The organism is Candidatus Poribacteria bacterium, assembly GCA_026706025.1.
GTDB lineage: Bacteria > Poribacteria > WGA-4E > WGA-4E > WGA-3G > WGA-3G.
The window spans coordinates 1-115,343 of sequence record JAPOZO010000020.1 but is presented as its reverse complement, the minus strand read 5'-3'; the positions used below and the strand labels follow the sequence as shown (position 1 = coordinate 115,343).

The 115,343-nt window shown below is 48.7% G+C and carries 102 protein-coding genes, 5 tRNA genes, 1 other RNA gene and 1 pseudogene (1 of these 109 running past the window's edge); 60 read left to right on the top strand and 49 right to left on the bottom strand.

Annotated features, from left to right (window positions below; genetic code table 11):
• Together OXH00_04435 and OXH00_04430 are read left to right on the top strand one after the other, a co-directional pair.
• Window positions 1–89 carry the 3' portion of a glycerate kinase gene (locus tag OXH00_04435; protein ID MCY3740245.1) on the top strand. Its footprint begins 1,060 nt before the window's first position, so only the last 89 of its 1,149 coding nucleotides appear in the window; the start codon falls outside the window, past its left edge; it ends in the stop codon at window positions 87–89.
• Window positions 90–162: 73 nt separating this feature from the next.
• The gene (locus tag OXH00_04430; protein ID MCY3740244.1) at window positions 163–342 is read left to right on the top strand and encodes a hypothetical protein; all 180 of its coding nucleotides are present in this window, start codon (window positions 163–165) and stop codon (window positions 340–342) included.
• Here OXH00_04430 and OXH00_04425 read toward each other — a convergent pair.
• Complete coding sequence (locus OXH00_04425) at window positions 334–1,671, bottom strand: sulfatase-like hydrolase/transferase (GenBank protein ID MCY3740243.1); 1,338 nt, start codon at window positions 1,669–1,671, stop codon at window positions 334–336. The genes OXH00_04430 and OXH00_04425 overlap by 9 nt on opposite strands.
• Window positions 1,672–1,878: 207 nt before the next feature.
• On the opposite strand from OXH00_04425, the gene dgoD reads away from it, so the two are divergent.
• The gene (gene dgoD, locus OXH00_04420) at window positions 1,879–3,024 is read left to right on the top strand and encodes a galactonate dehydratase (protein ID MCY3740242.1); all 1,146 of its coding nucleotides are present in this window, start codon (window positions 1,879–1,881) and stop codon (window positions 3,022–3,024) included.
• A gap of 100 nt (window positions 3,025–3,124) precedes the next feature.
• Here dgoD and OXH00_04415 read toward each other — a convergent pair whose 3' ends face one another.
• The 4 genes from OXH00_04415 to glyS all read right to left on the bottom strand — a co-directional run bounded on the left by OXH00_04415 (window position 3,125) and on the right by glyS (window position 11,335).
• Window positions 3,125–3,871 (bottom strand): phytanoyl-CoA dioxygenase family protein, encoded by a 747-nt coding sequence (locus tag OXH00_04415; GenBank protein ID MCY3740241.1) that lies wholly within the window; start codon window positions 3,869–3,871, stop codon window positions 3,125–3,127.
• Between the two features lie 53 nt (window positions 3,872–3,924).
• Window positions 3,925–4,248 carry an NIPSNAP family protein gene (locus tag OXH00_04410; protein MCY3740240.1) on the bottom strand — a complete coding sequence of 108 codons (324 nt, stop codon included), beginning with the start codon at window positions 4,246–4,248 and terminating at the stop codon, window positions 3,925–3,927.
• A 158-nt stretch (window positions 4,249–4,406) separates the two neighbouring features.
• Window positions 4,407–8,255 carry a HEAT repeat domain-containing protein gene (locus tag OXH00_04405; protein MCY3740239.1) on the bottom strand — a complete coding sequence of 1,283 codons (3,849 nt, stop codon included), beginning with the start codon at window positions 8,253–8,255 and terminating at the stop codon, window positions 4,407–4,409.
• A gap of 47 nt (window positions 8,256–8,302) precedes the next feature.
• Complete coding sequence (glyS, locus tag OXH00_04400; protein ID MCY3740238.1) at window positions 8,303–11,335, bottom strand: glycine--tRNA ligase subunit beta; 3,033 nt, start codon at window positions 11,333–11,335, stop codon at window positions 8,303–8,305.
• A 254-nt stretch (window positions 11,336–11,589) separates the two neighbouring features.
• Here glyS and OXH00_04395 point away from each other — a divergent pair, with 254 nt between their 5' ends.
• The 3 genes from OXH00_04395 to OXH00_04385 all read left to right on the top strand — a co-directional run bounded on the left by OXH00_04395 (window position 11,590) and on the right by OXH00_04385 (window position 12,308).
• The gene (locus tag OXH00_04395; GenBank protein MCY3740237.1) at window positions 11,590–11,823 is read left to right on the top strand and encodes a hypothetical protein; all 234 of its coding nucleotides are present in this window, start codon (window positions 11,590–11,592) and stop codon (window positions 11,821–11,823) included.
• A 4-nt stretch (window positions 11,824–11,827) separates the two neighbouring features.
• Window positions 11,828–12,058, top strand: a complete 231-nt coding sequence (locus OXH00_04390; GenBank protein ID MCY3740236.1) for a hypothetical protein — start codon at window positions 11,828–11,830, stop codon at window positions 12,056–12,058.
• Window positions 12,059–12,167: 109 nt separating this feature from the next.
• Window positions 12,168–12,308 (top strand): hypothetical protein, encoded by a 141-nt coding sequence (locus tag OXH00_04385; GenBank protein MCY3740235.1) that lies wholly within the window; start codon window positions 12,168–12,170, stop codon window positions 12,306–12,308.
• A gap of 118 nt (window positions 12,309–12,426) precedes the next feature.
• On the opposite strand, the gene OXH00_04380 is transcribed toward OXH00_04385, so the two are convergent.
• From OXH00_04380 to OXH00_04240, 29 genes and pseudogenes are all read right to left on the bottom strand, one after another.
• Entirely contained in the window at window positions 12,427–13,833 is a 1,407-nt protein-coding gene (locus tag OXH00_04380; protein ID MCY3740234.1) for a sulfatase-like hydrolase/transferase, read from the bottom strand.
• Between the two features lie 185 nt (window positions 13,834–14,018).
• Complete coding sequence (locus tag OXH00_04375) at window positions 14,019–14,246, bottom strand: hypothetical protein (protein MCY3740233.1); 228 nt, start codon at window positions 14,244–14,246, stop codon at window positions 14,019–14,021.
• Between the two features lie 138 nt (window positions 14,247–14,384).
• On the bottom strand, window positions 14,385–15,449 hold the full coding sequence (locus tag OXH00_04370) for a PorV/PorQ family protein (GenBank protein MCY3740232.1): 1,065 nt from the start codon (window positions 15,447–15,449) through the stop codon (window positions 14,385–14,387).
• A 12-nt stretch (window positions 15,450–15,461) separates the two neighbouring features.
• Window positions 15,462–18,443 (bottom strand): hypothetical protein, encoded by a 2,982-nt coding sequence (locus tag OXH00_04365; protein MCY3740231.1) that lies wholly within the window; start codon window positions 18,441–18,443, stop codon window positions 15,462–15,464.
• Window positions 18,444–18,581: 138 nt separating this feature from the next.
• Window positions 18,582–18,743, bottom strand: a pseudogene (locus OXH00_04360) (transcriptional regulator).
• 2 nt (window positions 18,744–18,745) lie between these two features.
• Window positions 18,746–20,554, bottom strand: coding sequence for a glycosyltransferase family 39 protein (locus OXH00_04355; GenBank protein ID MCY3740230.1), 1,809 nt, complete (start codon window positions 20,552–20,554; stop codon window positions 18,746–18,748).
• 73 nt (window positions 20,555–20,627) lie between these two features.
• A complete protein-coding gene (locus OXH00_04350; protein MCY3740229.1) occupies window positions 20,628–20,861 on the bottom strand; it encodes a hypothetical protein in 234 nt (77 codons plus the stop codon).
• On the bottom strand, window positions 20,854–21,126 hold the full coding sequence (locus OXH00_04345) for a BrnT family toxin (protein MCY3740228.1): 273 nt from the start codon (window positions 21,124–21,126) through the stop codon (window positions 20,854–20,856). The genes OXH00_04350 and OXH00_04345 overlap by 8 nt, the downstream gene beginning before the upstream one ends.
• 52 nt (window positions 21,127–21,178) lie before the next feature.
• Complete coding sequence (locus OXH00_04340; GenBank protein ID MCY3740227.1) at window positions 21,179–21,574, bottom strand: hypothetical protein; 396 nt, start codon at window positions 21,572–21,574, stop codon at window positions 21,179–21,181.
• Window positions 21,575–21,603: 29 nt separating this feature from the next.
• Window positions 21,604–22,230, bottom strand: a complete 627-nt coding sequence (locus OXH00_04335) for a 2'-5' RNA ligase family protein (protein MCY3740226.1) — start codon at window positions 22,228–22,230, stop codon at window positions 21,604–21,606.
• A 159-nt stretch (window positions 22,231–22,389) separates the two neighbouring features.
• Window positions 22,390–23,220, bottom strand: coding sequence for a hypothetical protein (locus OXH00_04330; GenBank protein MCY3740225.1), 831 nt, complete (start codon window positions 23,218–23,220; stop codon window positions 22,390–22,392).
• A gap of 148 nt (window positions 23,221–23,368) precedes the next feature.
• On the bottom strand, window positions 23,369–24,508 hold the full coding sequence (locus OXH00_04325; protein MCY3740224.1) for a hypothetical protein: 1,140 nt from the start codon (window positions 24,506–24,508) through the stop codon (window positions 23,369–23,371).
• Window positions 24,509–24,595: 87 nt separating this feature from the next.
• Window positions 24,596–25,255: a hypothetical protein gene (locus tag OXH00_04320; protein ID MCY3740223.1), complete on the bottom strand. Its 660-nt coding sequence runs from the start codon at window positions 25,253–25,255 to the stop codon at window positions 24,596–24,598.
• A 34-nt stretch (window positions 25,256–25,289) separates the two neighbouring features.
• The gene (locus tag OXH00_04315; GenBank protein ID MCY3740222.1) at window positions 25,290–28,328 is read right to left on the bottom strand and encodes a TonB-dependent receptor; all 3,039 of its coding nucleotides are present in this window, start codon (window positions 28,326–28,328) and stop codon (window positions 25,290–25,292) included.
• Between the two features lie 136 nt (window positions 28,329–28,464).
• Entirely contained in the window at window positions 28,465–29,232 is a 768-nt protein-coding gene (gene recO / locus OXH00_04310; GenBank protein ID MCY3740221.1) for a DNA repair protein RecO, read from the bottom strand.
• A 39-nt stretch (window positions 29,233–29,271) separates the two neighbouring features.
• Window positions 29,272–29,346, bottom strand: a tRNA-Pro gene (locus OXH00_04305).
• A 245-nt stretch (window positions 29,347–29,591) separates the two neighbouring features.
• Window positions 29,592–30,863, bottom strand: a complete 1,272-nt coding sequence (locus OXH00_04300; GenBank protein ID MCY3740220.1) for a hemolysin family protein — start codon at window positions 30,861–30,863, stop codon at window positions 29,592–29,594.
• A 54-nt stretch (window positions 30,864–30,917) separates the two neighbouring features.
• Window positions 30,918–31,406, bottom strand: a complete 489-nt coding sequence (ybeY, locus tag OXH00_04295) for an rRNA maturation RNase YbeY (GenBank protein MCY3740219.1) — start codon at window positions 31,404–31,406, stop codon at window positions 30,918–30,920.
• 5 nt (window positions 31,407–31,411) lie between these two features.
• Window positions 31,412–32,428, bottom strand: coding sequence for a PhoH family protein (locus OXH00_04290; GenBank protein ID MCY3740218.1), 1,017 nt, complete (start codon window positions 32,426–32,428; stop codon window positions 31,412–31,414).
• A 188-nt stretch (window positions 32,429–32,616) separates the two neighbouring features.
• Window positions 32,617–33,210: a hypothetical protein gene (locus OXH00_04285; GenBank protein ID MCY3740217.1), complete on the bottom strand. Its 594-nt coding sequence runs from the start codon at window positions 33,208–33,210 to the stop codon at window positions 32,617–32,619.
• A gap of 33 nt (window positions 33,211–33,243) precedes the next feature.
• Window positions 33,244–33,945, bottom strand: a complete 702-nt coding sequence (locus OXH00_04280; protein MCY3740216.1) for a hypothetical protein — start codon at window positions 33,943–33,945, stop codon at window positions 33,244–33,246.
• Between the two features lie 89 nt (window positions 33,946–34,034).
• Complete coding sequence (locus OXH00_04275; GenBank protein ID MCY3740215.1) at window positions 34,035–34,637, bottom strand: hypothetical protein; 603 nt, start codon at window positions 34,635–34,637, stop codon at window positions 34,035–34,037.
• A gap of 153 nt (window positions 34,638–34,790) precedes the next feature.
• Window positions 34,791–35,834, bottom strand: coding sequence for an Ldh family oxidoreductase (locus OXH00_04270; GenBank protein ID MCY3740214.1), 1,044 nt, complete (start codon window positions 35,832–35,834; stop codon window positions 34,791–34,793).
• Between the two features lie 73 nt (window positions 35,835–35,907).
• Window positions 35,908–36,492, bottom strand: coding sequence for a Uma2 family endonuclease (locus tag OXH00_04265; GenBank protein ID MCY3740213.1), 585 nt, complete (start codon window positions 36,490–36,492; stop codon window positions 35,908–35,910).
• Window positions 36,493–36,547: 55 nt separating this feature from the next.
• Window positions 36,548–37,360 (bottom strand): phytanoyl-CoA dioxygenase family protein, encoded by an 813-nt coding sequence (locus OXH00_04260; GenBank protein MCY3740212.1) that lies wholly within the window; start codon window positions 37,358–37,360, stop codon window positions 36,548–36,550.
• Between the two features lie 14 nt (window positions 37,361–37,374).
• The gene (locus tag OXH00_04255; GenBank protein MCY3740211.1) at window positions 37,375–38,367 is read right to left on the bottom strand and encodes an NAD-dependent epimerase/dehydratase family protein; all 993 of its coding nucleotides are present in this window, start codon (window positions 38,365–38,367) and stop codon (window positions 37,375–37,377) included.
• A 44-nt stretch (window positions 38,368–38,411) separates the two neighbouring features.
• On the bottom strand, window positions 38,412–40,010 hold the full coding sequence (locus OXH00_04250) for an AAA-like domain-containing protein (protein MCY3740210.1): 1,599 nt from the start codon (window positions 40,008–40,010) through the stop codon (window positions 38,412–38,414).
• Between the two features lie 27 nt (window positions 40,011–40,037).
• Window positions 40,038–40,355, bottom strand: a complete 318-nt coding sequence (locus tag OXH00_04245; protein MCY3740209.1) for a hypothetical protein — start codon at window positions 40,353–40,355, stop codon at window positions 40,038–40,040.
• A gap of 3 nt (window positions 40,356–40,358) precedes the next feature.
• Window positions 40,359–41,339, bottom strand: coding sequence for a hypothetical protein (locus OXH00_04240; protein ID MCY3740208.1), 981 nt, complete (start codon window positions 41,337–41,339; stop codon window positions 40,359–40,361).
• Window positions 41,340–41,547: 208 nt separating this feature from the next.
• Between OXH00_04240 and OXH00_04235 the strand changes: the two genes are divergently transcribed.
• The 4 genes from OXH00_04235 to OXH00_04220 all read left to right on the top strand — a co-directional run bounded on the left by OXH00_04235 (window position 41,548) and on the right by OXH00_04220 (window position 44,235).
• Window positions 41,548–42,375 (top strand): phytanoyl-CoA dioxygenase family protein, encoded by an 828-nt coding sequence (locus OXH00_04235; protein MCY3740207.1) that lies wholly within the window; start codon window positions 41,548–41,550, stop codon window positions 42,373–42,375.
• A 29-nt stretch (window positions 42,376–42,404) separates the two neighbouring features.
• The gene (locus tag OXH00_04230) at window positions 42,405–43,637 is read left to right on the top strand and encodes an Npt1/Npt2 family nucleotide transporter (protein ID MCY3740206.1); all 1,233 of its coding nucleotides are present in this window, start codon (window positions 42,405–42,407) and stop codon (window positions 43,635–43,637) included.
• Between the two features lie 99 nt (window positions 43,638–43,736).
• Window positions 43,737–43,958: a hypothetical protein gene (locus tag OXH00_04225; protein MCY3740205.1), complete on the top strand. Its 222-nt coding sequence runs from the start codon at window positions 43,737–43,739 to the stop codon at window positions 43,956–43,958.
• Window positions 43,921–44,235 carry a type II toxin-antitoxin system PemK/MazF family toxin gene (locus OXH00_04220; protein ID MCY3740204.1) on the top strand — a complete coding sequence of 105 codons (315 nt, stop codon included), beginning with the start codon at window positions 43,921–43,923 and terminating at the stop codon, window positions 44,233–44,235. The genes OXH00_04225 and OXH00_04220 overlap by 38 nt, the downstream gene beginning before the upstream one ends.
• Before the next feature lie 42 nt (window positions 44,236–44,277).
• On the opposite strand, the gene OXH00_04215 is transcribed toward OXH00_04220, so the two are convergent.
• Window positions 44,278–45,261, bottom strand: a complete 984-nt coding sequence (locus OXH00_04215) for an alpha-ketoacid dehydrogenase subunit beta (protein ID MCY3740203.1) — start codon at window positions 45,259–45,261, stop codon at window positions 44,278–44,280.
• Between the two features lie 115 nt (window positions 45,262–45,376).
• Window positions 45,377–46,723, bottom strand: a complete 1,347-nt coding sequence (locus OXH00_04210) for an aspartate aminotransferase family protein (protein ID MCY3740202.1) — start codon at window positions 46,721–46,723, stop codon at window positions 45,377–45,379.
• Window positions 46,724–46,860: 137 nt separating this feature from the next.
• Between OXH00_04210 and argJ the strand changes: the two genes are divergently transcribed.
• The 40 genes from argJ (at window position 46,861) to OXH00_04010 (ending at window position 92,667) form a co-directional block, all read left to right on the top strand.
• Entirely contained in the window at window positions 46,861–48,066 is a 1,206-nt protein-coding gene (gene argJ / locus OXH00_04205) for a bifunctional glutamate N-acetyltransferase/amino-acid acetyltransferase ArgJ (GenBank protein ID MCY3740201.1), read from the top strand.
• Window positions 48,067–48,211: 145 nt separating this feature from the next.
• Window positions 48,212–48,286 (top strand) — tRNA-Gly (locus tag OXH00_04200).
• Window positions 48,287–48,292: 6 nt separating this feature from the next.
• Window positions 48,293–48,367: transfer RNA gene (locus OXH00_04195), tRNA-Cys, on the top strand.
• 18 nt (window positions 48,368–48,385) lie between these two features.
• Window positions 48,386–48,459, top strand: a tRNA-Val gene (locus tag OXH00_04190).
• 221 nt (window positions 48,460–48,680) lie between these two features.
• Window positions 48,681–49,847 carry a hypothetical protein gene (locus OXH00_04185; GenBank protein ID MCY3740200.1) on the top strand — a complete coding sequence of 389 codons (1,167 nt, stop codon included), beginning with the start codon at window positions 48,681–48,683 and terminating at the stop codon, window positions 49,845–49,847.
• A gap of 205 nt (window positions 49,848–50,052) precedes the next feature.
• Entirely contained in the window at window positions 50,053–51,840 is a 1,788-nt protein-coding gene (thrS, locus tag OXH00_04180; protein MCY3740199.1) for a threonine--tRNA ligase, read from the top strand.
• 171 nt (window positions 51,841–52,011) lie between these two features.
• Complete coding sequence (locus OXH00_04175; GenBank protein MCY3740198.1) at window positions 52,012–52,644, top strand: penicillin-binding protein activator LpoB; 633 nt, start codon at window positions 52,012–52,014, stop codon at window positions 52,642–52,644.
• Window positions 52,645–52,754: 110 nt separating this feature from the next.
• Window positions 52,755–54,092: a hypothetical protein gene (locus OXH00_04170; GenBank protein MCY3740197.1), complete on the top strand. Its 1,338-nt coding sequence runs from the start codon at window positions 52,755–52,757 to the stop codon at window positions 54,090–54,092.
• Between the two features lie 30 nt (window positions 54,093–54,122).
• The gene (gene nifS / locus OXH00_04165; GenBank protein MCY3740196.1) at window positions 54,123–55,283 is read left to right on the top strand and encodes a cysteine desulfurase NifS; all 1,161 of its coding nucleotides are present in this window, start codon (window positions 54,123–54,125) and stop codon (window positions 55,281–55,283) included.
• 195 nt (window positions 55,284–55,478) lie between these two features.
• A complete protein-coding gene (locus OXH00_04160; GenBank protein MCY3740195.1) occupies window positions 55,479–56,957 on the top strand; it encodes a DUF4159 domain-containing protein in 1,479 nt (492 codons plus the stop codon).
• A gap of 231 nt (window positions 56,958–57,188) precedes the next feature.
• On the top strand, window positions 57,189–58,667 hold the full coding sequence (locus tag OXH00_04155; protein MCY3740194.1) for a DUF4159 domain-containing protein: 1,479 nt from the start codon (window positions 57,189–57,191) through the stop codon (window positions 58,665–58,667).
• Window positions 58,668–58,854: 187 nt separating this feature from the next.
• On the top strand, window positions 58,855–59,934 hold the full coding sequence (locus tag OXH00_04150; protein MCY3740193.1) for an Ldh family oxidoreductase: 1,080 nt from the start codon (window positions 58,855–58,857) through the stop codon (window positions 59,932–59,934).
• Between the two features lie 60 nt (window positions 59,935–59,994).
• The gene (locus OXH00_04145; protein MCY3740192.1) at window positions 59,995–61,032 is read left to right on the top strand and encodes an Ldh family oxidoreductase; all 1,038 of its coding nucleotides are present in this window, start codon (window positions 59,995–59,997) and stop codon (window positions 61,030–61,032) included.
• A 161-nt stretch (window positions 61,033–61,193) separates the two neighbouring features.
• Window positions 61,194–63,695, top strand: coding sequence for a dockerin type I domain-containing protein (locus OXH00_04140; protein ID MCY3740191.1), 2,502 nt, complete (start codon window positions 61,194–61,196; stop codon window positions 63,693–63,695).
• Between the two features lie 379 nt (window positions 63,696–64,074).
• Window positions 64,075–64,611 carry a hypothetical protein gene (locus OXH00_04135; GenBank protein ID MCY3740190.1) on the top strand — a complete coding sequence of 179 codons (537 nt, stop codon included), beginning with the start codon at window positions 64,075–64,077 and terminating at the stop codon, window positions 64,609–64,611.
• Between the two features lie 7 nt (window positions 64,612–64,618).
• Window positions 64,619–65,755: a hypothetical protein gene (locus OXH00_04130; GenBank protein ID MCY3740189.1), complete on the top strand. Its 1,137-nt coding sequence runs from the start codon at window positions 64,619–64,621 to the stop codon at window positions 65,753–65,755.
• Window positions 65,716–67,065: a hypothetical protein gene (locus OXH00_04125; GenBank protein MCY3740188.1), complete on the top strand. Its 1,350-nt coding sequence runs from the start codon at window positions 65,716–65,718 to the stop codon at window positions 67,063–67,065. The genes OXH00_04130 and OXH00_04125 overlap by 40 nt, the downstream gene beginning before the upstream one ends.
• A gap of 23 nt (window positions 67,066–67,088) precedes the next feature.
• Window positions 67,089–67,553: a hypothetical protein gene (locus tag OXH00_04120; GenBank protein ID MCY3740187.1), complete on the top strand. Its 465-nt coding sequence runs from the start codon at window positions 67,089–67,091 to the stop codon at window positions 67,551–67,553.
• A 206-nt stretch (window positions 67,554–67,759) separates the two neighbouring features.
• The gene (locus OXH00_04115) at window positions 67,760–68,551 is read left to right on the top strand and encodes an SDR family oxidoreductase (GenBank protein ID MCY3740186.1); all 792 of its coding nucleotides are present in this window, start codon (window positions 67,760–67,762) and stop codon (window positions 68,549–68,551) included.
• Between the two features lie 27 nt (window positions 68,552–68,578).
• Complete coding sequence (locus OXH00_04110) at window positions 68,579–69,313, top strand: glycosyltransferase family 2 protein (protein MCY3740185.1); 735 nt, start codon at window positions 68,579–68,581, stop codon at window positions 69,311–69,313.
• 5 nt (window positions 69,314–69,318) lie between these two features.
• The gene (locus OXH00_04105) at window positions 69,319–70,644 is read left to right on the top strand and encodes a M12 family metallo-peptidase (GenBank protein ID MCY3740184.1); all 1,326 of its coding nucleotides are present in this window, start codon (window positions 69,319–69,321) and stop codon (window positions 70,642–70,644) included.
• Window positions 70,645–70,938: 294 nt separating this feature from the next.
• On the top strand, window positions 70,939–72,555 hold the full coding sequence (locus OXH00_04100; GenBank protein MCY3740183.1) for a dockerin type I domain-containing protein: 1,617 nt from the start codon (window positions 70,939–70,941) through the stop codon (window positions 72,553–72,555).
• An 88-nt stretch (window positions 72,556–72,643) separates the two neighbouring features.
• Entirely contained in the window at window positions 72,644–74,491 is a 1,848-nt protein-coding gene (locus tag OXH00_04095; GenBank protein MCY3740182.1) for a bifunctional homocysteine S-methyltransferase/methylenetetrahydrofolate reductase, read from the top strand.
• 153 nt (window positions 74,492–74,644) lie between these two features.
• Window positions 74,645–76,573, top strand: a complete 1,929-nt coding sequence (locus tag OXH00_04090; GenBank protein MCY3740181.1) for a hypothetical protein — start codon at window positions 74,645–74,647, stop codon at window positions 76,571–76,573.
• Between the two features lie 145 nt (window positions 76,574–76,718).
• Entirely contained in the window at window positions 76,719–77,819 is a 1,101-nt protein-coding gene (locus tag OXH00_04085; GenBank protein ID MCY3740180.1) for a transporter substrate-binding domain-containing protein, read from the top strand.
• A 50-nt stretch (window positions 77,820–77,869) separates the two neighbouring features.
• Complete coding sequence (locus tag OXH00_04080; protein MCY3740179.1) at window positions 77,870–78,922, top strand: AIR synthase family protein; 1,053 nt, start codon at window positions 77,870–77,872, stop codon at window positions 78,920–78,922.
• 105 nt (window positions 78,923–79,027) lie between these two features.
• Complete coding sequence (locus OXH00_04075) at window positions 79,028–79,333, top strand: tetratricopeptide repeat protein (protein MCY3740178.1); 306 nt, start codon at window positions 79,028–79,030, stop codon at window positions 79,331–79,333.
• The gene (locus tag OXH00_04070) at window positions 79,300–79,692 is read left to right on the top strand and encodes a type II toxin-antitoxin system death-on-curing family toxin (GenBank protein MCY3740177.1); all 393 of its coding nucleotides are present in this window, start codon (window positions 79,300–79,302) and stop codon (window positions 79,690–79,692) included. The genes OXH00_04075 and OXH00_04070 overlap by 34 nt, the downstream gene beginning before the upstream one ends.
• Before the next feature lie 226 nt (window positions 79,693–79,918).
• Window positions 79,919–81,025, top strand: a complete 1,107-nt coding sequence (locus tag OXH00_04065) for a hypothetical protein (GenBank protein ID MCY3740176.1) — start codon at window positions 79,919–79,921, stop codon at window positions 81,023–81,025.
• Between the two features lie 45 nt (window positions 81,026–81,070).
• A complete protein-coding gene (locus OXH00_04060) occupies window positions 81,071–82,288 on the top strand; it encodes a 1-acyl-sn-glycerol-3-phosphate acyltransferase (GenBank protein ID MCY3740175.1) in 1,218 nt (405 codons plus the stop codon).
• A 67-nt stretch (window positions 82,289–82,355) separates the two neighbouring features.
• Complete coding sequence (locus OXH00_04055) at window positions 82,356–83,270, top strand: sugar phosphate isomerase/epimerase (GenBank protein MCY3740174.1); 915 nt, start codon at window positions 82,356–82,358, stop codon at window positions 83,268–83,270.
• Window positions 83,271–83,424: 154 nt separating this feature from the next.
• On the top strand, window positions 83,425–84,270 hold the full coding sequence (gene nadC, locus OXH00_04050; GenBank protein ID MCY3740173.1) for a carboxylating nicotinate-nucleotide diphosphorylase: 846 nt from the start codon (window positions 83,425–83,427) through the stop codon (window positions 84,268–84,270).
• A gap of 67 nt (window positions 84,271–84,337) precedes the next feature.
• Window positions 84,338–85,402, top strand: coding sequence for a lysylphosphatidylglycerol synthase transmembrane domain-containing protein (locus tag OXH00_04045; protein ID MCY3740172.1), 1,065 nt, complete (start codon window positions 84,338–84,340; stop codon window positions 85,400–85,402).
• Between the two features lie 200 nt (window positions 85,403–85,602).
• Entirely contained in the window at window positions 85,603–86,505 is a 903-nt protein-coding gene (locus OXH00_04040) for an NAD(P)-dependent oxidoreductase (GenBank protein MCY3740171.1), read from the top strand.
• Between the two features lie 1,186 nt (window positions 86,506–87,691).
• On the top strand, window positions 87,692–88,720 hold the full coding sequence (locus OXH00_04035) for a sigma-54 dependent transcriptional regulator (GenBank protein ID MCY3740170.1): 1,029 nt from the start codon (window positions 87,692–87,694) through the stop codon (window positions 88,718–88,720).
• A gap of 506 nt (window positions 88,721–89,226) precedes the next feature.
• Window positions 89,227–89,379: a hypothetical protein gene (locus OXH00_04030; protein ID MCY3740169.1), complete on the top strand. Its 153-nt coding sequence runs from the start codon at window positions 89,227–89,229 to the stop codon at window positions 89,377–89,379.
• A 47-nt stretch (window positions 89,380–89,426) separates the two neighbouring features.
• Window positions 89,427–90,236, top strand: a complete 810-nt coding sequence (locus OXH00_04025; protein ID MCY3740168.1) for a hypothetical protein — start codon at window positions 89,427–89,429, stop codon at window positions 90,234–90,236.
• Between the two features lie 122 nt (window positions 90,237–90,358).
• On the top strand, window positions 90,359–91,432 hold the full coding sequence (locus OXH00_04020) for a hypothetical protein (GenBank protein MCY3740167.1): 1,074 nt from the start codon (window positions 90,359–90,361) through the stop codon (window positions 91,430–91,432).
• A gap of 11 nt (window positions 91,433–91,443) precedes the next feature.
• Window positions 91,444–92,154: a hypothetical protein gene (locus tag OXH00_04015; protein MCY3740166.1), complete on the top strand. Its 711-nt coding sequence runs from the start codon at window positions 91,444–91,446 to the stop codon at window positions 92,152–92,154.
• 174 nt (window positions 92,155–92,328) lie between these two features.
• Window positions 92,329–92,667, top strand: coding sequence for a hypothetical protein (locus OXH00_04010; GenBank protein ID MCY3740165.1), 339 nt, complete (start codon window positions 92,329–92,331; stop codon window positions 92,665–92,667).
• Here the strand turns inward: OXH00_04010 and dnaN are convergent.
• Window positions 92,633–93,745 carry a DNA polymerase III subunit beta gene (gene dnaN / locus OXH00_04005; GenBank protein ID MCY3740164.1) on the bottom strand — a complete coding sequence of 371 codons (1,113 nt, stop codon included), beginning with the start codon at window positions 93,743–93,745 and terminating at the stop codon, window positions 92,633–92,635. The two genes, OXH00_04010 and dnaN, sit on opposite strands and share 35 nt — an antisense overlap.
• Before the next feature lie 478 nt (window positions 93,746–94,223).
• On the opposite strand from dnaN, the gene OXH00_04000 reads away from it, so the two are divergent.
• From OXH00_04000 to OXH00_03975, 6 genes are all read left to right on the top strand, one after another.
• Window positions 94,224–96,155 carry a hypothetical protein gene (locus OXH00_04000; GenBank protein ID MCY3740163.1) on the top strand — a complete coding sequence of 644 codons (1,932 nt, stop codon included), beginning with the start codon at window positions 94,224–94,226 and terminating at the stop codon, window positions 96,153–96,155.
• A 221-nt stretch (window positions 96,156–96,376) separates the two neighbouring features.
• Window positions 96,377–97,369: an ATP-binding cassette domain-containing protein gene (locus OXH00_03995; protein ID MCY3740162.1), complete on the top strand. Its 993-nt coding sequence runs from the start codon at window positions 96,377–96,379 to the stop codon at window positions 97,367–97,369.
• Between the two features lie 6 nt (window positions 97,370–97,375).
• Window positions 97,376–98,092 carry an ABC transporter permease gene (locus OXH00_03990; GenBank protein ID MCY3740161.1) on the top strand — a complete coding sequence of 239 codons (717 nt, stop codon included), beginning with the start codon at window positions 97,376–97,378 and terminating at the stop codon, window positions 98,090–98,092.
• 18 nt (window positions 98,093–98,110) lie between these two features.
• Complete coding sequence (locus OXH00_03985) at window positions 98,111–99,757, top strand: Gldg family protein (protein MCY3740160.1); 1,647 nt, start codon at window positions 98,111–98,113, stop codon at window positions 99,755–99,757.
• Window positions 99,758–99,788: 31 nt separating this feature from the next.
• Window positions 99,789–100,754 (top strand): DUF4340 domain-containing protein, encoded by a 966-nt coding sequence (locus tag OXH00_03980; GenBank protein MCY3740159.1) that lies wholly within the window; start codon window positions 99,789–99,791, stop codon window positions 100,752–100,754.
• A 56-nt stretch (window positions 100,755–100,810) separates the two neighbouring features.
• Window positions 100,811–101,548, top strand: coding sequence for an SIMPL domain-containing protein (locus tag OXH00_03975; protein MCY3740158.1), 738 nt, complete (start codon window positions 100,811–100,813; stop codon window positions 101,546–101,548).
• 232 nt (window positions 101,549–101,780) lie between these two features.
• Here the strand turns inward: OXH00_03975 and OXH00_03970 are convergent, their stop codons facing one another.
• From OXH00_03970 to smpB, 10 genes are all read right to left on the bottom strand, one after another.
• The gene (locus OXH00_03970) at window positions 101,781–102,764 is read right to left on the bottom strand and encodes a hypothetical protein (protein MCY3740157.1); all 984 of its coding nucleotides are present in this window, start codon (window positions 102,762–102,764) and stop codon (window positions 101,781–101,783) included.
• Window positions 102,739–103,932 (bottom strand): DNA (cytosine-5-)-methyltransferase, encoded by a 1,194-nt coding sequence (dcm, locus tag OXH00_03965; GenBank protein ID MCY3740156.1) that lies wholly within the window; start codon window positions 103,930–103,932, stop codon window positions 102,739–102,741. Before dcm ends, OXH00_03970 begins: the two co-directional genes overlap by 26 nt.
• A gap of 281 nt (window positions 103,933–104,213) precedes the next feature.
• A complete protein-coding gene (locus OXH00_03960; protein ID MCY3740155.1) occupies window positions 104,214–104,417 on the bottom strand; it encodes a hypothetical protein in 204 nt (67 codons plus the stop codon).
• Window positions 104,418–104,464: 47 nt separating this feature from the next.
• Window positions 104,465–106,159, bottom strand: coding sequence for a D-aminoacylase (locus OXH00_03955; protein MCY3740154.1), 1,695 nt, complete (start codon window positions 106,157–106,159; stop codon window positions 104,465–104,467).
• A gap of 53 nt (window positions 106,160–106,212) precedes the next feature.
• Window positions 106,213–106,734, bottom strand: a complete 522-nt coding sequence (locus OXH00_03950) for a bifunctional nuclease family protein (GenBank protein MCY3740153.1) — start codon at window positions 106,732–106,734, stop codon at window positions 106,213–106,215.
• A 134-nt stretch (window positions 106,735–106,868) separates the two neighbouring features.
• Window positions 106,869–108,761: an SPFH domain-containing protein gene (locus tag OXH00_03945; protein ID MCY3740152.1), complete on the bottom strand. Its 1,893-nt coding sequence runs from the start codon at window positions 108,759–108,761 to the stop codon at window positions 106,869–106,871.
• Between the two features lie 143 nt (window positions 108,762–108,904).
• Window positions 108,905–109,636 carry a DUF1449 family protein gene (locus OXH00_03940; GenBank protein ID MCY3740151.1) on the bottom strand — a complete coding sequence of 244 codons (732 nt, stop codon included), beginning with the start codon at window positions 109,634–109,636 and terminating at the stop codon, window positions 108,905–108,907.
• Between the two features lie 9 nt (window positions 109,637–109,645).
• Complete coding sequence (locus OXH00_03935; GenBank protein MCY3740150.1) at window positions 109,646–110,026, bottom strand: hypothetical protein; 381 nt, start codon at window positions 110,024–110,026, stop codon at window positions 109,646–109,648.
• Between the two features lie 49 nt (window positions 110,027–110,075).
• Window positions 110,076–110,429: a transfer-messenger RNA gene (gene ssrA, locus OXH00_03930) on the bottom strand.
• Between the two features lie 158 nt (window positions 110,430–110,587).
• Window positions 110,588–111,046 (bottom strand): SsrA-binding protein SmpB, encoded by a 459-nt coding sequence (smpB, locus tag OXH00_03925; protein ID MCY3740149.1) that lies wholly within the window; start codon window positions 111,044–111,046, stop codon window positions 110,588–110,590.
• 280 nt (window positions 111,047–111,326) lie between these two features.
• On the opposite strand from smpB, the gene hflX reads away from it, so the two are divergent.
• The 3 genes from hflX to OXH00_03910 are packed head-to-tail and all read left to right on the top strand — an operon-like array spanning window position 111,327 to window position 113,667.
• Entirely contained in the window at window positions 111,327–112,622 is a 1,296-nt protein-coding gene (hflX, locus tag OXH00_03920) for a GTPase HflX (GenBank protein ID MCY3740148.1), read from the top strand.
• 8 nt (window positions 112,623–112,630) lie between these two features.
• Entirely contained in the window at window positions 112,631–112,879 is a 249-nt protein-coding gene (locus tag OXH00_03915) for a hypothetical protein (GenBank protein MCY3740147.1), read from the top strand.
• Window positions 112,876–113,667 carry a sugar phosphate isomerase/epimerase gene (locus OXH00_03910; GenBank protein ID MCY3740146.1) on the top strand — a complete coding sequence of 264 codons (792 nt, stop codon included), beginning with the start codon at window positions 112,876–112,878 and terminating at the stop codon, window positions 113,665–113,667. The genes OXH00_03915 and OXH00_03910 overlap by 4 nt, the downstream gene beginning before the upstream one ends.
• 45 nt (window positions 113,668–113,712) lie before the next feature.
• Here OXH00_03910 and OXH00_03905 read toward each other — a convergent pair.
• Window positions 113,713–113,797: transfer RNA gene (locus OXH00_03905), tRNA-Leu, on the bottom strand.
• A gap of 88 nt (window positions 113,798–113,885) precedes the next feature.
• On the opposite strand from OXH00_03905, the gene OXH00_03900 reads away from it, so the two are divergent.
• Entirely contained in the window at window positions 113,886–114,737 is an 852-nt protein-coding gene (locus OXH00_03900) for a hypothetical protein (protein MCY3740145.1), read from the top strand.
• On the opposite strand, the gene OXH00_03895 is transcribed toward OXH00_03900, so the two are convergent.
• The coding region (locus OXH00_03895; GenBank protein MCY3740144.1) for a M24 family metallopeptidase at window positions 114,625–115,343 on the bottom strand (719 nt) is incomplete at its 5' end. The two genes, OXH00_03900 and OXH00_03895, sit on opposite strands and share 113 nt — an antisense overlap.

Sequence of the window (115,343 nt, the reverse complement as noted above, 5' to 3'; positions counted from 1 at the left end):
CTGTCGGAGACGCGTCGCGGTTGATCGCTGACACCGCGGAGCAGGCTGCACGATTGATTGCTATTGGTCATAGTGGACAGGGGAGTTAAGGAAGGTGGGAAGAAAAGAAGGCTGCCCTTCTAATCTTCCAGTCTTCTCTAATGCATTACGGCACGACGGCGCGTGCCTACTACTGTATCCAACTGCTTACGGCACGACGGCGCGTGCCTACTACTGTATCCAACTGCTTACGGCACGACGGCGCGTGCCTACTACTGTATCCAACTGCTTACGGCACGACGGCGCGTGCCTACTACTGTATCCAACTGCTTACGGCACGACGGCGCGTGCCTACTACTGTAACAATATCGGTGTGTCTTTCATGAAATCGTCCGCCTCGGTTTGCCACATTTTCATATCAGCAGCAAGTGAGCGGATGCGGTCGGCATGCTCAGGCAGGCCCGCGAGGTTTGTTGTTTCCCAAGGATCCTGCTCCAGATCGAAGAGTTGGATGTAATCTGTGCCTTTACCAGTCTCTTCAGAGACATAATAACGGATCAGTTTCCAACGACCATCGCTGATGGTGCGGTGAATATCTTTGTACGCCGCGAAGACTGTAGGACGAACCTGATCCACACACCCCTCCATCAGGGGTACTAAACTACACCCTTCAGTCGTATCCGGACACTCGACACTGGTTAGGTCACAGACGGTCGGAAAGACATCGTAGAGGTAAGTGAGTGCATCAACTGTTGTGCCTTCGGGGATTCCCGGTCCGGCAAATATGGAAGGTACACGGATGCTGTGGTCATAGAGATTCTGTTTGCCGAGCAGCCCGTGTTGTCCAACAGCGAGTCCGTGGTCAGCGGTATAGATGACAATGGTGTTGTCAAGATGTCCGTTGGCTTCCAATGTGTTTAGCAAGCGTCCCATTTCGGCATCTTGGCTGGTAATCATACCGTAGTAATCGGCGATATGTTGTTGAACGATTTCAGGGGTGCGTGGGAATTCTGCCAGCACTTCATCACGAATCCGCATTTCCCCGTTGTCAAACGGGTGTTCCGGGAGGAAGTTTTCTGGAACAGGGACATCCTCAGGTTTATACATCGTCGCGTATTCTCCTGGCGGTGTCCGAGGATCATGCGGTGAAGTAAAGGAGAGGTAAAGGAAAAATGGATCCGTTTGGTCGTAGTTTTCTATAAATTGCACCGCTGAGTCTGTAAACAGTTCCGTAGAAAACTTATCACCAATATACCTATCATCTTGCGGATATTTTCCTGTCGGATCAAAATCGAAAATTGGCACTTTATATTGATTGCCCATGCCACCGAAGAAAATTGACCCGCCATCGTCAAAACTATTGCTAAATGTTTGTCTATCATTATGCCATTTGCCGGAAAAAAATGTGTGATACCCTGCCTCGCGCATGACTTGTGGCCAGACAGCCAAATCTGGGTTAATCTGGTTTCCGCCGCTACGAAAAAGATTAGCACTGGTGAGGACAGCAGCACGACTCGGTACACAGACTGCTCCGACAAGTGAACCCATAATGTGTGTCTGGCGGAAGGTTGTCCCGCGTGCCATGAGTGAATCCATAGTAGGCGTCTTAACGGTCGGGTCACCCATACCGCCGATAGCATCCCATCGATGGTCATCAGCAATCATAAAAAGAACATTCGGTTGTGAGGACATATTTTTAATTTTCCTTGCGAATTTTTAATTTTCCTTGCGGTTAAACAACGTGATTTTGAACCTTTGAGGCACATTCCGTAAATCCGCTCTCCATTACATTACGAGCTACAGGTAAAGAAACATCAAAATTACCAAACAGAGTTGAGACCTAATCAGAAACCACCGCGTAATGAAATGGAGCGGTGTCCAGGAGGCCATAGTTAAAAAATGAAAATTGCGACTATTGAACAATTTTACCCGCGTCGCCGGACGCGGCTCGTTAAGATCACGACAGATACCGGTATCGTCGGATGGGGTGAAACCACGCTTGAAGGTAAACCGAGAAGCACGTGTATGGCTGTTACGGAACTTGCCGACTATTTTATCGGTAAAGATCCGTTACGGATTGAACACCACTGGCAACACGTTTATCGTTCCGCATTCTTCCGAGGCGGTAATATCTTGATGTCCGCTTTGTCCGGCATTGATCAGGCGTTGTGGGACATCGCTGGCAAATACTACGATGTACCTGCCTATCAACTCTTAGGTGGTGCTGTACGCGACCGTATCCGCGTCTATGCACACTGGGGCATCGGGAGCTTAACTGACGAAGGCAAAGCTGCTGCGAAAGAACGCCTCGAATTTTTACAGCAAAAAGGCGGTTATACGGCATTTAAAAGCGGTCCCGGTGGCAAGTGGCGTGGACACGAACCTCCCGCGGTTATTGACGAATTTGTAGAACGCGCCTATCTCATGCGCGAGTGGGTGGGACCCGAAGTCGAACTTGCGTTTGACTTCCACAGTAAGATGACCCCTGCGCTCGCCGTTGAGATTTGTCATGAACTTAAAGGGATGCGTCCGATGTTCGTCGAGGAACCTATTCCACAAGAGAATGTAGACGCGCTCAAACTGATCTCCGACCATGTGCCGTTCCCGATTGCGACGGGTGAACGGCTGCTGACGCGTTGGGGGTTTCGCGAGATATTCGAGAAACAGGCGGTCGCTTACTTACAGCCCGATACCTCCCATGCCGGTGGCATTACTGAACTGAAGAAGATTGCGAACATGGCGGAGGTCTACTATATGCACATCGCCCCGCATTGTGCTATCGGTCCCGTTGCTTTCTCTGCCTCCCTTCATGTGGATGCCGTTGTGCCGAATTTCCTGATCCAAGAACAGATTGATGCCGGGTTAGGGGACGGTCTGTTTATTGAGGATTGGCAGGTTACAGATGGACACATTGAATTGCCGACGAAACCCGGACTCGGCTTTGAAATTGATGCGAACGAGGCAGAACAGACACTTAACACCTACCCTGAAGAACTCGGCGGCGAGTACTATTATGATACCGATGGCAGCGTCGCGGATTGGTAGAGATTGGCTGTCAGCAGTCAGCCATCAGCAGTCAGTAGGCGAGGTTGAAAACCTCACCAGCAGAAAGACGTAGAACGCTCTCTGTTAACGCGACTCACGTTTAGACGACCGGTTTACGGTGTGCAACGTAAGGCGGTTCCAGCATTAACTTCTGATCCTCTTCCGACATCAGGTTGCGAAGTTCGTCATCGTATCTGCCTTGTCCCCATGAGGCGTGTCCTGGTGAATACTTGAATAAAATTGAGCGGCGTTCGTGTGTAGCCGTCCATGGGAGCGTGCCGTGTGTCAATGCTTCGGTGAAGATCACCACATCGCCGGCCTTCTGATGCACGGGTGCCATGCAGGTTTTGTTGTCTACCACCGGTCGGAATTCCGGCGGACACGGGTAGTTGCTCTTATGGCTACCCGGGATGCAACAGAAACCACCGTGTCCAGGCAGCATATCGGTTAACGCCCACGAGACGACAGTTAGTCCGTTATACATCCGATCGTTTCGGAAGACGTAGTACTGCGACGGATCATAAGGCGTGCCGCCACCGTGGAGTGTTCCGCCTGGGTTGCCTTCTATCATTAAGATGCCGTAGACGTGATCGAGCCGAAACTTAGGACCGACGACCTCCGCTAAGCACGGCATAATACGCGGATGGTTAAGCAGTTTACGGAACGCGTCGTTTTCCCAACTTAGGAAGCCACCAAATCGCTGCGAATGAACATTATCATCCACTGGATCCGGATAATCTTGGGCATCAATCAGGGCGTTCAATTCCGCGAGTGCTTCATCGCCTAAAACGCCTTCAATATTCACATATCCCCATAGATCAAACAAATATTTTTCTTCAGGGCTCATGAGACACCTCCGTTAAAGGTAGCAGGCACACGCCGTGTGCCGTAGTCTCTGTCTTATTGATGTGCCGAGCGCGAAGTGGGTTCAAGCCGTGTGACAACGATTTGTTCTCTATCAATCAGTTCACCGACGCGTGGTGACATCTCGTTTTTCCACCGATCATCTTCATAGACCGCTGCGTAGAGCTGCTCTCGCTGTTCTTCGCTCTCGAACCGTCGGATCCAAACGTAGAGATCGTCCTCTTCTTCACCGATGAAACTGCCAATCACAACCATTCCTTTAGATATCTGGAATGGGAGTACCGTTTCTTCCATGTATTTCACCCAGTTTTCGCGTTGACCGGGTTTCGTTCTGTACTGCCTTAATTCAAAAAAAGCCATAAAAATCTCCTTTTTAGTAGTTGTCGGTTATCAGTTTTCAGTTTTCAGTTAAAGAGGAATTCTGTAACAATAGACTGCTCACTGAAGTCCACAAGTTACAGGAGATTGTCACAAAACATCTCTTAACTGATGACCGATAACCGATAACTGATAACTGTTTATATGCGGTTATAACCGTAGCCTTCACCTGTAATCTCAAAGAGTGCTGATGCTGCTTGGAAATGGATTTCTGCGTCCTGGTCTTGGAGAATCGTTTCAAGCAGTGAAACAGCGTTTGTGTTTTTAGCGTCGCCGAGTGCCTTGATGACATCAAGTCGGAATCCTCTCGTAATTTGCGCTTCGTGTAAGGCTCTGAGTTTCTCCACCAGTGCCGTTACGGCTTTGTCGGATCCGATGTCACCCAATGCCCGAGAGGCATCGCGTCGGATTTCCACGTGATTATCGTCGTTGTTCATGACTTCGATGAGTGCGTCGGTTGTTGAGGGATCCGCCAATTCCCTGAGTCCTTGCGTCGCAGCTCGGCGGGTATCCTTATCGGCTTCGGTTTCGCCCTTCATCATCTGCACAAGGTCTGGTATAAACTCCAAAAGTCCGGCTTCCCCGACGGCGAGCGCTGTGGGTTTTCGGATGTCCACATCTGGATCGGATAACCGCGCTCTGAGATCGGATACATCCAGTGCTGCATCTGCCGTTTTGCAACGTCCTAAGGCAACCATCGCGGCATTTCTGACGGGGTTGCTTTCCCATTTATCCGCGGCGCGTTCCGCCATTCTCGATGCAACGAAAGCAGGTAGATCCAGTTTCTTGGCAGCAATAACAAAAATCCGCCAACTCCAATTGCGCCTCCGATCATCAAGTCCGAGGTTTTGTCTGTTTCCTGCATCCTCAAGTGCGACGATGTATTCTGTATCGTCGATGAGTCGCCTGCCGAGGGCTTCGGCTGCGCGGGAACCGCCGATTGTGCCGAGTGCGCGTGCGGCTTTTGTGCGTGTAGAAGCATTTGCTAATACTGCTGTATCTGCGTTCAACGGTATCCGTTTATCTTCAAGAATAGCGATTAGCCTTGGAATTGCCGTTTCACTTTCGAGTTTGCCGAGTGCAATTATGGCATTGTTGGCGATGTCTCCGACCTGGATGTCGAGTGCCCGAATCAAAACATCTTCAACCGATTTATCGCCGATATTACCGAGGGCAGCCACTGCAGCGGCACGGACATTGTCCGGCTCCAGCGGATTTTCGACCATTTCGCTGAGTTTGGCAACCGCTTTTGCATCTCTGAGGGTTCCTAAAGCGGCGGCGGCTTGCAATCGGATCTCAGCGTTTTCATCGGAGAGTGCTGTCAGAAGTGGTGCAGCGGCGCGTTCATCTTTGAGGACACCGAGTGAGATGATTGCAGATGCCCGAATGGATTTCATCTCATCAGTGTTTTCGAGTACAGCGATGAGGGGTTCAACAAGACGGCGTTCTTTAAAACCACCGAGCGAGTTTGCCGCCCGCTTCCGGACAACATAACTCGGATGTTTGAGTTCCTCAAGCATCGCATCGGCAGCAACTTTTTTCGCAGTCGCCCCAAGAATGTGGACGCATGCCCAGCGCGTCCACTCATCATCAGTGGATTTAAGCGCATCGAGAACAAATTCTGCTGTTGCGTCGTTTCCGTCTTTGATTAATGCACCGATGACCTCGTTTTGCACGGAGAGGACTTCGTAGCCGTCATCAAAACTTCCCAAACCTTTCTTCAAAATATCGACAAGTCCCTTATCCGATGCCTGAATTTCTCGGAGTGCTACCGCTGCTTGGAATCGAGTTGTTTCGTATTTATCGCCTCGTAGTGCGGCTAACAACGGATCAATGACCCGCTGCCCTTTAATTTTTCCGAGACCGATGGCTGCTTCTTGTCGGACGACCCCTTGTTTATCTTTTTTCAATGCAGTGATAAGAGCCGTTGTTGCGACATCTCCCTTGACTTCACCGAGTGCCCACGCTGCGCTCTGGCGTACTGTTGCCCGCCCATCATCCTCAAGTGCACGAACAAGCGGTTCTACGACGGTGTCCCCTTTGACGATACCGAGTGCGTGAGCGACTTCACTCCGCACGAGGCTCGGTATCGGTTTGAGTTCACCCCATGTCCGATAGTTTGCGCGCGGGTAATCAACTGTCCACTGAATCTGGAAGGACTCGACCTGTGTTCGGAGCGCGTCAAGTGTTTTATACTCTCGTTTCATGTGCCGCTGAAAGTCCGAGATCTCGTCGAATTGTGTAGACAGTACCCAAAGCAACACAGGCGTAGTTTCGGGTGCCTTGATACGGCTCAGGACCTTGACGGCGTTGGCACGTATGATTGGGCTGGTTTCATCACTGAACATGAGAAGAAGCATCGGTTGTGTGGCTTCCTCAGGTTTGAGTTGCCAGAGCGCAGCGATAGCCGCAAGCCGGAGGGTTTCCCGCATCTGCTTATCCATTGCCATGATAATCAATTTTTCGACGGATTCTTCTGTCGTTACTCCGATTTTCCCGAGAGCCTCCGCAGCGTTAGTGGCAGTGGTATCGTCGTAGGAGAGTGCCTCCGTAAGTGCCGGAACCGCGCGACGCGCACGCATATTGCCGAGTCCTATCGCTGTCAACGCTTTTACCTCTTTATGGGGATCGTTATTTAATGCGTCAATAAGCGGTGTGATTGCGCGCCGGTCCCCGATTGTTCCGAGTGCCTCTGCGATCCTTATCCGGATTTCATTTGTGTCGTTTTTGAGCGCGTCAAACATAGGTGGGACAGCAACACCGCGCATTTCAACGAGTGCTGCCAAGGCATTACCTTGTAATTCTTCGTTTGCTAACTCTTTTATCAGCGGTCGAACAGCTGCTTCCGCTTTGAGGAGTCCGAGCGTTTGGATTGCGGCGGCTTGTGTGCCGATTCGGTATTTTTTCATCCACAGATCGTCAATGTAAGCACTCGCGATGTATTGATAGTCTGTAGTGAAACCAGTATCCTCATCGGGAATCAGGTTTCGCGCTTTCGTTGCTAAAACCTCAAGGAGCGGTGCAGTTGCGGGGTCTCCTATACGGTTGAGCGCATCTATGGCTGTATCTTTGACGTAATTGTTCGGGTCTGCGATCAGTCGAACAAGGTCGGGGATAGCGGTTTCGTCTTGGATGCTACCGAGTAATTTCGCGGCGTGCATTCTGACCTGCGCACTATTATTTTTAAGTGCAAGTTGAAGACCCGGCACAATAGCAACCCCATCGGCTGCACCTGAACTTGCCAATTGTTCAAGCGCGACAATTGCTCTGTACGCGACTTCTGGTGTATTCACTGTTTCCATCAGCGCGTCTTCAAAGGTTAGAATGAGTTCGGGTTTCTGCATCGCGCCAAGAAAGCGGACCGCCTCTTTTTGTATAGCGGGGTCCTTGTGGCGTACTGCTTGCTGCAGCAATTCAATAACTGTATTCCCGCTTCCCAATGTCTCCATAAGTTGTGCAACGGCTGCACGTGCGTCCGGCTGATAGCATTTCTCCGCTGCTAAAAGTCCTTGGACGACAGCAGAATCCGGGTGAGCGACGAGCTCTGTTAGCAATTCTGCTCGCTTTTCGACCGCCTCCGCAAGCGACACGACGAAGAGTCCAGAGATAGAGTTCTGCGCGCGGATGAGCCGTTCCTGTTGGTCGAGATCGTCGGAGTCCGGGTCTTCCAACACTGAGATCGCGAGGATGTCGGCAGCAAGTGTTTCAAGATAAGCATTGGCTTGGACAATCGCTTGGTGCCAAGCCGCTGTCTCGGGGCGTGCCCGGTTCTGTAGGAAGGCTTTCAGATGTCGTGCCTCCTCGTTCCCGGAATCTGTTTTTTCGACTGCCGCCTGTGCAGCGGTATAATCTCCGCGGATGATAGCGGCTCGCGCCTCAATAATATCCCTATTCTCTTTCTCACCACACGCAATTAGAAGGACAATAGCAGCAATGAGTGGGAGATGGATACCGATTCTCAATATATTACAAATTCGCTGTTGTTTCATACCTTTCTCCTATAGTATCAGCAGGCGCGTTCAGATGTCTCTTGTATTTAATTCCCCGCGATCACGAGTTTTGTTAAGTCTGCGATGGCATAGATGTTCCGTCCGATTCGGTTCAACAACGCCAATCGGTTCGCGCGCAGTGCCGGTTCCTCCGCCATAACCAGAATATCATCAAAGAAACTGTCAATTGCGGGTTGTAAAGTGGCAAGTTGTGCTAAAAGTTTAGTGTAATCGCGTTCCTGAATGCTCTGTTTGAAGCCGGATTCTGCCGCAGTGATACGGTCAAAGAGTTGCTTTTCCGCGTCGTCTTGCAGCAGTGTCGTGTCTACGGTCTCTGGCACGCTCGGCGGCAAAATCCTCAGAACTCGATTGAGGGCATTATACACTTCCTCAAAGTTTGATGTCAAGCGAAATTCGGCAAGCGCGCTGGCGCGTTTGTGAATATCAATGATGTTGACATCACCGACAGCCAAGACCGCATCGGCGAGATCAGGTGCGTATTGCTGGTTTTGTAAGATGACGCGTAGGCGTTCTTTGATAAAACCGAGAACACTGGTTTGTGTATCGTCTGCCAACGGCACCGTGTAGAGCGAAATTGCCTTTTCTACAACAGCATCCAAAGAGAGCAGTAACTGTCGGTCTTGTAGGATACGGATTGTACCGAGTGCGTGTCGTCGTAGAGAGTACGGGTCTTGCGAACCTGTGGGACGTTCTTCTATCCCGAAGTATCCGACGATGGTGTCGAGCTTATCAGCGATGGCGAGAAGCGCGCCGACTTCGGTTTCGGGGAGCGGTGTATCCGCCCCGAGCGGTTGATAATGCTCAGCGATAGCAGTGGCAACCGGTTCGGGTTCTCCTGAATTGCGTGCATAGTATCTTCCAGTGATACCCTGTAAGGTTGGAAATTCGATGACCATTTGCGTCGTTAAATCTGCCTTACAGAGCCAGGCGGCACGTTCTGTGTGCGCGATTATCTCTTCTGATACCTGTAGTTCTGCCCCGATGCGTTTAACTAACGCTTTAAGCCGTTTCGCTTTATCTAAGAGTGATCCAAGTTTGGCGTGAAAGATGACCGCTCCCAGACGTTCGACTTTATCAGCGAGGCTGGTTTTCTGGTCTTCCTTGTAGAAGAACTCGGCATCGTTGAGTCTTGCGCGAAGGACGCGTTCGTTGCCGTGCTGAACGCCGTCGAAATTTCCGTCCGTTCCGTTGGAGATCGTGATGAATTTCGCCGCCAGTTCTGATTCGTTTTTCCACATCGGAAAATAGCGTTGATGCTTCTTCATCGCGGTAATTAGCACTTCAGGCGGTAGCTCCAGATGCGATTCACTGAAATTGCCGACGATGGGTTGCGGGTTCTCCACAAGGTAGTTCACCGTATCCAGCAGTTCGTCATCAAGTTTCGGGAGATTATCCTCTATTTTTAAAATGGATGTTACCTGTTTTTTGATTGTCTCGCGTCGCTCCTTGGGACAGACAACCACATCCACCGCACGCAGTGCGTCTATGTATGCGGCTAAGTTCGCCGATGTCAAGGTTATTGGGTCAGGGTGCAGGGAACGGTGTCCATAGGTTACGCGTCCTGCGCGTGCGGCACCGTAGGTACAGTTGATGACCTCATTTCCTAACAGTGCGACCAGCCAACGAATCGGGCGGGCGAATCGGGCGAAAGCACGCGGTTCTTCAGATTTGGTTTCCCAGCGCATAGTTTTCGGAAAACGCAGCACCTCGATCCATTCGGGTAGAAGCACTTGCAATACCTCTCGCGCTGCAACGCCTTTTTCGAGTTTTGAGGCGGCGATGTATTCTCCTCGTTCGGTTTCAACGATACGGAGTGCTGAGAGTTCAACGCCTTGCGTCTTTGCGAAGCCGATTGCTGCTTTTGTCGGTTCACCGTTTTCATCGTAGGCGATCCGTTTCGGCGGTCCCACGACTTCTGTCTCTTCGCTCTCTTGAAGAGTCTTCAGGTCTTTGATGCTGAGCGTAATACGGCGCGGTGTACCAAATGTTTCGATTTCACCGAACGGGATTCTGTGGTTCGTTAGGGACTCGGTTGCGATTTCGCGCAGCTGCACAAGGGCAGGCGGGACATAACTCGCGGGTATCTCTTCCGTACCGATTTCAAATAAGAGATCAACGGTTTCTTGAGGTGATTGTGAAGCGGTTTCGCTTTTTGTAATGGGTGAATCCGCTGTATCAGTTCCTGTACTGAAACGTCCCATGAGGGGATGTTCCATCTCTTCGCGCTGTTTGACGTAAGCGCGTGCGATCCGTTGTGCGAGTCGCCGCACGCGTTCGATGTAGCTCACCCGTTCTGTGACGCTAATAACACCGCGAGCATCTAACATATTGAAGGTATGCGAGCATTTTAAAACATGATCGGTTGCTGGTAGGACTAACCCAGCATCCAAGCAGGCATGGGTTTCCCTCTCGTAGGTGCTGAACAACTCAAAGAGCATCTCTACGTCTGCCTTCTGAAAATTATAAGTCGAGTATTCCACCTCGCTTTGCCGATGCACATCCCCGTAGTTAACGTGTTCATTCCAGCGGATGTCGAAAAAGTCATCTACATCTTGCAGATAGAGCGCGATGCGTTCAAGTCCGTAGGTTATCTCAGCACAGATCGGGTCGAGATCGATGCTTCCCATCTGTTGGAAATAGGTGAACTGTGTGACTTCCGCACCGTTCCACCAGACTTCCCAACCGAGTCCGGACGCACCGAGCGTCGGTGATTCCCAGTCGTCTTCGACAAAGCGGATGTCGTTTTTACGGGGAGAGATACCGAGACTGTAAAGGCTCTCAAGGTAGAGGGGTAGCACATTTTCAGGCGCGGGTTTGAGGATTACCTGATATTGGTAATAGGCACCGACGCGGAAAGGATTTTCGGCATACCTGCCATCAGTTGGACGGCGGACAGGTTCTACGTAGGCTGTCTGCCACGGTTCTGGACCGAGGCATCGTAGGAAGGTTGCTGGGTTAAACGTGCCTGCGCCGACTTCTATATCGCACGGTTGTTGGATGATGCAGCCGTGGTCTGCCCAAAATTTCTCTAACGCTAAAATTATTTCTTGAAGTGTCATATCTATTTTTTCTTTGCACGCTCCGTTTTGAATTGATTGATGCGTATCTATTGTAACATAAACAGATTTCTTTAAGCAATAGATTTTCAAGAGGTCTTTACAGTTTTTACAGACTCTCCTTGACAATTCAATACATGCAAGATATAATTGACAAGATGTATTAACGAAACCCAATTCCATATACTGCCGAACTTCTCTTTATGCTTGAGGAAGGACTTCATCAAATCTCATAAGAAGACACCTTTTAGTAACCAATGTACTTTGAAATTATCGGCAGAATTGAGGATATTGAGACAATCGCAGTAGGGCGACAAATTCGTGAGATTCGGAGGCTCCGTGAACAATACGGTTCTGGAAGATGGCGGAAACTTAAGGGAACTGCTTATATTCGTCTGACGGAAGGCAGTATCCGAAGAGCAGAGATTCATTGGTATGAAGCCCATGGAATTGGGAGAAAAAAGATGAAAATCAAACGATTCTTGGATTAAAACAATGCAAAAGAAATTATCAGAAATGCAATTTGTGCTTTGCATCGAAAATAATGGTTGTGAAGACTTAGAGAAACGAAAGCTCTACCAAATTTTGCCGGACGAAAAGGCAGCGCAAGAGGGATACCTGCGAATCGTTGATGAATCCCAGGAGGATTATTTATATCCTGAATCTTATTTCATTTTTCTCGAACTGCCTCGCAAAGCGCAGGAGGCACTCGTAGCGACAGGTTGAGTTTTCTATATTCCGGCTTGTATATAATCTATGATACGGACCAGGCATCCCAAGCGCGGGATATTGAACGCGCAGAAACCTATTGGCGAGAATATAAGGAGGCACACCCATGAGAGAAATGGGAAACTGGCGCGAGTATCAAATTAGAAGGCTTGCTAATGATCGGGAAGCAGCAATTGACTATCTCCAATTAACAGTGGAGGAATACCTTGCTGACAGTGATCTACCTTTCTTTTTCAAGGGACTTTGAACTTTTATAGAATCATAGGATTTCAGATTCGATTGGAATTCGCTGAAAACTAACGACAATCCCCTAATTATCATCCCACCGTTTTTCAAACCGACGTTTATTTTAGGATATTGTCAAATCATTTTAATAATGACCAGTCGGGTTCGTCCTCTGGGTCGCCGAGGGGGCCATGGGCGTTACGGACAATGCGGCGTTGTGTGTCATACCAATCCGTATAGTTTGTCGCGGGTTGGAGCGTGTCATTACGGGCATCCATCAGGCTTGTGAGAGTATTCTCCATTTCGTCTGCCAACGCTTTTGCTTCGGGTCTGCCAATAAGGTTGTTCATCTGGAGTGGATCTGCTGCTATGTCATATAGCATCCGTTTGCCGTCGAGCCAGCGTGCGTAACTGTGCGTCTTTGTGCGGGCACCGCGCCATTCGTTACCATCTACGAGATAGTCGTAGGTTGCACCGAAGTTCATTGTCAAGACAGCGTCCTGCTCAAAGGTGTCGGTCTCGCCGCGCCAAGAGGCGGAGAGATCGTAGCCTTCAACAGTTCGCGGTGGCTGAATATCGCATAACCCACAGAGCGATGGGAACAGGTCTACGGGGGATGTGAGCGTATCACAGGTGCGGTGGTTTCCATCGAAAACGCCGGGCAGCCGCATAATCAATGGTACTTTGATGGATTCTTCGTAAGGTTCGCGCTTTGCCCAGAAATTAATGCCTTGTGCGCCGCCCTGCGTGCCGTGATCGGATCCGAAGACGAGCAGCGTGTTTTCGACGCGTCCGGTTCTTTCGAGATACGCCATCAACTCGCCGAGCATATCGTCCACCGTTAGCACCATCGCGAGGTAGTGTCGGTAGATATTCAACGACTGTTCTCGAACCGAAGTTGGAACGTTCTCCGGTAGTTCGAGTTCGGCGGGCAGTCGGTCATAGTATTCCTCCGGCGCGAACTCGTAAGGCGTGGAGTGTGCTTGGTGCGGGGAGATAAATAGACAAAACGGGGTATCGTCTGCCACGTCATCCATGAACTGGAAGGCGTATCGGTTCAGCGCATCAGTTTCGTAGCCGTCCCACCTTTCGTTCCGCCAGTCCTTGTCGAGGTTCACAGTGCCGTTGAAATAATCCGTGTGGAAGTTATAACCGCGCCAATGTTGGAAGCCGAGACGGTCGCGTCCTTCGGGAACATAGTCGCGTCCGCCGATTTCTGGGAATGAGCCGGTGTGGAGATGCCATTTGCCGACCCACGCGGTCCGGTAACCGTTTCGGTTGAAAACGTCGCCGAGTCCGATTTCGTCGTGCCGGGTTTTGACGAAGTTGATGAGGTGTCCCGTCGTCTGCGGATGCCGTCCCGTGAGTAGCATGGAGCGGTACGGGGTGCAGACGGGCGCGGTGGCGATTGCGTTTGAGAAGACGGTGCCTTCTCGCGCGAGTCGATCAATATGCGGTGTTTCAATCTGTGTGTCGCCGTATATCGGCAACGAGCATGCTCGGATCTGATCCGCGAGAAGATAAACGATGTTCGGTTTGTCTGTCATATTTTTCGTAGGGTTTGCAAGTTTTCAGAACCTGCTGTTGGAAGTGATGTTCTTCGAGATCGGATTAACGTGGAAGAAGTTCAATCGTTCCGGTTGAGAATGAGATATTGACATCAAAATGCCTCAGAAAATTCAGACCTAATACACCGTTAACCCAAGCGAGAGATTAAACGGAATACGCGCCATTACAACAAATAACCCATCCCTTCTGGAGGTTTACCAGTATAACGTATTGCTGCACCACCTTTGTACTGCCCTGAGGCGTTATAAATATCTGTACGGGATTTGCTATGGACTAAGACGCGTCCTGATAACAATTCCGTATTTTTGCTATGTTCACAATCAACGATGAAGAGCCATTCATCAGGATATTTCTCCGCCATCTCTTCAAGTGTGAGATGTTCGTTTTCCATTTTTATCTCCCCTTTTCAAAGGGTGTTAACGCATTGATTTATATCCATTATAGCATAACGACTTCTGTTTTAGCAAAGGGTTTCAGAGCGCGCCAAAGATATTCATGGATCGGTCATCAACAAGCAGCAGACGCGGCTTTAGAACTGTAACCCCAAACTCACCCGATGTGCTTGTTGTAACCGTCCAAAGTCAGCATAAGCGTAGTCAAGTGCGAGCAACCTCTTGCCGAGTGTCAGGTGGATACCTAAGCCGAGCGTGAGTCCCTCTTCATCATCCCGCCAATCTTCGCCCAACCGGAATTTGTAGCCGCCGCGAATCGCCGCCATCTTTTTAAACCAGTACTCCATACCGATGTTCAACCGTTCACTGTTGTCGTTCGGATGGTTCGCATCAAGCGCGAGCGTGAGGAGGTTATCGCCAGTATCAATGATATCATAGGCGATACCGAGTCGAAAATTGGAGGGCAGCGGAAACTCAATTGTTTCTAACGCCGCTGTCCGCGCCGGGTTCGTTGTATCTGGAAATGGACGGTAGTCTGATGTCCTTGGATCACCAGCTATTTCGGATCCGCTTTCCAGATCGGGCCCGCTGAAACGCATCTCCGGTCCGAAATTTGAGAAACACATCCCGATACGTAGACTCCGCCACCCGGTATGGTATAGCGTCCCGACATCAATCGCAACACCGTTAGCACTTTCTCGATGAATCTGCTGGTGGATGTATTTGGCGTTGATACCGAAGGAGAGTTTAACGCCGGATTCTTTCGCATAGAGTTGTCTGGCATACGCCAAAGAAACTGCGGTATCATAAGCGGAATACCAAAGTCCAGTGCCATCGGGCTTCGTGAGTGTGGTAATCTCCGTATCAGGGACATTGAGGAATGTGACGCTTGCGCCCAAAGTGCCGACGTTTTTTATCGGGGTGGCGAACGCGAGATAGTTGTAGCGGACATCGGCAAGCCAGAATATTTGTGTGTCCGAGAAACTGGTTTTTTCGAGTTGGCTTATGCCTGCTGGGTTCCAGTAGATACTGGTTACATCGTTGGCAAGCCCGCCAAACGCACCGCCGAGACTATCAACCCGCGCGCCGGGACCGATTTTTAGAAACTGGGCACCCGCTGTGCCGACATTGGTTGTGGCATAACCGGGAACAACCCACAGTGCCAGAAGTGTAAATAAAAGCGTATAAGTTATATATCGCATGTGGTTCTCCTGTTATCGAATAATAGCGAATCTACCGATTTTGTTGCCGACGACTGTGTCACTTTCGTCGCGAGCTTCAACATGATAGATATAGATGCCGCTCGCGAGTGCTTGATTGTAGCGATTGAGGAGTTCAAAGGATGCTGTCCCACCCTTGTCGCCTTGTGCCGAACGGTCATCCGGGCTGTAAAGTTCAGTACTTTCGTGTTCGATTGTCCGAACTAATTCGCCTGCCAAAGTGTAAATCCGAATGGTACAGTGTGGTGGCAGGTGCGTGAAAAAGATCTTGTCCGTTCCTTCCGAGAGTACTGCCCTATTCGTAACGAAATAAGGATTTGGCACGACGCGGATTTTTCCGAGATCCGCTTCAATGTTTTCAGCGTCCAGTGTCTCCTCTTTTGTTGTCAAAAGGAATTCGTCGCCATCTCGTGGCGCGCTGATACCGCCCATCTCAACAGTGAAGACATCACCAGCGGAAATCTCCTGATTCGGATCCCTGATATAGACGTATCCACCTCGGATGTAAATTCGGAAGAAATCGGGTGTATCCGCACGGACGTATTCATCACGCCAGCCTGAACCCGTCAGAATTGCGTATCCCTCGGCACGTTGGTCACTGAACTGAATTTCTTCACCCGTGTCTTCGTCTACCACCTTGACGTGTGTATCGTCAGTAAACGTGATTGAATATGTATGCGGACGGTAATACGTTGACCACCAGACGTTGGGCCATGTATTCTCACCAAAGCCGGGGGATTGAATGTCCACCGCCCAATCCGTCACTGTACCTGCTGTTAGTTTAACGTCAAGAATCGGGTTTTCGTCCGGAGTACCGTAAGATACATCGGCCCCTGTTATCTTCAAAACGATGCCGTCAAACATTGGCGAAAGGGCTTCAACGGCTGCTTGATGCCCGGGGTCATACCAGTCAAAGGATTGTTGCTCGACGACGGTTTGGTTTGTCGTCGTGTTGACAATTTCATAAGAGGGGGGTTGATAACCGGGCCCGGTGATATATGCCGACGCATCTATCTGTTTTGCACCGGACCAGACGATTTTATATTGGTGCCCTGTGACCTTGTTCGGAGCAAGCACCATCGGTTCAACGGTAACGCTTCCCTGTCCGTGTTGTTCTATATTAGCGGTCGGTTCACGGTATCCAGCCGGTTGCGCACGTGGCACGACATGTACCATCGTCTCAATCTGACTGCTCTCCATCGCAATCAATGCTTTTTTAGGGTTGCCTGTGTCGTAAGAAGTGACGGCATAGGTGTATTCGAGTCCGTTGGTGAGTCCTTCATCGGTATAAAAATTCTTGATGCCTGCATCTTCACCGAGTGCTTGTGAAGGCGTGGAAACAACCCGGAAGATGTCGCCAGCGACAGGGGGTCCTGAGGGACCATCGCTGATTTGTACATAAAGCCCACCAAAATAGATTCGGGCACCAGAGCGGTATGTACCATCGGGATGCGGTTCGGCTGTGTTTGGATCTTTGATAACAACATATCCGCCACCGTCTGCTGGAAATTCCGCATTATAAGGCATTACTTCCCAAAGCGTTGTGTTAACGACTTCAAAACTGGTGCTCGAATTGAATTTAATCATATAAACGGCATTTTTGAAGAAACTCGCGAAAAAGGGTTCATCGCCTATGCTTTCAATCTTAGCGTCTGACTGCTTACCGACGTGCGACACTGTAAAAAAATTACCGGTCGCGCTCGGTTTGTCGAACTCCATCAGCATTGTCCAGTCTTCAACAGGATTACCAGTGGATTCGTCGTAAGCAACATCGCGTCTGTAGACCCGATACCCTTCAAAGATTTTTTCTGGATCGGTCACGTCAACATATTCTTCGATATCTTTACTGACTCCTGCATCAACCCAACGTCCCTCACTTTCCCAGACGAGGGTTACTTGTCCATCAGCAGGGTAAGCCGTTACCAGCGGGGAGGGCGGTGGTGCTGGAGCGACGTAGTCGTCATCATATAGTTTTTGTGCCCAGTCTGCGGAGGCTTGTAAACCGGCAAGTCCTTCACCGATCGCGACTGCGATAATAACGTTGAACGAATCTCCGGGGGCAAGTGATTCAACGGGTCCATAAGACTGGACGAAGCGTTGATCGTCGTAGTTTGCAGGGAGCGGTTCGACACCCGGCGTACTAATTAACGCGTATATCTCCGCGTCGGTTGATGGATCTGTGGATATGGTAATCCGTTTGTGTGCCGTGAAAGGAATTTTTGCGGTAGTATCCTCTGGGTTATCCCCTCTGTATGCATCCAATACGCGTAAACCTATATACCCAGGCGCGGAGGCGTTGGAGTATCCGTAAGAGAGATAACGGTTCGGATGGGCCACAGGGTTGAGCGCGTCCGGGGTCTGGTCAAGTGCGACGAAGTCATCGGCGGAGTAACTCGCCGTCCCTGTTTCGTTACTGGAGACATCTACATCGTAACGGAACGCCATAAACACGTCTTCAAGCGTGTCACTACCGACATTTTTGACGTTGTACTCAAGAATAAAAAAGTCGTAGAGCGGTGCATAACTCCATTGGAACCCGTTGACTTCAATCTCTAATCCGAGAATCAAGCCTTTGTTTGCATCGGGGTTCATGTCAGAGCATCTGAACATGATGGCTTGGCTCGTGGGTGTCTCTTTTGTTGTCGTTCCGGGTTTGTTTGAGATGACTTCCGGCGCGTCCTCAGTGGGCCAGATTTCACTTTGTCTACCATCTGCCTCAGAAACGCCGACCTCGCCGCCTTTTTTCGCACCGATCCATATATCGCCTTCAAAGATATAGGAGTCGTTTGTTCCTGCGGGCCACCAGCCTGAAGGGTTTGCAGTCGGATTACTCGGATATCCGACGACCCCGGTGTTAAAGATAGCAGACGATAGGTTACCTACGTCAAGCGCTTTCCAATCCACTTGTGCACTTGCCGGTAATGCGGCGAGTGCTAAAATTGTGGATAGGAATAGTGTATATCGTAATAGTTTCATAATTTCGTTTACCTCGTATGTTCTTCATTGAAGGTTGTAGTAATAAACCGTTCTAAATGGAAATATAGTCGAAAAATGATTCCGATGAAAATCATAAATGGATATAAAACCATTTACGATTTCTTAGGTCGTTCTTTCTGGTGGAATGGGATAATGCGCTTCTTCATAAGCCTCTACGAGTGTAACAAGCACATCAAGTTTATCCCCTTCCGGCGACCCGTAGCGCGCCCCCCACAGTTGTTCTATTTCCTTCAGTGCAGCTTCATAGTCTGCTTCAGTTTTGATTAGTTTAATCTCCATAATTATTGACTTTCCGTAATTTCAAAAACCCGATACCGTCGTGTTTCTCCATTTCCGACATCTATCTCACCTTCAATGAACAGCGGATAATTGTACGCTGTGTCCTTGACAGAAAAGAGATACGGAATCGCACCTGCTTTGCGTGCTGTCTTGGCTTGGCTCTCGAAGTCACGAGGCGTTGACATGTGTCGATTAAAAATCTGATATGTTGACCGGTCAGCATAATACATCAGATCGAAATGCGCGCCGACGCGTTCATCATCGAGAAAAAAGCAGGCATTATCTGGCATCTCACGTTGTAGACGTGGCCCACTCTTTTCATAGAGCGGGATTTTGCTGTTCCGTTCCGTGACTTTATATGCGGCGCGCACATAGCCCCCCGCATAGAACAAAGCAATCGCCAATGCGACTATCCGCAGTCCAAGCCATAGCCATTTTTGCCAGTTATACTGACGAACCAACACATATATGCCAGCAAAAACAGCGAGCAGGATGCCGAATCCAATCAGTTGCTCAACAATCCAGAAATTCGTCTCAATAAAGGGCGCGATTTTTTTCAGTCCATCAAATTGGTCTCGTCCCTTGACTAATGTGCGTCCACCGGAGATGATTGTAATCACAAGCATCCCAGCACACCAAATTGCGGTATAAATCCAATCCCGTCGTTGCCATGCGCGACTAATAACCGCTGCCAAGCAGATCAACAAGGGTGACACGGCGATCATTGTAGCTGATGGCGTTTTTGTTTCTGCGAGTGTGTGCGGGACGATGACCCCGATACCCCACGCTAACACAAACAGTTCGGCTAAATTCCAGCGTCTGAACATAACGACTAATAGACACAAAACCACCGCGAAAAGGGCAGCATAGAACACCGGATAAAACAGCGGCATATAGTCAAACAGCGGTCGATCCCAACTCGCCCCCCAGCTTTCGACATCGGTGTTAAGATGGTCGAGGACGCGTTTATGTTCCCATAGGAATTCCTTTCGATAGAAGTACAGACAATAGGTAACCCACGGTGTCACTGTCGCAATTGCCGCCAAAAGTTGTATACCGATGTCTCTGAGTCGGATCTTTTCGTCTATTGTTTCGCTTTGCACGCTGTCATCTGAAGCGCGTCTCTTATGATAGATCTGTTTCCCTTTCACAACACCCCAAACGACGAGCGCGATACCGAAGGTGATACAGGCAAGGTAGCTTTTTGAGAGGTACGCGATCCCCATCGCTACACCCGATAAGATGTAATTCCTCCGCTTTCCAGTCCGAACTGCCCGGAGCAGGAACCAACACGAGACCTGTACCCAGAGTAGCAACGCTATGTCAATGTGATCCGAATAGCGATAGCCGTGAACAGACGCGAACAGAAACGGATTGAATCCGACAAGAAACGCGGCAATGAGTCCTGCCCGTTTGTCAAAGAGATCCGAGGCGATTCGATACGTCAGCCACGCGACGACAACAAGGCTGATTGCAGATGGCAACCGGAGCGCGAACGTGTTGATACCGAAAATCAGGTGCGAGATCCAGATCGTCCACATAGCGACAGGCGGTTTATGCAGCCAGATGTGGTTCTCGCCCCACCCTTTGTAGTCGTAAGGGAGCCACGGTTGGTCGTAGAGCGTGAATTTGAGCGGATGTTTCGTCAAATTCCGCGCCACGACCGCGTGAAATCCTTCATCCCAATAGGTGATTCCACTGTGTCCAACATTCCGCACCACCAAAGCCCCAGAGGCAATTAGGATGCAGAGTAGAATAATTTTAATTACGAGCGGCTCGCTTATTTTTGAACGGGCTTCCTCAAAAATCATTTTGTTTTCTTACTAACTTAGATTTAGTTGGCGCGAAAGTTTACCCAAGAAGTTGGCTGACCTCAATCCGTTATCAATCGGCATGACGCGCGAGGTTTTTAGCATCATCCATTACTTTTAAGACAAAGCGTAAAGCCTCATTAACGGCTTCTTCGCTTGGGAAAGCAGCAGCAATGTCTGGATCAAGTCGGACGATATTTGTTCCAGCAGCATATTGCTTCGCGTATTTCCCGCGAATGCCGTTTTTTAACAACGTTTCGTCATACTCAGGACGCAGTTCGTCATTAAGCTCAGTTTTATCAGTCATTTTCGTATATCTTCCTTTCTTGGCGTGTCAATTTACGGGCACTAATAATTCGGATTTGTTGCTCAATATCCGTATGAGAGATAATAAGCAACCGTCCTTGTATTGACTCGCCAATTGTTATGTATCGTGTTTCATCATGTGAATGATCTGGATCAGGGAATGTAAATGCCAAAGGATCACCAAATACGGTTGATGCTTCCTGAAAAGATACATCGTGTTTAGCAAGGTTACTTGTTGCTTTGTTGGAGTTCCATTCAAATTCCATTGTGTCAACTTAGAAAATGCTGTATCAATTGTTTTGGAGCACTAAAATGATATCACCGCGCTTGTAATTTGGCTTTTTCCTCATCGTAGTTGTCATAGATATCCATTTCCGGGCTTTCCCAATCTTCGGCAAAGGAGGCAAGGCGTGCCCGCATTTCTGCCGCTTGTGCTTCGTCAATGCCGCGTTCCCGCAAATCTATAGTGCCTATTGCTCCAAGTATAACTTTTGGGTTGATGAGTACACGAACAGCATCAAAACCTGCTTTTCGTACCTCCAGTAGCGCGGAAACAATAGCGGACTCTAAGGAAAAGGCCTCACGATGAAAATGAATTTGAGGAACCCCATCAATGGTGGCAATCGTTCCGTCATCAAAAATGCTATAGAGCCGATCTGCCTCCTCTTCATTGGGGTCGGCTGTCAAAATAAGTGTGAATTCATGCGTTTTCATGGTAAATTCCGCCCTTATTGATTATTGTATTATTTCGCGTATTTCCCCCGAATGCCGTTTTTGGGCAGTGTTTCATCATACCCTGGACGCAATTCGTCATTAAGTTCAGTTTTATCAGTCGTTTTGAGGCTGCACGAAAACAGTGTTTGACAACTTGTAGGAGAAACCTCCACCACACCAATTTCTCGAATTTCCGTAGAAGTCGGTAAAACAATTCGCCGACAAACAGCTACTGCTTCAACAATCTGCGTCTCTGACAAACCGAAAGCGAGTGTGCAATGCGGCACCCACTGTCCAACAGTGTAATATTCCCGTTGTTCCCTTGCGTACCTTTTGAAGATTTTATGAAATGCCGCGTGAACACGCAGCAACGCCTCAGTAACCGTTACGCCTAAGTAAACAACCCCTTCCGATGTAGAAAAAACACCTATGTTCGGAAAAGACAATCGAAACGGCGCAACACCCTCCGCAAATGTTGAAAACTCCTGTGCAAGTGAATCTGTGTCAAGATGATCGCACACCCCAAGCGATACATGCGGACGATAACCACCTTTGGGCATAGAATCGCTAATCCCTGCTTCATCAATCGCTTTCCACGCATCACGAACGGACGCTTCGGTTGCGGGGTCAAAATACAGTTCAACAACAAACGGCATATATAATCTCTTTAACAGATATAATTTCGCACATATCACTGTGTGCTTTTTCAGCGGAAAAGATCCGGATCACTTTGTTTAGACAGTGAAACCTGTTTTTAGTTAATGTGTTGGGTTTCACTCATAATTTGGGTGAATTCACGGTTCCATCAATCCAACCTACGTATTCACTGGCTCATATAAAGACAGCAGTGTAGCGTGGTGCTTGGCTGGCACCTTTACACGTTCGGTCTCCCAATCACTTATCGCAGCACTGCTGCTGGGTTTCATACCTAGCTTGACCGCTACAGCACTTTGAGTTAGTTTAGCCTTTTTCCGTAAAGCCTTCATCTCGGGCCCGGTGAGCGAAAATTCAGTAGCCGGTGCCGTGACAGTCGCGGGTCCCGACTCATCCATTCCCTTATCAGATTCTTTTGTTAAAGTAGATGTAGATTCATGCCCTCGCATGTGAGTTAATTTTTTTAAATGTTGGTCTATATGCTCTTCTATTTGCATCAGGCGCATCAACGGACATAGGAACTCGAAGGTTTTGTCTGCTGCATAATTTCTCAGTTCCGCTAAACACGCTTGAAACCTTTCATTGACTATAAACTCAATTGCAACGCTATACTGCTCCTTGACATTTGCTTTAATTTCTTCAAGATGTCGCATCTGACTTGTGTTAATTATCGGACTCCAAAACATAAAATGGCGATCGTATTGATTCCAATGCTTGCAAGCGTGTTTAATGCCTCTGGAGAATTTATCTGTAAGTCTTTGAACGTTATCGGGCCTCCTGGTCTTGATGCCGTTTTTGACATCATTTGTAGTATATTGGAGTCCTCTTATATGAATAGCTACCTCACAAACGTAAACCTGTTGTTTTGACATGTTTAGCCCGACAACGTCGATTTCACCCTGTGATTCAGTAGGTAAGTTTGTTTCTATAAAATCGCATTGCCGGATATATCGCAAGTACGAGGATACAAGTTGTTCACCGACATTCAACATTTCAATTTCCTTTTAATGTTTTACGTTATACAAATGCCGCCCCTACGGGGCTTATGGTTTTGGCCCCCCAAGGTTCTACACAGATGCCACCCCTACGGGGCTATCGTATTCCAATAACCCTTGATTTTCTATGTAGCGGAGGATCGCCTCAATTCTTGTAAGGATCTTGACGCTGTTTCATAACCTTAACTTTTACACCTTCTTTAGCTGCCGCGTGAAAAGCGCGAACACCAGCAAGCATTTTTTCATGGTTCGCTTTATCCAACTTCATCCGTTGTGAAAAAACGGGAGCCATACCACTTTGATACTCCTTTTCATACCTCTGTACCCATTTTTCAAATCCTTCGCTATTATACTGAACACACATTAGATTAAAGACGCTCTGCTTATACATGTCGGTACAAAATAAGGATTGAAGTTTTTTGATATTTATATTAAACATGTTTGCGAGGTTTTTGTTTGACGTTTTGCGCCACCAGCACCTCTCAGCAATCTTGAAAACAAGGCTTGACGTTGATACAGGTTTATACGTATAATCAAACGTTGACACAAGCGGTAAAGCTTCGTTAGCACTCTCCTCGGTTTCGTTGGACTCGGGGGGCAACTCGCCATCCAGTGTAGCTATGTCAATTGTCTCTGCTGGCCGTGCACCTCTGTTCCAAATGTAACTGTCAACTGCCCTGACAGAGAGCCCCAAGCGTTCACAGGCTGCTTCCAAGAGGGCATGTGCTTCTAAATCCGATACAATTCGGTCTAAGACATCAGACACAAATCTAATAATATAGATATCAGGTTTCGTAGTATCCACACCGAACAATATGCAGAGGTACTGAAAACCAGCAGGCCCAAAACCTCTGATGTTTAATCTGTCGGTCTGGGACTGTGCTTGCACTACCCACTGCTTGAGAGCCTTCTCTTCAAAGATCGTTGGTGTTTGCTGAACAATTTCACAAAGGAACATGACTACCTCATACAGAATCCTTGCACGATCCTCGTGATTATAATTGAGTTCCTGTTGCACGAACGCATGCGGTGTTGAATAACTTGTCATGAGCTCAGCCAACTCGGTAATCTGTTGTATGTCCGGATGATTGCTGATAAAAATTTTCAACCGGGGCACCACGAACGAATCGTATGGTCTGTTGAGTGAAAGGACACAGTCAATAACTTTAACAGCAGGAGAGCGGGAATCCAGCAAATCTTCCGGGCTTGGAAGATCCGATGCAAACTTCATTATCTCAGTTGCTACAGTGTTAATATCAGCCTCTGCTATGTTAACTTCCTTCATTAAAAATTTCCTTCTAAAATTCATATCCATATGCATCTGCGATGCATACTTTCAATAGTTGTTAGCGCAGGTTTACCACATTCCTTATCAACCGGGAAAGGTTATAACATGGTTTAAGAAAAAGAACATAGCAATTACAAAAAGAACTTCAAATATTCCTATAACCAGAAAGAAAATATAAGGAATTATATTTGTAGATACAGATAATGTACGGAAGTATTCATTCATCGTATTAACAATCTCTCTGAGAGCAGAACGATGTGCGCGCTGTTTGACCTTGACAATACCAGTTCCCATCCACGACTGAACAGACACTTGCAAATCTGCCTGAATAGATGTAAGCCGTATTGCAGAAAGACTTTCTTCATAGGGTAACTGCAGTTTCTCAAGAGCTGCGAGGAGTGTTTCCCGAAACGATACATCTGTAACCCCATATACGACATAACCTCTCAGTGAATACCATACCATCAGGATTACAGAGAGGACCAACCCACATAGAATGGCGATTAGCCACTTCATGAAATATATATCGGAACTGCTGCCGGACGCCGATAAAAGCGGCAATAAGATTACCGGTAATGGAATGAAAGCAACAAGTATTGTTGCCAAAAACCACCTATTTGAGATCATGAAGGGTGTCTTGCTTAAAATACCTCGCAATCCAATGTAAAAAGAAAAGATTGCCGTGATTCCAAGCGCAATTGGAAACATAATTGAAAACAATTTCATATAGTAATTGAGTTCCAATTTCTTTCGCTCCTAAAACTTCAGTTTGATTTCACTAAAAATCCAAACTCACACCCATCATAACCAACCGCGGGGAACTCCACGATAGCGGATGTGAATGTTTCTGGCTGCTGAGCGGGATGCCGTATCGGTCATACGTCACTGCGTCTAAGATATCGTCAAGGTTTTTCGTGTTGAAGACATTCCGAATATCCACGAAGAGCGTGTAGGTCAACCCACCAATCCGGCTCCGTTTGCTGAGGAGTGCATCAACATTGTACGTTGCTGGATAACGCTTGGAGTTGATGTCGGGTTTGATGGGTGCTCGCGGATTCGGTGTATAGGGCAAACCGCTGCCGTAGCTACCAATCAAATTGACAGCAGCATCAAACGGCAATTGAATATCCAGCGTTCCAGAAAAGATGTGACGCTGATCCCATGCCAACGGATGGCTTTCGGTTACATCTGGCTGCTGCCGATAATAAGTGAGATAGCCCAAATTCCGACTCGAACCTTTACCCTTCGCAACAGAATAGGTATAACTCAGCATACCAGAAACCCGACTCCGTCCCGTGCGCCACTTGCGGATCGTGAGTTCAAATCCCTGAACTCTGCCGTAGATACCGTGGGTGACACCGTCGAATTCATCATTAAGGAAGTAACTATAATCATTAGTCTCTACGTCAGGAGTGACATGCACACTGTTAACGAGTTTATTGATATCCTTGGTGAATCCAGTTAAATCAATTGTTAAGTCATCAGTGAATTGCCGTATAACGCCAACTTCATAGCCGATAGTTCTCTCTGGATTGAGGTCAGGGTTGCCTCTTCTTCGGATGGCACCCCGCATATCGAAACTAAGGTTTTCGTAGAGATCATCACCGCGCGGGATCTGGTAGTAATGCCCATACGTGAAGTGCAATTTCGTCCGGTCGGTAATCGGGTAGGAGATACCGAGGCGTGGCGAGACCATGTGTTTGGTAGAAGCCTTAACAGGATCTTTGATAATCGGTAGTCCAACTTTATAAGTCTCTTTGTCCAATTTGATTGTGCCGTCGTCGTTAAGTTCCAGCGGATCCAATGGGTCCGCGGGTGAGACCCCATCGGGATTATACAGGTCATATCGTAACCCGGCGTTGACGATCATCCCTTCATACTCCATCTTGTCTTGGACATACATACTCAAAGATTGCGGCTGGACATCATAAAACTCCATGTAGAGGTTGGAACTTCCATAGTTTGTCGTCCCGAGATTATAGATATCGTACGCCAAGAATTCGACACCTGTCTGAATCAAGTGGTTCGCTGTAACTTGGCTTGCAAAATTCCCCCGCAATATTGAGGTTGTCGCCTCGCGAGTCGTCCAGGAGTTGTCATCCCCCGCGATGAAATAGGTTGTATCGTTGTACGCCTGTTGGGGCGGATTTCTGATTCTGCCTTCTTCTTCGTTCTGCTCAGGTGTCTTTTCGGGGTCCCAAGCGTTCTCATCAAATGTCTTGTCCAACGGATCCCACACTTTATCGGGTTGATGACTCGCAACGGCGCGATGGAATTGACCCAAGGTCAAAGTATAAAATGTGCCTGAGTTGATATTGTGTGAAAGTTGGACGGAGAGACTGCGGGCATCTCTCGTACTCACTGGGATTGCGCTGGGCCAAAAACGGAGGCTGCCACCATAGGAGTTGGATTCCCGCTGATCGAAAAGCCCACTTGCGGAGAGTTTGATACTCGGTGTCACTTCAAACTTCATTTTCCCCTGAAAAGTGTATCCCAATCCGTCGCTATTCGGTAGATAACTCTCATCGCTCCGCAACTGGCTGTCAAAAGCGAAAGTCAAGCGATTGCCCCATATCGGTCCACTGAGCGCAAATTCCCCAATGTGGCTCGGAGACAGATCATACGCTTTGGTATCATTGAATACCCCACTATACTGGTTCAAGTCCACAACATAACCATCTAACAGCGTAACCTGTTTCTTTTCATAGTCGATAACAGTGCCATCGGCATCCTTGTAAGGTTGGCGTGCCATGATGGCTTCGCCGGTTTCTTCATTTACGCTCGGTTCATCTGTTTCTGGGTCTATCACAGGTTGAAGTGGGTTTTCCGCCCTGTCGGCGTAAACGCCGGGGACAATCTCTGTGAAGATTATCTGCTCATCGCCTTCTCGTTCTGCTAATTCTGCGACAGTAACATCTTCTCCGCGATACGGTGTTTGGTAATCGTAAGGTTTGCCGAGGAAGATACCTCTGAAAGGTTCAATCGCAACCGGTCGGAATCCGTTATCAGGATCCAACCACGGACCATATAGCGGATCACCGTGGTGTGTCCCCCACTGTCCAACGCGGTACCTGAACCGACCAGAAAATTTGTGTGAACCTGCCTTCGTGATGAGGTTAACGATACCGGATTGGGCATCGCCGTATTCGGCGTTGAATCCGCCCGTGATGACTTCCATCTGCTCAAGCGATTTCGCACTAATATTCAAGCCTAAACTTCCGCCGATCGGATCACTGATGGGGATACCGTCAATCAGATATTTCACCTCTGTTGACCTGCCGCCACGGACATGAAGCGAACCCGTTGAATTGAGTACCGAAACGCCCGGGAGTGTCTGGAGAATGCCGTTCACGCTATCACGAGGCATCGCTTCGATATCTTCTGCTTCAATAATCCGTGTCGTCTGCGTGACATCCTTCTTAATGAGCGGCTTAACAGCCGTCACTGTTATGCTTTCAAGCGTGGCAACCTCAGATGCCTTCAGGGCGAAGTTGAGAGTTGTGGTAAGCCCGGCAAGGACTTTCGCACCTTCTACGGTCTCAGAACTGTAACCGGTTAGTTCAACTTTCACGTCATACCCACTGGGTGGGATATTCGTCATCACATAGTAGCCAGCATCGTTTGTCGTTGCGGTGCTGCTTGTTCCGACGATTGTTACCGTGACGTTTGCGAGCGGTTCATTCGTCGCTTCGGCGGTGATTATACCAGAAACCTTTCCGGTGATGGCAGCAGACAGGTCTCGGATGCCTACCATCACGACACACACCACACTTAGCGCGAGTAATACTACCTTCTTGAACATATCATTCTTTTTCATAAGTGCGTTCCCTCTTTTGCAATGTTTGAAGTAACGTAAGTTTGACATAAGTACATAGTTGAAAACCCGACACATTCGCACACGGGCAGCCTTGGATTGCTGGGTAATGTTTGCATGGCGGAAGTCATTCCAAAATCTAATCTAAGACGTTTTCAATGAACCGGAGGCTTTTTAAGGTGCGTTCGGTATGATATTCAATAAAACTGCCGAGTCCCCGTTTCAGTTCTTGATGGTTGCGGGTAGAGGCGCGAATTCGGTTGAACCGTTCCCATTCGGATTTCCGAAGCATCTTTAACAATTCACAACTACCGGGGGAGATTGTAAAAGCAGCACCATCTCGATTTTTGCAATCGGCACAAAGCACACCACCGTACCGGATGCTGAACGCAATCCCGAATCTATTTGCCGCGGCACCTTGGACATCTGAACCACAATGCACACAGCGCGAGAGTTCCGGGGCGTAGCCCGCACAATCCAAGAACTTAATCTCAAACCCTCTGGCGAGCAAGGGAACATCATCAACATGTCCTAAAAATTGACAGGTGGTTCGAAGTAAATCGAAAATTTCAGGGTTGGCGACACCCTCTGATGCGATGCTCTCCACGAGTTCAGCGAAGTAGCAGCCATAGGTGATACGCGTGAAATCCGAGCGAATGACATCAAACCCGTCAATCAAATTAAAATCAGTGATGTTCTGCAATTCTCGGTTTTCGCGGTGCTGAAAGAGGAGCGTGCCGTGGTTGAGGAGTTCTAAACTCCCGCCGAGTTTGCTTTTTGGACTTTTCACGCCGTAAGCGACTGCTTTGACTTTTCCGAAGTCAGGCGTGTAGAAAGTAATGATTTTGTGGAATTCTTTAAGGGGAAAGGTGCGAATGACAATCGCTTGGGTTTTTTGGGCTGCCATAACTTTGGGTATAAAAGTGTTATCACAAATGGGAAAAGATCGGGGCGAGAGGATTTGAACCTCCGACCTCCTGCTCCCGAAGCAGGCGCGCTAGCCGGGCTGCGCTACGCCCCGTTCTTACGCTTAATTATACCTTCTCTGATGGACTTTGTCAAATTAATTCCATCTTCTGGGTGTGTAAATATGTCGTCAAAAGATTTTACATAGATGTCACCTCGCTGGGGAAACCAAGACATTCCGACAGATCAACGTTACAAACCCCGCCTACAAGAAACCGAATAGTCCAACGGATCGGGCTTACAAACCCCTCCGAGAAAAGAAAGGCATTCCGACAGATGAGCGGTGTTATTGTGATGGTTTTAAAACGCGTCATCACTATCGTTAATTTCCGGCATTTCAAGATGAATCCTTTGGATGCGTCGTTCGTCTGCCTCAAATATGGTGAACCGGATACCGCGGTAGGTAAATTGGGTCCCCTGTTCAGGCACACGACCGAGATAGTCTACAACGAACCCACCGATTGTATCAATGTTTTCTGCTTCAAGTTCGGTGCCGAGTTTTTCGTTCAATTCAATAAGATTTAGTCGCGCATCAACGGAATAGGTGTTAGGTGCTATCTCAATGTAGTCATCTTGTTCGTCGATTTCGTCTTCATCTTGAATTTCACCGACGATTTCTTCGATGATGTTTTCGAGTGTTATGATTCCGGCGGTGCCACCGTATTCGTCTACAACGATCGCCATGTGTTGCTTATGCTCGCGAAGCTCCCGAAAGAGTTCTGAGATATTCTTACTCTCCGGCGTGAAAAAAGGACTTCGATCGACGATAAGTTCTCTCAGGTTGACCGGCTTACCTCTTGCCCAACAATCCAACATATCTTTGACGTGCAGGATCCCAACAATTTGATCAATTGTCTCTTCGTATATCGGGATACGCGTATGCCTGGAGGTGATTGCGGTCTGTAAAACTTCGGTTTCAGGGGTTGCGACTTCAAGGCATATCATATCGGTGCGTGCGACCATGATTTCTCTGGCAACTTTATCGGGCAGGTCTAAAATTCTGGCGATCATCTCTCGGTCGTCTGGCTCTAAGATTTCTTGGCTATCGGCGACATTGTCGAGTGTCTCTAACACTTCTGGAGATACGAGGGTATCTTGTGCAGATGTGGCTTTGCCGCCGAAGATTCGGACGATGAGGTTGGCGAGGAAATTGAGCGGGATTAAAACAAGGAATCCGCACCAGTAGATGGCACGGAGGGCACTGAGCGCCCGGATGGTTGCTGCGCCAGTACTGCCCCGTACATAGTTTTTGGGAAACAATTCGGTAAAGATGACAAAGCAGGCGACTGCGAGGGCTGCACTCGCGACTGGATATGTTTTCCAAAATGTCATAAGCACCGTAACGCCTGCTACTATCAGAATTGTTTTTGCCGTGATAATAGTTAACGAGTAACGGCGCGGATGGTGCAGCAGTGATGTTAACACTTCATAACGTTTGCCGCCTTCCTCGGCGAACTTGAGAATATCGTCTCGCGTTAACCGAGCGAGCAACGCTTCGGCAGTTGAAAACAGCGCACTGAGAATTAAGATTATACCTAAACTAACGAGTTTGATGACTAATAGGTCGTCCAAACGTAAAATTACACCCCCTACAAACTGGTGCTCAAAAGTTAGCGAACAATCGTGCTATGGTTTCCTCAATAAACCGAAGATGGTATTCTGCTTTTGAAACATAACTGTGGCTTCTTCTTGTGTTTGATGGTCGTAGCCAAGCAGATGAAGTGCACCGTGTATCGCGAGTAACGCGACTTCGATTTCAAGAGTGTCGTAGGTTGTCCCCTGTTTTTCGGTTTCAAGACTACTGCGAGTCGCGCTGAACTGATCGCCTGTTGTCAATTGCCGCGATGCCGTTTCGAGGGATATAACGAGATCACCGAGTACATTCGGGTTCACATTCCCATCTTCACCCTCACGCATCGCAAAAGCCAGCACATCTGTCGGCGCATCAACGCCTCGATAGTCGCGGTTGAGATGTTTAATGTCAGCATCGTCTGTTAAGAGGACACTGACTTCACACGCCTCTGCATCATGTGCTTTTAGTGTCGCGAGCACTGCGTTGTGAATGACTTCTACGTCAAAGGTGGTATTGTTACTTGTATTCCTAACGCGAATCAAAACGGTTATTCTTCTGCATCGGACGCACTTGGCGGGTTCCCGCCGTTCCGTCCCTTATTGTGTGGTGATGCCTGTTCATAAGCTTCGACGATACGTTGGACGAGTTCATGTCGGACAACATCAACCCTTGAAAAATAGATGAACTCAATGCCGTTGATTCCTGAAAGCACCTCTTGTGCATCTGCGAGTCCTGAAATTTTGTGTGTCGGTAGATCTGTCTGCGTAATGTCGCCTGTGACCACGGCTTTTGAGTCAAAACCGAGGCGGGTGAGGAACATCTTCATCTGCTCAATCGTAGCATTTTGCGCTTCATCAAGGACAACAAACGAGTTGTTGAGCGTTCTGCCTCGCATGAAAGCGATCGGTGCGACCTCAATAACATTTCGTTCGATGTATTTGTCGAGTGCTTCGGGTGGCATCATATCGTAGAGCGCATCGTATAACGGACGTAGGTATGGATGCACCTTGTCGGCAATATCGCCGGGTAAAAAACCGAGTTTCTCACCAGCTTCAACGGCGGGTCGCGTCAAGATGATACGACTCACCTGTCCACTTTTGAGTGCGGAGACCGCCATCGCCATGGCGAGATATGTTTTCCCTGTTCCGGCGGGTCCGATACCGAACACAAGGTCGTTGTGTTTCATCGCTTCCACATACCTTCTTTGACCAGCGGTCTTTGGACGGATGACACCGCGTTTTGAGAATACCGGAATAGACTCGGCACCTGTGTCACCTAAGGTATCTCGTTCATCGACCCTGGATGCACGAATCGCATAGTTGACATCAGTTGCCTGAATGCTTTCTCCTTTCCGAATGCGGTGAAGAAGTGATTCGAGAACCGTTGTCACCCGGTTGACTTCTGTGACGTTTTCGCCAATGATAGCGATGTTGTCACTTTTCAAAACAACGCGGGCATCGAAATTGTCTTCAATAATTTTTAAGAAGGCATCGCTATGCCCGAACAGGGCTTGCACTTCAGCGTTGCTCTGTATGGGAACACCCTTTGATTCTTGTTTTTGCAATAGAATTCTAATCCTCCAGTTTGTTTATGTGGGAGACACGCAAGTTTCCCGTGCCTATGCTGCTTAACTTAACAAAATTAGAAAAAAAAGTCAAATTTTACGCGTTACGTAAGTTTTAGCCCATTGTGCGTAAGTCCTATGAACTTATTTTTATTCTACAATGTCATTAAAGAAAAATCAAGCGGTTTTTATTTTCGTCCATAGAATTTGACTTCTCGAATCGCAGCACCCTTGAGTGGAATCCACATTTTACGTTCTTCGTCGTCGTGTCGGACGTTTTCGGGGTCTTCCAAGGCATTTGCTGTCAATCGCAAATGATGAATTTCCCGCTCAACCTTGAATCTTACTGGCAGTGTCCCTTCCACTTTTATGCCGCGTTTATCCTCTACTGCCTCAAACGAGAGTTTCTGGTTCGGGCGTTTTATGCCAACATCCAAAGCGAGGTTACGGATGGTTGATGCCGGATAGACTTCAACATACTTAATATAACTGGGTGTGTCCAATTTGATCAAGGTTTCCGTTTTGAGACTACCTTCCACCCGACGCTGGTACTGCAGCGGCTGAGATACCCCCTTTACTATACTTCCAACAAATTCTTTTTTGATGGATCCTTGTGCTGCAAAGGTGCCAACTGTTTTCAAGTCGCCATCTACAATCTCAGGGATTCGATCACAGGTGAGCCGCGATGCCGGAATTTCAATAAGTGGCACCTCTTGCAGCATCGCACACCCCATAACACTGCATATTAGAACCAATAAAATGCTGAATACTTGTATTCTCATTTTTTTTCTCCCTACCAGATGTAGAAAATCTTCTTACGATTGCTTCTTCCCGTAAATTTTGATCTCTCGGATTGAAGCCCCTTTCAGAGGGATGTTAATTTCCTTGTCATCGTTCCGTGTCGCGTTCTGCCGGTCTTCTATTGCGTCCGCTGTCACACGCAGATAGAGCACTTCCCGCGCAACGCTGAATTTAACAGGTTTTGTGCCTCCTACATCTCTATGCTGTTTATCATGCACCGGTTGAAATCCTGTTCCGGATTGACCGAGATGATAACCGGAGGCTTCCAATGTTGTGCTCAGTGCCAAATTAGGGATGCGCGAGGCGGGGTACACTTCGACAGTATTCACGTACATCGGTTTTTCGAGTTTAATCACAATCTCACATCGGATTGTTCCCTCAAGATCCGTTATATACTGCCCCCTGCCAAATGAACGCCTGCTGCGTTCCACGACCTCATACTTCTTTGTGACTGTCCCTTGGACTGAAAAAGTCGCAACCGTTTCCAAGTTACCGTCCACTATTTCAGGATGGGTTTCACAGGTCAATTGTGAAGCAGTAATCTCCTCAATAGGTGTCCCCTGAAGCCAAGATAGACGCGACTGCAGAATTCCCGTTCCAGATTGCCCCTGAGATGCTACACAACCAGCAATACTTAGCATTAACACCATCCCTGCGATATAAACGGACATTTTCAGGCTATGTCCGAAGTTATAACGTGTCGAGATTTTATCCATGTTGCTGCCGCCTCCTTGTTTAGAGGATTGTAAAGTGCACCCATAAGTTCACCTTGGCTGCTTGTAGGGTGCACCTGCCATTAGAGGGCCTACCTGCCGAAAAATCTGACTTCGCGAATCTCGCCACCTTTTAGCGGGATCTCAACGCTTGAGTTTATGTTTCGGGTAGAATTCTGTTTATCTTCAATCCCGTCTGCACTCATCCGTAGATAGAGGACTTCTCGTCCAATTTGGAAGCGAACCGGGGTCAATCCTTCTATATCTTTGTGCTGCTTGTCGGCGACTCGCTCGAAGGCGACATCAAAGCGGGGTGGATCGTCGGTTGTTGTCATCATTGCGAAATTCGGGATGTGCCGTGATGCCGGATAGACCTCCACGTAAGAAACATAGGTCGGTGCATCGAGTTTGATAATCGCTTCTGTGCGACGGTTGCCTTCAACTTGTGTGATGTAGCGCCGTTGTGCGTACGTCTGCCTCCGAGTCTCACCGTCAAAAATTTGATACGCTTTTCGGACGAACCCATTTACTGCAAATGAACTCACCGTCTCCAGATTGCCATCCACGAATTCCGGGTTTGATGCACAGGTGAGGCGTGAGGGGGCAATTTCTTCAACAGACTGGTTCAACTGGTTCAGCACAACGCATCCTGTAAAACCGATGAGCAGAACGACTAAGCTGCTTAGGATTCTCATTTTTTTCTCCTATTGATTGTGGCAGACAGTATGTGCCTGCTCTGTACACATTATATCCATTGGTGCCCAAATACGAAGATATTGCGAAAATAATAATGCGCCTATAATCGCTGGTTTGGTGGACAGAGAACCCACGGCGTGTATTTATGCGTATTATACGGGTATCTCAATATCGAAACGTTCCGCGGCTTCAACGAGGCGGTTCCAAGTCGGTTCCTCAATCGGTATCCCTTCGCGCAGGCGTTTCTCGCGGCTCCGTTCCTCGAATTCTCCCGGAACATAGATTTCGTCAACACCTGGCAATCGGGCAGACGACTTCACCCACTCTACAAGATATGCGATCTCCTGTTCATAGTCCGCTAAGTCGATGAAATCCTCGATTTTGATAGCGAACATTACGATGCCGCTTGCCCCTCGCGTCGGTTGTTCACGGCTACATCCTGCCCAAGAGAGTCCGCCAGCAATAGCATCGATCATCACGCCGAGTCCGAACCCTTTGTGTCCGAACTGAAAACCACCGAGCGGCATAACGGCTGTGTCCTGCGGACGTTCACGAAAGGCGTTCGGGTCCGTGAGCGGTTTGCCTTCAGCATCTATCATCCATCCTTCCGGTATGGATTCACCACGAGCCGTCTGGACGAGCAGCTTCCCGCCTGCGACCACGCTGAGCGTCATATCAAGCAGGAGCGGTTCGCCATCTTGACGTGGTACTGAGATCGCAATCGGGTTTGGCGGTAGCCTACGAGAGGTGCCACCGTGCGGATGCATAAACCGTCCGCCACCATTGAGCAAGACGACCCCGATCATACCAGCACGCGCCGCAATCGGTGGGTACTCGCCCATCCTGCCTGCGTGTCCACATCGGTGTAAACCGACCGCGCCGATGGTGCAGCTTCCTGCTTTTTCGACAGCCATCTCCATCGCTTTCCGTGCGGCAACCATACCGAGCGCACCGTTAGCGTTGATGACGGTAGCAGCACCACTTTGCCTGACAATCTCCATTTTGTCTGTGGCGGGTCCGCCTGCCATGCCACCGATGTAGTTCGGCGCGTTGATAACACCGTGTGAATCGTGACCTGCGAGGTTAGAATCGACGACGTGGTCGCTGACGATGCGCGCATCTTCTTCTGTACCACCAGCACCGCGATATATATCGTATACAAACTTTCTCAAAACATCATGAGATATTGTTGGCATAAATGTTTTCCTTACTGAATTGCGGATTTGTCAGATGAATAGAGACCTTTTACAACGGGATTAGCACCGCTGCCTACAGTTGATTTTCACGAAATTCGACACGCCCATAAATGTCCTCTAAGGACAATTCACAATCAATTGAGGTAAGCGACAGCACATCTTCAAGTGATCGGAATTCGGCGGGTTGCCATTCCGTGCCTTGCCGACGGTAACGTTCAACTCCTACTTCGTCTTGTGAAACAAGGATGTATTCTCGCAGAGATGCAAGTTGCTGATAGTGTTTGAACTTCTCTCCACGATCATACACTTGGGTTGATGGAGAAAGTACTTCTACTAAAACAATCGGGTTCAGGAGTGTATCAAAAGTGTTATCCTCAAAGCGAGGTTTATCACAAACAACGACAACATCAGGGTAGAAGTAGGAAGTCTCTGGACTAGTCCGAACCCGCATATCGTTGGTGTGGACTTCACACGTTCCGCCTTTCAACTGGATATAAAGTTCTCCAGAGATATTCGTCACAATGAGACTATGTGCGCGACTTGCACCGGACATAGCGATTATTGCCCCGCGCAAGTATTCATGCTTGATATCTGCCTTGCGTTCCCAAGCAAGGTATTCCTCAGGGGTCAAATAAGTTTGCGCTGCAGTAGATGACATACATACCTCCATAGAAACGAGGTTACTCGTTTGGTCAGAAACGCTTTAAAAGTCGCTATGCTTGGCGAAATCCGTTCTCCGTACGATGCCAATTCTGTCCGTGATTTGGATCGCGGAACTGGATATTTCTGCCCAGCAGCTGCTTAAGTACATCGCTTTCGCCTGCTAACGCCTCGTCAGTCAACTGCCGCGGCATATCCTCTTGCGGATAGATGACCGATCGGTTATACATACCGAGCAACCCGACGCGCGGTGTGTCCGTGAGGTTCGCCCGAGACTGATGCCAGATTGCACCGTTTGTGAACATGATAGAGCCTTTCGGTGCGACAGCGACGCTGCTCTCAAGCCCTTCTGCTTCCCCCAATTCGGGACGGCGGAGCGTTTTGTGTGAACCTGCGATGCACGCCGTTGCACCGTTTGCTTCCGTAAAGTCGTCCAACATCCAGACGGTTTGTCCGGTTATTGAACCCGATGGGAAAGGCGATTGCATCGCCCAATACGGGTAGTCAATATGCCAACCGCCTTCGGGTGCGCCGGGTCCAACGATATTCGCCGTAAATGTGGAGGCGATGACATCCTCACCGAGCATCCGTTTCCATACGGCAACGACGGTCGGGTGCTGAATAAAATAACGGAAGATGGGAGATTTTCCGACGATTGCCCAGACGCGTCGGATTTTACCGTCACCGTAACTGTGGTCAAATCCGTTTTCGATGTCTTCTTCAACTAATTTCCAGATTGCTTCGCGTGCTTCGTCTGCTTCATCGTCGGTAATCACATTTTCGATGATGTGGAAACCGACTTCGCGCAAGTCTTGCTCAACAATGTCGAGTCTTTCTGAGTCTAACGCTGATCTGATTTGTAGCATATTTCACCTCTGTGCTACCGGATACGCGGTAGATTGCGAACTGCTTCAATAACCTGATCTTCCAGATCGTCTGCATCGCTATCTGGGACCAGATTGTGTTTGTCCATCCACGCGATATTTTCTGCGACACTCTCTGTAACCGGGATTTTCGGACTGAATTCAGGTAACGCTGCTGCAAGTTTTTCGTGGCTGAAGATTTGTGTATGCCCGAAGTTCCCCCGCAATCCACTGAATCGTTCTGGTGACATCGCGATGAGCGTCTCTTGCGATACATGCACAATCTCTATATCAACGCCGAGTGCGTCTGCCGCTGCACGGTGCCACTCGTCCCACGTCCGTGCTTGTGGGTGGACGATGTTGTATATCTCGCCGAAGCAGTCGGATTTACCGAGTATATCTGTAAACGCAAAACCTGCGTCGCGAGATGACAGGAATTGAAAATAATTTAATCCGTCGCCTGCGGAGAGGATCGGTTTGCCCTTCCGCAACCGATCAATCCAACCGCCATCTCCGCCGACTTGACGCAGGAGATTCATCCCTGGCCCGTGGGTATATGACGGTTTGAAGATGGTTACCGGAAACCCATCGCGTGCGTGTGCTTCTAACAGCAAATTATCCGCTGCGACTTTGCCGAGTCCGTAACCTGACTCCCCTTCCAACGGTGCGGTCTCTGGGAGGTTAATCCCGCTGAACGGCGGTCCGTAGGTCATCACCGTTGAGCAGTGGACGAAGTGTCCGACGCGTCCTTGACATGCGCGGAGTGCGGAAGCGGCATCTTCGGCATTGAAACTAATCATATCGATGACAGCATCCCAATTTTCCGCACCGACTTTCGCCTCAAAATCGTCGCGTTGTTGTCGGTCCCCGTGGATGATGCGGACATCTGGCGGCGGTGCGTCCCTATGCTGTCCACGGTTAAATAGGACAACTTCATGGTTTCGGTGTTGCAGGGCAGCAACAATCCCACGGCTGATGTTGCCTGTCCCACCGATGACTAAGACTTTCATGGGTTAGATTCCTCCTCTATTAATGCTATCTCTTTAGAATTTCTCTATATCACTTGTGAGGGCGGTTCTTGCATGACAGGAATGACGTAGCTCCGGATAGCGAAACCTTCAATAATTTCTGTTTCCATCCGCGGACCGGGATTTTTCCGATGATCGAACACAACATAATATCCCTCCGCTGCATCCTCCAACTGCATGTATGCCGCGAGTTGCTTCTTGCCTGCTCTATAGGATCGCTCTCCCTCCCAAATTTTGGTTTCAACGATATACTTTCGCGAATTGTGCAGAATAAGCAGATCCATTCTACCACGTCCTGCTTGCACTTCAAGGTACATTCGTCCCTTCACCAACCGTACAAACTGCTCAAGATAGGCAAAAAGGAGGTATTGTCCAACGAACTCTTTTGGAGTCTCTGGCACCTGCAGAATTTTATATCCCACACGTGCGATAAAATTCTGAAAGTTATCAAGTAAGGGCTGCAGGCGAATTTGCCCATTGGATGTGAGGTAATCTAAGAAATCGGTTTCCGCGTCCTCAGGGAAGTATTCACACTCCAGTCCGTTTATCAGGGGTTGGAACGCTTTCATGATGCGATACTGATAAATCGGATTGACGACCTCACACATTCCGTCAGCACCTTCCGCGAGGATACCATAAGTAGCGAGCTCCGAAATAAATTCGTTATCCAGATTAAAATCCACACCTCTATCGCGGGAAACAATTCCCATCAGAAGGGTTTTAAAACGTGGCTCCCTTCGGATATTGGTTATGAGATGCTGAATGTTGACGTTCCGTTCGCGCAGCAACCGCGTGTGCGCTTCTGAAAAGTGCGTCATGTCGATGCACTCGGTTTTTGGAATGTTCAATTCTTCAGTAAGTATCTGTGCGAATCGGTTTACAAGGAACGGCTGACCGGCTGTCTGTCTATGGAGTGCTTCAGTGACCTCTGGAGTGAAAGACTGCCCGACTGCCTCAGTATACTGCCCAAGAAGCTCACGAACCTGTTCAAGCGTAAAGTTAGGCAAAGCGAACTCGTCCTGAATATTAAAGGGTGAAATAGAACGGTCATAGTTAAGTTGTGTTATACTCTTAACACCGACGATGCCGAGACTGAAAGGGCAGCGTGAATCTACACCGGAGAGGTAGATGCGGCGAAGCGAGTGCAGAAAATCGCTCACAACAGTTTGCGGAATGCCATCAAACTCGTCAATTATCATTACAAGTCGCTGCGGTTTTAGCAGATTTTCAAGTTCCGTAAAGAAGCGTAGCATTGACAGATGATCGGTTACCTGGAACCCTTGAAGATATTGATGAAGTGCTCCCGATAGCACGTGTCCCCGTTTTTGAAAAATCTTTCCAATTTGTTCACGTATATCCTGGTAGAGTTCACTGTAAAAAACGGAAGCGTTCAGGTTTTTATAGGCTTCAAAATTCAATTGAATCGGGAAATAAGTTATACCCTCGGCTGTGAGGGCATCTAATGCCCACCGGAAAAAAGTTGTTTTGCCTGTCTGCCGTGGCGCGAAGATGACGATGTAGCGTCCCTGTTTAACGCGATCGACGAAATCTGCAAGTTCCGTCGTCCGCTTGACGACATAATTTCGCGCGGCATCTACAGGACCTCGCGTCTCAAAAGTTTTCATCGCATCCTCTCCTCGGCTTTAGTGTCCTTAATTAGTATTAACGCTCGTCTGCACTACAGTCTTTTTACGTTTCCGCCGCGTAAGGGAGATACCGCCGAAGCCACTGATGATGGCCATGTAAAACCCAAAATCATACCACCATCCTGTATTTTGGGGTTCATAGACGCGAATATCTGGATTAAAAATTCCCCATATTAAAGAGATTGGCGCGATCCAACCGTGCCAGATGCCCCAGAAGAATCCGGCGGGTTTCTCGGCAGTGTGTTTGCCATCGCCGGGCACACATCCTGCAGAAGTCATGAGTGTTATCAAAAGTAAGACGCAGACCAGTTTTTGGGTGTTCATTTTCTACTCCATATCAACAATTGCACGCGACAATGCCCAATCTAACCGCCGTCGGTAGTGTCCATCACGGCGCATGCCTTTGAATGCTGTTAAGAAAACATCATGGGTTTTCTCGCGGATTGTTGTTAAACGCGCATTAAGCACATCTATATCCACGCGCCACGGCATGCCGATTTTCGTTATGGAACGGCAGTGGACACGGATCGGATAATCTTTCAGTTCTTCTGGTGGACAAAAACGGATAGACGCAGAAACGGTGTTATCAATGGCGATGAGTCCGAGATTCCCCTCTGGATCGTTGAATACAATCTCACGATTGGAGGAAGGCAGTGGCAAGTGTCTGCGGAGTTCGCTCATAGTGCCAAGAAACTGATTGTTGCGCCATATCCTTACATCTGATGTCGCGTCCGGTGCAAACAGTGCGAGACCCACAGGGTGTTCAGTGTCTTCAAACATAACTGAAACCCCCCTGCCCCCCTTATCAGGGGGGTAATTGGTCTTATCTTGCGTTTGTGGGACTAAAGAGATGAAATCGTGCAGCCGTTTCAGGAAAAGACCGCTCCGAATAAACGCCTCTGGGATGATCGCTGCGACCCACCCACAATGCGTCAGGCACTGCTCAAGTGCGTATTTGTAGAGATCATCGTAGGAAGTCGCTTCTGGAAAAGGTAAACCGCGGCGCGTTGCGGAATTCCGCGCCAACCACGGTGGATTGGTAATGCAAACGTTAAATCCTTTAGGAAAGTCGGCGAGGGTGTCACGTTGTGCAATCCGCTCTGCTCCGGGTTGAATGTCGAAAAATGCCCAACCCCGGCATTGCAGGTTTGCTGCATCAATCAATTGTGGAATGTCTTTCGCACCTGCGAACGGCTCTAAAGTTATCTGTTGTGCTAAATCAGACGCTTTTGCCCACGTCTGGAAGGGTTCCAACAGGAACGGGTTCCCACGTGTATAATAGCGTCCACTCGCTCGTTTTTCGTCCATTTTTTAGTGTTCTTCTAAGTAGGTAGGTCTGTTTTCTTCTGTCCAAGGGAATGCTAACACACTGTTTGATTAATATAAGTCCATTCACCCTAAAAGTCAAGTGGAATTTTCGCCGATTCGGACAAACAAAATTGACAACAGTCCCCAAATTTGGTATTATACCTGCAATACAAACTTCTGACCTACGCAAAGAAACGAGGACGCGCCGATGCCAATTACGGATGCAATGCCGGAACTCAAGCGAACACTACAGTTTTTTCCGGTTAAAAACGAGAATCCATCAACGTTAACACGCGCCCAAATCGCACACTTCAATGAAAACGGGTTTATCTCACCCTTAGATGTTTTTTCGGAAGCGGAGATCGCCGAACACCGTGCCTATTTTGATCAACTTATGGAAAAGGCACTGGCAGCAGGGATGAATAGCTACTCCATCAACGGATGGCACACCACTTGTACCGGTCTCCACGACCTTGTTACGGAAAAAAGAATCTTGGATTATGTGCAAGATCTCCTTGGTGAAACGCTAATCTGTTGGGGGACACACTACTTCTGCAAGCTGCCGGGGGATGTGAAACAGGTGAGTTGGCATCAGGATGCCTCCTATTGGCCCCTCTCTCCAAGTAAGACTGTCACCGTATGGCTCGCTATTGACGATGCCGAGGTTGAAAACGGTGCGATGACTGTTATTCCGAAGTCTCATCTGCATGGGCAGATTGCATTTGAACGCAGTGCCGCTGAGGAAAAGAATGTGCTGGGTCAGACAGTACATGGAGCGACACAATATGGAGACGCACCCCATCCATTTGAAATGAAAGCCGGACAGATGTCGTTGCATTCGGATCTGCTGTTGCACGGTTCTGAACCGAACACATCAGATCGGCGGCGTTGTGGGTTGACGATGCGGTTCGTGCCGCCTGAAGTCCACGCAGCAAATGATTGGAACCAACGCGCGATTGTCGCCAGAGGCAAAGATCCAAATGGGCATTGGGTTCATAACCCCCGTCCAACGGAAGATAAAATTCCAGAACGGTAACGCAGTTTTTTGAAGGGATCCTCCAACTTATGTTTCCACGACGACTTATTTACGCCGCCATCGCGATTAGTAGTGCCGCAGCTTTTGTGTTGTTCGGTTACGAGTTTATCCGTTCCGTATCCTCTTCCCTGTTCATTGATGCCTATGGTGCAGAAAATCTTTCGCGTGGCATGGTCGCGATCCCACCGAGTATGATCGTGATGCTGTACTGCTACGGTCGTCTCCTATCGCGGCAGGGGGCGTCGCGGGCTTTGGCGATAACCTCACTCTTTTCTGCTATTTTGATTCTCGCTTGTTACGCAGCACTTGTCCGTGGCATGCATTTTGCTGCGGCGGTTATCTATGTGTTCCGTGAAGCCTACATCGTGATTGTCATTGAGCAGTTTTGGTCGTTTGTCAATAGTGTACTGACAACCGAACAAGCAAAGCGAATTAACGGACCTTTCTGTGCCGTTGCGTCCATGGGTTCATTTGCCGGTGGTAAACTTGTAAGCAGATGGGCAGAGGTGTTAGGATCTGAGACTTTACTCCTTTTCACAGCGGCATCCCTCGTTCCCACAGCGGTGTTCGGTGTGATCGCTTATCGGTTCGGTGGTGAGCCAAAACCGAGTGAAGAAGAGGCGGGTGGGAAGCTTGGGCATCTCGGCATAGGCACGCTCTTTCGTTCCAGATACCTACTTTTTATCGGCATATTGATCTTAAGCACGCAAGTCGTCTCCACTGTCCTTGATCTCCGTTTCAATGGATTGGCGGAAACGCAGATACCGGATAAAGACATGCGAACGGCGTTTTTCGGTGATGTCTATGGAAACCTCGGACTGATCGCTGGTATTTTGCAGTTGGTGGTTGTGCCGTTGGCACTCAGATTTGTCGCGCTCCGCATTATTCATGTAAGTGTCCCGGTGGTTCACCTCGTCAGTAGTCTGGTGCTGACGATTTCTCCATCGCTTCGGAGCGGGACAGCGGCATACATGATTTTTAAAGCCTTAGATTATTCGATTTTCCGGGCAGCGAAAGAGTTGTTCTATATGCCGCTCTCTTATGATTCTCGCTATCGCGCGAAACAGATCAATGATTCGTTTGGATATCGGTTCGGGAAGGGTGGTAGTGCGGGCGTGATTGAGTTAGTGCGGTTGGGTATACAGACGATTCCGGGCATCGCGTTCTCAATTACGGCGATGGTGGCAGCGATAGTGTGGACACCAATCGCTTTCAATTTGACGCGGGCGTATCAGAAGTTAGTGAATACAGAGGATACCTAAATTTTACACAAATTCTGCCCGCTAAAAAGCCTTGAATTTCGCCAACACGTTATGTATAATTGACATAAGTTTTATATTCTCACTGCGCGGAGGTCCCAAATGAACACAGCCCCACAGAACATATTAGAGGCGTTCAACCAACTTCCTGAGATTGAAAAACACGCCCTTGCCTCTGAAATCATAAAGCGCATGGCTATGCTGGATATCCCACCTTTAACAGATGAGGCACTCGCGGAAATCGCTGATGCGCTGTTCCTTGAGCATGATAAAACGGAGGCAGAGGATGCCGAAGCAAAAGCGAGGAGAAGTTTGGCTGGTTGATCTCGGCATGGTAGCAAAAGTTAGACCTTGTCTCGTTATCAGCACACCTGCCCTTGTTCGAGATCGCGCGCTTGTCACTGTTGTGACACATACAACAAGCACACGCGATTCAAGGTTTGAAATCCGTATAAAAACAAAATTTCTGGAGACCGGTGCTTTCGATACACAAAGTCTGATCACTGTTTCGGAGGCGAAGCTTTTAAGAAAGTTAGGAGACCTCCTGCCTGACCAGTTATCCGCTGTTGAGAAAGCAGTGCGCCAATGGTTGGAACTTTAGCCTTCATGTTTCGTTCCATAAGTACCTCCCTTGAAACCTGTTCTATATTTCATAACGGACGAGCTTCCGTGCTGCATCAGTGATCTGCTCCGCGTTCGGAATAACGAAATTCTCCATCACGGGTGCGAAAGGAACAGGCACCGGCATCGCTGCGACCCGCTCAATCGGTGCATCAAGGTAATCAAACGCCTCACGGACCACAAGTGCTGCGATCTCCGCACCGAACCCTGCCCGACCAACCGCTTCGTGTGCAATGAGCAGCCGATTCGTTTTCCGGACAGAGTCAAGGATGCTGTCTTTATCAAGTGGCATCAGCGTTCGCGGATCAATAATTTCGGCAGAGATACCTTCGTCAGCGAGTGTATCTGCAGCAATAAGCGCGTTCAGGACCATCCGTGATGTTGCGAGAATCGTGATGTCCTCACCTTCGCGTTTGACATCCGCTACGCCCAACGGAATCGTGTACTCTTCCTCAGGAATCTCCCCCTCTTCTGTGTAGAGGAGTTTGTGCTCAATGAACATGATCGGGTTGTCGTCTCGGATGGCTGTTTTCAGTAACCCTTTTGCGTCGTAGGGTGTAGAGGGCATCACGACCAGCAGCCCTGGGATATGCACGAACCAGGCTTCAAGGCTCTGTGCGTGCTGTGCTGCAGAGGATCGACCCGCACCGCCCTGCGTCCGAATCACGAGGGGTACATCTAACTGTCCGCCGACCATATAACGAATCTTCGCGACCTGGTTCACGATCTGGTCCATCCCGACCGCAGTGAAATCAATGTACATCAGTTCGGCAACCGGACGCATCCCTGTAACCGCTGCGCCGAGTGCAGTGCCGATAATAGCGGCTTCGGAGATCGGCGTGTTTCGGATGCGATCCTTCCCGAAGTCTTTGAACAATCCGTCCGTCACTTTATAGGCACCGCCGTATTCGGCGATGTCCTCGCCCATCAGAAAGACCGCGTCGTCGCGTTCCATCTCCTCTGCCAACGCTTCCTTGAGCGCGTCGCGATACGTAATCGTCTTCATTCATGCTCCTTGTCTTTTCCGTAGCGTGCTTGATAAAAATAAAAAATAATTGAGCAATCCCCTAACAGTCCCCGGTGCGGTTAGAAACCGCACCTACCGGATCCGGGGTAAATTTTTAAAGCGCGTTCTCTGCCTTCAGCCATTCAAGCGTCTGCGCAAATGCTGCGACCGTTTTCGTAATATCTTCTTCCGTGTGCGCTGCTGTTGTCATCCCACCGTTGCTGGCAAGATCAATACCGTTCAGCAACAGACCGCACCGGAGACGCTCCTGCATATCCGGATCGCTATTGCCTTTTAGTTTCCGATAATCCCATGTGTATGGATCGAAATCGGAGGCACGGACATCTTTTTCACCGTGCCCGATGAGCAGTCTAATCCCCGAAAATTCGCCGTAAACCACCCAGTCGAGTTTGTAATCGTCAATAATGCTGTTCAATTCCGTGCGAAGTCGGTCTGCCGTCCGATGTGCCTGCTTATGCGGTTCACCTGTCTTGACGATATTGAGCATAGCGATCCCCGCGGCAGCAGAGAGCGGATTCGCGTTAAAAGTGCCAGGGTGCGGCATCTTCAAGCCGTCGCTTTCCGATTTCATTGAAATGAGTTCGAGAATCTCGGTTTTGCCGACGAGCGCGCCGCCAGGGAGTCCACCTGCCAAAATTTTTGCGAGGGTTGTCATATCCGGTGTAACGTTGTAATGCGCTTGCGCACCGCCGGGTGCGACCCGGAACCCTGTGATAACCTCGTCGAAAATCAATAAAACACCGTACGCTTCTGTCAACTCACGTAGCTGCTTCAAAAACGTCCCATTCGTCGGGACAATGCCGAAAGAGGCACCCGTCGGTTCAAGGATCACACAGGCGATGTCTTTGTCTGTTTTCAATAAGGTTTCGACAGCATCAATATCGTTCGGTGGAGATAATAGCGTTGTCCCTTTCACGTCTTGTGGAATGCCTGGAACGCTCATATCGAAAGGCGGATACGCGCCTAAGATGAGACTGTCATGCCAACCGTGAAAATGTCCGGTGAATTTCAGCACTTTATTTTTCCCTGTATAAGTGCGAGCGAGGCGGATCGCCATCAGTGTCGCCTCCGTACCGGAACTGACAAACCGGACGCGCTCCGCTGACGGGACCAGCTGCGTTACGAGCGAACCCCATTCCAGTTCCAACGGATGACAGGCACCGTAATGTGTACCTCGGTGCATCTGCGTCGTTACCGCTTCCACAACTTCTGGCGGATTATGTCCGAGGAGCAACGCCCCGTGTCCTGCCCAGTAGTCAATGAATTCCTTATCATCAAGTCCCGATTTTTTCGATCCACCGGCACGGGTAACGTAAATCGGAAAAGGGGTCATATAGCGTCCGTCGTGCGTCACACCATCTGGAAACAGGTGGTTTGCAGCCTGCGACATTTCTCTATCTTTCGCAAAAGTTTTTTGATAACGTTCTAAAATGGTGTGCATTTTTTTCCCTCGTTATTGCGGTATTTGTGAATAAGTATAGCATATTTCCGTTTTATTTGCTTTTTAATTTTACCTTTTGACATTTCGTTCAAGACGTAGTATAATTTTCACCACACTTTATCGCTAAGGAGCGTTTCATGAAACAGATAGAAGACGGGATTACCGCTGTTTCGGGTGTCCGAGCAGCGGGTGTTCATGCCGGTATAAAAGCCGCGGAAGCGAAAGACGTGGCACTCATCGTCACCGATACGCCAGCGACAGCTGCCGGAGTTTTCACAAAGAACAGCGTTACCGCCGCGCCTGTCATCGTCTGCCGCGAGCATCTCAAGGCTGGTCAAGCGCAAGCCGTTATTGTCAATAGCGGAAACGCCAACGCTTGTACGGGTGAGGTTGGCATGGCGAACGCACGACGGATGGCATCTACAGCCGCTGAACAACTCGGTATAGACGCTGAACTCGTGCTGGTATCCTCTACGGGTGTTATCGGACAGCAGTTGCCGATGGATAAGATTGAAAACGGGATTCGAGTCGCTGCAAGCGCGCTTAGTCCCGAAGGTGGAAGTGATGCTGCAGAAGCGATTATGACGACGGATACACATCCGAAATCTGTCGCTATAGAAGTGGAAATTGAGGGTGCTCCTGTGAGGATTGGTGGCATTGCGAAAGGTTCCGGTATGATCGCACCAAATATGGCGACAATGCTTTCTTATCTGACAACGGATGCGAAAATCAATGCTGAGACACTCCAAACTGCCCTGAACCGCGTTGTAGATGATACCTATAACCTTTTGACCGTTGACACCGACCGCAGCACCAATGACACAGTGCTGATTCTGGCGACTGGACACGCGGACCATACCGAAATTGTTGCAGTAGACGGAGAAGATTACGAGGCTTTTTGTGACGGACTTCTGTTCGTCTGCACGGAGCTGGTCAAGATGCTCGCCCGCGACGGCGAAGGTGCGACAAAACTCGTCGAGGTGGTCGTTAAGCGCGCAAAAAACCGCGATGACGCTGAGAAAGCGGCACGTGCTGTCGCAGAGTCGCCGCTCGTTAAAACCGCTGTCTTCGCCAACGATGCGAATTGGGGACGTATCATGATGGCGATCGGAAAATCAGGGGCGGAATTTGATCCATATCAGGTGGATGTCTATCTCGCCGATTATCAACTCGTCAAAAACGGAATGGACGCTAGCTACGATGAGGACAAAGCCACTGCCTTGTTCGCCAAGGATCCGGTGCGGATTACGATTGATCTACGTGCCGGTGACGCAACGGTTACAATGTGGACATGTGATTATTCCTACGATTACATCCGAATCAACGCCGATTATCGTACATAGATTGCAGCAAAGCATCAAAAATTTAACAACGATTCAAAGTTTGCTATTTAAATTGAAAATTAATTTGACATTTAAAAGCAAATATATTAAACTATATATGCTTTTGAAGTCGCTGCATCTTTTCTGCGCGAATTGTCAAAATCATGCGGGAGTAGCTCAGTGGTAGAGCTCCACCTTGCCAAGGTGGAGGTCGCGAGTTCAAATCTCGTCTCCCGCTCCATCTTTTGGTGGCGTAGCCAAGTGGTAAGGCCAGGGCCTGCAAAGCTCTTACTCGTCGGTTCGATTCCGACCGCCACCTCCATCACCTCTCTCCAGAGACGGGCGGTTAGCTCAGGTGGCTAGAGCGTTTGCTTGACATGCAAGAGGTCACAGGTTCAAGTCCTGTACCGCCCATCCTTCCAAAATTTTTGTCCCAATTCTTCTGAACTCCTAAAACTGCACCGCTTTGTGCATTTTTTGAACTGATTGCCCTTTTTCGTGCAATTCCAGCCCTGAAATGCCAAACTTATCAACACATTCAGCGTATTGGGTCTTGGCATAGAAATTGCAGCATCTTTCGCAACTAACAGTCAAGCTCAGAGAACTTTGCTACGGTCATTCAGAGGAGGAAAACAGTGCGAACAATTTTTGCCAAATCAACCATTGCTATTGTTATAGTCCTGCTAATTACCGTTATTAATATGGGTTGCAGTTTGCGTGTTCTTGAGCAGCGGCAAAAACCCGTTACACCTGCGAAACCACAAGAAAGCATTTTTATTGTAGTAGACACTACAGATGTGGAAAATCCGACACGCGCGGGTTCCATTCAACTACCCTTTCGCGTCAGTCCAAACAACAATGTCGTCTTTTCAGGGAAGTACGCTTATGTTACGACAGCACAGCACCTGCACATCATTGAACTTTCTGACCCCCAGCATCCAGACTATATGACATCTCTCGCGTTCTCCGATGATATTGGCAAGGCACGCGTATCTGGACATCAGGTTTATGTGGAGAGTCGTTATAGGATTTATGTCGTCGATGTCTCAAATCCGACGCGTCCAGCATTCCAATCTACTGTACGCTTAAATCATAGAAATAAAATCAAAGATTTTGACGTTCATGAATCTTACCTATATGTTATGGATACCGACGACCATCTGCACATCTTTGATTTAGCAGGAGAGAACCCCCAATTCGTTGATGCCGTTGCATTGCCGCAATTCTGGTTTTTAGGGCTTATACCTAAAGGTTCCACAGTAAAACCGATTCAGAGAGCCAAGTCTTGGCAAGTACTACTTGCGTATCAAAATGGCAACTTCCTGGAGTTATGTGGTGGTAGATATGGGAAGATCCGATTTTCAAAGGACTATCTGGTATTTGCTAATTACAGCGGCGCAAATCCGGATATTACGATTGTCTGGCCAAGATCAAACTACGTGCGGCGTGGCGGTATGCTTGAGCACTACGACGTGACGGGAAACTGTCTCGCGTATCTCTACACGGTCAATCTTGGAAAACGTACAGATGTTTATGCCGCTGACGCAGGAAACGTGCTTTTGGTCGCTCAAGACCAATGGAGCCATAAGATATCCGCTGAGGATAAAGTGGGTGCTCTTACAGATTTTCAAATTTCAGGGGATCGGCTTTATGCCTTAAATGCAAAGGGTTTCTTCTCTATTATTGACCTTGTTGAAAGTCACACGGATCGTTTTTTAGCTGTCACAACACTCGGAACATCCCACCCGATGAGTATAGCCGTTAGTGGAAACTACGCTGGCGTACTATGTGATTTGGAATAACAGCGTCCTTTACATAGTAGGGTTTACCATCACTCCAATAAATCCACCGGAAACGCAGCGGTTTTAATCTTACGGATTTTTTAATTGGCATTTCCCACCTATATCATGTAAAATTATTTCGTAAACGATGCAGAAAAAGAGACGTTAAGTCTATTAAGACCAATTTTGAAACCTACACGAATGGACATATAGAGAGTAAACCGCAATGCGTGAACCCAATCAACCTGAAGATTACTTACAACGCTTACGTCATTCGACCGCGCACATTATGGCGTATGCCGTACAACAACTATTTCCAGATGGCGAACAGACTGTAAAACTCGCAATCGGACCGCCGATTGAAAACGAGTTCTATTACGATATGGAGGTGCCGCGTCCGATTACACCCGAAGATTTCCCAGAAATCGAAAAGCACATGAAGGCGATGATTAAAGCCAATGTGCCTTTTGAACAGGAGACCTGGACCTATGATACTGCCCGTACATGGTTCGGTGAACGAGACCAGAAATTCAAACTCGAATTAATCGATGGCATCTCTGATCGGGAAGTTAGCGCGAGCGATGAGGGTGTCGCTGACGAAGGTGTCTCTATCTATCACAACGGTGATTTCACAGATTTATGCAAAGGACCGCACGTTGAAAAAACGAGCGAATGCCGATATTTCAAACTGCTCCGCGTTTCTGGAGCCTATTGGCGCGGTGATAGCAATCGCGAGCAGTTGCAACGCATTTACGGCACCGCATGGGAGACCAAAGCCGACCTTCAGGCATATTTGACACAACGCGAGGAAGCCGCCAAACGCGACCACCGTAAACTCGGACGCGAGCTTGAAATATTTCAGATGCACCCAGAGTCGCCGGGGAGTGCATTTTGGCTTCCGAAAGGCGCACTTATCTATAATCTCTTGTCTGAAAAGGTGCGAAAACTCTATCTCAGCGAAGGGTATCAGGAGGTCCGGACACCGCTCATCTATGACAGCAGCCTCTGGGAAACCTCTGGACATTGGGAACACTATAAAGACGATATGTTTGTCGTTGAAAGCGAAGATGGCGATTCGGTCAGTGCACTCAAACCGATGAACTGTCCGGCGCACATGCTCATTTATAAAAGTGCGCGCCATAGCTACCGTGATCTGCCCTATCGCCTGCACGACCAAGGTGTGCTGCATCGCAACGAAGCCACAGGCACGCTGACTGGCTTATCGCGCGTCCGCCAAATGTGTCAGGATGACGCTCACAACTTCGTCACCGAAGACCAGATCGCCGATGAATATGAACGTATCCTTGGGCTTTTCCAAAGGATTTATGGTACTTTCGATTTGCCCTTCCGATGCGATTTGAGTACACGTAATCCGGAGAAGTTTATGGGGGACGTGGACGTTTGGAATCGCGCGGAGGTGATACTTGAAGATGTGTTGAAGAACAATCAGGTTGAGTATACCGTCGATCCCGGTGAAGCGGCGTTCTACGGTCCGAAACTCGATTTTCAAGTTCGGGATTCACTGAACAGAGATGTGCAGTGTGCCACCGTGCAACTCGATTTCCAACTCCCTGAACGGTTTGATCTGATCTATGTCGCATCCGACGGGTCTGAAAAGCGTCCTGTGGTTATCCACCGTGCGATTTGTGGGAGTTTTGAACGGTTCATTGCGATGCTCATTGAGCATTATGCGGGTGCCTTCCCGACATGGCTCTCTCCGGTGCAATGCGTTGTGATGACGATTAGCCAACGTTTCGTTGACTACGGTAGAGAGGTCGAGCAACTCCTGCTGCAAAAGGGGTGTCGCGTTACGTTGGATAACAGCGATGATAAGATCGGCGCGAAGATCCGTCAAGCCCGTTTGCAACGTGTGCCGTATATGTTAATTATCGGTGGACGTGAGGAGGAGAGTCGCACGGTTAGCGTCCGAAGCCGAGATGAAGGCGACATCGGCGCGATGGCACTTGATACCTTCGTCGACAAAATCGTTCAGGAAGCCGACTTGGATTTCTAACGAGGGTTGTCGGTTGTCAGTTCGGTTTTTCTGCGAAAAACCTTTCAGTTGTCAGAGGAATAGTTGTCAATTGTCAGTTTGCCTCGCAATGAGAGTTGTCAGTTAAAAGAGGCCTCTTAACTGAAAACTGATAACTGACAACTGAAAACTATTAAAAAAGGAGTATTTCTAATGGATAAAATTTTGACAGTCAAGTCTATCGTTTATAGGCTTACAATTTGTGCCTTCCTCATCGGAATAATAGTTTTTAGCGGTTGTAGTTCCTCTAAACAAGTTACCCGTGTTGCTGCCGACACCACAATAGACTTGTCCGGACGTTGGAATGACACAGATTCTCGCATGGTTGCTAATAAAATTATTGGCGATTGCTTGAATCATCCATGGATAAACGATCACGGTATAAATACCGGTGGGAAACCGGTTGTGATTGTGGGCGGCATTCGCAATAAAAGCATGGAACATATCCCTGTCGCTACATTTATAACCGATATTGAGCGTGCCTTCATTAATTCGGGGAAGGTCCGCACTGTATCAAGTTCGAGTGAACGTAGCGAGATTCGCGAAGAACGCGCCGACCAAGGAGAATTCGCTGCACTCGAAACCGTTAAACGGATGGGGCGCGAACTCGGTGCCGATTACATGATGACAGGTGAAATTAACACCATTGAGGACCGCGAGGGCGGCGATCAGGTCGTCTTCTATCAGACAGATCTCACCTTGACAAATATTGAGACCAACGAGAAGATCTGGATCGGTCAGGAAAAGATTAAAAAGTTTATTGGACGAAGCAAGTTTAAAATGTAGGACGTTCGCGACACTTCTGTTTGGCGGCCCCTACGCCTGATTTGTTGATCCTATTTGTTTGGGCAGGTCCCGTGCCTGCCCACGACGCTCTTTAAAATCCACGGAGACCGATGATCAAAACACTCCCCTTTCTGCTTATTACCTGTTTGATGATAGGCTGTGCTGGCTATAAGTTTCAAGAAGTCATAGAACCTTTGGAAACAGGCAAGCCAGAAGATGCCTACATCTATCTTCAAAAAAAAGCACCGAAAGAACCGGATATCCCGTACCAATTTGAACTGGGGCTGGTCGCCCATTATGCTAACAACTTTGCGGAGAGCAGTAAGGCACTTGGCACAGCCGAGGATATCGCGGAAGATCGCTATACCAAAAGCGTTTCAAAAGAGTTGGGTTCACTGGTCACCTCCGACAAATTACGTCCATATTCTGCTACGCAGTATGAACGGCTTTTGAGTCACTACTATCGCGCGCTCAACTACTTCTACCTAAATCAACAGGATGATGCATTGGTAGAGTGTCGCCGCGCTACGGCACTCATCAACTATTTCAAGGGTGAAGACGAGAAATACGATTTCTTCGGAACAGGGTTCCTTGCACACCTTTCTGGTATGTTCTTTGAAGCTACTGGTGAGTTGAATGACGCTTACATATCTTACAAACAAGCCGCCGAATACTATAAAAATGCCTCGGAGAAAACCGGTGTGGAAACGCCAAAAGACATCGGTAACGCCCTGGTCCGATTGACACGCAGGCTTGGATTTACCGATGAATTTGAACGCTACCGAGACGAGTACGGCGAGCCACCACTACATTCTAAAGACACCGGTGAACTGATTCTCTTTTACGAAAGTGGCTACGTTCCACCTAAGGGTCAGGAAACTTTGATGTTTCCGATCCTTAAAAAAGACGATGTGGAAGATGAAAAGTTTGTTCCGACACTGATAGGACGCGAAGGGATGGTCTTTGAAGATGTCGAATTGGAATATCTCTTACGTGTTGCGATTCCGACAATTGACTCACACCGCCCGCGCTTCGCAGGAATTAAGGTTGCAGTGGAAAAACAGGAGCCAGTGAGTGGTGTGCTTGTAGAGGATGTAGAAACTATCGCGATTGAAACCTTCAAGGCAGAACGCCCTATCATCCTCTTACGAACCTTAGCGCGTGCTTTAGGAAAGTACTTGCTCACCCGGCAGGCGGGGAAGAAAAATGAGACTTTAGGTTTGCTTACGAATCTCGTTGGCGTTTTGACAGAGCAGGCGGATACGCGTTCATGGCGAACACTGCCGAACCAGATTTTTATGGTGCGGATGCCGCTCCCCGCGGGTACGCATACACTCAATCTCTCTTTTTTGGACGCGAACGGACAGGTCCGCGGAAGTCAATCCGTACCGGATATTAAGATTTATCCGAATCGGATAACCTTTTGGAACCATCGAACTTATGAATAAACTTCTCCAGATCGCAACATAGAGTAAAACATGAGACGTATCTATTTAGACTACAACGCCACAACACCGCTCCGTCCCGAAGTCCGAGATGCGATGATGCCGTATCTCACCGAGGCATTCGGCAACGGTTCCAGCATTCACGCCTACGGACGCGAAGCGCGCACCGCCATTGACACCGCACGCGAACAAGTCGCCGAACTCATCGGTGCTAAAAGTCCGAGTGAAATCGTCTTTACAGGGAGCGGTACCGAAGCAGATAACCACGCCATCAAAGGACTCACTGAGCTGCAAAAGAGTCGTGGCAAAGGCAACCATATCATCACCTCCTCAGTAGAGCATCACGCCGTTTTGCATACCTGCCAGTATTTGGAGCAACGCGGTTTCGAGATAACCTATCTTCCCGTTGATAGACACGGACGGATTAGCGTTGAACAACTCCGTAATGCAGTCCGCGATACCACAGTGCTGATCTCCATTATGCACGTCAATAATGAGAACGGCACGATCCAACCGCTTGCGGAGATCTGTGAGATCGCACAAGAACACGATATTCCCATCCACACCGATGCAGTGCAATCGATCGGCAAATTGGAGATGGATGTTCAAGCACACGGTGTGAACCTTCTCGCATTTTCCGGACACAAGATTTACGCGCCCAAAGGGATTGGTGTCCTTTACATCCGCCGCGGTACTCGACTGGCGAACCTCGTCCACGGTGGTGCCCATGAACGCAACCGCCGCGCTGGATCCGAAAACGTCCCCGCAATTGTCGGACTCGGCGTTGCTTCTGAACTTGCGAAACAGGAGCAGGACACCTATGCGCAACATCTCGCCGCCTTAACCCATCGGTTGCGCGAAGGTTTAGATACACACATTGATCGGCTGCACTACAATGGACATCCCGATCACTGCGCGCCCGGCACCCTTAACGTCTCCTTTGAAAATGTGGAGGGCGAAAGCCTCATCTTACGGTTAGATATGGAGGGTATATGTGTCTCGACGGGTTCCGCGTGTACCTCTGGCTCCATGGAGCCGTCACATGTCCTTGCCGCGCTCGGTTTACCGCCACGTTTAGCGCAAGGCACTGTCCGCTTCTCCCTCGGTAGAAATACAACCGAAGCGGAAATTGATACAGTCATTGCCAAATTACCCAAAGTCATCCAACAGATGCGGACCCTATATAGAGGATAGTTCTTCCCGGACATCTTTGTCCTTGTTCCCTCCTAAATAATCCACCAAAAATAGCCCGTTTTTGTGCAGTTTAAAGCGGCATCTGTCCCTTTTCGTGCAGTTAAACTACATATTACCCCCAAATTTAGCGTTTTAGCATTGGCACAGAACTTGCGTTTACCTCAACAACTACTATTTGTTTGGAGGTAAAGACGAATGCGTGCGAAAAGAACCTCAAGTGCCTTCATGACCTCCTTGGTACTCCACGCGGTCGCTGCGTTCCTGGTTGGCGTATACCTGATCACACAAACACCGCAGTTCCAAGAGTTCATAGGTGTGGAAATTCTCGAACCTACAAAACCAAAAAAGCCTACGGTTCGGGACCCTATTATCAAGAAGAATTTTAAACCGATTGTCCCGACACAAAGTACTGTCGTTGTTGAACCGGTGGAAGTGCAACCTCGTGTAACAACTGTGTTTAATGATAAGCTAAATTTCCAACCTAAAACAGTACTTGAATTTTCAAATGAGACTGTTAAAGTCAAGGCACCCATCAATCCAAATGTGCCGAAAGTCGTTACACCCAACGCCCCCGCGCCAACGGCTGTAACACGCACAGACATCCCCGTATCAGATGCGCCTGATGCTTTAGCGTTCTCTGCGCCTGTAGCAAGCGCACCTTCTGCTGGACCGGCTAACATCGGACGCGGTGTCGCGGGCAGCGCAGTCCAAGTGAAAGTTACTTTTGAACGTTCACCTGGACTCGCAATGGTTCAACATGTCGGTGCAGTCAACAGCAGCATTGACCATGTGAATAAAAGGATCAACCTCGGTTCTGTCGAAGTACCACCTGCCCCCAGAGGTGAACCGCACGGACATGTTATCGGTAAAGGGAAAAACATCCGGGGTGTCTTCCGTTTCACACGGATCCGGCACAGTCTCTCCGATTGGTGGGCGGACGCTTCTGCGCTCAACGCATTGACACATTGGCTCAACGAACGGACAAAAATCAAAACTGACATGAACGTTGAAGGCGGTGCATTGAAACTCACCGATGCCAATCTTCTCAAGTCACCACTCGTCTTCATGACAGGACACGATCCGTCACTCGTCCGTTCACGTAACCTTCTTGGACGGCAATATGGCGGTGGTAAGCTGGACGGTCGGCTCAGTGAAGCGGAAGCAGCAGGGCTGCGTCGCTACCTCGTCGAAAAAGGCGGATTTCTTGTCTTTGACGACTGCGGTGTAAACGCCCCCGCGCAGGCGATGATTCGTCTCTTCCTCGCACAGATGCGTTACGTCATGCCTGAGTATCAGGTTGAACGGATTCCCAACGATCACGAAGTTTATAGCAACTTCTATGAGATGGGCGGGCCGCCGGTCGGCTTCGATATCTTCTGGTGGGGGACACGACCACCGAAACGGAACTACCTTGAAGGTATCTCCATCGGTGACAAGTTGTCTGTTATCGTTGTCCGTCGGGACTATATGTGCGCGATGGAGTCGGTGAGTCTACCAACGCGTAATGTCCACTACTCACCGGGTGTCTACCGTTTCATGACGAACGTCGTGGTGTACGCTTTGACGCACGGTCAGATCTCTGACTACTCCGGTTATGTGCCTGAAGACACATTGGCTAAGACGGAACTCCCGACGCGTCCACCGCAAGCAGCGCGGGTTAGTGGCTTTAAATAGTACTTTGTGTGTGAGCGGAGTTATAGTAAAGCCCATAATTATTTAAACACGCGGATCGTAGGGGCTGGGTCACCCAGCCCCTACGAGCGGGCAATACTACCGTGGAGTGTCAAATTATTTGCGGACTTTACTATAAAATCCGCTCACTTTATTCAGGGCTGTTCAGTTATCTATTGCGGACAACTGGATAGCCCTATCCGAGCAACCATTCTCTTTTGGAGGTGATGACAAATGCCTAAGAAAAGGACTGCAAGTGCTCTCATGATTTCCGTAGTACTCCACCTTGCCATAGCATTTGTTACAGGTATTTATCTAATCACGCAAACGCCACGATTCCGAGAACTCATAAATGCCGAAGTGCTCCAACCCAAAGCACCGCCGAGTCCGAAGGTGCGGAAGCCTATCGTCAAATCCGTTATTAAGCCGACTGTGCCAGCGAGAAACAGCGTTGTTGTTGATCAAGTTCAGATGCAACGGCGTGTAACGGCTGTGTTCGCCGAAAAACTCGTTTTCCAACCGCGAACGGTGCTTGAAATTTCAAAACAGACGCTCAAGGCCAATCCACCCATTGATCCGAATGTGCCGAGAGTCGTTACACCGAACGAACCCGTACCGACAGTCTTAACACAGGCAAATCTAACAGTATCGGATACCCTCGATGCTTTGGCGTTCTCCGCACCCGTGGCGAATGTACCTTCCGTTAGATTGGCGAACATCAATCGTGGTGTTGCAGGCAGCCCCGTACAAGTAAAAATCGCTTTCCAACACCCCCCTGGACTCTCAATGGTTAAAAACGTTGGTGCCGCACGTGAAGCACTCAGCGATGTCGTTGAGAACATTGTACTCGGTAATGACGAAGTGCTGCCATTACCAAAAGGGGAACCGGGTGGACGCGTCATCGGTAAAGGAAAGGATATTCGCGGTGTCCTCCGCTTTGCACGGGTACGGCACGATCTTTCCGACTGGTGGGCGGATGCTTCCGCGCTCAACGCATTGACACATTGGCTCAACGAACGCACCAAAATTAGAACTGATATGAACGTTGACGGGGGAGCGGTAAAACTCAACGATGCCAACCTCTTCAAAACGCCGCTCGCCTTTATGACAGGACATGATCCATCACTCGTCCGCTCTCGGAACCTCTTTGGATGGCGGTACGGTACTGGTAAAATGGCTGGCAGTCTTACTGAGTCTGAAGCCGCTGGTCTGCGTCGCTACCTTGTTGAGAAAGGTGGATTTCTCGTTTTTGACGACTGTGGTGTGAATGCACCCGCCCAAGCGATGGTGCGCCTCTTTCTCGCACAGATGCGCTACGTCATGCCTGAGTATCAAGTTGAACGGATCTCCAACAATCACGAAATCTATAATAACTTCTATCGAATGGGGGGGCCACCTATCGGTTTTGATATCTTTTGGTGGGGCACACGGCCACCGAAACGGAACTACCTTGAAGGTGTTTCCGTCGGTAATAGGTTGGCGGTGATTGTTAACCGCCGTGACTATATGTGCGCGATGGAGACAGTGAGTATCCCAACACGCAGTGTGCACTATTCACCGGGTGTCTACCGTTTCATGACGAACGTCGCGGTGTATGCATTGACACACGGTTCGATTTCCGATTACTCCGACTATATTCCTGAACACAGGTTAGCCGAGAGAGAACTTCCGACACGCCCACCCCAAGCCGCGCGGGTCAGTGATTTTGAGTAACATTTGTATTACACTGTGCAGCTAAATCGCGCACCTTACTGAGGGTTGTTCGGTTATCATCAAAGGTAACTGAACAGCCCTACTTTCTTTTTCCTATTGACAAAAAAAGCAGATGCCATAAAATAAGATACACAGTTTTGAGTATCTATCACACTGCTAACTAAATTTGTATCAAAGGACCTAATACATGGAAAAGACGCATCAACTTCAGGCACCCCACCTCCACGCGATTGCACGAAACATATTTGTCGCCGCAGGCACGGCACGGCACATCGCGGAGGATGTTGCCGAAATCCTTGTCAATGCCCACCTTGCGGGGCATGATTCACACGGTCTCCTACGCGTCCCTGCCTATTTACGCGGTATTGATGCCGGACATCTAAACCCTACTGCAGAACCCGAAATCCTTGCAGAGACGCCGAATACCTTGCGCATTGATGCACAACGCGGCTTTGGACACTACGTCTCACGTTGGTCAATCCATAGAGCCATTGAGAAGGCAAAATCCGCTGTCTCCTGTAGCGTCAGCATCAGTAACATTGGACATATCGGTCGCTTAGGCGAATATGCGGAAGCAGCAGCGAGAGCTGGATGTATCTCACTGATCACCGTTGGAAATGGCGGTAGAAGGGCGGGACCGACAGTGCCTTACGGCGGTGCACAAGGTGCTTTCGGTACGAACCCTATCGCTATAGGCGTACCGACTGGCGACGACTCTCCTTTTATCGTTGACTACGCCACGAGTATGGTTGCGGAAGGAAAGATCCAAGTTGCCCGGAGTAAAGGGATAGATTTGCCGGAGGGTTGCATCCTTGACAAAGATGGAATGCCAAGCACCACACCTGCCGATTTCTATGATGGCGGCGCGCTTCTCGCATTCGGGAGGCATAAAGGTTATGCGCTTGCGATGTTCACATGCCTCCTCGGTGGGTTGGCAGGAACGTTTGATGTAGAGAGCGGCAGAATGAACGGCACCTTTATGCAGGTAATTGATGTTAACGCCTTCACACCGGTTGAAGAATACCAGAAAGGTGTGCGCGCCTTCTTAGATGGCATCAAATCGACACCACCGGCACAAGGTTTCGACGAAGTATTGGTCCCCGGTGATTTTGAATTCCGTTCCCGTGAAGCGCGATTAAAAGAAGGGATTGAGATACCCGATACGATCTACGATCAACTTCAAGAGTGTGCAGAAGAATTAGAAGTTTCCATCGGTGAAGATGCCGTTGAAGATGATGACAGAGCACACTACGGTCCGCTCTCGTAAATTTGCTTAGTAGGCTTAGAAACTCCGCCTGTAAAATGAACCGCAAGGAAAATTAAAAATATGAAGAGGCACATATTTGAAGCCGCAGACCTCCAGAAATTCACAAACAATCTCTTTGTCGCGGCAGGCACGCCACAGCACATCGCGGATAACGTTGCCGAAATTTTGATAAAAGCCAATCTCGCTGGACACGATTCGCACGGTGTGCTTCGGATCCCCTCCTATCTTGAAGGGATTGAAAACGGTGGTCTCCGCCCTGCTGCCGAACCGAATGTCCTTCGAGAAACCGACAACACACTGCACATTGATGGCGAGGGCGGTTTCGGACACTATACCGCCCGCTATGCAATCCAACGCGCTATTGAGAAGGCGAAAAGCGGACGTACCTGCTTCGCGACACTCATCCGGACGGGACATATCGGCAGACTCGGTGAATACGGTCAGGAAGCCGCTGAATCTGGATGTATTGGAATTATCACTGTCGGTGGCGGTTCAAAGGGCGGTGGGCGGATTCTTCCCTTTGGTGGTGCCCTTGGCGCGCTCGGTACGAACCCGATTTCTATCGGTATCCCGACCGGTGATGACAGACCATTTCTGATCGATTTCGCGACGAGTGTGATCGCAAATGGCAAAACCTACGTCGCGGTCAGTGAAAATCGGGACATCCCCGAAGGCTGTGTTGTGGACAAACATGGGAATCCTACCGTTAAAACTGCTGAATACAACGATGGCGGTAACCTGCTCGCATTTGGTAGACACAAAGGTTATGCACTTTCCTTGTTCGTCGCACTGATTGGTGGGTTGGGTGGAACGTTTAATATTGAGGCGGGGCAGATGAGTGGTCTCCATATCCAAGTGATAGATGTCAACGCGTTCACACCGCTTGCGGAATACCAGAAAGGTGTGCGCGCCTTCTTGGATGCTATCAAAGCGACACCGCCTGCCCACGGATTTGATGAGGTGTTAGTTCCCGGTGATTTTGAAGCCAATTCACGAGCAGACCGCCTCGCAAACGGTATTGATATACCGGATACCATTTACCAGCAGCTTCGCGAGTGTGCCGAAAAGTGGGATATCCCTATGGCAGAAGCGCAGTAATTTATGAACTGCGACTTATACAAAATTCCTTCCTTCGCGCGGCAGTTGAAACATTAGAAGACACTTGGTCGGAAAGGTGGAAGGTTGCAAGGGTGCGCGGAAAATCCTTTCTTCCGACCTTCCGTTCTTCCATCCCACGCCTGATTTAGGAAACCCATCCTATGCCGTTCAAACATCTCTTTTTTACAATAATCCTTTTGTTGATGTTTCCGTTCACTGTATTTGCCCAAGAACACACCTACTTTAGGGATAACGGTAGTGTTAAAACAGTGGCATACTCCCCAGTAGATGCTTCCGTTGCTGCGAGTGGCGGCGGTAATCGTGCGGTAAAGTTATGGGACTTGCAAAACGATACCGTGACGACGTTAGGTTCACACGCTGATACTGTCAATAGCGTTGCTTTTTCGCCAGATGGTCAATTACTTGTGAGTGGCGGTGATGACTACGCCTGTAAATTATGGGACATTCCACGCAAAAGGCGTGTTGCGACCTTTGAACATATTGTCAACAGAAGTCGTTCACAAGTCAAAGCGGTTGACTTTTCCCGTGACGGACAGATGCTCGCGACCGCAGGGGTGGATGTAAAGTTATGGGATATCCACACGCGTGAGGAGATAGCCACGTTTGAACACGGTAGATGGGTGTTGGCAGTCGCCTTCTCGCCGGATGGACAGGTTCTCGCCACAGGGGACGAGATGGGACAGGTTAACGTCTGGGATATTCAAAAGCGGAGCATTGTTGTCCAATTTGAAGCGGATTCTACGTCTATCTATACTGTTAAATTTTCTCCTGATGGCAAAGTCCTTGCTGGGGCCGGATACGATGGAAATGTCAATTTGTGGAAAGTCCAGAGTTGGGAACGCTTCGGCAAGCTTAACTCTCACGGAACGGCCTATACAATCAGTTTTTCACCCGATAGCAAAACCCTCGCCAGCACAGGGTACGAATCTGTGAACCTCTGGAAAGTTGAGAGCGGCGAAAAAATAGCCACGCTCACAGAACACATCGGATGGGTGAATGCTGTCGCTTTTTCCCCAGAGGCGGATACGCTCATTAGCGGTGGCGACGACGAAACACTCCGAATCTGGGACATCACACCTTACGATGCCATGCCTCAGGATATGGTACGGATTATCTATTTCCTCCCCCGCGATCGCAGCATGCAACCCGATATTTGGAATAAACTGGATACGCTCATAAGAGATGTGCAAAGTTTCTATGCCAACCAGATGGAAATCAACGGATTCGGTAGAAAAACCTTCACCTATGAAACCGATGAGAACGGAGATACACTTGTCTATCGCGTTGATGGACAGTTTAACGATTGGCACTATCATACAGAAACACAAAACAAGGTCTATACCGAAGTTGCGTCTCAGTTTGATATGGAGAAGCACGCCTATCTTATCGTTGTGGACATCAGCAGTGAAGCCATTGAAGAAGAGAATACATGCGGGGTCGGTGGCGGTCATTGGCTTGAAGATGAAACCGTAGTAAGAACGCGTGGCGGATACGCAGTCGTCCCAGCATCCGGGCAGTGTTTTGATGGCGAAATTGGCACACAAGTGACGGCACATGAACTTGGGCACGCCTTTGGCTTAGAGCACGACTTCCGCAACGATGCCTTTATTATGTCCTATGGCGCGGCACCTGATCGGCTATCTCCATGTGCCGCGGGTTGGTTAGCTGCGGGTCGCTTCTTTAACACTGATCAAACCGCCTTCAATGAACCCACAATGCTACAGATGCTCACGGCATCGTCTTACGCGCCGAACGCTGAAAACCTTCGCCTCCAATTTGAGGTGACCGATGTAGATGGTATCCATCAAATCCAGTTACTTGTTCCAACGACTGCAGAAGACCCCGCATCTGGTCCCAAATTGCACAGTTGTAAGGACGGACATGCCCAAAGTAGTCCCTTTGAATTTGACACACCGACATTAACAGCACACCGAATGAACACCGTAACACTCCAAGTGATTGATGTGTATGGAAATATCACACGTCAGGACTACACGCTTAGGGCGGATGATACCCTAACTGTTCAAAATCCGCTGGATGTCAACGGCGATGGTGTAGTGAATATCCAGGACCTGGTGTTAGTTGCCTCAAGCTTTGGGCAGACAGGGAGAAGTAGTGCGGATGTGAACGGCGATGGAATCGTCAATATCTCGGACCTCGTCTTGGTTGCCAGCGCGTTAGGAGAGGGTGCGGCTGCTGCACCTACCTTACATCCGTCAGTTCTTGAAGGGCTCACCGCAGCAGAGGTGGAAGATATGCTGATGCAAGCGCGCCAAATGGCACTCACAGATCCCACTTATTTGCAGGGGATAGCAGTGTTGGAGCAGCTTCTTGCTCTCTTGATGCCGAAAGAAACCGTTCTTTTCGTCAACTATCCGAACCCGTTTAACCCAGAGACGTGGATACCGTATCAACTCGCCGAGCCAGCGGATGTGGTATTGCACATCTATTCTGTGAAGGGGGCATTGGTGCGGACATTGGCGTTAGGGCATCAATCTGCAGGAATGTATCATAACAAAAACCGTGCAGCGTATTGGGATGGGCGGAATGCGCGGGGTGAGGCGGTTGCGAGTGGTGTCTATTTCTATACGCTAACGGCAGGGGATTTCACAGCGACGCGTAAAATGTTGATTCGGAAGTAGAAGACATACGACAAAAACGCGAACACAAACCGATCTGTTATCAAGACATCGCTAATATGTTTATCCATACCAGCAGGGCTCTATCTTCTCACGCCAGTGGCGTGATATATCTATAGAGACATCAGGCTGCACAGGACGCACTCCAGCGGAGTGCTATGTAAAGATGCCATATTAGGCGTAAATGTGTTTTTTTCGATGAAGAGAACGATGAAGAGAACGATAGCTAATGCGGTGACGATTGCCCATACTGCTAGAGTTCCTAACAGGTTCGCTCAACTAACGACAGTTAAGTTCTATTAATTTTTCCGTGTGGAGATACTCACTCCTGATGTTTGTTGGGTGTCTCCACATACCCACATCAGTGGAAGGGAGCACAGCAATGGATCCGAAAAAACTGCTTATCAGACCCAAAACGACGGCAGAGGCAGACGAAAGGAAAGCCGCGGCGGAAGCCGCCGAAGCAGAGAAACAAGCATCCGCAGACGGACATGCAAAGGCATGTGCAAAGGTATGTGATGAGGAACCAACCCTGCAGGATGTTGACCAGTTCCTCAGCGAAGCCGAGAAGGACCCCGAAAAGGTAAAAGCGGCTGGCGAAAAAATAGGGGTAGACTATAGTTTCATAGCGGATCACGCGACTGCCATGAAAGGGGGATTCAAAAAGTACGCAGGGAAGCCACTTTCGGAGAAAGAGGAATCAGCATTAGCGGAACAGGGATCGTTCCTAAAGAAAGCTATTGAAAAGGATTTCCAAGAAGAAAGCCCAGAAGAGCGCGCTGAGACTGTTAAGCTGGTGGAAAAGATGCTGCGGCCTTTTCCTCGTGCAATCCGCGAAAAAGTCTTAAAGGAGTTCAATATGGTTGTTTCAGGTGCACCTTCTGAAACCGACGCTGAAACCGATAAGGAAAAGGTGTAACTCCACCGTGTTTTTACAGATGAAAACGCTGCCTTTCAAACGCATCGGCACCGGTCTGATCCTTTTCGGTCTCTTATGCCTCAACTTTTTGATTCGGATTCAAGGTGTAGAACGGATCCCTGACGGACAGTTCACCGAAAACGATGCCTATCTCTTTCACAGGCAAGCAAATATCATCGCGGAACAGGGGTCTTTACCTGCCCGCGATATGGATCGGTGGCTGCCCCTCGGTAGAGATAACCAGCAGCTGCTCTCGCTCTATCCCTACGCCATCGCTGCGCTGCACAAAGTGTTCCCGTGGTGGTCTTTATATCAGATACAACTGTATCTCCCTGTGCTCTGTTTTACCTTGGCAATAGGTATGCTGTTTCTTTTTCTCACCCGGTGCTATGGGGTGATGTTTGCCGCGATTGTGGGCGTGCTGTTAGCAACGCTCCCCGGTAGTATCAGTCGCAGTGCTGTGGGTTTCGGAGACAGGGACGCATGGTACTATCTGATAGGTGTCCTCGTCGTCACCAGTTACTTATGGAAAGAACAGATGGACCCCGGGCGACGCAGATGGATTGCCACCGCACTCGCGGGGGTTACCTGTTTCTTAGGTGGCATGAGTTGGGAAGGTTTCGGCGTTTTCGTCCTGATGATTATTGCTCTCGAACTCTATAAGCTCTGCACCACGGATACAGAACAGCACCTGAAAGAATATCTCCTCTGGTTGGTCATGTTCGTGCCGTGGCTCTATCTCATCAGTCCTGCATATCACAGCGGATATGGCTTCTCCACACACGTCACCGCCCTGATGCTCTTTCCACCACTGACCGTTTACGCACTACGTGGCATAAGATACCTACTGCTGCATTATTACCCACTGCTGCGAACCCACGGCAGAAAACTCGCGTGGGGCTTAACCTGTCTCGGTATTCTCACAGGAGTCGCCTATATCCTCGTCCAAGCAGGGACCTTCGCAGAAACCGCATATCCGTTTGATGAGAGCCGACTCATAAAAGATGTTGGTGAATTAGGCGATCCACACTTCAGGTTTTGGCAGCGCCGACACGGTGCCATCTTTGTCTTAGGGAGTCTTGGCTTAATCGTCGCCCCCTACATTTGTGGAAGTGGAACGGGCTACCCGCAGCACTCTCGCTGACCCTCTTCACCGCGACAACCTTCTTCCGTGAACCATTGAGCGATGTCATCGGCGAAAATCTCTGCGATACCTTGTTTATCGCTTCATTCATGCTCACTGTCCTCACCCTCGGCTTCATAGCACTCCGCTCTGTCGGGACACCGACGGAAAAAGAATCGCAGAAAGAGACAACGAAAAATGTTCTTGTGACACTTGCAATGCTTGCATGGTTCCTCGTCTGGGTGAGTCTCTCCCGGGGTGCGAAACGAAGCGACCTCTTTATCGGCATCCCGCTCGCTTACGGCACCGCATGGCTCCTCTACCTCTCACCAACACACCTCATACAATGGCTCAAGGATAGAAATCTCGTGTATCCGCAGGTTTCCGAAACGCTCGCAAAAACGATCTTTGCCGTCCTCGTGCTTATACCGGTTCTCTTTTGGACACCTATTGGCGGACATGCAACCCTATCCATCGACACCGCAGCACGTATGAAGAACCCGACCCCCGGCGAAGGCAGCGAAGCAAAAGCAATCTATTGGATGAAAGAGACACTCCCCGAAAACGCGGTTGTCGCCGCAAACTGGGGTTCTGGCAACAGAATTAACGTCCTCGGCGATGTCCAAACCATCATCGACCCTGACCATTATCTCCCGCACTGGATACACCTCTATTACCGACACGTTTTCTGTGCACAATCCGAACGAGAAGCACTGGAATTCCTGAAAACCCACGGTGCAACGCACCTGATGCTCAGTGAAAACGGTATACTCTCTAAGGCAGGGAGCTATTCATTCATTGGCAGTGATGCAGAATCGGATAGATCGTTTGAAACACACAAACTTCAATATGAAGTCTCCCCCATCGGTTCACCACACCGATGGGTATCGCCACACAAGATCGCGGCAGAGACCTTTTACTTGCTTGATATTGTTAACACCGAACCCAGACATCTGGAGGTAACCGCTGTCTTGGGCAACAATTCGGTGGTTTCTAAAGAGATATACATACCCTACCATAAGGATATACAAACCGCTCTCGATTTTGGGACATTCGGGGCAATCCTCTACTTTGATCAGAATACATCCGATCATCTCGTTAGACTTCAGAAAGCCTACAGTGTTCCAGCCCCCGGTTGGAACAGCCTCGCTGTCAAACTCTACTTTCGGGGAGAACACAGCACCGCTTTTGTCCCTGTCTACCCTGTCCAGAGCGACGCACCCCCGAAAATCAAAATCTGGGAGATCCACTATCCCCCTAACATCCACCCCGATGTGAAATATCTCAAAACAGGGTTCCCCGAAATAGACGACCATTTACAAATCCAATAAAACCTTCGTCTCTTTTTTATTCCATGAAATACCGAAAATACATCGCCGCCAGTCTCGCCATCGCACTCTTCTTCAGTGTTCTCTACACTGCCACGCGGACACACCGGGAAAGCATCGCGCGAACCGTCAAAACACAAACGCACCGAAAGGCCCGCACGCCACCGCGGAATGAAGACCCGGACACCTTAAAGCAATTTCAGAAGACCGATTTCTACCGCACCATCATAGACAATAATTTATTTCGTCCGCTCGGTTGGACACCGCCACATCCTCAAGACCACTATCGTTTACTGGGTACAATTCTGCCGAAAGATGACAGAACACCCCCGACCGCGATAATTGAAACCACTATAGAACACACAACGCGCATTGTTTCCATCAACGATAATCTTGACGCAGACACGAAAGTTATTTCGATAAAGAACAAATCTGTTACGATTTCTATCAACGGCCATCATCGGATATTGCGCCTCTTATCCGCGTTTTGAAACAGCACAAGCATTTTTTCTGCAAAATTTGGCATTTTTTACAAAGCACATCGGCAGACTTGCTTATCAATGAACCACTTTCAAACAATTATACACCCCGCTCGGAAATTACGTTTGACATTACACCGCCATAGTGTTATACTTAACTTTGAAAAATTGATTCTGTTTTTGAAAGGTTGTAGGGCTACAAGCCCACATTGAAACGTATGAACCTCGGACTCACGGACAAAGTTGCAGTTGTCGGTGCCTCAAGTAAAGGACTTGGGCGCGCAATCGCACTCGGTTTAGCACAGGAAGGTGCAAAAGTCACCATCTGTGCCAGAAATAGGGATGCACTCGAAGCAACAGCGGATGACATTCGGAATCAGACTGGCACTGAGGTGTTAGCGGTACCGACCGACGTTAGTCAGCCAGCGCAGGTTGAAAGCCTTATTCACACAGCGATTGATCGTTTTGGCGGTATTGATATCTTAGTCAACAACGCAGGCGGTCCCAGAGCGGGACGGTTCGATGACTTGGATGCTCAGGATTATCAAGACGCGGTCCACTTGAACTTGATGAGTACAATCAACCTCTGCCGTGCTGTCGTCCCGTCAATGCGCGCACGCGGCGGTGGACGGATTATCAATCTCACTTCTGTCTCTGTTAAACAACCCGTAGATAACCTGATGTTATCGAATATGGCACGGACAGGTGTGATTGGTTTTGCGAAAACGCTTGCAACGGAGTTGGCACCGGACAAAATCTTGGTTAATAACGTCTGCCCGGGTATTATCTTCACGGATCGTATCCAGCAGCTTGCAACGGTACGTGCCGAAGAGGCGGGTATCACGTTTGATGAAGCACTCGAAAAGATGACGGCGGACATCCCGCTCGGCAGAATCGGGGATCCAGATGAATTCGCAACCTTAGTTGTATTTCTCGCATCGGAACGCGCGAGTTACATAACAGGGACAACTATTCAAGTAGATGGCGGTATGGTCCGGTCGTTACTCTAACATGCTTGGACGGGGGTGTGATGAACGATGTTGGTATCTGTAATCATTCCCGCGTTCAACGAAGAGCAAACGATTAGGCAAGTCGTCGAGGCTGTGCATTCACTACCGATTGAAAAACAACTTATTGTTGTCAACGACGGGTCCACTGATGGTACACACAAAGCACTTGAAGAACTACGATCAGTTTATAAGTTAACTGTTGTGCATTGCCAAGAGAATAGCGGCAAAGGTTTTGCGATCCGGCGCGGGCTTCCGCATGTGGAAGGGGAAGCGGTCGTTATTCAGGATGCCGATATGGAGTTGTCTCCTACAGATTTATCTGAACTCCTAAGACCACTTGAACAAGAAGATATTCAAGTCGTCTACGGGTCGAGGTTTCTAAATGGGCGCGGGAATGCGAGTTTTCATAATTTCATAGCAAATCGTCTCCTTGCCACTTACACGAACCTCCTTTACGGGTGCCGGATTACGGATGAATCTACGGGCTATAAAGCCTTTTCCACAGAACTGATAATGCGACTGAATTTGACATGTGAAGGCTTTGAATTCTGTCCCGAAGTCACGGCAAAAATCTTACGCGCGGGGCATCGCATTCATGAGGTACCCGTTTCCTATTTTCCGCGCACGAAGAAGGAGGGCAAGAAACTTCGGTTCTGGTCGGACGGGTTATTCGCTGCATGGACACTCTTAAAATACCGATTTATTTCTAAAACAGAACTTTTCAAAAGTACTGTGCATACGGTAAATCCGAAAAAACGATGAGACTTATGAAAACAAGATTCCTATTTACAGTTACACTCGTTACTTTTTGGGTAGTGACATGTCTGGCAAACGGTTTCTCACAAGACGGAACTGTGCCTGAGGGCATGGTTCGACTCATCTATTTTCTGCCGAAAGACAGTCGAGCACAACCGGATATCAAGGTAAAACTTGATACCTTGATAAAAGACGTTCAGCGGATTTGCGCTGACTCGCTGGAATCGTATGGGTTTGGGAGAAAAACCTTCCAGATTGAAACCGATGCCAACGGTAAAATTGTTGTTCACCACGTTGACGGTCTATCCAGCGAAGCACATTATCATCAAAGGACGTTTTCCAAAGTCATCAAAGAAATCTCCGAACAGTTTGACGGCTCAAAGCATGCTTATCTTATTGTTGTAGAAACAAGTACCTTTGAGGGTGGGAGCAGGATCACTGGAAAGGCACGGCAAATCGGTAGAACGGGCGGATATGCTATGATTCGCGCCGGTGCTGCTTCAAGAACAGCGGCGCACGAACTTGGTCATGTATTCGGATTGAAACACGATTTTCGTGACAACGCCTACATTATGTCCTATGGCGGGAACTTAAGACGCAAATTCTCGCGATGTGCCGCTGAATGGCTAAAGGCACATCCGTACTTTAACTGGCCCCGAACAGGTGTCAACCGACCAACGGCAATTCAGATGCTTTCGCTCCAAGAAGAGCCACCCGACAAAATCCGGTTCCGTTTTCTGGTCTCCGATGCCGATAGACTCGTTCAAGCGCAGTTACTTACCTTAACAACGGCTGAACCTGCTGCTGTCGGAGACACAGAGTTGATTGCCTGTCAACCTTTAACCGGCAAACGTAGCATTATAACGTTTGTTACCAATGAACTGGCAGTCCGTCCTGTGGAGGTCGTTTCGCTACAGGTGTTGGACAAAAAAGGTAACGTCGCTTCGCAGACGTTTCCCATACAGCGAGGTTCGACTCCAGGACCGAAAATAGGAGACCCCTGGTTATGGGTGATTGTTCCGACAGGTGAGCGAGGCGGCGCGGCTGCGGCTAAGTCCGGTATAGATTATCTCAAACAGGCAAGTAAAGGCAAGGTGACAGAAAAACAGATCGCTATCAAAGGTGCAATCGCTGGCGAGACCATCGGGAACAAAGCATGGAGGCGCGGCAGGCTCACATCAACGGGAAGGAATAATATCCACGACATGCTGGCAAAGATCGGCTTGGGAACCAGTGATATAAACAACCATGTTGCTTACGGCAGCATCACACTCACGTCACCAAGAAAACAACGAACAACGATGTTCGCCGGTAGCGATGATGCCGTTAAGATCTGACTCAATGGAAAATTGGTTCATAAGAACCCCGTGAATCGGTCGTCTATCAACTACCAAGACTATTTTCCTGTTACCCTCAAACAGGGCAGAAACGTCTTATTGGTCGCGGTTTATGAGAATAGAGGCGAGTGGAGCGGTTTTTTTGGGTTTAGAAAGGATAAAGAATAAGAACATTAACAAGATGGTTAATACGATATAAATTTTTTTAGAAATCGTATTACTGTTATGATATAACTTTACTTAAGTTGTAATTTGAATTGTATCTAACAAATATTTGGAGGTTGAATTCTTAACATGTTTAAACAACTAACTTACGCCACGCTTATCCTCTTACTGGTGATGGGTGTATCCCTCTCTGCCCTTGGGCACGGTGATAATCCGACCCTTTTAGAGGATGTGAACAACGACGGTATCGTGGACATTCGCGACCTGGTGCTTGTCGCTAATGCATTCGGGCAGCCCGTGGATCGTACTGCTGAACAGAATCCTGACGTGAATCGCGATGGGGTCATCAATGTGTTGGACCTGGTTCGTGTGAGCAACAGTCTCGGGCAAACAGTCCCGGATGAAAATTCCACGTATCATGATATCCAGGAATATGTCTTTGATAAGAGTTGTGCGAGCAGTGCTTGCCACGCAGCCCCCTCAAACTCTCGCGGTTTGAGCCTGGAGTACGGGCTCTCTTATGACGCTTTAGTGGGGGTCGTACCACAGAATCCCGCAGCTGCAGCTGCCGGTATGAAACTCGTGGATCCGGAGAATCCAGAGAACAGTTTCCTTTTGACGAAACTTATAGGACCGGAATCCACAGATCAAGGTTCTCGGATGCCGTTCGGGGGTGGGCTGATCCACGACGCTAAAATAGAAGCGATTCGGACATGGATTGAAGTAGGCGCGCCAGAGACAGGTAAAGTCGCCGGGATCGGTGACCTCGGTGTCTTACGCGATCCTGGTGAAATCTTTGTGCCACCTGCACCACCGCCGCCCGGTGAAGGGTATCAACTCCATTTACCGTCTTTCAAGATTGAACCCGGCACCGAACGCGAAGTCTACTACGCCACTCAAATCAAAGATGAAAATGGGAATCCGGTAGAAGGCGACATTTTTATTAATAGAGTCGAGATCTTCTATCCCGCTGGCAGCCATCACTTCATCATGTATCGTATGACAGAAGAAGGTTTGGCGAAGGGACTCTTGAATAATGGGATCATACCCGATATCGCCGTTAATCCTGAGGATACTTTCCGCGAACTTGACACTGATAACCCAGATCCAGTATTTGGTATCTTTGGTGGCGACAGATTTTTCGTTGTCGGAACACAAACCGATGATACCCTATTTCAATTCCCTGAAGGCGTGGGGTTGCGACTGCCAGGCGATACTGTTTACGACCTCAATTCCCACTATATCAATCTGCTCGGTGATGAGACCCTGATTGGCGAAACCTATGTCAATATCTATACGATTCCAGAGGCGGAGGTAAAATACGAGGCACTTGAGATTTTCGTCTCCAATCGCGCAATTAACGTGCCACCGGGTACAACGCGCGTCGCTAAATTGACGTGGTATGTTGAAGACGAATTGGAACGCCGAGGACACACCCCAGATACGGAGTTGAATGTCTTTTTACTCACATCTCACATGCACAGACACGGTGAATTGTTTGAGATTTTCCAAAAATCGACAGGTGAGCTACTCCACCGGAGTATCGCTTACGACGATGCGCCGATTGATCTCTTTGATCCGGTGCTTCTCTTAGATGTAGATGATGCCCTCAGCTTTCAGTGTGTCCACAACAACTACGATACGAATGAACCGCTCGTATTTGGACTCACCTCTGAGGATGAGATGTGTATCATCTTTGGCTATTATTATATCCCGACTGAAAGTGCTGGCTCTATCATTAGATAACGTCTATCTCGAAAACATTGGAAGGCGCGCTTCATCGGCGCGCTTTTCTCTTAATATGACTACTACTTTAAGAAAAAAAGACCACTTCATGGAAGCTTTAGCACACCGGATACTGGTGTGTGATGGTGCTATCGGAACCGAACTCCGCAAACGGATACCGGCATATCTGCAGTGCGTTGATGCCTGCAATATTTCTACGGAACATGTTGAGAAGGTCACGGCTATTCACCGCGCTTACGCCGACGCGGGTGCCGATGTTATCCAGACGAATACCTATCAGGCGAATAGGGAAGCGTTATCGGTCCATGGTTTAGCTGAACAGGTTGACGAAATTAACAAGACGGGTGTGGTGCTGGCGCGCGAAGCAGTACCAGAGACGTGCTACGTAGCTGGATCTGTCGGACAAGTTTCGTTCCAAGGCTTAGACTCGCCTGCTCCATCTACCAAAACGATTCGACGGATCTTCAAGGAACAGATGGATGCGCTTGTTGATGCGGGTGTCGATCTCCTCGTACTCGAAACGTTTGTTTCCCCTAAACAGGCAGAAATCGCGACGAAACAGGCACTCACCTACGGTGTCCCTGTCGTTGTTGAAATTAGCGGCGTTTCAGGCGGAACCGTCGGTGCGGGGTTAGATGTACGTGTCTTTGCACAGGAACTGGAGCAGCTCGGTGCGCATGCAGTCGGTATCAATTGCAGGGGACCCCACGATCTCGTTGAAGCGATGGAACTCCTTGCGCCTGTCATCAAAGTACCGATTGCAGTTCAACCGAACGCCGGTAATCCGAGAGTCGAGCAAGGAGAAGTGGCGGTCTCCTACACAGTCGAGGCTGAGGTGTTCAGCGACTACGTCGGAAAACTGGTCGAACTCGGCGCGAACATGATTGGCGGTTGTTGCGGAACGACACCGACCTATACGGCGAAGGTCCGACAGGCGATCGCAGGACGCAAACCCGTCCAACGGGAGTCGCGCATCTTCGTTCTTCCTAAAATCAGGTCAGTAGGGGCGAGGTCACCTCGTCCGTACGATAACCCCGTGCAGCAGGTGTTTGAAACACGCGAACGCATCGTGAGTGTAGAGATGCGCGCCAATACATTCCCGCAATTGCGAGCGATGTTGAAGGAAGCAAAGGGACTTGCCGCAATCGGCGTAGACCTGTTTGATGTGACCGACAATTCCGGGGCAGCGGTGAACATCGGGGCGGTCGGCACCGCGTATCGGCTGCAGCAGGCGACCCAAATTCCGACGCTCATCCATTGGACAACCCGATCTCGGAACCTCATCAGTATGCAATCGCATTTACTGGAGGCGGAGGCGTTGGGTATCCGCGGTATCGTCGCCTTATCCGGTGACCATCCGAAAGCCGGTCCTTATGAGACAGCGAGTCTCGTTCCAGATGTCCGTGGCGCGGTTCAATTGATGAAACTCATTGCTCGATTAAATCACGGAGAACTCGCTGACGGTTCATCCATCGGTGAACCGTGTGGGTTCTATTATGGCGGGGGCTTCACGATTGCTGAGAACTTACAACCGCACGTCAAGCATCTCGCAAATAAGGTGGCACAAGGGGCTAATTTCGCCTATACACAGCCGGTTTGGACCTATGAAGATGTCGTACGCTCCCAGCAGGCGACGGCACATCTTGGTATAAAGATCCTCTATGGCATATTACCGCTTACAAGTTTTCGCAGTGCATCCTACCTCCGCGACAATTTGGGACTTTACATTCCGCAGTTTATCGTTGACAAATTCCGGGACCTCGGAGATACCGCTGGACAGGAACTCGGTATGCGACTATGCTTGGAATTAGTGCGAGACATCCGCAATCAAGATGAATGTGAGATTGATGGTATCTATCTCATCCCGCCTGCGCGTATGAATTGGAAAAACAGAGCACGAGTCATCTCAGAAATCGTTAAAACCTACCGTGAGTAGTTATAAGTTATAAGTCTGGTTTCTGATGTTTGATCATCTCTCTGTAACCGTCGTTACCCAATTGATACACCAACCTTTACCAAGAAATATGAAATCCCAGAAAACCTCTTAACTCTCACTGCGAGGCAAACTGATAACTGACAACTATTAACAATGCATGGACAAAAAACTTTAATCTCATCAGCACGTGTTACAGGCCGTTCACTTCTTTTAGGCGTTTTATTCATCCCAATCAATGTCTATTGGATGACGATTGTTGAGGTAAAGTACTACTCACTTGACGGTTCGTGCCTACCGCTCTTTATCCAACCCGTTTTCATTATGTTTGTTTGTGTCGTCGCCAACTGCGTGTTGAAACGTTTTGCACCACGGCAGATGCTCCAGCAAGGCGAACTGCTCACCATCTACATTATGGTGGCGATCTCCTGTACGTTTGCGGGGCACGACACAATGCAGAACATGTTCGGCAGCATCGCACATCCCTTCCGTTTCGCAACGGAGGAGAACGAATGGCAGGCACTCTTTTTTCGGTACCTACCGGCATGGCTTACCGTCTCCGATGCGCAAAGTTTGCAAGGCTTTTACGAGGGAGAAGCAACCTTCTACACACAGCATAACTTTTCGGTTTGGCTAAAGCCGCTGATGTTCTGGGGACTTTTTTTCCTCATTATGATGTTCATGATGCTCTGCATCAATACACTCGTCCGGAAACGGTGGGCAGAACAAGAGAAACTCGCATATCCGATTATTCAACTCCCCTTGGGATTGTCAGAAGATGGAGGGATAACCCTGCTGAAAAACCGGATGATGTGGATGGGATTCAGTATCGCCGTAGTTATCGGTGTGATTAACGGGATTCACTATCTCTTTCCACAGTTTCCAGAGATCCCTTATATCAAACGGACATCTGTATTCCAGAATATCTTCACGGATCGTCCGTGGAGTGCTATCCGTGGAACGCGCATCTCCGTCTACCCGTTTGCTGTTGGGTTAGCCTTTTTCTTACCCTTGGATCTCTCTTTTTCGTGTTGGTTCTTCTTTGTAGTGCGTTTAGCAGAATTCGTCATCGCCGCGGCACTCGGCACCCGTTACTTCCCAGCGTTGAACGAGCAGGCGTACGGCGCGTGGATCGCGCTCTTTCTGCTTGCTGTCTGGGTCACGCGACGACATCTGACCGAGGTGTTCAAAAAGGTGTTCGGGTTTAAATCGCGTCTTGATGATTCAAATGAACCGATGCCGTATCGTGCTGCCTCCTTGGGGATTCTCGGATCGCTCGTCGCGCTCGGAATCTTTTCCTCCATTGCGGGGATGACGTTATGGGTCGCGGGCATCTTCTTTGGGGTCTATTTCCTGCTCTCTTTCGCCATCACGCGTGTTCGAGCGGAACTCGGCACGCCACATGAAATTTACTATGTCAACCCACACGATATGCTGGCGACAGTCGGGGGGACGCGACGGTTTGACACGAGCAGCCTTACGATTATGTCGCTGTTCTACTGGTTCAACCGTGGTTACCGCAACCACCCGATGCCGAACCAGATTGAGGCGTTTAAACTCGCAGAATCGACGGGGATGGGTAACCGGCGTTTATGGGTCGCGATGCTCATAGCGATTATCATCGGTATTCTGGCGACTTTTTGGGCAAATCTGGATGTCACCTTCCGAAACGGTGCCGTGGCGAAAGCGGGTGGCTTCAAAGGCTGGGTCGGCAGAGAGTCGTTCGGTCGGCTCCAACGGTGGCTCCATAACCCAACGGAGCCAAACGTAGTCGGTATCGGTTTTATGGGGATCGGCGCGCTCCTGACGTTTGTGATGATGTATATGCGGATGCATTTCCTGTGGTGGCCCTTCCACCCCGCGGGTTACGCACTCGCTATCAGTTTTGCGATGGACTATTTCTGGTTCGCCTTCTTCGTGGCGTGGTTTCTGAAGTTAATGATTCTACGACACGGCGGTTTGCGGCTACATCGTAAGGTCGCCCCACTGTTCTTGGGATTAATCTTAGGCGATTACGTCATCGGCAGCATCTGGGCAATCATAGGTCCCCTATCCGGCTTACGCACCTACAAGATTTTTATCTGACCCCAATGTCATTCAACTCCCCAAACTGAATAGCCCCATCCCCTCCTTTTGAAAGTTGACAATTTGCCCAAAATGTTCTATACTAAAAATGTGCAAATTCGCCCCAGAGCGAACAACTATTGGAACGGATACGAGGAATAGAGCGATGAAAATCACCTCAGTTAAAGCAGAGAGATTTCAAACGACCTTCATCAGATACTCGACATTTTATAGCATTTTAGTTTTACTGTTCCTGATGGCTATATTGTTAGGGTGTCAACAGATTCAAAAGGTTATCTCTGCTGACAAACCAACGATGCGCGAAACCTGTCCAAATGAGAAACGAGTTCTCAACCTCGGTTTCTATGCCTATTTCCCACCTATAAGTTATAGTGCCAACACTAATCCAACTTCTGATGAGTTTAACACACATCAGGGTTATGAAGCTGATCTCTTAACTGCACTTGAGGCGATGGAGGGCACGAACTTCTCCTTTTCACGAAGGGCTATCCCCGAATGGTCGGGCATCTGGCTCAAGGCTGCCGAGCCGGAATATGATATTATCGGGGGCGGCATCACGATACTTAATTCTCGAACTCGGAACGCAACAGGCACTCCAATCGTCGTCTTTACATCCGGACATATCAAGTTCCGTCAATCACTTTTGGTCCGTGCCCACGACGCAAAACGCCTTTCGGACCATGCTGCTCTCACGCGTGATGTCCGCGTTGGTGTGCTTTCCGGCACAACCGGGGAAGCGCGCTTGCTTGAACTCACGGGTATTATTGATGCGAATGGCGTTCTCGCCAATGGAACGCGCATTGAGACACTCCAAAGCACACTTATTGCTGATGGAACAACAGCCTACAAAATTACCGCCGCTGATACCTCACCGAATTTGGTCGGTAGGGAGTATCTCCACCCGCCTTCAGATGACATGCCGCAGGTCGTCTATCTCGGAGATGAACTCGGTGAGTCAGAATTGCTTGAAGCACTCGCCGAAGGCAGGATTGACGCGATCGCCAGAGGTGAAATTGGTAACCGCGGTGCCGCCTATGCTGATGCGGCATTTGTTGTCACCGCCCTCGACAGTCAGGTCGAGTACGGAGGTTTCACCCTCGCGGTGGAAGATGCTGAACTTGCCGCGTGTATTGATGAAAGATTTAACTATCTAACTGATGGCGAAAACATCAGTTATGCAGAATGGTTACAGGATTCCAAGATATTCATAACTCGCGCCGAGATGTGGAATGCTAAGAAACAATAACACTCCCAAAAACTCTTGATATATTCATCTTTTCCGTAGGATCATCAGAATTGCAAAAGAAACTCATAAGTGTACAGCTGCCCGTTGGGAAACTGAAACACGATTTTTTAAAGGAACTCTTGCCCACGTCCAATAACAGCACGGGTGTGGTTGTCGGTCCACAACTTGGTGAAGATGCAGCGGTCATTGCGTTAGGGGATAACTATCTCGTTGCAACCAGCGATCCGATTACCTTTGCGACTGAAGATATTGGGTGGTATGTGGTATGCGTCAATAGCAATGATATTGCAGCGATGGGTGCCGTGCCGAAATGGTTGCTCGTAACCCTGTTGTTACCCGAAGATGCGACGACACCTGCGATGGTTCGCGACATCATGACACAAATCACACGAGCATGTACAGCGTTTGACATCGCACTGTGTGGTGGACATACCGAAGTTACACCCGCCGTAAAACAACCCGTCGTCATAGGTCAAATGATGGGGGTTACCGATAAAAATGCCTTGTTCACTTCAGCCGGTGCTTGTGTCGGAGATGCCTTAATTCTCACGAAAGGCATCGGTATTGAAGCAACCGCAATCATCGCCCGCGAGTGTGAAGCGCAGTTGCGGGAAAAGTACGATGCCGTATTCTTAGCGCAGGCGAAGAACTATCTCGTGGATCCAGGGATTTCTGTGCTAAAGGATGCGCAAATTGCAATTGCCACGGGCGGCGTACACGCGATGCACGATGTCACAGAGGGCGGTGTCTCAACTGCTGTATATGAGTTGGCAACCGCAGCCGAGTTAGGTGTAGTTGTTTATTCAGATAAACTTTTAGGATCGCCAGTATTGTATGGCGACATAACACGGACATTGTGTGATATGTTCGGGCTTAATCCGCTCGGTGTCATTTCATCGGGTGCTATGTTGATTGCATCGGCACCTGAAAAAAGCGACGCAATTTGTCAGGCTCTTAGCAAATCAGGTATCCGCGCGGACATCATCGGAAAATTTTTGCCATCTGCACACGGGTTATGGTTGGAAGATACCACCCGTACACGACAACCGCTACCCGTTTTTGAAGCAGACGAAATCGCTAAACTTTTTAGCAGCAGTCCCTAAAAAACCGAAAACGAAACGTCCCTGACTACACTGTGAGATTCGATTGACATCTACTCGTTTTGCATGTTATCATTACCCTCAAGTAAACCGCATTGTGGAGGAAAAATGATGCCAGAACTGAATCAAGAATGTGCCGAGACGTATTACAATCGTGGATTGGCTCACAGCAAAAAAGGTGAGTTGGAACCTGCTATTAAAAACTACACCAAAGCGATAGAACTTAAACCCGATTATGCCGATGCCTTTTACAACCGCAGCAAGACTTGGTTACGCCTCGGAGAAACGGAAAAAGCGAAATCTGACATGGCAGCTGCCAGCAGTATTGGGATAAACAGTACCACAGCCTCAAAGGAAATACTACGAAATTACGATCGCGCATGGAAAACTCTCGGCAACATTTCAGATATTTGACAATTGCGGAAATTCTGGAGGTTGCTACGGGACATGTCGGTGACTATCAATTGTTGAATGAAAATCAACTACGCTATCTGGTTGAGGCAGTGAGTGGAAAATTCGGTGATACCGAACTGTACCCAACTTTGCCCCAAAAAGCCGCTGTATATGCACATCACATTATCACAGGGCATATATTTTTCGATGGAAATAAGCGTGTCGGTTTACATTGTGCAATTCTGTTTTTAGAATTTAATGGTTGCACCCTATCTCTCAACATTAACGATTCCATCATTGAACTCGGTCTTAAAATTGCGGATGGCACCATAACGGATATTGAAGTGATTGCCGACCACATACAATCATGGATTTTGTAACAAACGCATACTAACGAGGCAACAGCACCGTCCTCCCAACCTATCCTTCCAAATGCAACCTGTAAGAGCGACTTCCTTCCAAAACCACCAAAAAACTGAAAACTCAACAACCCTAATCTCCCAAAAATTGACTTGACAAAACCCGTCCAAAATGATAAACTTACTGCAAATAAGGGAACCCACAAACGACACCCTTAGTCCGTAAAGATAAAGAAAGGATAGCAATATGGCATCACAAAACGAACTACAGTCAATGTTAGACGCACCCATCGGCTTAGCACCGAACACCTACCTGCACTTCTATAACGGCGGGAAACTCCGTGCTGAGTTTATGGGTGACCCCGATCCGAAAGATGATTATTACTCCGAAGAATGGATCTTCTCCACAAACCGCGCAATCACCCCCGGTAGAGACAATCCGCCCGACAAAGGACTTAGCCGTATCGAACTTCCAAGCGGTGAGGTTGTGTTACTGAAAGCACTGTTGGACGCATTCCCGGAAGAGACACTCGGTGGCGCGCACGTCGCTAAATATGGCACTGAATTAGGCGTGCTTCTTAAGATTTTCGATGTCGGTGAAGGCGCGCATATCCCTATCCATTGGCACCCCAACCCGGATTTCGCACAAGAACATCTCAACTCACCCTTTGGGAAAAATGAGGCGTGGATTTTAATCGGCACGCGTCCGGGCGCGAAGGCATGGATCGGATGGAAAGAAGCAATAGATAAAGCAGAATTCCGCCGTCTGATGGAGGCACAAGATGTGCCAACGCTCCGAAGTCTCATGCACGTCGTTGAACCGAAGGTCGGAGAAGTCTACTTCTTACGCACACCGATCGTCCATTCACTCGGTACAGGGTTATGTGTCCTCGAACCGCAGGAACCTACCGATTGGAATATCCTCGCTGAATGGGAAGGTTTCCCGTTTGAAAGAGATGATGGACACCTCGGTCTCGGATGGGACCTCGCAGTGGATGCCGCTGAGTTCGATAAACTCGAATTGGATTACCTCAATAACTACATCCGCCGCACCCCAGAACTCGTCCGAGCAGAAGGCGATAATCGCGAAGACCGAATCGTGCCAGCGGAAGCCTCAAAATTCTTCGGATGCTCACGCCTGACAGTGGACTCAACGTTGAGCATGCCTGCAGATAAAGGCTTCTATGCGCTTGTGACGTTGGGTGGCGAAGGCGTACTGCGCGGCGATTTTGAAGATGTCCCGCTCAAACGTGGCAAATCTGTTTTCATCCCACGTTGCTTGTCCAGCTACGTCATCGTTAGCACCAGCGACACCCCGATGGAGATCATCTGTTGCTATCCACCAAGCCTCTAAAGTAGTAGACAACAACTTGCTGTATGGCGCAAACGGTAGTACGCAATGTTAGACTTTAAACCTGCTAAACCGAATACGACCGCGATTCAGGTTGTCAAAGCCCTCATGCCGCTCATCAATCGTTTGTATTTGAAGGGGTTAACATTAGATATTGACACCGAGTCCATTGCCCGTTTGAAAACGACGGATGGACATCCGACCGTGCTGGCTCCGAACCACGCGGCGCACGCGGATCCAGCCGTTATGTTTCTCTTGTCCAAACGCCTCTCTCAGCAGTACTATTACATGACCGCCCGAGAGACATTCGACCAAGGGAAATTCGGCGGCTTATGCAGTCTTTTGTTGCAGTGGTGCGGCGCGTATTCAATTGTACGTGGCACCGCGGACCGAAACGCCTTCCGCACAACACGTGAAATTTTAACGAAAGGTGATGCACCTATTGTTATCTTCGGAGAGGGAGAAATTTCACGGCAGAACGATACCATCATGCGCTTTGAGAGAGGCGTTACCCAACTCTGCTTCTGGGCTTTGGATGATATGCAAAAAGCGGGCATCAGCAAACCTCTCTATGTCGTTCCCATCGGGATCAAATATCATTACCCACAAAACATGTGGGACGTTATTGATGCCGCCCTCACGCGGTTAGAACGTGCTATTCTCCCGCCTGTTGGAAGAACGTCAACAGAACGTTACGAACGATTGAGACACATCGGTGTCGCAGTTCTTCGGACACTTGCTGCGGAATATCAATATAAGGTGGACGAAACCGTGCCACTTGATGTGCATATCCAAAAGCTGAAAGAACAGATATTGTCCCATGCGGAACAAATTATGGGCATCCATACTGAAGCGGATGTGCTTACACGCGTACGTGCGTTGAAAAATCTGGTTGATGCCGAAGTCTATAAAGACATTGAGCAGATGACCGAGTACGAACAGAAGATACATGAAGAACTGCTCCAGAAATTCCAACAATTCTATCCGGATCTGGAGCGGTTAATTAACTTTATAGCAATTTCGGACGGGTATGTCGCCAAGGAACCTTCACCGGAACGGTTTCTTGAGGTAATTATCCGTCTGGAAAGAGAAGTGTTTGGTACAGCAAAAATGCGGGGACCGCGGGTCGCATCACTCCGTGTCGGTGAACCCCAAAATCTCCGGGAATGCTATGATACCTACAAAACACAGAAAAGAGAAATGGTAGAGCAGATAACCCTTGACCTCGAAACGGCGGTTCGGACGCTGGTGACGGACGTATCATAGGAATACTCTACCGAAAAACGCGCGGTAAGTTGCCAACTAAAACCGCGCTTAAAATTTGGAGAGAAACATGGCAAAAAAATTGTCTATTGGAAGTTGGGCTTACGCATTTGGTCCTTATGAAGATAACCCTGTTCCGTTCGATGATGTCGTCAAACGTCTCAGCGAACTGGAATTTGACGGCGTTGAAATCGGGGCGTTCAAACCACACATTGACATCAACGACTATCCGATGAAAAGCGATCGGGATGCCGTTAAAGGTTTAATCTCCTATTACGGCTTGGAAGTCTCTGGCTTAGCCGCCGACTTCTGGTCGCACCCGGGTCCCGCCACAGACGAAGCGCAAGAGGACGATAAATATTTCAAACTGTTCAAAGAGAATCTTCAACTCGCCTTGGACCTCGGGTCGCCTGCTATCCGGGTTGATACAGTGGATGACCCCGAGGAAGGAATTCCAGGCGTTGAATGGGAGAAAGCATGGGATCGGATCGTCTCTGTTTGGAAACGCTGTGCCCAAGTCGCTGAAGACCACGGTGTGCTGATGCTCTGGGAATTTGAACCCGGATTCATGTTCAACAAACCGAGCGATATTATTAATATGCCAAAGGCTGTTGATCATCCAAACTTCAAAGTGATGTTCGATACATGCCACGCGCAGATGTGTGCTGTTGTCGGTTCTCGGCAGCGCGGAGAAAAGGAAACGCTTGGCGATAATGGCGTTATTGATCTCGCACGGCAACTCAAGGGGCAAATCGGGCACTTCCACCTCATCGATTCCGACAATACGCTCCATGGCGATGAAACAAGCACACATGCCCCCTTCGGAGACGGCGTGCTGGATTTCGACGCAATTATCCCTGTCATCATGGACGAAACCGGGTACGATGGTGATTGGTTCTCTATCGATCTCTGTTTCTGGCCCAATGCGTGGGATGTCACAGAAGATGCGAAGAAATTCCTAACGCCTTATCTTGAACGGTATTAGTACCATAGTTGTCAGTTATCAGTCGTCAGTTGTCGGTTATCGGTTAAGAGGGTTTTTGTGACAGTTGAATTGACTGTGCAAACAACAGCAAACCTCTTTTACTGAAAACCGATAACTATTCCCTCTGAAAACTGATAACTGACAATGATTAAAAATGCTGAATTTGCGTTCATTAGATCCTTTAATTGAACTCGCCTTTGGGGAAGACATCGGTATCGGTGATATAACGACAGATGCGACAGTACCGCCTACACAAATGGGGGTAGGAACACTTCTTGCGAAGAGTGAAGGTATTGTCGCAGGATTACCGGTCGCCGAGCGAGTATTCGAGAAGTTGGATTCGACGTTGACATTTCGCACGCTTGTCAAAGATGGCGATGCAGTCGTCGCAGGCACTTCAATCGCCGAGGTCCAAGGCAGTGCTAAAACTATTCTAATTGGTGAACGGACGGCACTCAACTTTCTGCAGCGACTCTCTGGGATCGCCACACTCACCGCACAATTTGTGGAAGCAGTTGCTGGTTATGATACCAAAATTGTGGACACTCGGAAAACTGCAGCGGGGTGGCGGGCAGTTCAGAAATACGCCGTGCGCGTCGGCGGTGCGCAAAACCATCGCTTTGGACTCTACGACGGTGTCCTGATTAAGGACAATCACATCGTCGCCGCAGGCGGTATCGGTAACGCTGTACAACGCGCACGAGAAATCGTTCCACACACAGCCAAGATTGAGGTTGAAGTCGAAACCGTCGAACAGGTAGACGAAGCACTCGAAGCAGGCGCGGACATCTTACTCCTTGACAATATGCCTCCGGGTATCATGCAGCGCATTGTCGAAGAGGTGAGCCATCGTGCCGTAACGGAAGCCTCCGGTGGAATCACACTTGACAGCGTAAAAGCCGTGGCGGCGACGGGTGTAGACTTCATCTCCGTCGGCGCGTTGACGCACTCGGCAATGCCGATGGATATCAGCCTAAACCTGACGCTCGTTGCCAAGTAGGATAGGGCCTTGTGTGCCGTTGGAAACTGCTCGGGCAAACTGTCTAACAAAGGAAACTTAATCTTCAATGCAGGAATTCTTGAGCCGCTCCCTGAACCGAGAAAACGTGGTTCGCGGGACGCTTCTTTTTGTGGTGTGTACATTCGCTGGGTTATTCGTCAGTTTTTTGTGGAGCGGTGGTCAAGATATAAAGCGAGTTTTTCACGAGATGCAGACTGAGATGCTTCTCGGTGCTTGCCTGTGTATGTTTGTAGATTGGCTGTTCGGAGCACTGCGTTTCCACATTTTCATCCGGAAATTGACACCAACGATCCGCTTCCGTGACAGCATCCGTGCGAATTTAGCGACCCTCTGCGTCTCTGCTATTACGCCTTTCCAGACGGGTGGGGTCGGGCACCTCTACATCTATGTGCGGACAGGTGTCCCGCTGTCAGGTGCGATTACATCAGGTCTCATCTGCTTTTTCTCAACACTCATCACCCTCATCCTGGGTGCGGGTACGATCCTCTGGTTAGATCCACCTTTTCTACCAGAAGGGGCTACATGGGTAAGTCTATTTAGTTTTTTGACATTCGGCGTGGTATTCCTACTATTTATCTTGCTGCTTTTCAAGCCAGAAATCGTCTTCCGTTTTTTTCATTGGCTTTGTAACGCTGCGCAACGAAGGTTCACACGCATCGCACCTTTTTTAGAACGCGTCACATTAAAAGTGGAACAACTAACGACTGAACACAAAACGTTCGCGACCATGTTCCTCCGCGATCACAAATGGACGTGCGTGTTGAGTATACCTTTAACCTGCGGTTTCATCGGTGCACGCATCGTCGGTAGCTACATCGTCGCCCAAGCACTTAATGGAGACACAACGCTCTGGGAACTCTGTGTTACTGGCTTGGTGCTGAACTTTGTCGTGCTGTTCGCACCGAGTCCCGGTGCAAGTGGTGTCGCAGAGGTTGTAACGGTCGGTCTGATGGAAAATCTGATCTCCAAAGAATTGATACCACTCTTTGTATTGCTGACACGATTCTTCAGTATCTATTGCGCCGTCCTTGTGGGCGGTATTATCATCGGGGCGCAAGTCGCAAGAGATTTTAGAAATAAAAAGGATATAGTGAAAGACACTATGCCGTGAATCTGCCCACTTATCTGAAAATTAACGGATAAAAACGGATACAAATAAGACTTAAGTTCAAAAGGAATGTCCGTTGTCTGTTCCTGACAAGAACTTTATACCCGTTAATCACCCTATGATGACTACAGACTCACCAGAAACCCGATTTTGACAACGGAAAAATCGGCGCGAAAACCTAATCATTAAAAAGAAGGAATATTATGAAAATTGAACCTACAACGACGAAACTCGGTTGGATCGGTACCGGCGTGATGGGACGCTGGATGTGCCAACATCTAATGGACTTGGGCTATGGAATGACGGTTTATAACCGGACAAAAGCGAAGGCGGACCCACTCTTGGAGGCAGGCGCAGCATGGGCAGACACATCCAGTGATGTCGCAGCGGCTTCTGATATTGTTTTTACGATTGTCGGATTCCCACCCGATGTCCGTGAAGTCTACCTCGGTGATAACGGTATCTTAAAAGGCGCGAAACCCGGAAGCATCATCGTTGATATGACGACAACGGAACCCTCACTCGCACAAGAGATTCACGCCGCAGCACAAGCACAAAATGTCTCATCGGTAGATGCCCCTGTTTCAGGTGGCGATGTCGGTGCGAAAGAGGCACGCCTCTCTATCATGGTCGGTGGCGACGAGGACGCAGTTCAAGCCGTGATGCCGCTCTTTGAAGCGATGGGAAAGAATATCGTCCACCAAGGCGGCGCGGGTGCGGGACAACACACGAAAATGTGCAATCAGATCACGATTTCCGGCACAATGATCGGGGTCTGTGAAGGACTCATCTATGGACACAAAGCCGGCCTGGATTTGGAAACGATGCTGTCGTCAATTAGTGGCGGCGCAGCGGCTTGCTGGTCCTTGGATAACCTCGCGCCACGCGTCCTGCAACGGAACTTCGATCCCGGTTTCTTCGTAGAGCACTTCATCAAAGATATGAGTATCGCTTTGGACGAGGCGCGTAAGATGAATCTCAGCTTACCGGGCCTCGCATTAGTGCACCAACTTTACACGGCAGTGCAAGCACAAGGACACAGTAGGTTAGGCACACAGGCACTGATGTTGGCGTTGGAACAAATGTCTGGCGTGGAAATGGACTAAAGTTTCACTTGCAGCATGATGCACGTCGCATCTGGGCGAGTACGCCGCAATTCTAATTCGCCGCCAAGCCCGGTAGGTTCGGTTTGATGAAATATTTCGGTAATAACGGGCAATGAATTGCCCTACTACAAACAGACAGGTTCGTAGTAGTGCGATTCATCGCACGTTCCAATATTACCGAATTAAAAAATCAATCTTCATGCAACCGAACCATAGGTGTCAATTTTAGAAATAATAATCGTCTCGGTTCCCCAGGTCCGGTAGGTTCGGAATGTAATACAAGGAATGGAAATGTAATACAAGGAACGGATTTAGTCTAACCCCAGACTAAATCCAGTCTATTCCCAGACTAAATCCCCCAACCGAACCCGATACTCCGCGGAAACCTTGAAGACTTCAAAGCCCTCTTCAGTCCGGTAGGTTGGGTTGAACGGCGTTGAAAAGTTGGATATTGATATACCAAACACACCTGAAAGTTAATATCCTGCCTTATCTATTCAAGAACGTAGTGAAACCCAACTTTACACGTTCATCGTCCGAGGAGCGTCAAAGCGAAAGCGTTGGGTTTCACTCGGTCTCTGGTGGCTGTGGTGTCTCTGGAGAAAGTTGTGTTTTCCTATGATTTTCAGGGTTTTGGCGGCATCCGTTCAACCCAATCTACGGAAACCCTAAATTGACATCTATGGTGGTAGGATTTAGGCGTGAGTGCTGTATCGCGCCCAGACGCGATACGGCATCCCATCCTATTCTCGCAGAAAAAAGCATTTTTTTCACATCAAAGTGACCGTTTTGCCCACCTTATAGTAAAGCACGAAAATAAGTTGACACTCCACGATAACGTCGCCCGCTCGTAGGGGCTGGGTGACCCAGCCCCTACGAGCAACTGCATGTCCAAATAATTATGGGCTTTACTATAAACGCCTTATATAGTAACCCATCCATATTCAGAAAACCCTAAAGCACAAACCACCGAATTCTCCTGTTGGAATAAAACCTAAATTTTTAACGGTATGCACCCTTTCGCCAAAAAACTGTGTCTTTTAATTATAGAGAAGGTATTATCCATTTCAAAAAATAAAAAGCATCATTCAGTTTTGAGTCGGCAGTAAAAGAAGTGTTTGATGAATAGGATACCTTCAAGACTTACACAACCGCCCCAAAGGCAGAAGAGGTGGCACCGTCCGGAATGCTGTTATCAAGAGAGAAGTTGCATGGGAATTACGACGATCTTATCGGTGAAAGTACCGTGCATCTTAAAGTACTGAAACGTATTGACAGGTTCGCAAAATCTAATAAAATAGTGCTTATTTCTGGCGAGACAGGAACCGGTAAAGAACTGGTCGCGCGTGCCTTGCACGCAGAGAGTCCTTATGCAATACACCCGATCGTCATCGTGAACTGCGCGGAGATTGCAGAGAACCTGATAGCAAGTGAACTCTTTGGACATGAGAAGGGCGCATTTACCGGTGCAGATAATCAACACATTGGACTGTTTGAAACCGCATCGGGAGGGACACTCTTCCTCGACGAAATCGGGGAACTTTCGATACGCCTACAATCGAAATTGTTGCGGGTCCTTCAGGAAAACGAGATTCGCCGTGTGGGACAGACAAAACAGATTCCGGTGAAAGTGCGCGTCCTTGCAGCTACAAATATCGACCTTATAGAAGCGGTTGCAGCAGGTAGGTTTCGCCGAGATCTCTATGAGCGATTGAAACCGCTTCATATCCAGTTACCGGCGTTACGGGAGCGGCGGGAAGACATTCCCGCGTTGGCAACACATTTTTTGAAAAAGGAAACCAACGGTTGCAGTCAAAAGATAGCCGACATAAATCCAGAAGTCCTCTCGTTATTTGATGCCTACAGCTGGCCTGGGAATATCCGGGAGTTAGAAGGTGTCATCGGTCGTGCCGTCCTCTTAGCGGAAGAGGGTGAAATCTTACCGCACCACTTACCACAAGATGTGCGGACACCTCAAGCCGACCCATTACCGTTGACCGATGCAACAGCCGCAGCAAATTCTAACGACGCAGAACGTTTCGTGCTGTGCTTTCCCTGCTTTCCCATGGATACAACCTTGAAAGAGATAGAGAAGTCAGCGATCTTGACGACTTTGGCGCGAGAGGAGGGGAATAAGGCAAAAACGGCGGAGGTTTTAGGAATTAGCCGGGTCACCTTGCACATCAAGTTACGCACCTATAGTGGTGAGGCATAGGACTTACGCAAATGTAGTAGAGACTTTTATGTCCGTGCGCCTACAGCAGGAAGGTTTGCTGATGCAGTGCGTCCGTTCGTCTTTCTCAGGAGACTGGGTATTACGAGGCTCGGCATTCGAGCCAGAATCACGCGTTCAGTGTATCAAATGTAAAGAATCTTTACAGTCCAGTGTAAAAAATATTGACAATTGTAAAGAATCTTTACAGTAGAAAAATCGTGGGATCCCCTAATAGTCAGGTTTCTCACATTGGCATGATACTTGCCACTATAAACGTGAGCTCAACTGTAGCACGTAGGAACACCAATAGTGCTACCAAGGACGGGGTTTTAGTCGCGGAAGCTTTTGATAAAGGATAACAAGGAGTGATTTTTATGTCTGTTATCCGTTTCTCGTCTGTTGTGTTGTTACTCACCGTTGTTGTGTTCTTCATCGGTTGTGGTCAGCAGACAGAGGAAATCAAGTTGGCAGTGGCTGGCATGGACTAAGGCGGGTGTGCAGCAAAAGTGCGGTCTGCACTCGGTCAAGTTGATGGTGAATTGGAGATCGTCTCGGTCTCTCTCCGGGATAGAACGGTCGTTGTCAAGAGTCAAATCAAAAGCTCGGTGCTAATCACTGCGTTAGCAGATGCAGGGTTTGGTGCGGAAGTCGTCAAATAAGAACCCGATGCAGACGTGTACCGGTGTGAAACTCAAGGAGTGAAAACATGTTTTTACGAAAATATTGGCTACCGTTATCGGTGTTCATCGTGGCGATCTGTGCCGTCGGGCTTTACCTGCTCGCGACACAGCCACCGAAAGAGCCGATTGTGATTTACAAGCCTGTTGAACCCATAGAGAAACCGACCGAACAACCGACCGCAGAAGTGCCTGAAGGGGACACCTCGCAAGGCGGACACTTCCACGCCGATGGCACTTGGCATGCTGAACCGCATGAGGCAGAAGTGCCCCCCGTGCCAGAATCGGATGCCGCGGACGCTGGCGAACTCAAACCGCGTCCGGGTTCGTTCCTTGAGAAATATCTGTCGCAATTCTCGCCCGCAGAGGCGAAACGGGCAATGTCGGCGTGGTTTGAACAAGCCGGTGTTCCGCCACCGCCAAGAGGTTATGAATATATTTGGGATGATGCGTGGGTCGTCAAACGCGATGAGAACGGACAACCCGTCATCAACAAGATCGGTGAACCTTATATCCAAGTCTTTACGATTACCGCATTCGCACCCAATCCCGAGCAAACCAGAAGATACTTGGAGTTGAAGGCACAAAGGCTTCGTACAACCGATCCAAACAAACTGGAACAAATCCGTACTAAAATGTATCGGATTCAAGACGAGGCACAAGGACCATATCCGCTCATTACAGCGTCAGCTTCTGGGAAGAAAGCACGAAGCAAAGTGGCTCAACGAACGAAAGAAGCCCATGAAAAAGCCCTTGTTGAATTAGGGCTTGGACATCTGGTCGGTAATGATATTGGGGGACAAGTTCCCAGACCCAGACCTTTGCCGCTTGAAGATTAAACCCTTTATGGAGGTTTCTCATAAATAAAAAAGTTCTTTTACTCAGCATTCTGTTTTTATTATGTCTCGGTGTCGGTCTGTGTGTTTGGGGTCTGCCGCGCATCGGGGACCCCAATCCGTATATGGTCATTCACAGTGGCCCGTCAATCTCGGCGAATGCCTCTGGCACATATACCTACTATATTCGGGAAACGGGGACAACCGTGCCGTCGCATCCGGACCCTGTTGAGATGACGATTTCAGGAGCCGCGAGGGGACTAGGGTGGATTGATTTTAGAATCACAGCGATCACAATTAATGGCAGCAATCATCTGACAAATGCTCAATATGGCGAAGCACCCACAGAGACAATCGGCTACATGGCGGTAGTGGGTGGGCTCCCCCTTTCGGATAGTGCAGAAAACGATGACTTCTCGTTCACTGTTGAGAAAGCTTCTGCTTGGGATGATGATTCTGGCACTTACGATTGGACTGCCAGCGGAGAGGCAGTGCGAAAAATCGCCAGATGGGATGGAGGGCAGTGGGTGGTTCATAATGACACCTCGGATCCCGCATACACACATACCACATCGACTTCTGGGAGTTGGACGGTGGCAAAGACGAACGTCTGTAGTTTCTGCAAGCGGACAGGTGTCTCATCACCGACAGCACATCATGTGACGTGTCCGAATTCAAACTGCAATGCAGGCGGGTCGTATTGGAATTGTTACGGTGTTCCCGCGAGTCATGCATTGCTGGCGACGTGTTCGAGTTGTAACGCCTCAAATGTTTATGCCTGCTCAGGGCATCCGGGGAGCTGCACGTCAAATAGCGGTTCATCATCGGGGTGTGCGAACAACGAGACCTATGACTATTGCGACGATCAAGGCTCATGTTCGGAGGGTTCGACTTCAGGGGTTCCGGGTCCCATCTGTGGTCATAACCACTGCTGTTGTTCGCCGTCGAGTAGCAGTTCGACAGGTAGCACGCCACCCAGTAACAACGGTGGCAGTTCAGGTGGTAGCACGCCGCCATCGAGCAATACGGCGACCTGTTCAACGTGTAATGCGCCTTATAATTCAAATAACAGTTCGTTGGTGAATCGCCACCGCGTTCGGACGTGTATGCGTCCTGCCTGCGGTCAATCGTGGCAACTCTGTAGCGGTGGTAAGCCTGAGACGTGTGGTGCCTCGTCAAGCTGGCGGTGTCGGGAGTAGCCTTCAAAGCGATGTCTGAAACACAATCCACCCTTTTCAACCGACGCGCCGGTGGTCTTTGGATTGCTGGCGCGTTGCTTTTCGTATGGATTGTCGTTGTCGTGAGTTTTCGCCCGCCCTCAACACCTTCCGCTGTCAATGAGAGAACCGACCGCGAACCGGACCGCGTCCGTCTCGCCCGCCCCGCCGTCTTTGATACCGAGTCGTTCTACCGCACGATTATAGACAATAACCTGTTCCGACCGCTCGGTTGGCGACCGCCTGTGCCGATTGAACCCTATCGCTTGATTGGCACGAAACTTGCGACAGATGCCAACACACCGCCACAGGCAATCATTCAATCCACCGCAGGAGAGAAAACATATATCGTGACCACCGGTGAGACACTCGACGCAGAGACCGAAGTTGTAGACATCCAGCCGAAGCGGGTAACGCTTTCCACCAACGGGCAGCAAAGAACGCTGAGACTCAACACAGGAGTCTACCTCAACGCCTCGCCTGCCACCCGTTCTCCGAGACGGACAACCCACACACCGCACCGAGCGACACCGAGACCCGCACCGGTGAGAAGCAGAGCCACGCCAGCACCGACCGCTGTCTCCGCACCGCTGCCCGACCGCCGACCGCCGCTTTCCGACTGGGAGACCCGCGAAGGTCAACCGATACCGATTGGCGATGCACGGCTGAAAAACCCTGAAAAGTGGCGATTGCAGCGCAGATAGCGATTAGCAGATTTTGACTCAAACGATTTCCCCTCACAGTCGTCTAACCCTGAAACGCAGCGAGACCTCGCTGCATGGTGAAAACTAATAGTCGAAAAGTGGCAGCACGCGCCAGACGCGGACTGCCATTTTTTTAGGGTTCAGTGGTTGATTAAGTGTAGATTTTGGGGTTGTGTGGTTTCCGAAGAAGGCGATTTGGGTCCGATACCGCAAACGGTGGTGTCGCCGCTCGAAAAGCCGCCGTCGAGAAACACTGCCCCTGTTGATTTTCAAACCGAAGGCGTTACGAACACGCCTGACGATACAGCGGACACACCGATGTCCGATGAAACCGAGGCGGATACGATAGATGAGACCGAGATGCTTGATATGGCGGATGCGTTCCTACCCGATGATGTTGTTTCAGCGGACGCACTCGATCCTTTATTTTTCCCGCCAATGGCGCGTATGCTATCGGGTACGCCAAGAAGCATATCTCTTATGCTGCAGGGGCTTCCAGACGCATCGGCATGATGAGGGAAATATACTCATCCTCGCTGACCGGCTTAATAAGAACAGGATTCAACTCGCCTGTAAATTCAATCGCCAAAGACTCGGTTTGAATGTGTGCCAACGCCTCTATCAACAAACGCGCATCAAAACCGATCCTCACATTTCCGGAGCCAGACTCTACTGGCACTGTCTCGTGTGCCTCTCCCAATTCGGGAGTTCTTGCGTAAACCCGAACCTGTTCGGTATCAATCTCTAAACAGATCGAATAGTTCTTTGGATTTGACAGCAGTGCCACACGCCGTGTTGCGCTCAAGATCTGGTCTCTTGAAACGACCGTTCGCCCCTCAGTGGATTCGGGAATAATCTTCTCATATTTCGGATACTCTCCCTCCACGAGCCGGGTTGTCAAAGTCGCATTGCCATCGGTAAAGAGGATTTGGTTTTCAAAAACGGAGACTTCCACCTCGCCAGCATCAGCAAAGGTCTTCGCGATCTCTCGAACCGCCTTGAGTGGGACAATGAATCCATTGGCTTCGCCGGATGCGTTAAGCGACTCGCAGTGTGTGAGCGCGAGACGTTTCCCATCAGTCGCAACGACTTCGGTCCTGTCCTGAAGGAGATTAAAGTAGAGCCCGTTTAGAAAATAGCGGACCTCCTCCGTAGATGCAGCAAATTCCGTTTTCTGGATGACATCAATCAACGTTTCTCCGCCGATCGACAAGGCTTCGCCTTCAACAGAAGGCAGCTGCGGGAACTCTTCATCCGGCATTCCGATAATCTTGTAAACACCATCGCCGCACGTAATTTCAACGCGGTCGTTTGCTGTCGTTACCAAGTCGATCGGTTTATCCACGGGCAATTCTTTGACAATATCGCCCAATTTCTTGGCGGAAACAGTAATTGCCCCGCCTTCTTTGACTTCTCCATCGACCTTCATTTTGATGCCGACTTCCAAATCTGTCGCCATACACTCAATCGTGCCATCCTCCGCTCGGATAAGAACGTTCGAGAGGATAGGTAAGGCATTCCGCCCACCGGCTACCCCTTGCAGGACCTGTAAGGCGTATAACAGGTCATCTTTTTGAAAAGTTAATTCCATCCCAAAATCTCCATATCAAGAATTGCTAATAGAATTTACGCTAATTTTTGTCTACCGCTAATACGGACAATGTGTACTGTAGTTAATAAAACTGTGTCTCTCCGTTTTAGTCGCACCAACCGAGAATTTTACAAGCGATGCCGACCGAATCTAATTTGGCAGAGCCATCCAGTTTTAGAGATCGTTCCTACAAGGAAGAGTTTTACGGAAAAAAATCGAAATTATCGGACAATTGAATGGCTCTGTCTAATTTGGACGAAAATCTTGACAAACGTCTCTATTTAGTATAACATATTCAGTGAATACAATAAAGAAAAAATTTTAGTAATCTTAACAAGTTTTTAAGACAAGTTCTACAACACCGCGTCCACTTTACAACCCAAGTTTCCTGACAAGATATACACCCGAACCGTTAGTTTTTATAGGTCCCAACCGAAGTGACAAGCAAACTAACCGGTATCGTTCTTCTCCTTAAAATATGCACACTACGGCTCCACACACCTCGCATGCAATCGCGAAACGCGCAGTACTGATTGGCACCATCCTTATCATTGGAAATAGTTACTGGATCGCTTACGTCGAGATGATTTGGCACACTGCGCATCTGACGACAGTCGCGATGTCCGTCAATGTCATGTTCGGCATTTTGGCGATGACACTGTTGAACATCGGTGTACGGCGTATCTTTCCACGGATCGCCTTGGAACCGCGCGACCTCCTCGTGGTATACAGTATGCTCGCTGTGGGGAGCGCGTTTTCAGGACACGATTGTATTCCGCGCCTGATGGGACTTATCCCCTATGCCTTCCGCTTCGCTACACCGGAAAACGATTGGGAGGCACTCCTCTTTCACCATCTCCCCGAATGGCTTGTCGTGAAACATCCGAAAACAGTCACCGATTTCTACGAAGGTGAGGTAAACTTCTTTACGGAAGGTTATGTACAGTACTGGATTGTACCGATCCTCTCTTGGTCAGCAGTAATCTTTCTGTTGATGCTCATCTTTCTCTGCTTGACTGCCCTGCTTCGCAAGCAGTGGATCGAAAATGAAAAACTCGCGTATCCGATTATCCAGATTCCATTAGAAATTACCACCAACCGCCATATCTTCAGGAATCGCTTGCTCTGGATCGGTTTCGGGATAGCTATGGGTATCAATCTACTCAATGGGCTGCAGTTCTTTTTTCCGGTACTTCCAGAGATTCCAGTCCGAAAGTACAATCTGAATATCTACTTTACACAGAAACCGTGGAACGCCATGGGCAGCATGCCCCTGCGGTTCCACCCATATCTGATCGGTTTCTCGTTCATTCTACCGTTGGATTTAGCCTTCTCGTGTGCCTTCTTCTACTTGATGAAGAAGGTCCAGCTGCTGGTTGGCAGTGCCGTCGGGATCGCCACGTTACAGGGTTACCCATTTTTGGGTGAACAGGGGGCAGGCGCGTTGTTGGCACTGCTCGCGATTGCGTGTTGGCATGCGCGAAAACACTTTGCATCCGTGCTGAGACAAGTGGTTCATCCGAATCGCAGGGAATCACAAACTGAAGCACTCTCATATCGGAGCGCGGTGATAACGCTTGGGATCTGCCTCTTACTTCTCGCTGTTTTCTGTATCCGTGGCGGGATGTCGCTGTGGGCATTCGCGATTTACATCAGTATCTATCTGATGATCGTCGTCGGATTAACTCGGATGCGAGCAGAACTGGGACCCCCGATACACGCTATCGGCTATCTTACGCCGCAGTATATGATGATCTCGCTACTCGGTACACGGCGTTTACGCCCAGGCAACCTAACGATGCTCTCGCTCATGAATTGGCTCAGCGGTGCGAGTTATGCCTCCTTCCGAACCCACCCGATGCCGGACCAGTTAGAGGCATTCAAACTTGCCGAGCGTACCGGTATCCGAAACCGAACGATGTTTGCCGTATTAGTTATCGCGAGTCTCGTCGGTATCCTATCAAGTCTGATTCTCTATCCTTACGCGATTTATAGTGAAGGGGTGGCTGCTGGTTCGGAGCAGATTCATGCGGGTGGCGCGGATACATATAACTTCCTTTCGTCATGGTTAGTGAACCCGAAACCAACGGATTGGCTCGCGACCTCGGTGTTAGGTTTAGCATTTGCGGGGAATTTGGGCATCATGTTCTTGCGCTCGCGTTTTGTGTGGTGTCCATTGCACCCAGCAGGATATGTTATCGGCGTCGCGCCAGGGACAACAGATGTGATCTGGTTTCCGCTGCTCCTTGCGATGGTAACGAAATGGCTCATTCTAAAACATGGCGGAATCAATGCCTATCGGAAAGCAGTACCCTTCTTCATCGGCCTGGTGTTAGGTGAAGCATTGATGGGGTGTTTTTGGCCCCTGTTGAGTCTTATACTCAGGTCGGCAGTGTATAGTTGGATTTAGCATTTCAACTGCTTGAGGCACTGCGACTTGATATATCAATTTTTTCTTGACATTCGGCAAATTCTATGCTAATATTTTATAAATATATTTTGCTTTTTTAAAGCACCTCGGGAGGTTTATATCCCTTAATTCTCCATTGGAAAAGACAGAAACTCACTTTTTTGAAGGAAACCGTTTTTTCGACAACGGAGAAAAACGAACAACGGGCCCGTAATAAAAAAATGATTGAAGTCAGAGAACTCACAAAATCCTATGGACCTACGGTTGCTGTCAACAAAGTCTCGTTCGAGGCACACGCCGGTGAAGTATTAGGTTTTCTCGGTCCCAACGGTGCCGGAAAGACGACTACAATGCGTATCCTCACCTGCTATCTCGCCGCCGACGCGGGCAGTGCTACTGTCGCAGGATACGATATATTTGAGGCATCCATTGAAGTCCGGAAACAGATTGGTTACCTCCCCGAAAGCGCACCGCTTTACACCGATATGGGGGTCCTTGAATATCTGAATTTCATGACCCAGGTGCGGCAGCTCCCTAAAAGCCAGCGGAAAGAGCGAATCCGTTCAGTTATTGATACCTGTGGACTTGAGGATGTCATCCAGAAAGACATCAGTGAACTCTCCAAAGGTTACCGCCAACGTTTAGGACTGGCACAAAGCCTCATTCACGATCCTCCCATCCTAATTTTAGATGAACCGACCTCCGGGTTAGATCCGAGCCAGATCATTGAGATTCGGAATCTGATTAGAGACATCGGGCAGGAGAAATTGGTGATCTTCAGCACACACATTTTGTCCGAAGTCTCTGCGACTTGTAGTCGCGTCCTGATCATTAACAATGGCGAGATTGTCGCGAACGGCACACCGGACGAACTCGCCAGTCAGGCAAAGGGCGAGGAAATTGTTCATATCGCCATCCGGGGCACCCAAGAAGCCGTTGAAGCCAAGCTGAATGAATTAGACTTTGTTTCGCAGTGGACACATGTCGAAACGGCGGACGGCATTGTGGGTTACCAGATCAACGCTGCACAAGATAGTAATGCCGCCGAGGCTCTCTTTCATGTGGTTGTGAAAAACGGGTGGAGTCTGACAGAACTCCGCCAAGAATCCGCAGATTTAGAAGATGTTTTCCTTAATTTGACAGATAAAGAACAGACACACGTCCAAAACCAACGATCCGCAGAACGGGCGGACGATAGTAATGACGCATCGTAAAAAACCATGACGAATATTACAGCAATTTTTAAAAAGGAATTCAGAAGTTATTTCAATTCACCTATCGCGTATATCTTCATCACATTTTTCCTCGGTCTCTCTTCATGGCTTTTCTTCCGTGGCTTTTTCTTCGGTAACCAAGCAGAAATGCGCGGCTTTTTTGGGTTAATGCCGTGGATTTTTCTATTTTTCATTCCTGCTGTTACCATGAAACTTTGGGCTGAAGAGAAAAAGATCGGTACAATAGAAATCTTGATGACGCTGCCAATTCGAGATTATGAGGTCGTTGTCGGGAAATTCTTGGCGAGTTTTGTGCTGCTTACCGTAACCGTCCTCCTCTCACTTGTTATCCCTTTTTCAGTCATGTACTTCGGGGACCCAGATGGCGGTACTATTTTTGCCGGATATATCGGACTCCTGCTAATGGGTGCGGCATATCTTGCGATAGGACTCTTCACCTCAACACTGACTGAGAATCAAATTATTGCCTTTATTTTGGGAATTTTCACCTGTTTTGTGTTGCTCATCATTGGTGAAGATATTGTGCTTTTCAATACCCCGGACTGGCTGTTCCCGATTTTCAGCTATCTTGGTCTCGGTGCACATTACAGTAGCATTCTACGGGGTGTGCTTGATTCTCGCGACATTATCTACTATCTGTCGCTGATCGGCTTTTTTCTTTATCTCAGCACATTGGCAGTTGAAAGCCGCAAATGGCGTTAGGAAAGGAGGTAAACTATTTTGGTTAATAAACGGATCACACACGGTGGCAACACCCTCGCCTTTGTAGCAATCATCCTCGGTATTCTCGTGTTGATTAATTTTCTATCAACACGCCGTTTTGTTCGGACTGATCTCACTGAGGACAAACGCTATACCATCTCGAAAGCAACCAAAGATGTGTTGCGAGCATTAGATGATATTGTTACAATCACTGTTTACTTCTCTACATCGCCAGCTGAAGTCGCGCAAGTCGGACGTAATGTGAGAGATATGCTCGACGAATACAAGGCATTCTCAAAAAATCTTCAGATCGATTTTGTGAACCCAGCAAACTTTGACGATGCCCAGAAACAGGAACTCCGTTTCAAGGGCATCCCCGAAGTGCAAATCAACGTTATGAAAAAAGACAAAGCGGAAATCGCTAACGTCTATATGGGTGTTTCAATCGGTTACAGCGGTAAAGAGGAGGCTTTGCCGGTTGTGCAATCAACAGCGAATCTTGAATATGACCTTACCTCCACTATCCTTAAAGTCACTACAAAAGAGGCAAAAACGGTCGGATTTTTGACGGGGCACGGTGAATTTGATATCAACGATCAAAACTATCAGCAGTTCCGCCAACTCTTGGATAAAAACGGAAAAGGACAATATAATGTCACCTCTGTCAGTCTGCAAGGTGGAACAGCGGTTGATGATACTGTCACGACGCTGGTCATCGCTGGCGCGAAGCAACCCTTGACAGAACGCGAGAAATATGAGCTTGACCAGTTTATCATGCGTGGTGGCAGAGCGATCTTCTTAGTTGATCCGATTCAGCTCCAACCGGGTACAATGCAAGCGACACCGCTGAGCACAGGACTCAATGACCTCTTGGAACATTACGGAGCCAAACTCGGTAATAATCTGCTTATTGATAGAAAATTCCACGACAACGCTCGGTTCCAACAAGGTTTTATGACAGTTTTTCAACCGTATCCGTATTTTGTCCAAATCAGAAAACCGAATTTCTCGGCAGAACACGCGGTTACGAACCAGTTAGAGACATTGACGTTACCTTGGACGAGTTCCTTAGAGATCATAACCAAAGAAGGCATCACAGCAACGACGTTAGCGAAAACAAGCGAATTCGGACAGACGCTTCAAGGTTATTATAACCTTATGCCGAATTTTCCGATCCCCGATACACAGACACAAGCCTATCCTGTCGCTATCGGATTGGAAGGAACATTCAAAAGTTTCTACGCCGATAAAGAGATCCCGCCAGCCGCAAGCGACAATGCTATGAGTGCAGAGGACGGCGAATCCGCCACCTCAGTACAAACAGACCCAGCACGAACCACTATAACCGAAAGTGCACAGACACAAATTGTTGTGGTAGGCAACGCACAATTTCTAACACAGATGCGCCCCGACGGTGTTAACTTTTTCTTAAACACTGTAGATTGGCTGACGCTTGGCGATGCTCTCATCGGTATTCGCTCACAAACGATCACAAATCGACCACTCCGCGATGCTTCTGAAATCGAGAAAAACCTAATTAAATATCTGTGTATTGCAGGTATCCCGCTGATAGTTATCATCTTCGGACTTCTGCGATATTTCTTAAAAAGTCGAGCCAAAAGGATGGTAGAAACCTTTAGCACGCGATCTATGAGTACGGATTAAGAACAGATAGAGGAGATTTTAACAGTAAAAAATGAAAACAAAACAACTTCTGATTTTAGGTGGCGTTTTTGTTTTGTTGCTACTCGTCGTCCTAATTTTTGAGAACCCGTTTGGGAAGAGCGAGCACGAAAAGAAAGTTGAGACAGCGACGCCCCTGTTTCCAGGTTTCAACAAAGAAGAGGTTGCGAAAATAGAAATCATCGCGATTGATGGAACGGCAACGCTCTCAAAACAAGACGGGACATGGATAGTCGCCTCAATGGACAACTACCCGGCGGATAGCGAAGGTATTGCCGAACTGCTGACCAAAGTCGGGGAATTCAAGAATACGCAGCGCGTCTCCAACAACCCGGAAAAACAGGCGGAATTCGAGGTGGATAATACCGGTGTCGAAGCGAAACTGATGGATGAAAACGATAAACTGTTGGCGCATCTGTTCGTCGGTAAAACAACCCCCGGCTTTCTGAGTAGTTACGTACGCCCAGCGGATTCCAACGATGTCTATGTCGCACAAGGCTACCTCCAATCCGTTTTTAACAAAGGCACGCGCACCTGGAAAGATCGGACCATCTTCGATTTTAGCAAGGGAAATGTTACCGAACTTAACATCTCTTCACCAGAGGAAATGGTCGAACTGCGTCTCGATGCAAACGGGACATGGCAGATGCTTAAACCTGAAACCGCTGCAGCCAATACAACTGAGGTTGACAACCTTCTTACAACCCTCAGCGGATTGAATACAGACGACTTCGCTGAAGCGACAAGCACGCTTTCCGATTACGGCTTAGATACACCACAGTCCGTTATAGCCGCTACGCTGAATGATGGCACAACGGCGACACTGTACATCGGAAAAGAGGAGGAGGGCAAACTTTACGTCAAACGCGACGACAAAGAGACCATCTTTAGACTCTTCAAATCAAATGTAGATAGGCTCATAAAAAAATCTGATACACTCAAAGCGGAGGATCCCGCGCCAGCAGTCGAGACCGAGTAGTGGACCTATCAGATATGGAAATCTCGGCACAGATACTGCATCAAAGGAGATTTATTATGGATAAATTTAAATGCTTGTGTTTAGGTTTTAGTTCGCTACTCGCCATAATCCTCACCGGATGTGATCCACAAATCATATCACCAATAGTTCCATCACCGGAGAGCAGGAGCATCCACGTTAACGGAAGCGGTTCGGTCACAGGTGAACCGGATATAGCAACGCTCTATTTAGGCGTGTCTGTTGAGAAAGCATCGGTCGAAGAAGCGCGCGAGATAGCCGCAAGCGCAATGACAGCAGTAATTGCGTCTCTGAAAGCCAACGACATCGCTGAAAACGATATTCAAACTGAGAATTTCAGTATCTACCCGCAGTACGACTATACGGATGAAGGACGCGTGCTCCGCGGCTACACGGTCAATAACACTGTCAGTGCTACGGCGCGAGAACTCGAAAGCCTCAGCGATATAATTGATGATGCCATTGGAGCCGGTGGAGACATTGTCGTTGTAAATTCGATCCAATTTATGATTGAGGACCCCACACCTTTACAATCACAAGCGCGTGCCTTAGCAGTGAAGAACGCCGAAGCGAAGGCGAAAACTTTAGCAGAAGCGAGTGGTGTTATCCTCGGAAAACCGATTACTATCACAGAGACGACGCGTACTGCGGGACCTCCGATTGCTTTTGCTGAGGCTGCTGAATTTGCTGCCGACGAGGCACGTAGCTCCACCCCTATCCAAGCTGGCGAACTCACCGTTACTATTAACGTCAGCATAGCTTACGAGATTGAATAGAGACTTCTCAACACTGTAGGAACAGGTTGCAAGCCTGTTCCTACCTCACCGAATCACAGGCACCAGACGCCATCCCTGTCCCTCCGTAAATTCTCGGACGCTCAAGCACCAAACGACAACCCGCTTCCCCTTCATGTTATCGCGCCGCCGATAAAGGTTCAAGCGGGACGGTGTTGCGCCGGAACCCCGAACCGCTACGACATCTACAGGAAACCCAAAATGCAGATCCCCTTTAATTATCTCTGAACACCCTCGCAAAATTGTATCGCCATTGAAGTGCAAAACTCATTCCGATTTTCCCATTTAGAGGACTAACGAGCAACCGGTTCCATTCATTCTCGTTTGGCAAGCGCGCGAAGTCTTTGTAATTCTCCACCACCCAATTATCCGCTGCATCAATGATTCCTAAAGTTATCGGTTGTGCTTTGGCTATCGAAAGTAGACTCTCAATCTCACGTTCCGGTATTGCGTCTTTATCTTTATGGGCACGCTGTTCATTTTTCTTTCTGAAGTCTATTCCTGCCTCAAGGACCAATTCTTGTATCCTATCTGCCTCTTGTATTGCATCAATGATGCGAAGCAAGTGCTTTGCTCGCCAATCGCTCTGATTGATGTACGCGAGAAATCGAAAAATCTTTTGTGTCCACGCTTCGTTTTGGACTATCAACCAATCCCGGTGTTTCCGCGCTATTGCAGTCAAAGCGAAATCCGCTAATTCCGTATTTAAGAAATAGTGCCATTGGATGACTTGAAGTTTCAATGGCGGATGCAATTTTCGCTTCTGATAGTCAGTCAACACAATGAGCGCATCGTATTCACTTCCAAGAAGTCTCTCGTACGCTGACACAAAAGGTTCACTGGTAGCGTAATTTTGAGAAGGTGCTTTTATACCCAAGTCGAGGTCTGGTATATCAACACCTCGTGCAGGGTTCAAGCGAAACTGAGGTATTTCAATGTCTTGCAAAATTACAGTCTCAAGAACAGCAACAAAAAGCATTTCAATAACGCTGCCAACTGTTTTTCCATCAAGATTGGGAAGTGTTTGTTGATCGCGAAGTTGTTCATACCAATGCGGTAAAGTCTCATCGCGTCCAACGCGCGATAGCACCGGATCAAGCCTTTCAAGGTTTACGCCTTGAAGAGCATGATTTAATTCAATCATAGTTTCCTCAAGCCTTTCTCGAAGCAAATTACGCAATTCCGCTTTTGTCAGCATAAATTATCGGCTCCTGAAACAGGTGGAGTTGTTGTCCTTTAACGTTTTCTAACGAGGTCACACGATTCTCTAAAATCTTATCAAGCACCCAACTTGCCAATACAGGCGGAACAGCGTTACCATATAAGGCATACTGATTATAGATGGAAACCGCAGAACAGTGATCATCAGGAAAACCTTGTAGACGCGCATATTCTATATTTGTTAAGCGACGATATCGATCTCCCACTTTGTAACGTTCATAATGTCGACTGGTAGCCGCTGTAAGTGTTGGTGCAATTCCATCAATACCAAATACTGTATACCCCATGCGAGCCCCTCTCTTCTGATTATAGAGGAGTTGAACACCATCAAGAAGTCTATTAATCCGCGTGCTTTCTTCTAAACGTTGGAGCGTACTCTCGGTAAAATCAAAGGTTGAGTCAACAGTAGATTGCAGAACGCTACGTAGTGTTACAGATGGCTTCGCTTCCGAGAAGTATTCCAAGTCACAGGCAAAAAAACGTTGACGAAATGCTAAACCCCAATTGGCAAATTTTCGGTGGTGCTTTTCAATCGCAACCCAGTTTGACATATCCGTGCCCCAACGAAAATCGCTTTCCAAACCATCACAAAGATCTTCTAAACTTGCAAGCCTGATTGTAGGATAATTATCCTTTACATCTAAAGAACCTAATATAAGCACACGCTCTCGGTTCTGTGCCAAACCGAAGTGTCTCGTATTGACTAAACGCCATTCAATATGATAACCGAGTTCTGTGAGTGCAGAAAGCACTGTTGCAAAATGGACCCCCTTTTCCATTAAAAGCAGACGTTTGACATTTTCTAAAATGAAATAGCGCGGACGATGTGTTCTTAAAACCTCCACAATAACAGAGAAGAGTAGTCCTCTTGGGTCGCGAAAACCCCTTTTTTGTCCAGCACTACTGAACGGTTGACAAGGAAAACCGGCAGTGAGCAGATCATGCGAAGGAATCTCATGTGTCAATTCCCGAATATCGCCTTGACGAATTTCAGCATCGCCAAATTGACTCCGATAGACTTGACAGGCTTTTGGACAAATATCATTTGCCCACAACGTCTGAAGACTTTTCTGGGCAGCAGCTAAACGAAATCCACCTATCCCTGCAAAGAGTTCAACTGTTGTCTTAATCGCTTCAGAAGCCATTCGCTATTTTCCTTATTGTGGATTCGATTCAAAAAGTGCTGCCTGTTTAGAAGCAGACAAGGCAGAAAGCGTAGATTCTCTCATTGGTAGAGCTTTCCCCAAATTGCTTCTAAATCCGGGGTACATACGTAAGTTTTATCCTGATTAAAAGGTGGATCGAGAAAGGAGAGGTCTACGCTTGCAGGAAAGTCGTTGCTATCCAGAGCAGTCGTGCAATTTTCATGGAGGACGATGCAGCTTTTTTTAGATGAATTGCCCATAGTGTTTACGCGTTTTTACAATTAGGGTGATTCCGGGGTATCTCCCTCTGAAGGCTTGCCCCACGGCTCATTCTCGAAATCCCGGACTGCAGCACCCAATTCACCCCAGAGATACTCGTCCCATAAATCCTCAGAAAGCATTTCAAGCTGCCGGTGCCGGATATAGTCTCGGAACTGCTCACCCTTCGGTTCATCTGATTCAAGAATTTGTGTCTCTTCTGCCATAATGTGTATCCTCTGAGAAAAAATGCCTTTCGCTGCATCTGCGAGTCTTAAATCCTGATTAATTTTCCAATGAGACGACCTGTATGATTGTCATTCTCAACGACGACCTTACCATTCACAAGGGTGTAGTCGTACCCCTGCGCTCGCTGCGTCCAACGTCCTGCCCCAACAGGTAAATCATAAACAAATTCAGGGATTTCCATGCGGAGGTTATCTGCATCAATCACATTGACATCGGCATAGTAGCCCGGCTTTAGGAGCCCGCGTTCAGGAATTCCGAAGGCTTCTGCGCCATCGGAAGTCAACCGCCGGACGGTCTCTTCAAGAGAGAATAACTGCCGTTCACCGTGCCAATATGTTAATGCGTGCGTTGAGAGGGAAGCATCACAGATTGCGTTGACATGCGCACCTGCGTCACCGAGACCGAGGAGGGTATCTCGGTAGCGTACAACTTCTTCAACATGTGAAAGGTTATGATTGTTTGTTGCGAAAGCGAAGAGTTGTCGTCCACCGGTTTCGCAGAACAATCGGACAATCGTCTCTATCGGACGTTCGTTGTTTTCCTTGGCAATATTGCGCAATAGATTTTCCGGTTTACGGACATACTCGCATTCCATCGGTCCAAAACGATATAGCATTTTACCGAGACGTTCATCACTCTCTGGAGAAACGTCCAGGAGCTTCGCACGCGTTTTTTCATCTTGAATCGCTGTGAGTCGCTCAGGATACGAGAGGCTGTATAACTCACGCCATGCACTGGCATCGCGAATCGGCATCCAATTGCAAAGTCCAACCATTACAGTGTTGACGCGGGAAGACACCATCGGCCGCGCTTGTGCGCCGTTAGCCCGTTCTTCATCAAGCCAGCCTAAATAAAGTGTCTGAATCGTCGGCACGGCTTCATGTGTGAATGCACTGAAGATGACAGGACATCCACCCTGCCGGTTTACCTCGGCGATGCGGTGAATCTCCTTTCGGGTCTCTGGATACTCTGTCGTCGGGTAATTTTCATATTCACCGAAGCCAGGTGCCCATTGGAAAACACCTTTGTTGTGCCTGCCTACGGCTTGCGCGAGTGCGACGAGTTCATCAAGATGTGCGAAAGTCCCAGGAATAGGAATGCCTTCAGAGGTTTTGTGAGTAAGGGTCCGAGAAGTGGAGAATCCGAGTGCGCCCGCTTCCATGGCTTCATCAATAGCAGCCTGCATCGTTTGCATCTCATCAGGGGTTGGGTTCCGGTCTCTTTCCAGGCTCTCTTCACCCATCGCGTGGTAACGGGTCGCTGCGTGCCCAATCATACCACAGACATTCACACCTTTTGGGCATGCGTCCAAGGCATCGTAGTACTCCCCAAAGGTCTCCCAATCCCAACAAAGACTCGACATGATACTTTCCGCAGGAATACCTTCAACGCTCTCAAGCACTTTCGCCAAAACCTTATGGTCGGTTTGCTTGACAGGTGCAAAGCTCACACCACAACTTCCAAGAACGAGCGTAGTGATACCGTGCCAACACGCAGGTGTGCCGAGCGGATCCCACATGAATTGCGCGTCCATGTGTGTATGGGTATCTATGAACCCCGGCGTGACGAGTCTACCGGTGGCATCAATCGTCTCGTAAGCGGCTTCAGACACATCACCTACAGTTGTGATCCGTTCACCGTTGATGGCAACATCGGCTTTGACACCCGGGTTACCCGTGCCATCAATGACGGTTCCGTTACGAATGATGAGATCATGCACTGTTTGTCTCCTTTGTCGGATGGAGGGACAGTCTGGTTCTATGCAATTTCAGATTAGACCGTATACTGCTTTAGCGTGTCGTCATCTAAATTCTCTAAAACATCTTTCGGGTCGTGCTGCTCGCCCTTCTCGAGTTCTTGTTCAGAGAATCCATGGTCTGCAATCACGTTTTCGGCAATATAGATAGGTACTTCGCAGCGCAACGCAAGTGCAATAGCATCACTGGGACGGCAATCTACTTCAATCGGCTTATCATTCACTTCCAAAGTGATGTGTGCATAGAACGTCCAACGGTTATTCAACTGTTCAACCGAGTGTACACACACATTTATGACCTTTGCCGCAAGCGTCTGAATCATATTTTTCAGCAAATCGTGTGTCATCGGGCGCGGGAGTTCTACATTTTCCAAATGCATCTGAATAGCTGCCGCCTCCGACTCGCCGATCCAAATTAGCAGTATCCGGTTTAGACTGTCCTCTTTCTCTTTCAGGACTACGATTGGCGCGCCTGTCCCCCGATCAATAGAGAGAAAATGAACTTTAACTTCAGTCTTCGTCTGTTTCTCAGTATCCATTTGTGCATCCTTTCATACGCCCAGCGTTTAAGGCACCGTCGCTTGGTGCCCCCGCCAGTATCTATTCAAAAGAGAAGGTGGGGATGTAGGGGTTGGGTAACCCAACCCCTACTCACCTTCACAAAAAATGTCAATTAATCGGCATCAGGTGAATCATCTGAACTGACTTGCGCATCCACCGCCAATCCGGCATCAGGTGAACCATCTGAACTGACTTGCGCATCCACCGCCAATCCGGAAGCGTAATCCCGAACAGTCCGGGCAATCTTTTCGGTGTCTAAACCGCTGAATCCAACAATCTCCTTGAGCAAGGGCACGGCTGCCCCAGCGTTGACAATCGAACTGAGAACCCGGTTCATACCGCCGCCACCATTGCCGTTTCCGAGGTCAAGTACCCGGATGCTTTCAATGCGTTCTGCGGGTTTCATCAATTCGCCTGTCACCTCAGGGAGTGATTCCACGAGTGCCAATATAGCATCACTCACGAGAACTTTTGAATCCGCCTGATTCTTCGCAGCAATAGAGGCCTCTTCACCATCAGCCTTCGCTTTCGCTTCAACGAGCAGTGCCTCTGCAAGAATTCTCTGTGCCTGCGCCTCAAGTTCAGCGGCTTCAAGGGCTGCCTTGGCGGCTTCTATAACAGCGTATGCCTCTGCATCCGCATTGCGTTCTTTGGCAATCCGTTCCTCATCGGCTTCTTGCTCCGCACGGATCAGTTCGATTTTGCTTTGACGTTCCGCTTCCTCAATAGCTTCGGCTGTTGAAACAGCTGCTTCGGCTCTCGCCTTTTGTGCACTCACCTCCAAGAGTTCAGTGAGTGCCGCCTCACGTTCCTTCTCTTTGATTGAAACCTGGACTGCGTTTTCGGCCTGCGCCTCTTTTTCCTCGCGATCTTTCTCAACGAGAACGATTCTACTCGCGATGCTTGTTTCCTCTACAGCGCGTTCCTGCTCAATCTTGGCAGTTTCGACAGAAAGATTACGCTCGATTTCTGCTTCTTGAACCGTTTGTTCTTGTTGCACACGTGCAATTTCGATTGCCTGCTTTTGTGCAATTTCTGTCTCTTCGACTTGGCGTTCCTGTTCAATCCGAGCGGTCTCTAACCGCTGCTTCTGCATAATCTCCGAGGACTTGACCGCCTCTTCCTGTTTGATGCGCGCTTCTTCAACAGCCTGCTGTTGCTCAAGTTTGTGCGCTTCAACCTCGCGTTCCTGTTCTGCCTTGTTCGTAGCGATGGCTTTCCGTTGCTCTTCTTGTGCAAACTCAAGCCGTCTCTCAACCTCTAACCCTTCCGTTTCCGTCTCCTCCTCGCGCTGCTTAATCTCAAGTTCGGCTTTGAGACGATCCTCTTCACGCTTCACCTTGTTTTCGTGCTCAATCCGAGCCGTTTGCGTCTGCTTATCTTCAACCTCTTGCTTGATCGTCTGAATTGCCACAACATCAAAACGGTTATTCTCGTCAAGCGCATCAAGCGGGGTCTGGTCAAGATTCGTGACAGCAACGCTTTCTAATTTAAAGCCGTTTTGCTCAAGATCATCGCGACAGGCTTCCTGAACTTGGTCAGAAAATTCTTGGCGTTTTTCGTGCAGTTCTTGGAGGGCCATAGTTGCAGCGACACTTCGTAGGACCCCGACAAGTTTCCCTTCAAGGAGTTTATTAACTGCTTCCGGGGTTAGGGTTTTATCACCGAGACTTGCGACAGCTTTGAGGACATCTTGTTCGTTTGGTTCAATCTTGACATAGAATTGCGCCTCTATATCAACCCGTAAACTGTCTTTTGTAATCAGCGCGCCTTGTCCTGTACGTTCAACAGGTAACTGGAGCGTATTTAAGGAAATGAGTTGGTGCGTGTTGGTAATTGGGTTAATAAGGGTCCCACCAAAGACGACGCGTTTTTTGCGTCCACCAGAGATGACTAACGCCGCATCCGCGGGTGCCTTTTTATAGAACGAACGATAGACTAACAGAAAAATAACGATCAGCGCAACAACACTGCCGATAATGGTGACAAACATACTGGGATTCATATTTCATTTCTCCTTATGGCGTTTAACTTCGTTTCTGAGATAGCGGGGTATATATAGTATATCTTCTTTAACATCGGGAACCACACCCAAACCCAAATTCGTTCAATTCAGCAGACAAATCTTCAAAAAACGCTGAATTGACGCTAATCTACTTCACTCTTTCTCACGTCAAAGATCCGCTTTGTGCGATCATAGTTTACGAGAATCACAGTATCTCCCTTGACAGGAGTGGCTTCATCGGATTTAGCACGGCAACTGACCGTTAACTCCGGACCCTCTGGAACTTGGACACGAGCTGTCCCAAAAGTTGTGGTAATTTGTCCACTAATAACGCGTCCACTTAAACCGAGGAGGTGTACATCGCTGATGGCTCTCTCACTTTCAGGGAATAGTTTTGAAAGGGCGAGAGATATATAGCGCGTACAGACAAAACAACAGAAAAGAGCAATCACACACGATATCCAAACCCACCCGGGTCTTTCTGGAACATTAAGGAATGCGTTGGCAATAAGTCCAGCAACACCCCATGTCCCAAATAGCGACATCAGCACAACCATCAACGGGACTCTCCCAACATTCAGGAACCCAAATACGTCGCCGAAAGAGAAACCCTGCCCGCCCGCATCTACAGCCACATCCGCATCGGCATCTATATCAGCATCCACGTCTACATCGGCATCTATATCCACATCGGCATCTATATCTACATCCGCGTCTATATCTACATCCGCATCTACATCGGCATCGGCATCCGCATCACCGAAGTCCACTGCTCCCATAGCAAGTCGAAAGAGCGCAAATATGAACACAATAGTTAACGGTGCCGTAAACCAGACATTATACGAGGCAAGGAAATAAGTCAGGAATTCTTTCATGGTTTTCTTCTACTTTGCAATCTGATCTGTAATGTAGATGTAGGCACATCGTGCTGAACGGAAGTTGATATTATCGATCCAATGGACATTACGCAGAACGCTAATTTCAAGTCTCGCTTGTCTAAGTAGCCTATGTTTGAACTGGCGGACCAATTTCACATCACGAATCTCGGTGAACAACAGATTACACCGGATATTCGCATAAGAAACGGCGAGGCTGCCTATATACCGTTCATCTAAAACCAGCACCCGCCGCGTCGTGATAAAAACGAAATCCGGACGCAGCAAATCTGAACGCCCGAGGAGGCACAAACAGACATCTTCATCCTCGCCTATATGCGCTCGCACAGTTTTTTGAATACGAGGTGGCATGTTCGTAAATTCAGCCATGTTATTTCGCGACCAAATCTATTGTCGGCAAGAACAGAATCAGTTGTGGGAATGGAGGTGGCGGGAATCGAACCCGCGTCCGAAGGCATTTCAACAGAGGCTACTACATGCTTATCACAGGTTTTAAGGTTCGCCTATAAGCCTCCCCTGTGCAGGATTCAGAATAGACTATCTCAAAAGTGGTTCGCGGCACGCCCCTTGAGAATGAGCGAGCGGCTAGCCCGTATTACGACGCTTTAACTTCCCTGACGGGCAGCAGGTCGGTCAAGCGTAGCCGCGTTTAGGCAGCTAGTGCTAATTCTTCATCAGCAATTATAAGTGTTCCGCCTATTTAACGAGGCCTGCGGAGACCTCGGCATGCAACCTATATCTCATTTACCTTCGTCGAAACCTTGACACCCCCAAAATAGTAGTCAGTGGTCAGCCATCAGCAGTCAGCAAGAGAATTTTGTGGTAGTGACGTATATTCTTGATCCCACACATCAACGGCTAAAAAGGTGGTGTAGCAACATTACCTGAAACCGATAACCGTTCTGCGATTGATGGTTTTTCAGAACGTTGTTAATTGTATGATCGGATTTCATTTGCGGTTGCTTCACGTTCAATCTTATCGCGTTTATCGTAAAGCCGCTTACCCATTGCAACAGCCAATTCTACCTTCACTCTACCGTTGCTGAAATACGCGCGCGTCGGAACGATCGTCATCCCCTTTGAACGGATTGACCGTTCAAGTTTCGTGATCTCTCGGCGATTTAGCAGGAGTTTGCGCTTGCGTTTTGGTTCATGGTTAGCGATATTTCCGTGTTCATACGGACCGATGTGCGCATCAATCAGAAATACCTCGCCGTCAGTTACTTGTGCGTAACTGTCTGTTAGGTTAAGCCGTCCTGCGCGAATCGCCTTCACTTCAGTGCCTTGCAAAACGACACCCGCTTCATACCGGTCACGTAAGTGATAGTCATATCGCGCTTTGCGATTAAGGGTAATCATTGGGGTTGCAGAATCTTTGGCACTTTTCATGGTGATTTTAAGTATACCATAGTATTAATGTACATGCAAGAAAAAACTGTTGGTTGTTAGTCGCCAGCAGTCAGTACTCAGTTATCAGTTGCAACGAGGATTCGCCTAAAACGTTGACCTAAACAGATTCCTGTGGAAAAAATTGAAGTTTTTTCTTAAAACGGGATTTTAGTTGAAAACTGAAAGTATATCTGATAAACTATATCATAGATACCGCGTTGTTGGAAGTGCCAAGCACGGTACTTCGATTGCGCTCCAAAACTGAGAAAGGGGTCTTTTGATGCCAGAACTTTACGACACACGTGCACCGAATCCACCTTCACGTGCGATCTTGGTAGGTGTAAAACTACGAAATATGCTGATGGACGAAACAGAAGAATCGCTGCAAGAACTTCAACAACTCGCAGAGACTGCCGGCATTGAAGTCGTCTGTAAGACAATTCAACCGCGTAACATGCCAAATCCGACGTATTTTATCGGCGAAGGAAAGGTTGAAGAACTCAAACCGCTTACCGAAGAACTCAACGCGGACGCAATCATCTTTGACGAAGAACTGTCGCCAGGACAAAACCGGAACCTTGAGCAGGCACTTGATGTTGCTACAATTGACCGGACGGGGCTTATCCTTCAGGTTTTCGCGCAACGCGCACTGACTAAAGAGGCACGGTTACAAGTAGCCTTGGCACAACTCGAATACGCACTTCCACGCCTCACTCGGATGTGGACGCACCTTTCACGACTCGCGACAGGCGGTGGCGGTGGTAGACACCTCCGGGGCCCCGGTGAAACACAACTCGAAATGGACAGACGCTGGGTGCGTCGGAACATTGGACAGGTTAGAAAGGCACTTCAAGCCGTTGAAAAGCAGCGCACTGTCCAACGCAGAAACCGCTCCGAAAAAGTCAAAGTTTCTCTCGTCGGCTATACCAATGCCGGAAAATCGACACTTTTCAACCGTTTGACTGGTGAGAGTGTCTTGGTTGAAGATAAACTGTTCGCAACCTTAGATTCAACCACACGAAAGGTGAATTTGCCACAAAAACAGCAAATCCTCCTCAGCGACACTGTCGGATTCATCAAGAAACTCCCACACCAGTTAGTCGCAGCATTCAAGGCAACACTCGAAGAGGTAACGGAAGCCGACCTGCTACTTCACGTTATTGATGTAAGTCATCCAGAAGCAGAAGCACAGATCGCCGCCGTAAACGAAGTCCTTGACGAATTGGATGCTACGGAGATTCCAACGCTTATGGTTTTCAATAAAACTGACCGGCTTAAAACCGAAAACGACCTACACCTGCTACAGTGCCAACATCCAGATGCGTTTCCAATCTCCGCGCAACGCGGCGATGGCGTTGAGACATTAATGGATACACTATCAAAGCGGTTTGCTGAACTCGGTACGAACCTCTCCTTCAGTATTCCATACACAGAAGGAAAAACCCTCGATTTACTCTATAAACACGGCACCGTGCTTAACACAGAATACACAGACGAAGCCATTCACGTTGAGGCACGCCTGCCGAACCGTTACCTCAAATCGGTCTCCGAATTTTTGGTCTCTTCTGAAGGATAGCAGATAAGATGCGATGGCTTGACCAGACTGACATCGGACACGACCTGCAAATCTGCCCGGACTGCGACAGGGCATACGAGGTGCTTGATCAGTTTTTGGGCAGCCCGTCGTCAGAACAATCGCACAACTGGATTGATGCCGTGTTCAACGATATGTATTATGTCGCGATTCGGTGTCCGCAATGCCTCGAAACCCGACACCTCTGTATACAATCTCTAACGGCTACACAGTTTCATAACGAAAAGGAAAAGCAATGAAGATAGGTGTTACCCAAATTATACTTGGAGGCATGTCGTTAGACGATACGCTCTCCCTCTGCCAAGATGCCGGATACGATGCCGTTGAACTCACATTCGGTGAAGGAAAAGATACCGACATCAATATGAGCGACACGGAACTTGGCGGCATCGCAGCGAAGTGTGAGACGGCAGGTATCGAAATTGGGAGTATCACAGCAGGTTACGCCGACCGTGGTAACCTTCTCAGTTTGGATGCAACGCAGCGCGAAAAAGGGGCGGTCTCTCTCGCCCGTGGTTTGGAAGTCGCAGGCGCACTCGGTGTCGGCGGGATTCTACTGCACCCCGGTCAACTCACCGCTGAGGGGACATACCAAGAAGTTTGGGATAACCTCGTCGGTATCCTGAAAGACTTAGCCCCTTCAGCAGAAGCACACAAGGTTGCAATCGGGCTTGAAAACGTCTGGAACAAATTCCTGCTCAGTCCTAAAGAGATGCGCGATATTGTAGATGAGATAGATAGCGAATGGGTAGGCACCTATCTTGATACCGCAAACATGATGGCTTACGGTTACCCGGAGCACTGGATCCGTGAACTCGCACACCGCATCAAACGGGTCCATTTCAAAGATTTCGCCCGCGGTGCACACCAGTTCGTTAATCTCTTAGATGGCGATACGGACTGGAAAGCAGTCATGGAAGCGTTTCGGGCAATCGGTTACGACGGTTACGTCATCCATGAAGTGGGTGGTGACAGGGCAGCTCAGATTGACCTTGCACAACGGATGCGTAAAATCGTTTCGATGTAACCACGAAAAGAGAAGGCGATGGCTTTACGAGAAACCATCGCCTGATGCCGGAGGTCGGACTCGAACCGACATGGACCTAGGGCCCGCGGGATTTTGAGTCCCGTGCGTCTACCAATTTCACCACTCCGGCTCTGCTCAGCAACATATATTATAGCACACTCTCAGCAAAAGGTCAAATTTTTATAGTTTTCAGACTGAAAACTGACAACTAAAAAACCATGGCGAACCAACAACGAAACCTTGCCTCCGACAGCATATTCCAACGCTTCTTGACGAGCGTGATCGCACTCCTTAGCCAATTGCGTGAAAGGGAAACATGGCGAACCTTATGGCATTGGGTGCTTTGGCGCACGATACCCAAACGCCGCCGTATTCTTAGGCGCATACAAGAACTCCAACCGCTTCACCCAAACGCCCCGCCTGAAATGCGTGCGCTTAGGGATGAAGTCTTCGCAAAAAGCTGCTTAGAACTGAAACGTCCAGAACAAGAGCAGATTCTCTTGGATACGCTGGCACATACCGATCAACCGCTCGGATTTGAACAAATCTTTTTTGCGGCTATCTATCCCGCCTTACTCAAACGCGATATGGTGACAAGCCCAATTACGACTGAAGCCGCGCACCGGCTTGACGTAGAAATCGGTTATCTTGGACACAATGAAGACTATTTTTTCTGGGTTTTTGAGATTGATGGCACAAAACGCCTCACACTAAACACGCCGCTCAATCCGAGAATGGAGACGCGGGAGGATAAACGCTATGTCGTCTATTCACTCGGAAGTAATGGACTTGTGGATACAGACTTTGCCGAATACGCTGAGCAGTGGCTGCTCGATTCACCCCGTTTGACAATTGCACTCCCGCTGCTCGCTGCAGCTTACGCTGATCAGTGGATCCTCAACGCGCGCCTCTATCTGTCACACATCCTCACAGATCTGAAAAAGCGGAATTATCAGATCACAGCAGTGACAATACCTGATTTTGAACGGGCGCGGTTGTCACTTTTACGCCGCCTCTCCCTGGACCGGCTAAGAAAACGTCAACTTCTGTCCGAACGCCGAAATCGGTGAGGTAGATACCGGGTTCAATTGAGAAACAGATGCCAGAGATTAAGGCACGTGCATCACGCGTCTCTAAGTTATCTAAATTTACGCCGTTTCCGTGGATAACAGTGCCGATGTTGTGTCCAGTCCGGTGAATAAAGAATTGTCCGTATCCCTTTTCAGTGATATATCCACGGACACAATCATCGACTTCATAACCGTGAATAGGTTCATCGACCGCCCATTTTTCCCGGATGAACCGTATCGCTCTATCCCGCGCTTCCTTGACAATATCGAAGATTTCAACGTATCGGGGTGGAACGGTTTCCCCGGCATAAGCCACCCATGTCGTATCCGCAAAAACCGCGTCTGACTCCTTCTGCTTCGCCCACAAATCAATCAAGATGAAATCACCTGTTTTAATCGCTTGGGTATCCGTTGCAGTGGGTGCATAATGCGGGTCGCTGCTCTTTGCATTCACAGCAACTATGGGTGGATGGTCTGTAACAAGGTCCATCGCATCAAACTGTCCGAGAATCTCTTGCTGAACATCATATTCGGTAATCGCTTTTCCATCACGCAGCTGCGAACCGATCCACGTGAAGGCGTAATCTTTCGCTTGCAATACCAAGT

What these genes read in the sequence shown, in the direction of transcription:
- OXH00_04425 (MCY3740243.1), bottom strand. Translation starts at nt 1,671, where the DNA reads ATGTCCTCACAACCGAATGTTCTTTTTATGATTGCTGATGACCATCGA.
- dgoD (MCY3740242.1), top strand. Translation starts at nt 1,879, where the DNA reads ATGAAAATTGCGACTATTGAACAATTTTACCCGCGTCGCCGGACGCGG.
- OXH00_04415 (MCY3740241.1), bottom strand. Translation starts at nt 3,871, where the DNA reads ATGAGCCCTGAAGAAAAATATTTGTTTGATCTATGGGGATATGTGAAT.
- OXH00_04410 (MCY3740240.1), bottom strand. Translation starts at nt 4,248, where the DNA reads ATGGCTTTTTTTGAATTAAGGCAGTACAGAACGAAACCCGGTCAACGC.
- OXH00_04405 (MCY3740239.1), bottom strand. Translation starts at nt 8,255, where the DNA reads ATGAAACAACAGCGAATTTGTAATATATTGAGAATCGGTATCCATCTC.
- glyS (MCY3740238.1), bottom strand. Translation starts at nt 11,335, where the DNA reads ATGACACTTCAAGAAATAATTTTAGCGTTAGAGAAATTTTGGGCAGAC.
- OXH00_04395 (MCY3740237.1), top strand. Translation starts at nt 11,590, where the DNA reads ATGTACTTTGAAATTATCGGCAGAATTGAGGATATTGAGACAATCGCA.
- OXH00_04390 (MCY3740236.1), top strand. Translation starts at nt 11,828, where the DNA reads ATGCAAAAGAAATTATCAGAAATGCAATTTGTGCTTTGCATCGAAAAT.
- OXH00_04385 (MCY3740235.1), top strand. Translation starts at nt 12,168, where the DNA reads ATGAGAGAAATGGGAAACTGGCGCGAGTATCAAATTAGAAGGCTTGCT.
- OXH00_04380 (MCY3740234.1), bottom strand. Translation starts at nt 13,833, where the DNA reads ATGACAGACAAACCGAACATCGTTTATCTTCTCGCGGATCAGATCCGA.
- OXH00_04375 (MCY3740233.1), bottom strand. Translation starts at nt 14,246, where the DNA reads ATGGAAAACGAACATCTCACACTTGAAGAGATGGCGGAGAAATATCCT.
- OXH00_04370 (MCY3740232.1), bottom strand. Translation starts at nt 15,449, where the DNA reads ATGCGATATATAACTTATACGCTTTTATTTACACTTCTGGCACTGTGG.
- OXH00_04365 (MCY3740231.1), bottom strand. Translation starts at nt 18,443, where the DNA reads ATGAAACTATTACGATATACACTATTCCTATCCACAATTTTAGCACTC.
- OXH00_04355 (MCY3740230.1), bottom strand. Translation starts at nt 20,554, where the DNA reads ATGATTTTTGAGGAAGCCCGTTCAAAAATAAGCGAGCCGCTCGTAATT.
- OXH00_04350 (MCY3740229.1), bottom strand. Translation starts at nt 20,861, where the DNA reads ATGACTGATAAAACTGAGCTTAATGACGAACTGCGTCCTGAGTATGAC.
- OXH00_04345 (MCY3740228.1), bottom strand. Translation starts at nt 21,126, where the DNA reads ATGGAATTTGAATGGAACTCCAACAAAGCAACAAGTAACCTTGCTAAA.
- OXH00_04340 (MCY3740227.1), bottom strand. Translation starts at nt 21,574, where the DNA reads ATGAAAACGCATGAATTCACACTTATTTTGACAGCCGACCCCAATGAA.
- OXH00_04335 (MCY3740226.1), bottom strand. Translation starts at nt 22,230, where the DNA reads ATGCCGTTTGTTGTTGAACTGTATTTTGACCCCGCAACCGAAGCGTCC.
- OXH00_04330 (MCY3740225.1), bottom strand. Translation starts at nt 23,220, where the DNA reads ATGTTGAATGTCGGTGAACAACTTGTATCCTCGTACTTGCGATATATC.
- OXH00_04325 (MCY3740224.1), bottom strand. Translation starts at nt 24,508, where the DNA reads ATGAAGGAAGTTAACATAGCAGAGGCTGATATTAACACTGTAGCAACT.
- OXH00_04315 (MCY3740222.1), bottom strand. Translation starts at nt 28,328, where the DNA reads ATGAAAAAGAATGATATGTTCAAGAAGGTAGTATTACTCGCGCTAAGT.
- recO (MCY3740221.1), bottom strand. Translation starts at nt 29,232, where the DNA reads ATGGCAGCCCAAAAAACCCAAGCGATTGTCATTCGCACCTTTCCCCTT.
- OXH00_04285 (MCY3740217.1), bottom strand. Translation starts at nt 33,210, where the DNA reads ATGAGAATACAAGTATTCAGCATTTTATTGGTTCTAATATGCAGTGTT.
- OXH00_04280 (MCY3740216.1), bottom strand. Translation starts at nt 33,945, where the DNA reads ATGGATAAAATCTCGACACGTTATAACTTCGGACATAGCCTGAAAATG.
- OXH00_04275 (MCY3740215.1), bottom strand. Translation starts at nt 34,637, where the DNA reads ATGAGAATCCTAAGCAGCTTAGTCGTTCTGCTCATCGGTTTTACAGGA.
- OXH00_04270 (MCY3740214.1), bottom strand. Translation starts at nt 35,834, where the DNA reads ATGCCAACAATATCTCATGATGTTTTGAGAAAGTTTGTATACGATATA.
- OXH00_04265 (MCY3740213.1), bottom strand. Translation starts at nt 36,492, where the DNA reads ATGTCATCTACTGCAGCGCAAACTTATTTGACCCCTGAGGAATACCTT.
- OXH00_04260 (MCY3740212.1), bottom strand. Translation starts at nt 37,360, where the DNA reads ATGCTACAAATCAGATCAGCGTTAGACTCAGAAAGACTCGACATTGTT.
- OXH00_04255 (MCY3740211.1), bottom strand. Translation starts at nt 38,367, where the DNA reads ATGAAAGTCTTAGTCATCGGTGGGACAGGCAACATCAGCCGTGGGATT.
- OXH00_04250 (MCY3740210.1), bottom strand. Translation starts at nt 40,010, where the DNA reads ATGAAAACTTTTGAGACGCGAGGTCCTGTAGATGCCGCGCGAAATTAT.
- OXH00_04245 (MCY3740209.1), bottom strand. Translation starts at nt 40,355, where the DNA reads ATGAACACCCAAAAACTGGTCTGCGTCTTACTTTTGATAACACTCATG.
- OXH00_04240 (MCY3740208.1), bottom strand. Translation starts at nt 41,339, where the DNA reads ATGGACGAAAAACGAGCGAGTGGACGCTATTATACACGTGGGAACCCG.
- OXH00_04235 (MCY3740207.1), top strand. Translation starts at nt 41,548, where the DNA reads ATGCCAATTACGGATGCAATGCCGGAACTCAAGCGAACACTACAGTTT.
- OXH00_04230 (MCY3740206.1), top strand. Translation starts at nt 42,405, where the DNA reads ATGTTTCCACGACGACTTATTTACGCCGCCATCGCGATTAGTAGTGCC.
- OXH00_04225 (MCY3740205.1), top strand. Translation starts at nt 43,737, where the DNA reads ATGAACACAGCCCCACAGAACATATTAGAGGCGTTCAACCAACTTCCT.
- OXH00_04220 (MCY3740204.1), top strand. Translation starts at nt 43,921, where the DNA reads ATGCCGAAGCAAAAGCGAGGAGAAGTTTGGCTGGTTGATCTCGGCATG.
- OXH00_04215 (MCY3740203.1), bottom strand. Translation starts at nt 45,261, where the DNA reads ATGAAGACGATTACGTATCGCGACGCGCTCAAGGAAGCGTTGGCAGAG.
- OXH00_04210 (MCY3740202.1), bottom strand. Translation starts at nt 46,723, where the DNA reads ATGCACACCATTTTAGAACGTTATCAAAAAACTTTTGCGAAAGATAGA.
- argJ (MCY3740201.1), top strand. Translation starts at nt 46,861, where the DNA reads ATGAAACAGATAGAAGACGGGATTACCGCTGTTTCGGGTGTCCGAGCA.
- thrS (MCY3740199.1), top strand. Translation starts at nt 50,053, where the DNA reads ATGCGTGAACCCAATCAACCTGAAGATTACTTACAACGCTTACGTCAT.
- OXH00_04175 (MCY3740198.1), top strand. Translation starts at nt 52,012, where the DNA reads ATGGATAAAATTTTGACAGTCAAGTCTATCGTTTATAGGCTTACAATT.
- OXH00_04170 (MCY3740197.1), top strand. Translation starts at nt 52,755, where the DNA reads ATGATCAAAACACTCCCCTTTCTGCTTATTACCTGTTTGATGATAGGC.
- nifS (MCY3740196.1), top strand. Translation starts at nt 54,123, where the DNA reads ATGAGACGTATCTATTTAGACTACAACGCCACAACACCGCTCCGTCCC.
- OXH00_04160 (MCY3740195.1), top strand. Translation starts at nt 55,479, where the DNA reads ATGCGTGCGAAAAGAACCTCAAGTGCCTTCATGACCTCCTTGGTACTC.
- OXH00_04155 (MCY3740194.1), top strand. Translation starts at nt 57,189, where the DNA reads ATGCCTAAGAAAAGGACTGCAAGTGCTCTCATGATTTCCGTAGTACTC.
- OXH00_04150 (MCY3740193.1), top strand. Translation starts at nt 58,855, where the DNA reads ATGGAAAAGACGCATCAACTTCAGGCACCCCACCTCCACGCGATTGCA.
- OXH00_04145 (MCY3740192.1), top strand. Translation starts at nt 59,995, where the DNA reads ATGAAGAGGCACATATTTGAAGCCGCAGACCTCCAGAAATTCACAAAC.
- OXH00_04140 (MCY3740191.1), top strand. Translation starts at nt 61,194, where the DNA reads ATGCCGTTCAAACATCTCTTTTTTACAATAATCCTTTTGTTGATGTTT.
- OXH00_04135 (MCY3740190.1), top strand. Translation starts at nt 64,075, where the DNA reads ATGGATCCGAAAAAACTGCTTATCAGACCCAAAACGACGGCAGAGGCA.
- OXH00_04120 (MCY3740187.1), top strand. Translation starts at nt 67,089, where the DNA reads ATGAAATACCGAAAATACATCGCCGCCAGTCTCGCCATCGCACTCTTC.
- OXH00_04115 (MCY3740186.1), top strand. Translation starts at nt 67,760, where the DNA reads ATGAACCTCGGACTCACGGACAAAGTTGCAGTTGTCGGTGCCTCAAGT.
- OXH00_04110 (MCY3740185.1), top strand. Translation starts at nt 68,579, where the DNA reads ATGTTGGTATCTGTAATCATTCCCGCGTTCAACGAAGAGCAAACGATT.
- OXH00_04105 (MCY3740184.1), top strand. Translation starts at nt 69,319, where the DNA reads ATGAAAACAAGATTCCTATTTACAGTTACACTCGTTACTTTTTGGGTA.
- OXH00_04100 (MCY3740183.1), top strand. Translation starts at nt 70,939, where the DNA reads ATGTTTAAACAACTAACTTACGCCACGCTTATCCTCTTACTGGTGATG.
- OXH00_04095 (MCY3740182.1), top strand. Translation starts at nt 72,644, where the DNA reads ATGGAAGCTTTAGCACACCGGATACTGGTGTGTGATGGTGCTATCGGA.
- OXH00_04090 (MCY3740181.1), top strand. Translation starts at nt 74,645, where the DNA reads ATGCATGGACAAAAAACTTTAATCTCATCAGCACGTGTTACAGGCCGT.
- OXH00_04085 (MCY3740180.1), top strand. Translation starts at nt 76,719, where the DNA reads ATGAAAATCACCTCAGTTAAAGCAGAGAGATTTCAAACGACCTTCATC.
- OXH00_04075 (MCY3740178.1), top strand. Translation starts at nt 79,028, where the DNA reads ATGATGCCAGAACTGAATCAAGAATGTGCCGAGACGTATTACAATCGT.
- OXH00_04070 (MCY3740177.1), top strand. Translation starts at nt 79,300, where the DNA reads ATGGAAAACTCTCGGCAACATTTCAGATATTTGACAATTGCGGAAATT.
- OXH00_04065 (MCY3740176.1), top strand. Translation starts at nt 79,919, where the DNA reads ATGGCATCACAAAACGAACTACAGTCAATGTTAGACGCACCCATCGGC.
- OXH00_04060 (MCY3740175.1), top strand. Translation starts at nt 81,071, where the DNA reads ATGTTAGACTTTAAACCTGCTAAACCGAATACGACCGCGATTCAGGTT.
- OXH00_04055 (MCY3740174.1), top strand. Translation starts at nt 82,356, where the DNA reads ATGGCAAAAAAATTGTCTATTGGAAGTTGGGCTTACGCATTTGGTCCT.
- nadC (MCY3740173.1), top strand. Translation starts at nt 83,425, where the DNA reads ATGCTGAATTTGCGTTCATTAGATCCTTTAATTGAACTCGCCTTTGGG.
- OXH00_04045 (MCY3740172.1), top strand. Translation starts at nt 84,338, where the DNA reads ATGCAGGAATTCTTGAGCCGCTCCCTGAACCGAGAAAACGTGGTTCGC.
- OXH00_04040 (MCY3740171.1), top strand. Translation starts at nt 85,603, where the DNA reads ATGAAAATTGAACCTACAACGACGAAACTCGGTTGGATCGGTACCGGC.
- OXH00_04035 (MCY3740170.1), top strand. Translation starts at nt 87,692, where the DNA reads ATGCTGTTATCAAGAGAGAAGTTGCATGGGAATTACGACGATCTTATC.
- OXH00_04025 (MCY3740168.1), top strand. Translation starts at nt 89,427, where the DNA reads ATGTTTTTACGAAAATATTGGCTACCGTTATCGGTGTTCATCGTGGCG.
- OXH00_04020 (MCY3740167.1), top strand. Translation starts at nt 90,359, where the DNA reads ATGGTCATTCACAGTGGCCCGTCAATCTCGGCGAATGCCTCTGGCACA.
- OXH00_04015 (MCY3740166.1), top strand. Translation starts at nt 91,444, where the DNA reads ATGTCTGAAACACAATCCACCCTTTTCAACCGACGCGCCGGTGGTCTT.
- dnaN (MCY3740164.1), bottom strand. Translation starts at nt 93,745, where the DNA reads ATGGAATTAACTTTTCAAAAAGATGACCTGTTATACGCCTTACAGGTC.
- OXH00_04000 (MCY3740163.1), top strand. Translation starts at nt 94,224, where the DNA reads ATGCACACTACGGCTCCACACACCTCGCATGCAATCGCGAAACGCGCA.
- OXH00_03995 (MCY3740162.1), top strand. Translation starts at nt 96,377, where the DNA reads ATGATTGAAGTCAGAGAACTCACAAAATCCTATGGACCTACGGTTGCT.
- OXH00_03990 (MCY3740161.1), top strand. Translation starts at nt 97,376, where the DNA reads ATGACGAATATTACAGCAATTTTTAAAAAGGAATTCAGAAGTTATTTC.
- OXH00_03980 (MCY3740159.1), top strand. Translation starts at nt 99,789, where the DNA reads ATGAAAACAAAACAACTTCTGATTTTAGGTGGCGTTTTTGTTTTGTTG.
- OXH00_03975 (MCY3740158.1), top strand. Translation starts at nt 100,811, where the DNA reads ATGGATAAATTTAAATGCTTGTGTTTAGGTTTTAGTTCGCTACTCGCC.
- OXH00_03970 (MCY3740157.1), bottom strand. Translation starts at nt 102,764, where the DNA reads ATGCTGACAAAAGCGGAATTGCGTAATTTGCTTCGAGAAAGGCTTGAG.
- dcm (MCY3740156.1), bottom strand. Translation starts at nt 103,932, where the DNA reads ATGGCTTCTGAAGCGATTAAGACAACAGTTGAACTCTTTGCAGGGATA.
- OXH00_03960 (MCY3740155.1), bottom strand. Translation starts at nt 104,417, where the DNA reads ATGGCAGAAGAGACACAAATTCTTGAATCAGATGAACCGAAGGGTGAG.
- OXH00_03950 (MCY3740153.1), bottom strand. Translation starts at nt 106,734, where the DNA reads ATGGATACTGAGAAACAGACGAAGACTGAAGTTAAAGTTCATTTTCTC.
- OXH00_03945 (MCY3740152.1), bottom strand. Translation starts at nt 108,761, where the DNA reads ATGAATCCCAGTATGTTTGTCACCATTATCGGCAGTGTTGTTGCGCTG.
- OXH00_03940 (MCY3740151.1), bottom strand. Translation starts at nt 109,636, where the DNA reads ATGAAAGAATTCCTGACTTATTTCCTTGCCTCGTATAATGTCTGGTTT.
- OXH00_03935 (MCY3740150.1), bottom strand. Translation starts at nt 110,026, where the DNA reads ATGGCTGAATTTACGAACATGCCACCTCGTATTCAAAAAACTGTGCGA.
- smpB (MCY3740149.1), bottom strand. Translation starts at nt 111,046, where the DNA reads ATGAAAAGTGCCAAAGATTCTGCAACCCCAATGATTACCCTTAATCGC.
- hflX (MCY3740148.1), top strand. Translation starts at nt 111,327, where the DNA reads ATGCCAGAACTTTACGACACACGTGCACCGAATCCACCTTCACGTGCG.
- OXH00_03915 (MCY3740147.1), top strand. Translation starts at nt 112,631, where the DNA reads ATGCGATGGCTTGACCAGACTGACATCGGACACGACCTGCAAATCTGC.
- OXH00_03910 (MCY3740146.1), top strand. Translation starts at nt 112,876, where the DNA reads ATGAAGATAGGTGTTACCCAAATTATACTTGGAGGCATGTCGTTAGAC.
- OXH00_03900 (MCY3740145.1), top strand. Translation starts at nt 113,886, where the DNA reads ATGGCGAACCAACAACGAAACCTTGCCTCCGACAGCATATTCCAACGC.